This window comes from Rice orange leaf phytoplasma, assembly GCF_001866375.1.
In the GTDB taxonomy this organism is placed as follows: Bacteria; Bacillota_I; Bacilli_A; order Acholeplasmatales; family Acholeplasmataceae; genus Phytoplasma; species Phytoplasma asteris.
In genome coordinates this window covers 57,672-163,230 of record NZ_MIEP01000001.1, presented here as the reverse complement: position 1 = coordinate 163,230, position 105,559 = coordinate 57,672, and the positions used below count along the sequence as shown (strand labels likewise).

The following is a 105,559-nucleotide window of genomic DNA, read 5'->3' as shown; positions in this document are numbered from 1 at the left end:
AGAGAAAGAAGAAGAAAGGTTAAAAAAAGAGAAGAAAAAAAGGAAAAAAAAATAAATAGGTCCCATTTGTCAGTCAAAATGATGCCACATTATGTCCGTGTGGCATGCCACATCAACGCCACGTAGGATCCCAAAGGGGTTATGGCGATTTGGTACCTAGATGACACACTATGACAAGTTTTGGGACTTGGATATGTATTTTGAGAGTTTAGGGATCTAGATGACATACCCCTACAAGTTTAAGGATCGCCCGTATACTTTACTCTTTTTCAAAAATAGATTAATATAATTTTTTAAATTGCTTTTGTATAGAAACTTTTTTCAAAAAATACACCGTTTAGCAGTTTGAAAAGCGTGCACATGGAAAACAAGGGAGGGAAGTTGGGAACTAGAGCTAACGAACGCAGCCTAAGTTGGGAACGCACCCTCAATTATTGGTCTAATCCGATTCATATCCTTCGATCAAAATAAAATATATTTCGAACCCCAAACTGTTAAGATTGGTGTGAAGGTGGTTTCCTTGATGTGGATCGTGGACATAAAGGGGGAGGGAGAGAGGAGACGAGAGAACGAAGGGCGATAGGGGATGGCATGTGGGCCCACCTCTAAAAAAACATGTGATGAGTGGACTACACAGTCAATAAATATCACCTTCAATATTGTCTGGGAGTAGTTATTTTATATCGGTTTTAACAGCTAGAGGAATCGTGCGTTATACCCAGTTTTGCGGTTGAGAGATTAAAATTAGACTCTTTTTCACACCAAATTGATTCGTTAGTGGGCTCTAAATCTATAATGGGCTCTCTGGACATTAAGCCCAATTAAGATGAACCGAAGGTGTGATTGATTTGGGTTTGTTTGGGGTGGTGAAATGGCATGCGAAACAACACATCACATCTGGATCGTTTCCTTCTCTCTGCGCACGTCCACTTGCCCGGGACTTTCGTACTATGGTGGTGTTTGGGAAGGAGGGATTAAAGTTTAGTCTTCTCATAAAAATTTTAGTCCCTCTTATAGGGACTTATGCTTTTATGAGAGAGACTAAAGTTTAGTCTCTCCTTCCCAAACAGCACCTATACATTGCTGCAATGCTTCTCAAGAAAAAGGAGACAAAGAACCAAACACCACTTGGTTAATGCACCAACTCAGTTATTATCACCAATCTTTTTTCCTCACATATGCCTGTCTTATGCACGTACTCCTACTTCTACATCTGCATGAAACAAAACACAAGCTAGCTCCAACCAAAACCTATGATTACTAGTACTACTAACTGTACAGCTACTGTAATCTTCACTAGAGAAAATAAGAGAAAATAAGAGGGTCAAGGAAATGGAAGAAAAATATTTACATAGTTGTATTTATATAATAAAAAATTTTAAAATAAACATAAAAAAAACAAAAAAATAACTTTTGGCACAATATTTTAATTCAATTTTTTTTATTTGGGGGACGTAAAATAAAATTAAAGGATGCAAAGTTGTTGAAAAAGGCACAATAATAAAATGTGATAAATACAAATGTTGCACAAAAAATATAATTATACTGTAATATTTTAATGGGGTTATTTTTGAAACCCTTTAATATTTATAGAAAAGTAAAATATTTTTAATATGAAAATCCAAAGCAAAGCAATTATGCGTTTGTTTCCCAAATACTTTACTTTAATTTTATTCATGATTTTATTGGGCATACATTTTTGCAATCAAATTAGTATTTATGCTGGAAAACAACAACAACTAGAAAACATCCAAGAAAAGGAAAATGGAGTAGGGGTTGAAAAAAATGCAAATAACACACAACAAAAACCCCAAATAATAAATAATCTGTCTTTAAAAAATTTAAAGAATCCCAAAAATTTCGAACAATTATTTCCCCTAGAAAAAAGAACAATCAATGATTTTAGTTATTATAAACAAAATAATCAATTAACCAAAGAAGATATTATAATTGCTTTAAATGACATACTTAAAGAAATAAATAAAGAATCAAACATCCAAATACAAAGCGATGATTTTGAAATAGCAAGCGAACAATTAGAAGAAAAATATGAATCAGAAGAAATGCAATGGCAAGGTAGTTTTCAAATTGAAGATATATTGGGCAATAAAATAGAATTTAATTTTACTAAAAAAACGATAAACTTGGAGGAAATTATTACAAATGCCCATTTAGGAACAATACAAATAACACCTAATATTACTGATGAACAAAGAAAGCAATTAATATGTGAAGCTATTTGGCAAAAAAATCCTCAACTTCAAAATAAATTTTTACCTAAAGATTTTCAATTTAGCAAAAACAAAGATGGCAGTAATAATTTTTGTAAAATAGAATACGATTTAGCAAAAGAAGACCAATATCACGAATATGAAAGCGAAATGGAACTAGAAATTAACTATCAACAAGAAACAAATGCAGCTTCAACAACTAAAACTACTACAACAAATTCAATAATTTTTTATACAATTATAATAATTATAACTGGTCTAATAGTTGCTTTTTTACTCATTTTAATTTATAAAATTAAACATCAAAAATAAATAAATTACTATCTTTACTTATTTAATATCTTTTAAGAAATATCACAATATAAAGGCATAAAGACAATGAAAGCCAAACTTTACAGTTTGGCTTTTTTGTTTATAAAGGGGGAACAAATAATTTTTAAATTACTTAAAAGCAAATAAAATACAATAATTATAAATGAATAATATAAATAACATTAATTATAATTCTTGCCAAAATATAGATATACCAAATAATAAATATAATAGCAAGCAAATAATCTTTATTGATTTTTAAATAATTTAATAAAAAAGGTCAATGTGCATAAGCCATGTTCTGTTCTTGTTAAACAAGTGTGACTATTTATCTTCTACTAATAAGTAGTGCAAAACTGATTTCATTTAATCGCTTTGCATGCCCCTACCATTATTTTGGGTTGTTAGCTTGAGGGGTTTATCGCGTTTCACTTAATTATTTCTAATTAACTCGTCTCTGTGACACTTTCAGTTTTTATCTCATAGATTAAAATAATGTAATTATTGCAATCCTTAGAGCTAAAAAACGCCGTTACTTTTTACAGTACTCTAAGTTATTAATTCCTTAGACACAAACACTACATGCAATCGCAGCATGTGCTAACATGGACTTTCCTAAGCTTAAAATACTTATTTTAAACCTCAGCCACTTCCATTGACCTCTTTTATTGTATCAAACATTAAAGTAAAATGCAATCTTTAAATTATGTTTGTAGATATTTTATTAATTTTATTTAACAATTCACAATATTTTACATCCTTTGTAAACAAGTAGGATAATATTTAGGAAAAACATACCAATTACTAGAATCTTTAAAATAATGATATATTGCCTCATCAGGAATATAACAGGCTTTGGGAAAATGATACATTGGAGTTTCTTCAAAATAATTATCAAAGGGAGCTTCTCTCATGGATTGCCTCATCAAAGATCATGAATCTACCCATCCATATTTGGAAATAATGAAATCCGTTACTTGTTTTCTTTCCCAATTTAATTTACTTTCACAAATTTGATAAACAGGCTCTTTAATAATTTCGTCTTTGTCATAATGTTTAAGTTTTTGATATAATCTTTTAAAAACAGGTCCTTTTTGCCATGCTTCTACTAGATTAACAGCCAAAGATTCTTTATATTTAACTAAATAAGCAGCATAAGAATAGTAAATTAGCTTTTAGAGTTTCATATGATTAACATCAATTCTTTTAATAATATAATTAGCACAATCAGATATATAAATTCTAGTATTTCTAGTTACAAAATTCATGATTTAGTCCTTTTGTTTTAAGTATTTATTTTTGCTTTTTATTTTATTATAACTCAATTTTGATGAATTAGGTTATATTTTTGACTGGGGAAAGTAAAATTTGGGTTGTTTAAGGGGGGGGGTTATGTTGTTTTGTTTGCTTTGTATATTGTTTTTGTTGGTTTTGGGTAATAAAAAAGATCTTATATTAAGATCTTGCATTTGTTTATTTAGTTTTGGGGGCAAAAAAGATTTATAATGGGAGGTTATAAAGTGTAAGAAAAATATTTTTAAATAATAAGGGGAGTGATTCATCATTTTTTTATGGAGCAAAAATATAATTTCTTTATGTTATAATTACCAAATTATAAAAAATCAAACAAACGATCACAAATTTTAACTTGATCTCCTGGTTTGGCTCCTTGTTTTTGTAATTGTTCTTCCATTCCTATTTTTTTCAATATTCTATTAAATCTTTTTACAGCTTCTTCGTTGTTAAAATCAGTACGATGAAAAAAAGTTTCTACTTGCTTACCAGAAACAACAAAAACAGAATCACTTTCTTTAATAACAGAAATAGTATTTTGATTATCAGGAAGGGTGTATAATTTAAATTCGTTGTTTTTGTTTTGAGTAACTTCTAAGGGAGTATTTTGCAAAAGGGAGCTCATTTCATATTTTAAGGTCTCTAAATTATCAAAAGAAACTAAAGAAAGAGGGATAATTGGTTGGTCTTTGATTTGTTGTTTTAAAAGAGTAAGTTTTTGCAAAGCATCAGGTAAATCCATTTTATTGGTAACAATAATTTGTTTTTTAAGTAATAATTGGGGATTGTATTGATTTAATTCTTGATTTAAAATTTGGAAATCTTTGTAAGGATTGGCACTTTCCATACTTAAAATATGAACTAAAACACGACATCTTTCAATATGTTTTAAAAATTGAATTCCCATACCACAACCTAAATGAGCATTGGCAATTAGTCCTGGTAGGTCAGCAACTACAAAACTAAAACCATCTACTTCAACAACTCCTAAATGAGGTTTAATTGTGGTAAAAGGATAGGAAGCAACTTTGGGTTGGGCTTTGGAAATAGAAGAAATAAGAGAGGATTTACCAACACTTGGAAAACCTAATAAACCAATATCAGCTAAAACTTTAAGTTCTGTTTTGATTTTAAAACTTTCACCTAAATCACCTTTTTCAGCATAACTTGGAGCTTGATTTTTAAAAGTAGCTAATGCTTTATTACCTTTGCCGCCTTTGCCGCCTTTAGCAATAACTAAGGTTTGTTGATCGTATAAAATCTCTCCTAAAAACTTGTTATCAGCAGTATAAAAAACTGTCCCCAAAGGAACTTTAACATAAAGATGAGGGGCGTTGGCTCCATTTTGACCTTTATTTTTGCCATTTATTCCATGTGGTGCTTTAAGATGTTTTTGATATTTTAATTTTAATAAGGTAGTCTCGTCTTTGCCGCCTACAAAAATAACAGACCCACCGTTGCCACCGTTGCCACCAGCAGGTCCTCCAAAAGCTACATATTTTTCTCTTCTAAAAGCAACGATGCCATGACCACCATTGCCAGCAAAAACTTCATTAAAGGCTTCGTCAACAAAATGCAAACTAAATACCTGCTTTCATTAAATGCATAAAAAATTATTGCAGATAAACAGAAATTTTTTTACGACCATGCTTTTTTTCAAATTTAATAATTCCACTTATTTTAGCAAATAAAGTGTCATCTCCACCTCTACCAACATTAAAACCAGGGTGAATTTTGGTTCCTCTTTGACGATAAATAATAGCGCCTGCTTTGGCAAATTGACCGTCAGAAAGTTTAGCACCTAATCTTTTGGAATGAGAATCTCTACCGTTTCGAGTAGAACCTGCTCCTTTTTTAGAAGCAAATAACTGGATTTGTAATTGCAATAACATGTTATAACCTCTTTCTTGTTTGAATTTGAGATATTTTTTTAAAATTATTGGGATATTGTTTGGCTAAATTGCAGATAGTGTATTCTAAATTATCTAGCAAAGTAAAAAGAACAGTATTTTGGGTGGTTTTCACTTCTAATTCAAACAACTTATCTTGTAGATTATAGGTAATATCTGTTTGGAATTGAAGTTTTTCTAAAGCATTTAAAGTTACAATAATAGCAGTAGAAGCTGAAGCACACACAATATCAAAACCTTTAGGAGCATATAAAGCGTGCCCCCAAACTTGAATACTAGTAATTTTTTTTTGTTCTTTGTAAAAACAATAGCGAATCATAGTTTTTAAACAGTGATTTTAGTAATCAAAAGTTTAGTATAGGATTGTCTGTGTCCTTGTTTACAACGATATTTTTTACGTTTTTTATACTTAAACACAATAATTTTTTTAGCGCGGTTGTGCTTGATTACTTGAGCTGTTACTTTAGCGTCTTTAACAAAAGGGGTGCCTAAAACAGGATTGGAGCCACCAACAGCTAAAACTTCTTGAAATTGATAAGTTGTTTCTGGATCAACATTTAGTTTTTCAACATAAATTTCTTGTCCTTCAGAAACACGGAATTGTTTTCCCCCAGTTTTGATGATTGCAAACATTTTCTTTCCTCCTTGCAAAAATTGCAAATTATCTTGGATAATTTATTGGATCTGATAATAATTAATTGTTTAAAAACAATGGTTTTTATATTTTTTTAATTGGGTATTGCAGACAAACCAAAAAAATACAATAATCATACATTATTATAACATATCTTATTAAAATATGAGTATTTTTTTTGTTATGAGTTTGGATTATTGTGCTTTTTGAGATATCTATTTTGCGGATGATTGCTACATTTATCACTGCAAGCTCCTAAATATTTGTGTTCGTTATGTTCGTGGCACAAAATTTGTTTGTTGCATTGAGGATTAGAGCAATTAATATAGCGTTCACAAGGAGTGCCATCAAAATAGTCTTTACCAACGATAACATGTTCTTTTTGATTAACAGGAACTGCTATTCTTTGATCAAAGACATACATTTGACCATCCCACAAAGCACCTTGAGTTTCGGGGTGTTTGCCATAAGAAATAATGCCTCCTTCTAATTGATAGACATCATCGAAACCTTCTTTTTTTAAGAAAGTGCTAAATTTTTCACAACGCACACCACCAGTACAATAAGTTACGATTTTTTTATCTTTTAATAAATGGGTGTTTTGTTTGACCCAATTTGGCAAATCACGAAAATGTCTAATATTGGGATTAACTGCATTTCTGAAGTGTCCTAAATCATATTCATAGTCATTACGAGCATCAAGAATTAAAGTATCTTTTTCTTGCAAGGATTGCAAAAATTCTTGAGGAGCTAAATAAGCACCTTTGTCCTTAGTAAGATCAACATTTTCTTGAAGACTCAAATTAACCAATTCGGGCTTAACTTTAATAGAAAGACGCGGGAAAACGTGTGCCTCTACAGTTTCCATTTTAAAAACGGTGTTGCAAAAACGAGGATCTTGTTTTAGTTGATCCATGTATTTATGTATTTGTTCTTCTGGACCTGACAAAGTACCGTTTATACCTTCTTGGGCAACGATAATACGTCCTAAAAGTCCTAGAGATTCACAATATTTAAAATGTTGGTCTCTAAAAGTTTGAGGGTCTTTTATTGGAGCATATTGATAATATAAAATAACTAAGTATTGGGAGTTAGAAGTTTGTGTCATAAAATAATTATGCCTCTTTTCAATTGAGATTGCATGCAAAATCTGATTAATTTGGACTTTATTTTATTATTAAAATAAATTGTTAGGAATTTGAAACAATGAATGATTAATGTTTTTGGCTTCATTTATAATTTTTTATTTAAGATTTTTATGGAGTAAATCTTAAACTCTAATAAATATTAAGGATTATAAAATAAATTTTAGGGGCGTTCTTTCCAAAAAATATACATATTTTGAGAACCATTTAACATTTGTTTTAAATCATCTAAACTATATTTTATTTCGCCTTTGAAACTTGCAGTACTTGTGCCACCATCAAAAAAGACTCCTAATAAATCCGAAGAAGCGTCTTTAATACGGCACAAAAGACAAGGATAAGTTTGGATAGTCTCAGAATTGTAACAAGGATAATTAGATACAAAACCCCAAAAAGATGGATTAATATTGGTTTTGATATAGGTTTTTATTTATTGAGGAAAAGTTTGAGAATTGTGGGGTCGTAAATAAATGTTTTTAATTTGCATATTGATATTACCTCACAATTATTTTTGAAGATGAAAGTAATGAATTTTTGAGGTTACCTTTGAAAATGGTGAAAAAAAATAGTAAAGGTTTTGTTAGTGGCTTTTGTTTTACCAATAAAAAACGCCGAATCACTTTATTTTTCATAAAAGATTCGACTCTATATTCTAAATTATTCTTGTTAAAAACATTCAAATTACTTGATAATATCGGTTCCTAAATAAGGCTGTAAAATTTCAGGAACTGTAATAGTACCATCTTGGTTTTGATAATTTTCCAAAATAGCAATGACAGTTCTTCCAACAGCCAAACCTGAACCGTTTAGAATATGAACGTATTCATTTTTATTATTTGCAGGATTTTTCATTTTAATATTGGCGCGTCTTGCTTGGAAATCGCAAGAATTACTGATAGAACCAATTTCACGATAACAATTATAACTGGGTAAAAAAACTTCTAAATCATAAGTTTTTGCCATACTAAAACCCAAATCCCCAGTAGAAAGTAAAACAACACGATAAGGAAGTTTGAGCAGTTTTAGCACTTCTTCGGAATCTTTTAACATTTGGTCTAGACATTCATAAGAATTTTGGGGATGGCAAAACTGGATTAATTCTACTTTATTAAATTGATGTTGTCTAAAAATTCCTCTAGTATCTTTGCCAGCTGAGCCTGCTTCTTGGCGAAAAGCAGTAGTGTAGGCGACGTATTTAATGGGAAGTGTGTCTGGTTTAAAAATTTCTTCACGATGCAAATTAATAGTAGGAACTTCTGCTGTAGGATTTAGATACCAATTATTTTTGGAGTTGTAAAGCTTGTAGACTTCATCTTCAAACTTGGGTAATTGACCTGTTGAAAACATGGATTTTTCATTGATAATATAAGGAGGAATAATTTCTTGATAACCTTTTTTACTATGAAGATCCATCATAAATTGAATTAAGGCTCTTTCGAGGCGTGCTCCTAGTCCTTTGCAAACAACAAATCCACTACCAGAAATTTTAGAAGCTTTTTTAAAGTCGAGAATATCTAATTTTTCAGCTAAATAAACATGGTCTTTGGGCGTAAATGCAAAAGTTCTTATTTGTCCTTCGCAATACAATTCCTTATTGTCCTTATTGTTTGTGCCAATTGGTAAAGAATCGTGTGGTAAATTGGGGGTAATGCTTAAAATATCAAAAATTTCTTGTTCTTTTAGTTTTAACTTTTGTTCTAGTTTTTGTAAATCATCACGCAAAAAATTAGTGTCTTGCAAAACAAGAATAATATCTTCTTTGGCATTAGCTTTTTGGGCAACTTTTTTAGCTGATTGATTTTTTTGACTTCTTAAATCCTGTATTTCCAAAAGTAAAGATTTTCTTTGTTGTGCTAAAAGAGGCAATTTATTTAAATAAGCAAAATTTTGTTGCCTTTTTTCTAATTTTGCAATAACAGATGGCAGATTTTGGACTACAAAATTCAGATCTAACATAAAAAAATACCTCTTTAGTTTGGGAAAAATTAATTTAATGATGGCAAAAATAATAAGTTTTAATTGGAAAAATATAAATGTAGTAAGAATATAAATTTTGTTAGTTAATGGGGTTTGAAAAATTTTTACTTATTTTTATTATTCAAACCATTTATAAATTCAAACCACCAATGTAGAAATTCTTCACTAGAAGAAGGGTTTCTTGTAGGAGATTTAAATTCGGTACCTAAAATTTTATTAACTTCATTTACACCTTTTTTTACTGTGGTTTGTGCAAAATATTTAGGTTCATTTAATGACGATCTAAAATATAGACTTGCCCCTAAAACTGATCCTACAATAAATCCTGAAGTTACATAAATTACTTTATTTACCCAAAAAAACATAAATTTATCAACCTTTTCCACTCAAATATATTTAAATAAAATAATTACAATTAAAATATTAATGTTATGTTTGTTAGTCCAATATTATGATAAGTTTTGATGTTTGTTTTAATTAATGTAGTTTTTGTGAGTTTTGTAAAGAAAAATTAAAGGGTATTTACTAATTTTTGTAAATCAGATTTGTTTCTAGCAGAAAAGTTAGCGTGATAAACTCTTTTAGAAACCCCTTTATCAAATTTTTTATAAGCTACACTTAATAAAGCTAAGGCTTTTTGTTTATCAGCGTTTGCAACTGCAGTTTTTACTTGTTTTACCACTGTTTTTACAGATGATTTAAAAGAAACATTTTGCAAATGACGTTTTTCATTAGTTTTATTACGTTTTTTTTGTTGTTTAATATTAGCCATGATTATAATCTCCTTTTTTTAGTTACTTAATTATCAATTTATTATTAATAACTCTACTGGGGATTATACCAAAATTTAGATAAAAAAACAATAAAATAGTGTAATTATAGTGTTTTTTATATCTTTTGCATTGCATAATAAATTATGTAATATTTGTAAAAATAAAATTATGGAAACTCGTTTATGGAGATTTTTTTATAACTCGAAACAATACCCAAAATTACTTTCAAATACTTATTCATTTAACTTTTTAAAATATTTTTTTCAAATGCATCAGGAGTAGCATAATTAAGTGATGAATGCATTCTTTCTAAATTATAATATGACATATATTTACAAATAGCTTCAATCATAACTTTTTTACTAATAGTTCTAGGGTTTGGAATGCCATAATAAATACATTCACATTTAAAAGAAGAAAAGAAAGAAGTTAAATAAGTACAAGGGGAAGATTTTCCTTTTTGAATCCCTTGTCTATCTTCAAAACTCTGAATTAAATTTTTGGTTTCTAAAATTTCTTCAACATCCAATTTATAATATGGAAATTTAAGATAAGAATGAAAAATGCAATCATTTTCAAATACATTTAATTTATCAATAGTATCTATAATTAAAGGTGCGCCTTCATAATCAGAAACATAATAAGCCAAAATTTTGCGACTATATGTATCTAGGACAACTGAAACATATAAAACTTTATCCTGGTAATAAACTTCAGTAATGCCACCACATAATATTTGATGAGGTCTTGTAGCTTTCATATTTTTAGCAAGATTTAAAAATTGACGATTTAATATCATTTCTTCAGTATAATATTGCATATTTATCTATCTCCATTTATTTATTATAATCATTCCTAAACATTTAAAACATTAAATAATTCTATCACCCTAAATTATAAACAATTACAACAATTTATCTACCCCAAAAGAAAGGAAAACCCAAACTGTAATTACAGTTTGGGTTATTTTAATAAATAATGATATATTTACAAGGAATCAAAAATCTTCAAAAAAAGCCTTAGATTTAGGAAACTTATCAGTTTCAAAAATTTCTTTCGGAGTGCCTTTTTCAAGAATTTTACCTTGTTCCATAAAATAAATAGTATCAGATACTCTTTGAGCAAATTTCATTTCATGAGTTACAATAATAAGATTTATTTTTTTCTCTGATAATTTTTGTAAAGTTTGTAATACTTGCAAAGTAGATTCAGGATCTAGGGCAGAAGTTGGTTCATCTAAAAGAATAACTTCAGGTTTCATACATAAAACTCTAGCAATAGCAACACGTTGTTTTTGTCCCCCTGAAAGAGTTTCTACTCTTTGATTAGCAAGAGCTTCTAAATCTAGTTCTTTTAACCGTTCTAAAGCATTTTCTTGAGCTTCTTGTTTAGATAATTTTAATACTTTCATTGGAGCTAAACAACAATTTTCTAATACTGTTTTTCCTTCAAATAAATTAAAACTTTGAAACACCATTCCTACTTTAGTTCTTAGATCAGATAATTTTACTCCTTTATCTAAGATATTTTTATTATCAATTAAAATTTGACCAGAATTAGGTTCTTCTAATAGATTAAAACATCTTAATAAAGTAGATTTCCCTGAACCTGAAAAACCAATAATAGTTACTATTTCTTGTTTTTTAATTTTTAAATTAATATTTTTTAAAATCTCTTTATCGCCAAACTTTTTACAAAGATCTTTAACTTCAATTAAATATTGCATTCTAAACTCCTTTTTTTTGTTTTTCTAAATATTTAACAAATAAATTAGCAATCGTAATTAACACTAAATAGATACAAGCAGTAATAGCATAAGGAATAGCAATGCTTCCTGTTTGAACAATTTGAGTTTTGGCTTTCCATGCTACATCTAACAGACCAACCAAACCACCAAAACAAGCACTATCTTTAATATTTACAATAAATTGTTGTACTACAAAAGGAAGTGATCTTTTAAGCGTTTGGGGGAAAATAACACAAAAAAATGTTTGTCTTTGAGTCATTCCTAAAGCTAGAGAAGCTTCTACTTGTCCTTTATCTAAAAACTTAATATTTTGTAATAAAATATTTGTAATACTAACTGCTGAATTTAATAATAACACTATAATACTTGAATACATCGGATTTAATTCAGGATTATAAGCTCTCCAACCAAAATGAACTATAATCATTTGGGCTGCTACTGGAATTGATTTAAAAATATAAAGTATTGCATCAAGCAAGTAAAGAAAACTTTGTATTAACCCTACAATAAAGGGATTTTGTGTTTGATAATTAGGTTTAATACTTTTAATCCCTGTTAAAACAATAGCTAAGATAAAACCTACAATAACTCCATCTAATGCAAGTAATAAAGTGGTTTTTAAAGGTGTGGCATAATCAGGTAAAACAAGAGATACTTTTTGATACCAATTTAATCCTTGTTTTTGACTTAACTCTTTTAAAGATTGTTCTAACCATTTATTAGTTATTTCTTTAAATTTAGATATTTTGTCTTCTAAAGTTTTTATTCTATTTGGGTCTTGTTTGTCAGTTGGTTTTGATTGTTCTTCTTTTAATTCTTTGGTTAACTCAATTATACCTTTAACATCTAAACCATAACCCTCTAGAACAAGTTCTTCTTTTTTTAAAACTTCTTTAAAAGCATTATTAATTGGAGTAATTAATTTTGTATTACCTTTTTTAACTACAATTCCTAAACCTGTAGGAGAAACAGTAAAACGAGCATCATCAGATATAATTGATATATGTTTTAATTCATCATTTTGCGAAGCATAATATTTAGTAATATAACTATCAGTTATAAAAATATCAGAAGCTTTATCTTTGACGCTTTGAGCACACATAACAGCATCATCAATAGGATTGGATTTAGTAATGTGTAATAAATTTCCTAAATCTGATCTAATATTTTCAATAACTTTATCAGCCACAGAACCAGTAAGAGTTAAAAATTTAATTGGGTCTTTGGAATCTTTTAATATACCTTTTATATCTTCATATTTTACTTCTTTTGGCAAATCTTTAAAACGCGCATCATCTTTTCTTACTAAAAACCCTGTATTATCCAAAGTATAGGCAATAGGAAAATCAAAGTTTTCTTTTCTTTTATCAGTAATACTAATAGAAGAAATAGCTACATCAACTGAACCATTTTGAACAGCAGTAAACATCCCATCAAAATCAAAAAGACTAAATTTACAACCTTCATACTTTTCTTCTTGAGGTAATGATTTTACTATTTTATCAATTAAATCTATATCAAATCCTGAAATATATTCACCTTGAATAGTTCTATGAGCTTTACTTGTATCTTTATCAGATTTAATAGTCAAACTATTAGGAGCTGCATCAGCTACCACAGCTACTCTTAAATATTTCTTAGAATTATTAACTCTTTGAAATAACCCCACACTAAAATGCAGCCATACCCAAAAAATCATAAACATAAATAATAAAACATATTTAGTATATTTTAGATATTCAGTAATTTTGTATTTTTCTTTTTTCCTTTGAATCATAATATATAATTTTTACCTTCACTTTCAATTTTGGTGCTTGTAAAAACTATCTATTTGACAAATTTAATTTAAAATACCAAAAAACAAACATCATTGTTATAATAGATACAACAATTTTAATATACTTATGAATATGAAATCTATATTTGGGAGGCATCTTTTTAATTTTCATTTTTTAACCTTTTATTTATATATTATAAATATACATAAATTGTAATGTGCATCATTTATAAATATTTTTCAATTCTAAAACAATATCAAACTTTTAATAATAAGATATTTTTTAAAATAATACTTTATTATTTATAATAACATAAAAACAATTAAAATTAACATTTAATTAATATCAGTATAACTATTTTAATATAAAAGATTCAAAGGTAAGAAATAAATATTGGGTTAATAATTAAAATGTAGTGAGTTATGCATTAATTATCTTTATATTTTATATTAAGAATTAATATTTGTTTTATCTTAATATTTGTTTCTTATAATTCTTAAATTAATTTATTAAGCACTAACTAAATTTTTTAAAGCAGGATTTAATTTTTTTCTAAATATTTACTTAACATATTAATAAATTGAATTAAAACTAAGTAAACAAAGGAAAGTATTACAAATGGAGCAACTAAATCTCCTGTAACATTCATAGCATCATTTGTAACAAATGACATATCAATTAATGAAATTAATCCGAAGAAAGTACAAGCTTTAATATTAGTAACAAATTGTGCTACTACTAAAGTAACTGATTTTTTTAATGCTTGTGGGAAAGTAACATAATAGAAGGTTTGTTTTTTTATTCAATCCTAAAGATTGAGCCGCTTCTACTTGTCCTTTATCTACAAATTTAAGAGTTTGCATTAAAACAACAGCAATATTAGCAGCTGAATTTAATACAATGACAACTAATGCTGCATGAGTTTGATGCATTCTATTTATCAAAATATTCATTATTTAATATTATACAACAATTATTTTAATTTTGCAAATATTAAAAAAATAAAGATGAAAGGAAATATTAATTTTAAGTATATATAATAAATAAATTACATAAACAAAAGATAAAACAAACATCCTTAAAGACTAGCCTAAAAACTAGTCTTTTTTTTATTACCTTAAATTAACTTTATCCCTATAAAATAACACTCAAACCCATCCAAACACCCTTAAAACCCCAAAAATGAACATATTTTACCGTTTTTTTGAGTTATAATATACTTTAATGGCAGTACTTTAATATACAAACTAGCTATTATATACAAAAATGTAATAAGGAGCCTTTTAAAATGAAATATTAAACAAAAAAGATTAAAATATTATTCCAAATACAATTTAGCAACATAATCAATAATATTTTCAATCAAACTTAATTTTAGTACTATTCAAACTTTATTAATTAAATATCTAAAATCATTTTAAATCAAAAACATTATGGGAGTTTAACTTATATGAATACTAAAAAATAATAAAAAATAATAAAAAATATTTAATTAAATGCATAATTTTATTAATTATAGCTTTTATTTGTCTTTTCCAAACTATCCTTATTAACACTTTAGAAGCACAACCTAACTAACAAAGACCCAACAACCAACATTATGTTTTTACTCAAAGTCCAGATTTAAAAAATAAACAAATTGAAAATAGAAATAAAACTAAGTTTGCAACTTGATAAACTTATTGAACAATTGCAAACATTTGTAACTGAATATGACGCATATTTATTTCACAATATAAAGGAATTAAAAAATGAAACTGTAAAAAATAGTGAATTTACAACATTAAAAAACATCCTAGACCAAGGCATACCACGATATAAAAATACATTAACCCAAAATGCCCATGCAGAAAAAAACACTTTTATGACAAGTATCGCAAACAAAGAAACACTCAACACCGATGACATAAACACTCTAAAAGCAAAAATAAAGAATTGCTTTGATACTTTCAAACTTAATAGAAATAAAGTTTATGATACAATAAAAAGCAAAGTGGAACCTTTTAAAAATATTTCTTCTATCAAAACCAAAATCGAAGATCTTGAATCTGATTTAACATCCAAAAAGGATCAAACCCAACCCAACAATTTCCAACCATTCCCAACTAATTTATGCGACCTTAATGCAGATATCAACAATAAAATTGAAAAACTATCCCAAATACATAATAAATATTTTATTGCTAAAATACATAATATTTAATTAAACCCAAGTAACCAAAATCAAATCCAAGAACAAATTATTACTAAATTAAAAACATTAATCCCTCAAAATTCAAATACACAAAATGTAGAAACACAAGCTACTATTAAAGATATATTTCAAATAAATACTCTACAAACACCTTCTTATAATTCTAATATTAACAATAAATATATTCTAGATACTAAAATTAAAGATGCAAATAACAATTTAGCAACTGTATTTATTGACGTCCAAGACAAAGAAACAATTGAACTACCACAAGAAACATATACTTTAGAAAAAATATTACAAAATTGCACAACAGCTAAAAATATCTATATCTTTTGGAAATCTCCAAAACCACCAAAAGAAATTACTCTTGATGATATAACAGATTTAAATATATCAGATTGTGAACAAAATGGAGATTACGAAGTGTGGGGTGGAGGTATAAAACCCAAAGGATCTTATAACAAATCTAATACTCGTGAAAATACTATAACTATAACTAGTGTAGGTAGTTTCGGTTATATTCATTTCCATACTAAAACTTGTTGGGCTGCTCAAAATTTACAAATTTTAAAATCTAAAGATGATTCTTTTAATGTTTTGTATTTCTATTTTTATTTAAAACAAGGACACATTCCCAATTTCACCCAAAAGCTAATAAAAAAAATAAAAATAACTTTTCCCCCATTAGAAACACAAAATGAAATAGCCACTTTTTTAAATAAAACCTTAAAACAAATAGAAGAAAAAACAAATTTACTCAATTCTTTAATGAAAGATTTATTAAATAAAACTGATGAACAAAAACAATATTTATTTAATAAATTATTATTTTAACTTACAAACCTTTTAATTAATACCTTTAACCCCCAGACTCTTTTTACAAAGGGTCTTTTTATTTATCATTAAATAAATATAGCATAACAAAACAATAAAACAATAAAATAAACAAATTAACTTAAATATTTCTAATAATTCATGTTATAATAAAGTAAATAACTAAAAATTATATACTATTTATGCACAAAAACTTTTTACCAATTCTTCAATAAAAAAATCAAAATATGTAGAAAATAAGAGGCATTTTATAATAAAAATGTTATAATAAAGCTGTAAATGCAAACAATGGAGGCAAACATGTATCACATTCCAATAGGAATCTCAGGAAGACACACTCACCTATCACAAGAAACACTAGATATTTTATTCGGTCAAAAAAATTATCAACTCACTTTTTTCAAACCCCTCAAACAAACAGGACAATTTGCAGCACAAGAAAAAATTGATGTTATGAGTCCATCAGGAAAAATTCTTCCACAAGTTCGGATTTTAGGACCCACAAGACCTTTTGACCAAGTAGAAATTAGTCAAAGCGATGCTTTAAGACACGGATTTACAGCTCCTGTTAGATCTTCAGGCGATATTAAAGGTTCAGGCAAAGCCACTTTAATAGGTCTCAAAGGTCAAGTAGACATTGAAGAAGGTGTTATTATTGCCAACAGACATATTCATTTATCTACCCAAGATGCAAAAAATTTTGGCATTACTGACAAACAAATGGTAAGTATTGAAATTGAAGGCACTAAACCTGGCATCTTAAAACAAGTTTTGTGCAGAGTACACCCCGATTTTAAACTTGAATGCCACTTAGATACCGATGACGGCAGTGCTTTTTTACTTAAAAATGGCGATACTGTTAAATTACTGAAATAAATCATTAAAAATAAAAAAATAAATTATTTTGTCAACTTAAATTCTTGCGTTATAAGGATCTTGCAACTCACCCTAAAGACCTTATAACCTATATTTATTTTCACCCCTTAGCAAAACTAACAATATAACTAACAATTATTTTATTTTTTTATTGAACGAAAGACATAAATTTCCTTTCATTTGTGTCTTTCGCTCAATAAAAACTCTTCTTAAAAACGCAAACAACAAGAAGGAGGTAAAACGGATAAGGATAAAAATTACAAAAACCCAATAAACTTAATTAAAAATTATCCTCAATAAAATAAATGCAAACAGCCAATCCATCTTTTAAAAAGTTTCTCAGATCTGAAGTTTTTCGTGACCCTATCTACGGTTATATTTATCTGGAATACGAATTGATTGAAAAATTAATTGATACTTCCGTTTTCCAAAGATTAAGACGTATAAAACAATTAAGCGGCGCTAACATCGTCTTTCATGGAGCAGAACATTCTCGTTTTACACACAGTTTAGGTGTTTATGAACTTGCAAGACGGTTTTTAAAAATCACAAATATTAAAAAACACTTTTCTGAAACCCAAAAATTAATTTTACTAGTATCTTCTTTGTTACATGATATTGGACACGGTGCTTATTCTCATTCTTTTGAAACCTTATTTGACGTAAACCACGAAACACAAAGTGCACACATCATCAAACATAACAAAGAAATTGGAGCTTTATTAGACCAAATAAGCCCTGATTTCAAAAACGATGTAGCTAGTGTGATTGAAAAAACAAATAAATTTCCTTTAATAGAACAAATTTTAACTAGTCAAATTGATATTGACAGACTAGATTATTTAGAACGAGATTCTTATTTTACAGGTGCCACTTATGGGCATATCGATTTAGAACGTTTAATGCGTAGCATGATAATTGAGCCTCATCCTAACAAAAATAACGAAAAATGTATTGCCTTTAGACAAAGTGGTGTTTTTGCTATTGAAAATTATTTAATTAACCGCTATCATATGTTTTGGCAAGTTTATTATCATCCCAAAGTAAGAGCTTATAGCACTATTTTAGAAAAAATTTGTAAACGTTTATGTGATTTATTACAAAATAACTATCCTGTAGACCCATACATCCAACCTTTTTACAATTTTGTAAACAATCAAACTGACCTAGACAAATACTTAGCAATTGATGATTATTATATGAATGGTTTAATCCTACATCTTAAAAATAGTAAGGATATCATTTTAAAAAATTTATGTAATGATTTTCTCAATAGACGTATTTGGCACATTTTAGATAATAACGACCAAACCCAAGAACAAATTGCACACATTAAGCAACAATATCAAAGCCAAAACCACGCTTATATTAAATATTATACTTCAAGTAATGCTGCTTTTCAAAATGCTTATTCCGAAAGTAAGCCTAAATTTGAAACCAAAATTTTAATTAAATCTAAGGGAGGACTCAAAAGTCTGAAAGAAGAATCCCCCATTATTAAAAGTTTAATCAAAAGTAGTCCTAAACAAGATAATAAATTTTTTTATCGCCCTTTATAAATCCAAAACTTCCCCTATAAACCCCTCCCAAACAACTTCCCCAATTCTCAACTAACAACAAATCCCAAAAGCCAACATCCATATCAATTTTATTTAAGGAAATCAAATGCATCATACAACCAAAAAAAAATACGGTCAAAATTTTTTAACAGATGTTAATTTATTAAACAAAATTGTAACTAAGGCTTCCATCACAGACAAAAATGTTTTAGAAATTGGACCTGGCAAAGGTGCTTTAACCAAAATTATTGTCCCTCAAGCTAAACATGTTTTAGCCTATGAAATTGATGCTACTCTCAAACCTTTTTTAAATTTTGAAAATCATAACAATGTTAATATCATTTATGATGATTTTTTAAAAAGAGATTTATTAAAAGATTTTGATTATTATTTTAGTCCTAACTCTCAATTAAGTTTAATTGGTAACTTACCTTATTATATTACCTCACCTATTCTTTTTAAAATTATTGACACTCCCCAAATTAATGATGCTACTATTATGATTCAAAAAGAAGTAGGAATGCGTTTACTGGCTCAACCCAATAACAAAAATTATAACGCTTTATCTGTAATTATTCAATTTCTATTTAGTATTGAAAAAATCCAAGAAGTTAAAAGACATATGTTTTTTCCTGCACCCAAAGTAGACAGTATTGTTATTAAACTTAGTAAAAATAACAACATTTGTCCTACTTTCTTACAACAATTTATCAAGTTTATAAAAGCTTCCTTTAAACAAAAAAGAAAAACTTTACTCAACAACTTATCTTGTCAATTTTTGTTATCCAAAGAAACCATTATTCCTTTTTTCTTAAAACATCACATCCCTTTACAAATTAGAGCCGAACAGGTAACTTTAGAAACTTTTCAAAAATTAACTGTTAAATGGTTTATTTTTTTTAATATGTCATAAAATAATAAAACTTTTCATATTGAAAATAAATCACAAAGCTTATTAGGAAATGATTTTCCTTTTTTCCGATATTAAACATCAATATCAAAAATTAAATATTAATCTTTTTTTAAATAAAAAAAACCATTAAAATATTAACTGCATCCAATTATTATTTATATTTTATTTGTAATTTTTAATTTGTATCATTACACAAACCATAAATAATTAATAATAAATAACGAATAATAATTTAGCATTTAATATAAAATGAAGCAAAACTGGAGGCTTAAGAAATGAAAGTTACCGATGTAAAAATTAGAAAAATCAACGGTGAAAGTAGATTAAGAGGAGTTTCTTCAATCACTTTTGAAAACCAATTTGTAGTTAATGACATCAGAATTATAGAAGGAGAAAGAGGTATATTTATTGCTATGCCAAGTAGAAAAACTTCCAAAGGCAACTTTAGAGATATCGCTCATCCCATCAATTCAGAAACCCGTCAACTAATTGAAAATTGCATCAAAAACAAATACCAAGATTTGCTAGATAACCCTCCACAAGAAGAAGATTTTTCTCAAAATTCTGAAAATTAATAATTATTAACTTTAAAAAATTCCAGATTTTTTTGGAATTTTTTTTACATGTTTTGAATTCAAAACGCCATTTTATTAAAAAAAATTTTGCAAATGCGAAACTAAAAACCCAAAACTAACAAACAACTCATCCATTAACACTTTTTCCAAACACACTTTACATTACTAAAATATTTACAATTATATTTATCCAAAAAAATTAAGCAAAGAGGTACAAAAATTTGTCTTGTTGCAGCAATTCTTCATCCATCCACAATCACGAACACAACAATAAAAAACCATTAATTTGTTTTGTTATAGGAACATTTTTATATAGTTTATTTACTCTATATTTGCATTCTCACAATTGCAAAAACACACTAGTATTAGTTCTTGTTTCTTTGGCACTTTTATTTTTAATCGGCTATCATGTTATTTTAGAAGGCTTTATAGAAACTTGGCAAGATACTTGTAAATTTAAAAAATTCACTCCCAACATTCATATTTTAATGACTTTAGCGGCTCTGGGAGCTTTATATTTAAAAAACTACAACGACGGTATTTTATTAATTGTCATATTTTCAGGAGCTTCTTTTTTAGAAGAATACGTTGAGGCAAAAAGTCAAAAAGAAATCAAAAATCTCTTAAAGCTTCAAGTAGCAGAAGCAAAATTACAAAAAGAAGACGGCAGTATTGAAATTATTCCTTCCAAACTACTCAAAATCAATGATTTAGTCTTAATTTTACCAGGCGACCAAATCCCTACTGACGGCGTCATTGTTTCGGGCAATCCCAACATTAACGAAGCTAACATTACAGGCGAAGGCATTCCTTGTGACAAACAACCAGGCGATTTTGTCTACGGCAGCACCATTAACGGCAGCAACCATTTTGTTATGCGTGTCACAGCTACTAACGAAAAGACTGTTTTTGCCCAAATTGTAAGATTAGTAAGCCAAACCCAAAAAAATATTTCCAAAACTGCTACTTTAATTAAAAAAATAGAACCAATTTATGTAAAAATCATTATGGCAACAGTTGTTGTTGTCCTTGGTTTTGCAGGAATACTACATTTTACTGGACCAAGTAATCCCAATTTCGAATTTAGCACTTGGCTACACAAAACAATGATTTTTTTAACTGTATCATCTCCATGTGCCCTAGCTGCAGCTGACATTCCTTCCACTCTTGCAGCTATTTCTAACCTCACTAAAAAAGGGATTTTATTCAAAAACGGCAGATCTTTGGAAAAAATGGCAGATATCAAAGCTTTTGCATGCGACAAAACAGGCACCCTTACCGAAGGCAAACCTCAAGTAACTGATGTTTATGTAGCCCCCGAAATCTCTGAAGAAAAGTATCACAAATATTTAGATATATTATTAGGGATGGAACAAAAATCCAACCATCCTTTAGCACTAGCTATTAAAAACCATTTCCACCACAAATCTCACCTCCAAATGGAAATTACTAGCTCAGTTGGCATCGGCCTTGAAACTTTTTATCAAAACAATCATTATAAAGTTGCCAAAGCTACTGCTTTTACCCAAACTCCAATCTGTGCATCTTTACAAACCCAAACGCAAAAATTTTTATCCGAAGGCAAAACCATCGTTTATTTTAGTTGTAATAATCACATTGTTATGGTTTTAGCTCTTTTGGATAAATTACGTCCTCAAGCTTATCATTTAATGCAATACTTCAACCATAAAAACATCTATACTGCAGTAATTACAGGAGATACCCAACAAATCGCTTACATCTTACAAAAAAAACTTCATCTCAAAGCAGCTTGGGGAGATATTCTACCTGCCTATAAACTAGAAAAAATTCAAGAACTACAAAAAGAAAAAGGCACTACAGTAATGGTAGGTGATGGTGTCAATGATGCTCCTGCCCTTACAGCTGCTGATGTAGGAATTGCGATGCAAAACGGTACTGATGTGGCAATGGATGTAGCAGATGCAGTTTTAATGCAAAACGATTTATCAAAAATTATCTATACTCATCAAGTAGCTGTCAAACTACGCAAAATCATTTGGCAAAATATTATTTTTGCTATGGTAGTAGTTTGTATCTTGAATCTTTGTAATCTTTTTGGAGACATGAATTTACCTTGGGCAGTCACTTGCCATGAAGGAAGCACACTTTTAGTTATTTTCAATGGATTAAGACTTTTACAAAGTCCCAAAAACCCCAAACTAAAAGACAAAAAGAAAAACACAAAATCTTTTAATAAATAATTTACTTTATTAACCTCATTATAAAAGACAGCACAAAGACAAAAAAACCACCCTTTTAGGGTGGTTTTTTATTTACATATTAAGATTCAAAACATAATTTAAAAGAGTGTTAAATTTGGAAGTATTTTATTTGAGTATAATAAAATCTCTTATTATTAAATAATTATCAATATAAAAATTATTACAATATATAAAATATTTAATCTTGTTCAAATGTTTTATCACGTTTTAATTTAAGATAAAAAGTTGCAAAAATTAATAATGTAATGATAAAACAAATAAAATTACTAAGAAAAATACTCAAACCTACTCCCATTACACCTTGATTTAAAAAGTGTTTGGAAAAAAGAACAATAAAAAAGATACGAATTAAAGTTCTTAAAAAATTCAGATAAACCGAAGGTCCTACGCGTTTAAAAGCTAATAAAAAATTAAACATAATAATAGAACCACACGATAACCATAAGCTAGTAGTTTCAAAAAATAATAATGTACGGAAAGCATCTTGTTCCAAACTAGGAATCTTTTCCCAAGGACTATCATGAAATAATGGCAAAATTAACTTATAACCAAAAATATTAATCAAAGAACCTATTAAAGCCAAAACACACATACAAAAAATAATTTTTTTGAATGCTTCAAAGACTCTATTAAGATTGTTATGACCTAAATTTTGAGATATAATAGCATTTTGGGAATCAGAAAAAGAGTTAAGTGCATTATAAAAGACATTATTAATAGTTACTGCTAAGGCTAAATTAGCTCCAATTTGGGAACTACTAATTCCTTGAGGATCACCGTACCATTCTTTAACAATGATACTTACAATTAATTTGCCAACACTATAAATACTAATACTAGCACAAACAGGAATAGCTAATTTAGAAAGTTTTTTCAAAAATTCTTTATCAAAACTGATTTTGGATAAAATAATACGGAAGGGATTTTTGCTGTCAAAAAATAAAAACCACAAAGCAAATAAAGTAACAATTCCGTTAGAAATCAAAGTAGCCAAAGCCAAAGAAACCATGGAAGAATTCCAATAATGAAAAAGAGCAAAAGAAAAAATAATTTTAGCAGAAGCGTTTAAAATATTTAAAAAAAGAGCAATTTTGTTATTACCTTTGGCACGCTCCAAACTTAAAAAAACTGTATTTATAATGATACAAACAAGCGACAATATAATAAGATTATAATATTTAATACCTTCATTGTTTTCAATTGCATTTTGACTAATTTTTAAAATATTAGTTGCAATGAAACTTTTAAAAACAAAAATGCATAAAAAGACCAAAATAAAGCCAGTTAAAATGGAAAGAACAAACGTTTTTGCCAAATAAAGGTGCATTTTATTAATATTATTTTGTCCATAAGCACGCCCTACTAAAATAACTCCTCCTGTGGCAATAGAAATACCAAAAGGAACAAGAATACCTTTAAATATATGTACGCGACTTACAAAGGTAAGTTGATTATCTGAAATTTGATTTCTTTTTAAAATAAAAAGATCAATAGCATCTGATGCATTTTGAAAAATCCAATAAATAATGATAGGAAAGGTAAAATAAAAAATTACTTTCCATAAGTTTCCTTCTAATAAAAATTTTCTATTTCTTTTTTCATTAATTAAAATTTGTGTTGTTGCTTTTGTTTTAATCACAAAAAACCTCCATCTAATGTTTTGGTTGGGTCAAACAACTTGAAAATATGTGTAAATAAAAGCTATAACACATATTATATTTTATCAAAATTAGAGGGGTTTTGGGAGGCAAAAGGTGATATTTAAAGGAGGCTCGCTAACTATTTCATTTATTTAGATAACTAACCATTTTTGACAGCTACCCTCAGTTTAGCAGAAATACTACGCGAATTATTTTGCATTTCTTCCTCACTTGGCAAAAAAGCTTTTTTAGTAATAATACTTAAAGGAGTTTGGGGCATAATTGTAATAGGCAATTTTTTAGGCAAAACAAAAGTACTATGTTTTTTTAAAAAATGTTTAACAATGCGGTCTTCTAACGAATGAAAACTAATAACTACTATCCTGGCATTGGGTTTTAACAAATCAAGACTTTGTTCCAAGGCTTGTTTTAAAGATTCTAATTCTTGGTTAACTTCGATACGCAATGCTTGAAATATTTTTTTAGCACTATGTCCTTTTTGGCGATTGCAAAATCGATCAGTGATGGCAACCAAATCATAAGATGTGCACAAAGGTCTTTGTTTAATAATTTCTGAGGCAACCAAAGCAGCATTTTTAACTTCACCATAAATCTTAAAAATATTTTTTAATTGTGCAAAGGAGTAATTATTTAAAATATATTGTGCAGTAATTGTTTGATTAATATTCATTCTCATATCTAAAGGAGTGTTGTGCAAATAACTAAATCCTCTTTGGGGATTGTCAATTTGACAAGAAGATAGCCCTAAATCAAATAAAATACCATCTAATTGAAAAACATTTCGTTGTGCTAATTGGGTTTTTAAATGCGAAAAGTTGCTATGAATTATTTCAATTGGCAAATGTGGGGGCAAGATTTTTTTAGCGTTTGTGCAAGCTTCTACATCTTGGTCAAAAGAATATAAAAACCCTTGTTGCAAAAGATTTGCAATTTCTATAGTATGCCCACATTGTCCTAAAGTGGCATCTACATAAATACCTTCGGGCTTTATCTTTAAAAAATCTATGGCTTCTTGTTTGAGAACTGAAATGTGGTTAAAATGTGTTTTATTCATGGATTTTACCTCGCTTGCAAAGTTAAAAAATGTGATTAAAAATAATAAATGGTGGAAAAATAAAAGGAAGGTTAGATGAATTGCAATTATAAAAAATAGTTAAATTACATAATATTATTTGTAATTTAACTTATTTTATCAATTGTGAAATGGTACCTAAATATTAATTACTTAAAGACAAATTTAACTTTATCATTAATAATTTCTTCCAAAGCTTTACCAACTACTTTATTACACACAAGTTCAGGCAATTCTTTTTTTTGAGCTTCTATCACATGAGCAATTTTGCTTGCAATATGAACTAATTTGTATTTGGAATTAATTTGATCCAACAATTTATCAATCGAAGGATAGATCAAACCTTCCTTATTGTATTTTTTTTTATTTGGTTTACTATTGTTCTGCATAACCATTATCCTCCAATATTTTTAAATAATTACGAATACTGCGTTTCGTTTTGGCATGTTCTGCTCTAATAATTGCAATAATACGGTCAGCAGCATTAGCCACTTCATCATTTACTACAATATAATCGTATTTGTGAACTAAATGAAACTCGTTATTGGCTTTGGCAATTCGTTTTGCAATATTTGCTTCTTTTTCAGTGCCTCGTTTTTTTAAACGATCGTAGAGAGCTTTTTTTTCAGGCGGAACCAAAAAAATAAAAACTGTGTTTGGCATACGCTTTTTTCTTAAATGAGTGGCTCCTTCAACTTCAATTTCTAAAAACACTTCTTTTCCTTGTTTTAAAAAATCTTGAATTTGCTTTTTAGGAGTTCCATAATAATGATCAATAAATTTAGCCCATTCTAAAAAACAATTATTTTCAATCCCTTTTTCAAATTCTTCTTTAGTTAGAAAATGGTAATCTTTACCGTCTTGTTCACCTGGTCGCGGTTTTCTGGTAGTAGCAGAAACAGAATACACAAAATTATGATTAGTCATTTCAAACAAAGCTTTTCTCACAGTGGCTTTGCCAACTCCTGAAGGTCCTGAAAGAACTATTAAAAGTCCTTTTTTATTTAATTTCATGTTAACTTACCTTTTTTATTAAATTTTCTAAAAGTGCTTAATAATATTAGTTGTGCTTAAATAATTTTAAAAATTGAAGATTAAAATTAAAAGTAGTTTTGATTAAAATACACAATTGCCACCAAAAATTAATATTGATGTTAATATTGATTAATTAACAATAATATTTAATAATTTATTGGGAATATAAATCATATTTTGAATGTTTTTATGGCATACAAACTTATTAACTTTTGCATCTTGCAAAGCTAGAGTTTTAATTTGTTCTGAAGACAAATCACAAGGAAGTTCCAAAACAGCTCTTAATTTACTATTTACTTGCACAATAATTTTTACTTGCAGTTGTTCTAAATGAGTTTTATCATGCAAAGGCCAAGTTAAATCAACTAGTTGGTTGTTATTTTTCAAAATAGTTTGATTAATTTCTTCTGTCAAGTGAGGAGCAATCGGATTTAATAGTTGCAAAAAGGTCTGTGCTTGTTTTTTGCCTATTTTTTGATGTTTATAAACTTGATTGACAAAAATCATTAATTGACTAATAACTTTATTGAATTTCAATTTTTCATAATCTTGAGTTGTTTGAAAAATGGTTTGATGATAAATAGCGTTTAGAGAAGTTTCAAAATCATTTGGCATTGCAAAAGAAAACATTTGATAAACTCTATTTAAAAAACGTTGTATTCCTTTGAAACCTTTTTCACACCAACTTTTAATATCTTCTAACGGACCCATAAACATGATATAAATTCGCAGTACATCAGCGCCGTAGCGTGCAAGCATTAAAGAAGAACTTACGCCGTTGCCTTTGGATTTAGACATTTTAGTGTGATCATTTCCCAAAATAATACCTTGATTAACTAATTTTTGAAAAGGTTCTTTGGTAGAAACTAAACCCAGATCGTATAAAAACTTATGCCAAAAACGTGCATAAAGTAAATGACCAACAGCGTGTTCTGTTCCTCCAATGTATAAGTCTACTGGCAAATAATAGTCAAGTAGTTCTTTTGCTTTGGTGGTATTTAATGGGATTAGACCCAAATAATTTTTCAAAATATAGCCAATATAGTACCAAGAACTACCTGCAAGTTGTGGCATAGTGTTAGAATCTCTGCGATATTTTTTACCATCTTTTTCAAAATATAGCCAAAAATGGGCTTTGGAGAGAGGTGATTCGCCTGTGCCTGATGGTTTGATTTGTTCCAAAAAAGGAAGTTCTATGGGCAAGTTTGCGTCGCTATCAGTATAAATTTTATTGTTGGTGTCATCATAATAAATGGGGAAGGGTTCTGCCCAATATCGTTGGCGCGAAAAGACCCAATCACGCAATTTATAAGTATAATGAGAGTAACCGTGATTATTTTTTTCTAAAAATTGCAACATTTTAGTTTTGGCTTGTTCGTTATTAAGACCATTTAAAAAATCACTATTGATGTGGATGCCTTCTCCCGTATAAGCTTCAGTTAAGGGAGGGTTGGGTTGGTTGGCGGTAGGATTTTCCAAATCAGAAGACGGGGGAGTTATAACTTGAATCATTTTTAGACCATGTTTTTGAGCAAACTCAAAATCTCTTTGATCATGAAAAGGAACAGACATTAAAGCACCTGTGCCATAATGAGGAAGGACATAATCAGCAATCCAGATAGGAATTTTGGTGTTATTGCAAGGATTAATTGCAAAACTACCCGTAAAAACACCTGTTTTGTCTTTATTGATGTCTCTTTCTAAGTCTTTTTTTTGTTTGGTTAATTCCAAATAATTGTTAACTGCTTGTTGGTATTCGGGTTTGGTGAGTTGTAAGGCTAATTCGTGTTCGGGCGCTATTACTAAAAAAGTTACACCAAAAAGAGTATCAGGGCGAGTGGTGAAAGTTTTTAAAGTTATTTTTTGGTCAGAAACTGGAAAAGAGACGATTGCACCTTGATTTTTGCCAATCCAATTAGCTTGCATTTCTTTCACATTTAAAGGCCAATTAACTAAATTAAGGTCGTCTAAAAGTCTGTCTGCATATTGAGTTATTTTTAAAACCCATTGTTTCATCTTTTTTTTAACAACTGGATGATTGCCTCTTTCAGAAAACATCCCTTTTTCATTAGAAATTACTTCTTCATTAGCAAGCACTGTTCCTAAATTAGGGCAAAAATTTACTTCTGTATTTTTGAGAACTGCTAGTCCTTTTTCGTAAAGTTTTTTAAAAATCCATTGAGTCCAGGCATAAAAATAAGGATCTGAGGTGGCAAGTTCTCTATCCCAATCAACACTTTTACCAATGCTTTGAATTTGTTTTTTAAAATTATTGATGTTTTCATAAGTAAAAGTGCGGGGAGTTTTGCCTGTTTGCAAAGCATATTGTTCGGCAGGCAGCCCAAATGAATCCCAACCAAAAGGATGCAAAACATTAAAACCTTGCATGCGTTTGAACCTACTCATAATATCGCTTGCAGTATAACCTTCAATATGGCCTACATGAAGCCCTTCAGAAGAAGGATAAGGAAACATATCAAGACAATAAAATTTCTTTTGTGAAAAGTTATCTTGAGTTTTGAACACCTTATTTTGTTGCCAATAAAGTTGCCATTTATGTTCTATTTGTTTAAAATCATAAATTAATTTTGTCATACTCGAAAGCCTTCTATATTTGTTTTAACTTTTATAATGTGTTAATAAATTTAAATTAATTGTGAAAATGATTGAAAAAGAAAATGAGTTAGTTTAAGGGGTGTTTTTGGTGATGTAAAAAACGATATCTTGAACGGTTTTAAAATTTTGTAAAGTTGCATCACTAATGTTGATTTGAAATGTTTTTTCTACTTCCATAACTAGTTCTAAAGCGTCTAGCGAATCAAGTCCTAAATCTTCTTTAAAACGAGTGTCTAAAGTAATTGTAGAAGCGTCTAAAGATAATTGGGTGGCAATTAAAGCTTTAATTTTTTCAAAAACCATTTTTTTATTTCTCCTTCAAAAAAGCAATAATTGCTTAATAATATTATACTAAAAAAATCTTTTTTTAATTGTTGCATTTGCCAAAATAAAAACAAAAGTAAATTATTTGCTTGTGGTTTGGTGTGTAAATTTCCAAAATAAGGTGGTCTGAAATGAAGTTATTTTGATTGTAAGTTATAAAAAGGTGCCTATTTACAAGAAACAAACTAAAATATTTTATTCAAATAATTTAGTTTGCCAATGAGAAATTATTTAATTTTGGAAGTGTTTTTATTGAAATAAAATTTCGTTAACTTTTTTTTCGTCTAATTGATTTACTAACAAAGTTAAAAGTTTAACAGTGTTTATGATGTCTTGTTTGTGAACTACAGAAGTGTGGGAATGAATGTAGCGTACAGGAACGCCAAAAGATAAGGAAGCGGCTCCTTCGCGCACTAAATGCATAGTTGCAGCATCAGTTCTACCACCACTGCCACTTATTTCTTGCACAGGGATATTGTTTTGGGCAGCGATTTTAAGGACAAAATTACGCAATCCTTTGTGAGCGACTAAGCCCCCATCATAAACTAAAACTTGAGGACCTTTTCCTAGAGTGTGCCCTTCTTTTTCGCCCCCTGGAACATCATTTCCAATACCAGTATCAACAGCAATAGCAATTTGAGGGTGTACTTTGTGAGCACTGGTTTGAGCTCCGCGTAGCCCTACTTCTTCTTGGGTAGTAAAAACACCAAAAAATTGATTGGTAGTAGGATTGACATTTTGTAAAACTTGCATCACAATTGCAACTCCCACGCGATTATCTAAGGCTTTTGCAAGGAGATAATCAGAATTACCAAGTGTGCTGAATTCTATATAAGGAGTTACCATATCACCAACGCGAACGCCTAATTTTAAGGTTTCTTCTTTGTTGGCAACTCCAATATCTAAATACATAGAAGAAGTGTTGATAACTTGATTGCGCTCTTGAAAAGACATTATATGCGGAGGTTTGCAACCAGTAACTGCTTTAAGAACACCTTTATCGGTGTGAATTTGCCAAACTTGAGCAAGCATCACTTGAGAAAACCAACCACCAAGAGTTTGGAATTTGATAAAACCTTCTGGAGTAATTTGCTTAACTATTAAGCCTATTTCATCCAAATGTCCTGCAAACATAATGCGAGGTCCTGTTTTTCCTTTACAAACAATCACAGAGCCTAAATTATCATATTCGATGGAGTCTACTTGGTTTTTGATTTTGTCAACTACATAATTAGCAACTGCTTTTTCTTGACCTGGAATACCATTTAACATTGTTAAATCTTTTAATAAAGAAACTAAATCACTCATTTTCATTCTCCTTTTTGGGTGCGTGTAAACTAGCGGTTTGGAATTGTTTAATTCCTGTAAATGTAAGATAAATACTGTGCATTAAAGATAAAACAGCAAATGATTTTAAAATGATATCTTTTAAGTTTTCAAATAAATTGCTACCTAATCCGAAACAACCAAATCCAAACATTAAAAGATATAAAATGAAAAATGAAAAGTTTTGTTTCTTGAAATAATTAATATTTAAATTGATGAAGCTGTGAAGAACAAACATCAATGATAAACAATAGTTAAAAGTTAAAAGTTTGCCAACTAAAGGGTTTTTGGTTTTGAAATCATCAATATTTAACAAGCCTAATCCTGGTAACAAAAAGGCAGTAACAATGACAAAAACAAAGACAAAAGCTTCTAGGGCAAAGACAAAACGAAGCTTGGATAAAGTTTCTTTGTATTTTTTAAAAACTACTAAATAAGTAAATAGCGATAAAAGGACACCTAAGAAAAATAATCCTAGTTGAAATTTCAGACTTCCAAGTTGGAAAGTTTGGTCAAAAAAACAACATCCAGCTACCAAAAAGAAAAAAGTTGCCAATAATAAAGAGTAAAACCCTTGTAAACGTTTTTGTTTCATTTGATTCATTATATTATATAACTCCTATTTTATTTTTTCTAATTATTGTAAAATGAAAAATTAAAAAAATAATTATTCATGAAAAAACATACAAATCAAGTTTAAAATTAAAAAATGAAAAATCATGAAAATACGTATTTTGAAATTTTTAAATTATTTTTTTAGCAAGAGCTTTTTTAAAGCTGTAACAATTTCGGCTTTTTTAAGTTTATGAAAATTAGGAACTTTGTGTTCTTTAGCTAATTTTTTTAACTCAAGAAGCAACATTTTAGATAAATCTAAAGAAGGTTTTTTTGCTTTAACTTGGGTAGTTTGTGGTTTTGTTTCCAAAGCATCATCGGATTTTTCCTCAGAAATTTCAGTAGATAAAACTTTTTCAGGTTGTAGAGAAGTTTTTTCTTTGGGTTGTGGTTGTGTTTCTTGTTGCAAAACTTCAACAGCTTTTACAGGTTCAACTGTTTTTTCTTGTTGTAATTCTTGTGTTTGTTCTTGCTCTTTTGTTTGAGTGGGTTCTTTTTGTTCTAATTTAGGAGCATTTTCTTTTAATTCTTTTTTTTCTAATTTTGGCGAATTTGCTTCTTCTAATTTTTCTTGAGTGGTTTGTGGTTTTGGGGTTTTTTTAAGTTGAGATGGTTTTTCTTCTTTTTGTGCAAGTTGGTTTAATTTTTCTTCTTGTAATTTAGTTACTTGCGCTTCTTTTTGTTTTAATGTTTGTTGAAATTGCACTAAGGCTTCTTTTGCTAATTGAACATATTGTGCGAAAGTTTCTGGTTGTAAATGTGCTAAATCTGCTAATACTTTACGATTAACATCTACTTTTGCCAAAGCAAGTCCGTGCATTAAACGAGAATACTGCATGCCGCATAACATAGCACCAGCATTAATACGGGAGATCCATAATTTACGAAAATCTCTTTTTCTTTGTTTGCGGTCTCTATAAGCGTATTGCAAAGAGCGCATTACTTGCTCGTGAGCTGTTTTGTAAAGAGTGCTTTTGGAACCAAAATATCCTTTTGCCATTTTTAAAACTTTTTTGCGACGACGGTGTCTTGCAGGAGTAAAACTAATTTTTGCCATATTCTTTTTCCTTTCTATAATCCTCTAATAAGAGTTTTGATTCTGTTGTAATCACAAAGTTTAACACAAGTAACTCCTCTTAGTTGGCGGTTTTGTTTAGTAGTTTTGGAAGCTGCAAGGTGATTTTTGTAGGCGTGGCCTCTTAATAATTTTTTCTTTTTAGTAATTTTAATTCGTTTTTTAAGCCCGCTGTGGGATTTTTTCTTAATCACTTTAATCATCCTTTCTTATTTTATTTATTTTTAATTTTTAATTGGGTGCAAAAAAATATTTTTGGTTTGTGAATTGGTTGAGTCGCGTTTTGTTTTGGGTAATTTTTCAGCCATTCAAATACCATTCATAACCTTTAAAGGTTATTTTAAAGGGGACAGAACTGCTGTTAGTTGATTGCCTTGTAATTTTAAAGGAGTCTCAATTTGAGATAGGTTTTTCAAATCTTGCATAACTTGTTTAAAAACTGTTTCTCCTAATTGAAAATTATTAATCATACGACCACGAAAACGCATACTAACTTTTACTTTATCGCCTTGTTTTAAAAATTTTTGAGCTTGTTTAATTTTAGTATTTAGATCATTTTTATCAATGGTAGGATTGAGGCGAATTTCTTTTAAAACAATAATTTGGGTTTTCTTTTTGGCTTCACGAAGTTTTTTTTGTTGGTTATAACGATGTTTTTGATAATTCATTAGTCGCGCTACCATCGGTGAGGCATCTGCGTTTACCACTACAATATCAATTTCTTTTTGTTCTGATAATTTTAAAGCTTCTTTTTGGTCAAAAACACCTAATTGTTCGCCTTTTTCATCAATAATGAGGTATTTCCCTTGTGGGATATTTTCATTATATAAATCGAAATTGGAACTTTTTTTAAATTTGTTGATTTTAATATTTAAAACCTCCTTTAGGTTTGGGGTTATTTTGTAAAAATGAAATGAAATGACATAACATGAAAATGAAACAAGGAAAAAAGAGAAAATAAAATAAAAAAGAGAAACGCCCAATGAACATTTCTCTTATCTAAAATAACTAACACTAAATGTTTTTTGCATTTTTTTTACAAAAAAATTAAATGTTTATGTGCCATTTGCCTAAAAACTAATTGTTAATCAGGCGAGAGAAAACTCTTCTTTTCACGTTAATATCATAAGATTATTACAAAATCTTTGATAATTTTTATAATTGTATTTTGAATATTATAAAATAAAACAATAACAATACCGTCCTAATTATATAATAAAAAGTGCGGTTTGTCAATAGTTTTTGGGGGATTTTGGCAATTAAGAGGTTATTTTTTTTTGCAAAACTTGGTCTTTTAATAAAGAAACAAACTCATCAACTTTAATTGTGGTTTGTTGGTGAGAGCCATATTTTCTAAAAGTAATTAAATTGTTAGTCATTTCGTTGTCGCCAATTACAACTTGATAAGGAATTTTTAATTTTTGTGCTTCTCTAATTTTATAACTCAAAGTAGTATCTTTGGAATTAATTTCTACTCTGAAATTTTGTAATTGTAACATTTCTTTAATTTTTTGGCTAAATTCCAAATGTAGAGGAGCAGACACAGGAATTAAAAGCACTTGTACAGGAGCAAGCCATAAAGGAAAAACACCCTTTGTTTCTTCTACTAAATGCGCTAAAAATCTTTCCATAGTAGAAACAACTGCGCGGTGAATGACAACAGGACGATGGTGTTTGTTGTCTTCTCCAATAAAAGTAAGATCAAATTTTTGAGGGAGCAAAAAATCAAGTTGTACTGTTGATAATGTTTCTTCGTTGCCTAGGGCAGTAAACACTTGAACATCTAATTTAGGACCATAAAAGGCAGCTTCTCCGATGGCTTCTTTAAAGGGTAGGCTCAATTCTTGAATAGTTTCTTTGAGGGTTTTTTCAGCGTGATGCCACATTTGATCGTCATTAAAATATTTTTCTGTGTCATTAGGGTCACGATAACTTAGGCGCAACTCATAATTTTTAATATTAAAATCACGATAAACTTCTAAAATTAAATTAATAATTTTTTTTATTTCTTCTTTGATTTGGTCAGGACAGGCAAAAATATGAGCGTCATTAAGAGTCATTTCTCTTACTCTTTGTAAACCAGAAACAGCTCCTGATTTTTCAAACCGATGCATCATTCCTAATTCAGCAATACGCAAAGGCAATTCCTTATAACTATGAGGAGTTTTTTTATAAATCATCATGTGATGAGGGCAATTCATTGGTCTTAAAACTAGTTTTTCACCATTTTCCAAAGTCATGATGGGAAACATATTAGAATCATAATGGTCCAAATGTCCAGAAATACGGTAAAGTTCAGTATTTGCCATAATGGGCGTATAGACATGATGATAATCATAACTTAATTCTTTGTCAACAATATATCTTTCAACGATGCGCCTTACAGTAGCTCCTTTAGGAAGCCAAAAGGGAAGTCCCAAACCAACTTCTTTATGAAACATGAATAAATCTAGTTCTTTGTTAAGTTTTTTGTGGTCGCACTCTTTTCTTTCTTCCAAAAGTTGCAAGTGGTCCGCAAGCGCTTGTTTTTTGAAAAAAGAAGTACCATAGATGCGAGTCAAAGTTTTGTTTTTGGCATCTCCTTGAAAATAAGCTCCTGATATTTTTAAAAGTTTAAAATGTTTAATAAGGCTTGTTTTGGTTACATGACCGCCGCGGCAAAGATCAAAAAATTCTCCTTGACGATAAATACTGATAGTCTGGTCGCGAAATTTTTCCAGCAAAACTTGTTTATAAGGGTTGCAAACAAATAATTTTTGGGCTTGTTCGAAAGAAACTTCTTCTCTTGTAATGGGGTGGTTTTCCAAAGAAATTTGATGCATTACTTTTTCAATGGCAAGAAAACCTTTTTCCGAAATGGTGTGATTTTGAAAATCAATATCATAATAAAATCCTTCTTTAATGGCAGGTCCTACTGTAAAAAGGGCACCTGGATAAAGTCTTGCAACGGCTTGCGCCATAAGGTGAGCGGTGCTGTGATTAAGAACTTCCAAAGATTTAGGATCAGATTCGGTTAAAATTTCTAAATTGCCGTTTTCTTTCAAATGAAAATCAAGTTCGATTGGTTGGTCGTTGAAAAGGGCTGCAACTGGTTTTTTGAAATGTGTAGATAAGTGTTTTTTCCAAATTGCCAAAGGAGTTATACCTGAAATAAATTCTTGTATTTGGTTGTCAAAAAAGCTGATTTTAATCATAAAAACCCTTTCTTTTGTAGTTTTTAGTTTTTTGATCTTTTAAAAAATTGGGGAAAAACAAAGATAATGGAGGAGAAAAAATAATAAAGGGCAAAAAATTTTATCTAAATAATAATGTGTGATATAATATGTATTTTATACTAAAAAATTAAATAACATATATCATAACTATAACACAAATCACAAGAAAAAGGGGGTCTTTTTTTAGTAATTAGTTGATTGGTGTTTATTATTTGGAATCTAAATTTTTAAGTGGTTTTGAAAAAGGGTGCAATTTCTTTTTTTATTGTAGCAACAAAAGGCAAAATTTCTTTTTCGGATGGCAAAAACATACTGCAAGCTCTTAGGTGACCTTTACAACCATATTTTTGAACAATATGATATATTTGCGGTCCGTTAGAACAAATACGCACTTGAATTTTAGAATCAGGACGTTCAAAAAAAAGAGCATAAAAGGGGAAATTTTTAATATTAGATAAAATATTAATCGACAAAAAAACCTCTTCTAAAGTAATGTTGAATTTTTCAATGATTTGTTGATTCACATAAACATAGGCAAATCCATCGCAAGCAATAATATTTTGACATATATATCCTTGATATTTTAAAAAATTAAGTGTTACTTTATTGATATTTTGTTCCACCAAAGCAACATCAATACCATAATTAAGTAATTCTGAGGCAATTCTTAAAGTTTGGGCACTTACTCTATGATACCTAAAATTACCAGTATCTGTAATTAAACCAACATAAATAGCCAAAGCACCTTTAAAAGTTAGGTTTAAATTGAGTTTTTCTTTTAACAAGTAAATCATCTCAGAGCACGAACCAAAAGAATCATCAACCCATTGATAATTACCATAATTTTCGATTAAAATATGATGATCAATTCGAATAACGACTTTTCCCAATTTAAATCTTTGGTCACTGATGGCTTGAGTAGTACCGCAGTCAACTACAATTACTAAAGCATTTTGGTAAGTTTCATCTGGTATTTCATCCATTTGACCCAAAAAAGTTAAATGGTTTTTGGTTTGCCCCACCACATAAACATTTTTATGAGGAAAGGTATTTTGAATCATATTTTTTAAACCTATTTGAGAACCATAACAATCACCATCAGGATTTTTATGTCCGTGAATAATGATAGTGTCAAAGGTTTTAATTTGGGTTTCAATAAATTTCATATTTGTTCCTTTCTTTGTATTTGTTAAAATATTAGTTTAGTTAAAATGATGTTGGTTGGGGGGGTTCTTGATATTTTCTTATTTTTTGGGTTTCTTTTATTTTCCTAAACAAAATTTAGAAAACAATTCTTTAATTAAACTATTTTCTTGATTATCACCTATAATTTGTCCTAACGCTTTATAAGCTTTAGTAAGATCAATAGAATAAATATCGATTGGCATTGATTGCAAAAGGGCTTGTTGCAAATCTTGGAAAGATCGAAGAGCAATTTGGATTTGATTAATGTGTCTTGCATTAGAAAAATAATTAAAATCTTTGGGCTGGATATCATTTAATTGGAATTTTTTTAAAATTGTTTGTTGTAACTCTAAAAACCCTGTTTTATCCAAACTTGAAACTGAAATAATTTCTTGTGGGGCTAATTGGGAAGAGTTGTTGGAAAGAGAAGAAATTAATTTATCACTTTTCAAATCCGCTTTGTTTCCTATAATAATGCGCGGATGGTTTTTGGTTAATTGCAAAAGTTGGATATCTTCTTCTTGCAAATGATTGCTTTGATCTAAAACTAATAAAATTAATTCTGCTTGTAAAAGCATTTTTTCTGTTCTTAAAATTCCTATTTTTTCAATGGGATCATCAGTTTTACGAATGCCTGCAGTATCAATTAAATGAAGGGTGATACCTTGACAATTAAAATAAGCTTCAACAAAATCTCTGGTAGTGCCTGAAATATCAGAAACAATAGCTTTGGTTTCGTTTAAAAAAGCATTAAGAAGGCTTGATTTACCAACATTGGGACGTCCAACAATTAAAGTTTTTATTCCTTCTTTAAGATATCTATTTTTATGGGAGTGGTTCAAAATATTTTCTAATTGCTTGATTAAACTTTTAACTTCCAAAGCAATTTTTTGTTGGGTGATTTGAGGAATGTCATCATATTCAGGATAATCAATATTAACTTCAATTTGAGCAATTAAATTAAGGATTTGGTCGCGCAAAGAAGTCACTAATTGAGAAGTGTATTTTTGCAAACCAGAATGAGCAATTTTAATGGCATTTTCATTAGTGGCATGAATTAGGTCCATAATGGATTCAGCTTGAATGAGGTCCATTTTTCCATTAAGATAGGCTCTTTGGCTAAATTCGCCTGGAAAAGCCAACCTAATATCTAATGACAAAACTCTTTCTAAAACCATTTGCGTAATTAAAATACCGCCATGAGCATTAATTTCTACAACATTTTCGCCAGTAAAAGAATTAGGAGTTTTAAAAACAGAAATCAAAACTTCATCCAAAATAGTTTGGTCTTTGTTGAGGATAAAACCGTGAGTAATGGTGTGTGTTTTGGTTTTGGTAAGGTCTTTGCCTTTAAAAATTTTATTTATTTCTGCAATAGAATTGTTGCCAGAAACCCTAATTACACTAACTCCTCCTGTTCCTAAAGGAGTTGAAATAGCAGCAATAGTATCAAAAAACATTTATTGGGGGCTCCTTTCTTTATGATTTTGTAATCTTTTCATTTATTGAATGTTGTTTTAAATTGATATTTATCATTTATAATATGAAAATAATTTACAACCAAAAGGAAAAGGAAAAGGAATTATCAAAATAAAAGTTTTATTTGGTTAATTTTATTATTGGTTATTGGAGATTTTTTTTATATGTGTATTTATTGAATTTATTAATTTTATTGTTAATTAATTTTTAATTAGTTTTGGATTTTTGTCTTGGGATTTGGTTTCAAAAACTTTAATTGAGTCTTTTATTTGAGCTATGAAAAAAGTCATTTCTTGATTGTTATTTAAAGTAGCACCACAAGCTCTAAGGTGACCTCCGCCTTTAAATTGTCTAGCAATGGAGTTAATTTCAGGACCACGAGAACGAATGCGAGCTCTAATTGTTAAATCTGGTTGTTCTAAGAAAAAAGCCCAAACTGGATGATTTTCTAAATGACCCAAAATATTAACCAAACTTGCAGCAACGTCAATATTTAAGTTAAATTTTTTCAATGTTTCTTGAGAAATAAAAACGTAAACAAATCCTTGGGAAGTAACTACATTTTGATAAATATAGGCTTTATATTGAAACAAGGTAAGAGTTTCTTTGTTAAGATGAAAAAAAATTTGTGATACATCAAGGTCAAAAGCAAGTAAGGAAGAAGCAGCTTTAAGAGTGTTTTGGTCAACTCTATCAAAACAAAAATTACCAGTATCAGTTACCATACCTACATACATAGCCAAAGCACCTTTATGAGTTAATTTCATATTGCATTTTTCTTTAAATTCAAAAATCATTTGAGAACAAGAAGAATAATTAGCATCTACCCATTGATAATTGCAGTAATTATCCATTAATAAATGATGATCAATTCTAATTGTATCTTTAGCTAATTTAAATCTTTGGTCACTAATTTTGTTTTCTTGACCGCAATCAACAACAATAGCAAGAGCGCTTTGGTACAAAGAATCACAAACTTCATCCATCACACCTATAAAAGATAAAGAATGATTTTGTTGCCCTACTGCATAGACTTTTTTTTGGGGAAAAGTTGCTGTAATTGTATCTTTTAAACCTAGTTGAGCGCCATAACAATCACCATCTGGATTGATGTGTCCATGAATAATAATTGTTTCAAAAGCTTTAATTTTATTGTAAATAATTTTCATAATGTTCCTTTAATTTGTTAATTTTAATAAGTTTTTAGGAGTTTGCTTTTTGTTGGGCTTCATTAAATAATGTATCGATGTTTTTGTCTAAGTCTTTATCTAAAAAACAATCTATTACTAATTTTTCTACAACTATACGCGACATCTGGGATTTTCTAAAAGTGGGAGAAAAGAAATAAATGGGGTTACCTGTTTGAGATGATTCTTCATCTTCTTTTCTTTCACGTTTCATAAATTCAAAAATATCTTTATTTATTTCTGGATTTTTAGAATTTTTGGAAGGATTTTCAGAATTTGTTTGTTCTGGTTGGGCGCTTTTATCATAACAAGGACGAGTAGGAAATTGACTAAGTTTTTGGATTAATTTTTCGTTTGTTTCTTTAGAAGTTAAATGTTTTAAAAACAACCAAGAAGCAAGCACTTCATCTTTATCTTTTTTATAAAATAAATTAATATTAGAACCTTGTTGTAAAACTTTTCTTTTGCCTGACTCAGGACCTTGTTTTCCTTTTTTCCAATAAGGAACCGAAGTTATCCCTACTTTAAATGGAGCTTTGGAAACATATTCAAATCCATTAGAAGAAGAAATATCCATTAAAATTTTTTGATCCATAAATAAATGAGTAGTATAACTTTCACCAGATAATTTACGAGTAATTAAATATTTTTTATCATAAAATTTTTTAAAATCTTTAATCATTTTTTTAGCATCTGGATTATTAAAACGTACTCCTACTTCACAACTTGATGGATCTTTTTTAGTTGGTGAAGTTGTATATTCAATTCCTCTTTGTTCGGAAGATATAATAAATAAATTAGATTCAGAATCGTAAGAAATAGGGATTTTTTCAGAGTCAACTTGTTTAATTACTTTGCATAACTTTTTCATTTGTTCCCATGTAATACCATCTTTAAGTTTGCCTTCAAAATTAGAGTTATCATAATTGTCAAAACAAGATTTAAAATCGGAATCGATTTCGATTTTTTGTTTTTCAATTTGAGGTTTTAATTGTTTAAAATAATCTTGATTGTAATACATCAATTCAATAGATTTAGAAAATGGCAAGGAATACCATTTCCCCGGTTCTTTTTCATCACCCAAAGGCAATTGAGCCTCATCTTCAAAACTAGAATAAAAATATGTTTTTTCTGTTTGGGGATCTGTTGTACAAGGGTCTAATTTGATTTTTTCATTGGTGTGATCTTTAAATCCATCAAGGGGAACTAATTTACCTGATTCATAATAATTTACTAAATGATCAGCATAAGAAACAATTAAATGAGGTTCGTTGTTGGCTGGAAGAGCTACATTAATGTTTTTTACAATCCCACTCCAACTAGGTTTATATTCTGTTTTTACTTTGATTTTGGGATATTTTTCTCTAAATTTTTCAATAATTTCTTCTAAAGCAGTTTTTGGTTTTCCTTTTTCTTTTTCAGGATCTAAACGATGCCAAAAAACAATTTCGATGGGTTTTTCTAGAAATTTTTCCCATGCTTCGCTATCTTTATATTTGGTAAGCATTTCATTTAATTCTTGTTCATGGTTATTTCTTAAAGCATTAGAATCAATTTTAGGAAATAATACAATAAGTGCTAAAATAACAAATAAGCAAGTAAAAAAATGAATGATTTTTAATTTATCCTTTGATACCACTGTTTAATTTTCCTTCTAAAACATATTTTTTACAAAAAATGAACAACAAAACTAAAGGTAATGTCATCAAAACAGTAGCTGCCATTTGTTGATTGACTAAATGTTGGTTTTTTTCAGAGTCAAAAATATTTCTAATCACATTAGTAAGCAATTTCCCGCCTACAAGTTCAGGCCACAAATAAGCATTCCAAGTAGCAACTGCTCTAAAAATAATGATATTAATGATGTTATCTCTTAAAAGCGGAGTTAAAATTTTGTATAAAAACTTCCAATCACTACTACTATCAACTTTGGCAGATAAATAGAGTTCTTTGGGAATTTTTTTGATATTTTGCATTAATAAAAAAATATGAAATACATTGATTAGAAAGGGAAGAATCATTGCTAAATAAATGCCACTAAAAACGCGCGTACCTTGACCAGAATCAACAAAACCTAGGCGTGCAACTGTTTGATAGTTAGTTAAAAACATACTTTCAGTAGTTATCATAGTGGTGATTAGAAAGACTCCTAATATAATTTTTTTAGTTCTAAATTCTAAAATACTAAGAGCAAAAGCAGTTATAATAGAGACAAAAATACCTAAAACAGTAGAGATAAAAACAACAGTAAGGGTTTTAAAAAAAGTCAAAAACAAGCTATAACGGGTAAATAGAAAAGAGAAGTTGTTCCACGTCAAATCTTTAGGAAAAAAACTAGGACAAGCAGGATTGTCTTGTAGAGCTAAATTTAGCATCCAATAAAAAGGGATAGCCAAAAAAAGAGCAAAAACAGACAAAAAAAAGTATTTGGTAAAAGTGGCACAAACTTTAGGTAAATGTTTTTTAAGTTTGGCAAAAATGAGTTTTGTTTTATTATTTGAATTTGACATAATTATCAAGGTTCGATCCTTATTTATTATTTATTTTATTCATTTAATTTCTTTTCAAAAAAGAAAAAATTAATGGCAGTAAAAAGAATAGAAATTAAAAGCAAAATAACAGTGGCTGCAGCGCCTCTGGAATAAGAATATATTAAAGTTCCTTCTAATTGTTGATAAATATAGCCTACCACAGTATTTACCTTAGTAACATCGGAATTACCAAAAACTCCAATAACAGATTCATATTCTTTAAAAACTTGAATTATTGCAATAATAAGTTGATAAAAAATAGTAGGAGCAAGTAGAGGAAGAGTAATTTTTCTAAAAATAGTTATTTTAGAAGCGCCGTCAATTCTGGCAGCATCGTAATAATCTTTACTAATGTTTTTTAATCCCACACTAAAAATTAAAATTTGGAAGGGAAGGGATTTCCACACTACATAAAAAATTAAAACAAACATTTTATACGAATAAGGAGCTGCAATGTTAATCCAATTTTGTTGGAGCCCAAAAAAAGAATTAAAAAAACCTTCAGGGCGCGTTTGGATGCCAAAACTATTGTGATAAAAAAGGACTGCAAAAACCATTCCCATAATAACAGGATTTGTTAAATAAGGGAGGAAAAAAATGGTTTGAAAGATATTTTTTAAAAAACGATTATAAACACTGTTAAGTGCTAAGGCAATCATTAAAGACAAAAAAATAGAAATAGGAACAGCAACAAACACCAGTAAAAAAGTGTTAAAAAGTGCAGTTCTAAAATCAGGATCACAAAAAGTAGTAGTGTAATTAGAAAAATTAAACGAATAAGAAAATGTGTCTGCAAATTTATTATATCTAATATCCAAAGAAATAAAAAGTGTTTTTACCAAAGGATAAAAATTAAATAAAACCATAAGAATTAAGGCAGGCGCCAAATAATACCAATGATTATGTTTGGGATATTTAGTGGAATTGTGATGGAAAAGTTTTTTTAGCAATGACATTTAAAAAATCCTATTTTCGGTTTTTTTATCAAAAAGAAAACACTTATTTTCTTTAATTTGGAATCTAATTTTTTTCTTGGCAACAAATCCTTGGGGAAAAATAATATCTTTACTTTTTTCATCAAAGACAAGGTGGAAAGTGTTTTTAACAGCTTGCGGATGTCTTGCTAACATCATTAGGTTTCTTCCCATATTTTCTAAAAAGAGAGGTTCGATTTCAAAATTACCGTTTGTGTCAAACCAATAACCTTCGGGACGAATGGCTACATAGATTTCTTGATTTAGGTTTTTTAAAGTTTTGTTAGAAGAAAAATCAAAAAGAAGTGAATCTCCAATAGTTACTTTTCCAAAAGTAATTTTTCCTTCAAAAATAGAGATAAGCGGATTGCCTAAAAATTTGGCAACAAACAAGTTGTTAGGATTGGCATAAACTTCTTGAGGAGCGCCTTTTTGTTGGATTTGTCCTTTATTCATTAAGCAAATTTCATCACTAATAGACATTGCTTCTTCTTGGTCGTGTGTAACAAAAATAGCAGTGATTCCAGTTTTTCGTTGGATTCTTCTAATTTCTTCTCTAGTTTTGAGGCGTAACCCTGCATCTAAGTTGGATAAGGGCTCATCTAAAAGCAAAACTTGAGGTTCTTTTACTAAGGCTCTTGCAATTGCTACTCGTTGTTGTTGTCCGCCTGAAAGTTGCTGAGGTTTTTTGTCTAAATGATCGGCAATTCCCACTAAATTGGCAATTTCTTCTACTTTTTGCACAATAATGTCGCGCGCAAATTTTAGATTTTCCAGTGGAAAGGAAATATTTTGTCTAACTGTCATATGAGGATATAGAGCGTAATTTTGGAAAACTAAACCAATACCTCTTTTTTCAATAGGCAGGTTAGTGACATCTTTGTCGCCAAAAAATATTTTTCCAGTCGAAATAGGATGAAGCCCTGCAATCATGTAAAGAGTAGTCGATTTGCCACAACCCGAAGTACCTAAAAGACTTACCAATTTTCCTTTAGGAATGTTGATGTCAATTTTTTTTACAGCATAAGTTTCTTTTTTAGTTTGTTTATCGATGAAAATTTTAGAAACTTGTTCTAATTTTATACCCATTTTTTGTATTCCTTATTTTTAGCTTTTTGGCTTTTAATTTTGTGTTTGTGTTTGTGATTTTGGTTTAGTTTGATTTGGTTTTGGTTTTATTATTTTGATTTTATTATTTTTAACTTTTTTTATTGTTTTTGGTTTTTTGATTTTTGGTTTTTATCTTTTAGATGAATTTAATCATTTTTTAATTATTGGTGATTTTTTTATTTTTGGACTTTTGTTTACTTTTTTGAATTTTATAAAATTTTATAAATGTTTAAAAAATATTAAATATGATTTTGCAATTTTTTTGTTTTTTAAAAATAAGTAAAAGCGAAATTCCCAACAAAAAATAAAAAAATGTTTTAGAAAAACATTTTAGAGTTAAAAAATATTTAAAAAAGGTTAAAAAGTTTTAAAGTTCTTGGAAATTGATAAATAAAAAACGATACTATTAATTAAACTTAAAAAATTAAATTATGATAAGTTCTTGGAAAAGCAATTACATCACGAATATTATCTAATCCTGTTAAAAAAATTAGTAGTCTTTCAAATCCTAAGCCAAAACCTGAATGAATGCATCCCCCAAAACGGCGTAAATCTAAATACCATTCCAAATCTTTTTGAGGAATTTTCATTTGGTTCATTTTTTCAATTAAAACTGATAAATTTTCTTCTCTTTGCGATCCGCCAATTAATTCTCCGACACGAGGAACTAAAAGATCCATCGCAGCTACTGTTTTTTGATCGGGATTATTTTTCATATAAAAAGCTTTAATTTCTTTGGGCCAATCAACAATAAAAACTGGTTTTTTAAAATGTGTTTCGGTTAAATATTTTTCGTGTTCGGTTGCCAAATCAGCGCCATAAAAAAGGGGGTTTTCAAATTTGGTGTTGCTTTTTTGCAAAATTTCTAAAGCTTGTTCATATTTTACTGTCAAAAATTCTTTTTCTTCAGCGATGTTTTTTAATTCTTCAATTAAACCGTTTTTTTCTGTCTTATCCAAAAATTCTATATCTTGATAATTTTGTTCTAAACATTTAGCAATAACAAATTGTAACATTTCTTGGGCGACTTTTAAATTTTGAGATAAATTGCAAAAAGCCATTTCAGGTTCTAACATCCAAAATTCAGCAGCATGTCTTGGAGTATTTGATTTTTCAGCTCTAAAAGTAGGACCAAAAGTATAGACTTTATTCAAACCCAAAGCCATCGCTTCTGCTTCTAGTTGACCTGTTACTGTTAAAAAAACTTTTTTGCCAAAAAAATCTTTTTGATAATCAATTTCATTTTTGCTGGTAGTCTCATCGGCAAGTTTGGAAGCGTTTGAAACGTTTTTTGTTTGTGGCAAAGCTTCTAAATTAAGGGTTGTAAGTTGAAATAATTCACCCGCGCCTTCGCCATCATTAGCAGTGATAATGGGGGTGTTGATGTGAAAAAAACCTTTTTTTTGAAAAAAACTGTGCAGGGCAAAAAAAGCGGTATTTCTAATGCGAAAAACTGCTCCAAAAAGTTTGGTGCGCATTCTTAGATGAGATATTTGTCTCAAAAAAACCTTAGAATGTTTTTTGGGTTGAAGCGGATAAGAAAAATCACTTGCGCCTAAAAGAGAAACATTTTGGGCACTAATTTCAAAAGGCGTTTGGGGATTGTTGGTTGCTTTTAGAATGCCTTCCACTTGCAAAGAAGCCCCAATTTGCAACATTTCTTTTAATTTTTCTAAATTAATGTTATTTGGAGATTCGTTGTTGGTGTTGACTTTTTGGTTTTCATGAAATTCGGTAATTTCGGCGGCGATTTCGATGTTTTTGGTTTTGGTTTCTTTACAAATAATTTGTAAATTTTCCAGAAAAGTACCATCATTTAAATCGATAAAAATTAATTTTTTTTGATAACGACAATTTCTAACCCAACCATTTAATACTATTTTTTTTTGATAAAATAACTCTGGTTTTTGGAAAATATCTTTGATAGAAATTTTCATTGTAATTTACTAATCCTTTGTTTTTATTTAATGTTGTAATATTTTGTTGTAAATAAAAAAGTGAAATGAAACGAATATGAATTAAAAAAATGTAAATGGAAATAGAAAAAAGGGGGATTAAAATAAGAAGAAAAAGAAATTTAAAGAAAAAGAATCGGAGGAAAAAATAATATCGAAGCAAAAAATAAAAAAAGAGAGGCAAAAAGTATTAGAATTAGTAATATGAAAAATAATTTTTTTGTTTATTTTTTTAATTAAAATAGCGATATATAATAAAAAATTGAAAATTTTAAAAGTTTTAGGAAATTAATAGATCTTAATTAAAAAAGTAAAAAAAGATTATAAAAATTGTCTAAAAATAATAAAAATTTTTTAAAAAAGACACTCAAAATAAAAATAACCCAAAAAGAATTGAAAGAATTAAAAACAATTACAAATTTATTTTATCATTTTTAAGTTATATTTTGATATTTTTTTGAAAAAAACGCAATAAATTAGAATAAAAAAACAATAACAAAGTAAAAATAAAATAAAAATAAAAGTTAGGAAAAAATAGATTTAAATGTTCCTAAGTTTTAAAAAATTTTCCTAAGTTTTAAAAAAAATTAATTTTTAGTTGTAAAAAACTAACTTAGAAAAAGATTAAAATAAAAGTTAATTTTTTCTAAAATTGTTCCTTCTTTTTTAAAAAGAAAGGTTTTTCAAAGTTAGGAAAAAGTTATTTTTTTTGTTCCTAAAAACTGTGGCTTTTTATGTTATTATTTTATTGAATAATTTTATTTTTTCTAGAAAAAACGTGAAAGCAAAAAAGTTTTAAAAATAGTTGTTAAAAATAAAATGTTTCCAAACTGTTAAAAATAGTTCCTAAAATGTTAATAAATTTTTCCTTAATTTGAGGAAAAATAAAGTTAAAAGCTATTTTTTTTAGAATTAGGAACAAAAAATGTGCTTCATAATAATAATAATTTAATAAAAAATAATATAAAAAATAAAAAAATAATTAAAATAAAATACTAAAGGTAATATCAAAATGAATAATTATAATAAAATTTGGGAAATAATTTTAAATGAACTATCAAAAATTTACAGTGATGAAGTTTTTAAAGAAACATTTTCCAATATTAAAAAAATAAAACAAATTGAAGAAAAAATTATAATTTCAGTAGAAACTGAATTTATTAAGAATAAAATATATAAAATGTATTTTGAAAAAATCAAAAAAATAACTAAATTAAAATTTGAAGAAAAAATTATAATTGAATTTGTTTCAGAAAAAAATCAAAAAAATAGTAATTTTGATGATGAAAAAAAGCATTTTGAAAATCTTAAAGAAAAATTAGAAAATGAGAATCAAAATTATTTTTCCAAAATTGAAAATAATGAAAATAATGATGAATTCCAAAATAATAAATATTTTGAAACAATTGAAAAAGAACAAATCAAAACTAAAACTGATAATGACACAAATGTTGAAATTGAAAATAGAAAAATAAGTTTTAATAAATACAATTATGGAAATACCAATCCCAAGTATAGTTTTGATAATTTTGTTGTGGGAAAAAGTAACAATTTTGCCTTTAAAATTGCCAAAAAAATTGCTGAAGAAAAAAAAGTAACTACCAATCCGCTATATATTTTTGGAAAAGCAGGAATCGGAAAAACCCATCTAATTCAGGCAATCGGAAATCATATTTTGAAAAAAACACATTCAACCAAAAAAGTTCTATATGTAAAAGCTGACGGATTTATTGAAGAATTTACCAACCAATTAAGAAAATCCAAAATGGAGGATTTCAACGAAAAATACCGTGATATTGATCTTTTATTAGTTGATGATATCCAAATTATGGCAGGTGCTACAAGAACTCAAATGGAGTTTTTTAAATTATTTGATTATCTTTATTTAAACCAAAAACAAATTGTAATTACAAGTGATAAACAAGCCTCAGAACTAAAAAATATTATGAGTAGATTAACTTCACGTTTTGAAGCTGGTCTTATGGTTGATATTCAAAGTCCTGATTTTAATCATCGTCTCAATATTTTGAAAAAGAAAATATTAGAATTTGAACCACAAAATCATTTGAAAATAAAAAAAGATGTCCTTGATTTGATTGCTTCTTCTTTTGTTAATAATGTTCGTGAAATGGAAGGAGCTTTATTAAGATTGTTGAATTATGCCCAAACTTTTGGCTATGATATTGATATTAATATTGCCAATGAAGCTTTAGAACTTTTGATTAAAAGCAAAAAAAGTGTTTCTTATGATGAGGATGTTTTGGAAAAAATCAAATCAGTTGTTAGCAATTTTTTCAATATTTCAGTTCGTGATTTAATGAGTAAAAAAAGACAACAAAAATATACTTTACCGCGTCATATTGCTATGTATTTAATCAAAGAATTAAAAGATATTCCTTATAATATTGTTGGTAGTTTTTTCAAAAGAAACCATTCTGCAGTTTTTAAAGCTTATCAAAAAATTAAAAAAAATTCTCAAAGTGATTATGAATTAAAAAAATCTTTAGAACTTATTTTGAAAAAAATTAATTCTTAATAAATGAATTAAATAATAAATGAATTGAATAAAATTGAATAATAATTAAATTAAAAATGAATTAATAAATTATCTATATTTTAAAAAAGTATCTTTTAATTATTCGATGATTTTTAACTTATTTTAGTCTGTTTTTGAAATTGTAATATAAATTATTAAAAGTAAGTTAAACATCAATTAAAATAACTTTAAACGTGTTTAAATGTCATTATATAAAATATTAATAATAAAATTAATAAAGATATAAAATAAATAATAAAGATATAAAATAATTACTACAACAAAAAGATAAATGAGGTTTAATAAATGTATTTAGAAATTAATAAAGATATTTTTTTGGAACAACTTTTAAAAATACAAAAAATTTTACCCCAAAAAAATTTTTTCCCTATTTTTAATGCTCTCAAAATCCAAACACAAGAAAATAACTTAATTTTAGAAGCTAATAATGGCAATATTGCAATTAAAATAGAAATTAAAGATGAAAGTTTAAAAATTAAAAAACAAGGTAAAATTGCTTGTTTAGGGAGATATTTTATTGAAATAATTAAAAAAATTAGTGATTCTTTAATTAAAATTACTGTAATGGAAAATAATTTTTTAGTAATTAAAACTAGTTTTTGTGAATATAAATTAAAATTAATGGATGTTTGTGATTTTTTAGAACTTGATTTTTCTTTCCAAAAATTAGATTCTTTTCAAATTGAAACTCATTTTTTAAAAAATATGATTAAAGAAATAAATATTTCTACTTCTAAAAATGAAAAAAGACCTATTTTAATGGGACTTAACTTGATTTATCAAAACAACCTTTTAAAAGCTTGTGCTACTGATTCTTTTCGAATGAGTCAAAAAAAAATCAATCTAGATATTGAATATCACAATTTTAATATTGTTATTCCTAATAAAAGTTTAGAAGAATTAAGTAAAATATTAGAACATTGTCAAAGTAAATATTTAAAAATTTATTCTGATACTCAAAAAATCTTTTTAGAAATTGATAATTTATGGTTTCAAACTTCACTTTTAGAAGGAAATTATCCCCAAATTCAAGAAATTAAACTTACAAATTTTCCTTTTTCTATTCATTTAAATAAAGATGATTTAATGAAAGCCTTAGAAAGAGTTTCATTGTTGTTTTCCAAAGAACAAATAAATACTAATGTTATTAAATTTATTTTAACTAAACAAAATTCAATTGAAATTTCTTCTTCTAGTGAAAGTTTGGGAACTGCTTTGGAAAAAATTATTCCTTTAAAAGTTAGTGCAAATAGTTTCCAAATTGCTTTTAATGCTAAATATTTAGAAGATGTTTTAAAAGTTTTATCAGTTAAAGAAGTAGTTTTTTATTTTGATAATCCCTTAAAACCATTTATTATTACTACTTTGGAAAAAGATAGTTCTATTCATTTAATTCTGCCTATTCCTTTGGAAAATGATTGATATTGTTATATAATGGCAAGATAATAAAAAGAACAGTGTTAATTTTAATTGTCTAAATAAATGAAACAGTTATTTATTAATTACTACAAATGATTTAATATTTAAACCAATATATTTCTTTTAGTTCTTTTTCAATTTCTTTTTTAAGGTTTTTAATGCATTGTTGTAATATATTTTGTTTATTTTGTTGGTTATAATTTTCGTTATCTTCTGTTACTTTTTCTTTGCTCCAAGTTAAAAATGAACTATACTCTCTTTCAATGTTTGGAAATATGTTTTTTTCATTTCTTGTTTCATATTTAGCTACACAATTATCCCATGACATGCTTTTTAAATCATTTAATATTTCTTCAACAATTCTATCAAATTGAATTTGGGTAATCTCTTTGCGATTACTTTCAAATGTATTTAATGTATTTGTATTTTGTTTTGTTTCTGGTTTTGGATCTTTCCAAAAAGTTGTTATCTCTAAACTAGAAGATGATGGTTTATTTTTTGATGGTTTTTGTTCAGATGGTTTGGTTGGTTTTGTTTTTATTTGGGATGGCAATTTGTTTGGTTTTTTAAAATATTGATATAAAAGAAAACTACAAACACTCAAAAAGCAGCAATAAATAAAAATAGTTAATATTTTTTTTACATTTTGATTCATATTATTTTATTCCTTGCTTCCTTTTGAAAATTGTTTTCTTTTTTAAAAAATATTTTATCCCTTACTTTTATTTTACTTGTTTTTTTTGCAATAAAAATACTAAGTAATTATAATTTTATTAAGTAAATTTATTTATATAAATATTAATAGTAATAAAAAATGGTATAATTATCATAAAGGTTATAAATTATCTTTTTATTTTTATTATAATTATATTTATAAAAAACAAAATAGGAGCAAATATGAAGTTTAAATTAAATTTTAAAGTAAAAGATATTAAATCCAAAATAACTCCTTTTAATATTTTAATATTGTGTTTATTTGTAGTGATTATTTTTTTAGGAGTTTCATATTTTAAATTTACACAACAAAATAAAAGAGATACAGAACAAGAATCAGATCAAAAAGTAAATTTATTTATTAGATGAAAAAAAATTAGCGATTTAGAAAAATATTTAGAAAAAGAACAATTAAAAAATTTAGATTTTAGTAGAGATGAATTATTAAAAAGTGGTCTTTTTAGCAAAGAACAATTAAAAGATTATGATGAAGAAAGGAAATAATAAAATGTCTACATTAATAATAAAATTAAAAGAAACTAAATATATAACATATTCTTTTATCGTTTTAAATATTATTTTATTTTTAGGTGGGTTTTTGTTAATTGTAAAAACATATAAAATTAAACAATTTAAAGATAAAGAAGTAGAAATAAAAGTAAAATAAAAAATAAAAAAAGTAGGATATGCTTTAAAACATTTAATTGAAAAAAGGTCTTTCTTATAAACAAATTTTAGAACAATTAAAACCATTGTTTGGTGCTTTTGATCTTAAATATATTAAAAATAATGAAGGAAAACAAATATATACTATAAGTTATTTAAGACAAAAAAGGGATTATGAAGACAAAGAATTGGTAAAAGAAGGTTTTAATGTAGAAGATTTTAAAGAAATTGGTTACCAACTTCCTCAATTAATAGAAAATTTAGTTTAAAAAAATTAAATAAATCAGGTTATAGTTTGGAAGAAATAAAAAATTTAGATCCTCAAACAGAAAGTTTTTTTATTTAAAACAATTTAGTGCAAGAGATTTAAAAGATAAAGTTGGTTTTACTTTGCAAGAAATGCAATTATATAATTATAATCTGAAAGATTTTGCCAAAGGTGGCATTAGCATACAAGAAATAAAAGAAACACCAATATATATAAATCCTCCTAAATTAAAAGAAACAGGTTTTACTTTTCAACAAATTAAAGAAGCGGGATATACACTTGATGATTTAGGATACAAATATGAAACACCAAATCCATTGAAAAATAAAACATTTATTCCTTTTCAAGAATTAAAAGATGCAGGTTATGATACAAAAGATTTTAAAAATGCTAAATATCCAGCACAATATTTGAAAAATAATGGTTTTTCTTTGAAAGAATTAATGAATGCTGAATATAGATCATTTGATTTGAAAATAGCTGGATATATATTATAAGAAATTAAAGAGTGTTTGACAAACCATCCAAATTCTTATTATAATATACAAAATATAGAACAAAATTATTATACTGAAAATGTTCATAATTAGATTTTAATTATATAATCCGTACTATCTTGTTTTTTATCATGTTATAATGGTGGTAATAAATAATTTTGGTTTTTCCAAAACCAAAACTTTAATTCTTTTACCTGTGTATTTTATTAGAAACTAAGCATTATAACTTTTTTTGTAAAAAAGTGATCAGCAATTCTAAATTTATTTCTATTTTGGTTATTATAGGTAATTTATTGACAAAAAATTATCTTAATTGATAGTCTTTTTTAATGTTATTCATTTTTTTACCAACTAAAAAGAAAGTAGTTTCTACTAAAATAATTGCAATTATTCCATCCATTATATAATGTTGTTTTAAAACAAAAGTAGAAATAAAAACTAAAATAGCACAAAATAATTGTCCATAATTTAATATTTTAGGGATTTTCTTTTTATTTTTTTGGCGAAAACCAATATAACATAACCAACTTAAACTAACATGAAAACTTGGTAAATTATTAAGATGAAGATAATCATATTTATATAAATTTTGAATTAAAAAATCTACAAAACTTTTGTTTTCCTTAAATAAAAACTTATCCAACATTTGAACTGGGAAAACAAAAAATAAAATAAAACTAATAGCTAAAATTATAAAATAAGAAATGAATAATTGAAATATTATTTTTTTATCTAAATGTTTATATATCAAATAAGGAGCAATTAAAAACCACCACCAGCAGCTTATGATATAAATATAAATAAAATATTTAGAAAATTCCCAACTAGGGAATCCACTGCTTCCATTAATATTTAAATTTAATATTTTTACCCAATAATTATTAGTTTCTTCATTACCACCTTCTTTAATTCGAATAATTGTTTTAAAAAAACCATTTTTATTCTTTTCAATTATATATAAAGAACCAAACCAAGTTATGTGTTGAATTAAAACAATAAATAAAAACCATAATATATATTTTTTAAGATATTTATTTTTACTATTTGTTTCTTTTTTTTCTAAATTGTTTCTTTTTAAAGTTTGTTTTTCCATTTTTAATAATTTAAACTCCTGTTGTTTTTTTTATTTATAATATTGGATTTTATAATGATAATTTATTAAGAATTAAAAAAACGATATAAAAAAATAATAAAAATAAATTATTTTATAAAATTAAAGAAAACAAAAAAAGAAAGAACCAAAATACTTAAAAAATAAAACCACCTTTTATATTTTTTGATAACTACAATATCATTATTTTTGATGATTTTATTTTTTAAAATAATTGTATAGAAACTAATTATTAATATCATTATAGAAGTTAGAAAAGCATAAAACAATAACATAAACTCGTTAATTTCATATTTTGTTATTTCTCTCGAATAAGGATTTAACCTTTCATTATCAATTTTTATAAGTATAAACATTATTAAAAAATAAATCAAAGGATATATTATTCCTACATAATTTTTTTTTAATTTTATTATGCTTTTGTTTCGGAAAAAATAATAAAATATAAACACCAAAGATAAAATTTTGTGTTCAAAAAAATAATTAATTTGCAAAGTACCTGTTTTTGTTTCAATTAAACAAAAAAACATCACTATTAAACAATTAATCAAACAAACAAAACTTAAATAAAGGTAATATTTTGATTTTTTAAATTTATTATTTAAAGATAAGAGTAAAAAGATATTCACTGATAATGTGTTTTGTCTTGTGAATAAACCTAAAGTAAAAAAATTTCTTTTATTTTTATCATATGAAATTGTATAAATAGCCAAAAGAGAAGTGATACAAGAAATAATTAAAGGCACATAAACTAAAAACTTTTTTGAAAAAACATTTTTTGCTTTTCCGTTTGTATTTGTATCTAAATTATTTTTATACATAAACATAAAAAATCCTTTATAATATTGTTTTTTAATTTTTAGATAAATAATATTTGATTAATTTAGAAAAACTTTTACTTATTTTTTTAATCCTTTTTTATTTTTAATAATTTTTTTATTTCTTGTTAGTATAATGTTGTTTTTAAAAAATTATTTAAAAGTATGACAATAATATTATAACATTTTTATATTTTTGAAAGTTTCTTTTTTTAAAATATGATTTTTATTGACTCTAACTATTTTATTTATTTAGTCAAATTAATATTTATTTTTTTGCTTACTTTATTTTACTAAGTAATAATTTATCCTTATTTTGCCTTTGAACCTTATTTTTGCAATATTTTTTGTGGTATAATAAATTTGTATTTACAATTTTAATTTATTATGTAGTTCAAAATAAGTTAATAAAAAACTAATAAAAACAAATTTACAATAGATATTAAAAATTCAAAAAAACAAAAAAATTTAAAAAACACCTTAAACAAATACATTCTATCAAACATTTAGTAATTTAAAAAATTTAATAATATCAAAGAAATCCTAAATATAAATAAATGCAGACAAACGGAAAATGAAAATGATTACTGAAATAAATAACATAAAAGAAGCTATTTTGTGGATTGAAAAAAGAGAAATTTTAGGCATGCATTTAGGACTTTTGCGTGTTTTGGCTTTGTTAAAATTATTACATCATCCTGAAAAAAAATTAGCTATGATTCATATTGCAGGTACTAACGGCAAAGGTTCAACTGTTAATTATTTAAGTTCTTTATTGCAACAAAGTTGTTCCAAAGTAGGAACTTTTACTTCTCCTCATATTCAAAATTACAATGAAAGAATTAAAATTAATGGCGAGACTATTTCTTGTAATGATTTAATAATTTGGGTTCGTAAAATTAAAAAGTTAGTAGACCAAGCAAGTCCCAATTCTGCTTTATTTAGCATTACTCCGTTTGAAATTATCACCGCTATTGCTTTTGATTATTTTTATCATAAAAAAGTTGATGTTTGTGTAATTGAAGTAGGTTTGGGAGGTCTTTTAGACAGTACCAATGTTATTTACCCCATCCTAACTGGAATTACTACCATTGGCAAAGATCACGAACATATTTTAGGAAAAACTCTTAAAGAAATTGCTTTTCAAAAAGCAGGAATTATTAAACCCAAAATTCCCTTAGTTACAGGAAATATTTCTCAAAAAGCTTTGTTAGTTATTGAACAACAAGCCATAAAAAACAAAACTCCCATTTATAAATTCAAAAAAGATTACAACATAACTTATTTAGGAATGCAAACTTGGCAAGAATGTTTTAATTTTAAAACAAAACAAATCACAATAAAAGCCATCAAAACTCCTTTAATAGGAAAATATCAACCTGAAAATGCTGCAATGGCAATCAAACTTTATTATTTATTTTGTCAGCTAAAAAAATTTCCTTTCTTAGAACAAAATGTTTTTACAGGCATTAGCAAAACTCAAATTCCAGCCAGAATGCAAAAACTAAATTCAACTCCTTTAATTATTTTAGATGGTGCTCACAATGTGCATGCCATAAGAAAATTAGTCCAAACAACAATCAAACAATTTAGTAACTACCGCATTTCTATTTTATTTTCTGCTTTGGAAAACAAAAATGTAGTTTCTATGTTGTACCAATTATTAAAAATTCCCAAAGCCCACATTTATTTAACAACCTTTAATCATCCAAATAGTATTGAATTAGTACAAAAATATTTGTTTATTGCTCCACAAAGAATTACAAAAGTTTTTGATTGGCAAGACAAATTGAAGGATTTTTTACAACAAAACCAAACTCAAAATTGTAAAGATTTATTGTTAATTACAGGGTCTCTATATTTTGCCTCAGAAGTAATTCATTTTTTTAATATTTTAAAAACATCAAATTTAATTTACACAACTTTAAAAAACTTAAAGAGGGGTCAAAAATGAAAATAGGTTTTTTTACTGATACATACTTACCAATTATTGGAGGTATTCCTATCTCTGTTAAATCTCATAAAGATAGTTTAGAAAAATTAGGACATAAAATTTATATAATTACTCCTCAAGGACCTAAGAATTATGAAGAAAAAGATGCTTCAATAATAAGAATTAAAGGAATACCAATACCTTTTAAAGGTATTGAAGGTCATCGTGTAGTATTGAGGTTCAAAAAATATTTATCTCTTGTAAAAGATCTTAATTTAGATATTATCCATATTCACACTGAATTTCCTATGGGTAAATTAGGTATTTATGCTTCTCAAAAATTAAATATACCATCCGTTTATACTATGAACACCATGCACGAATATTTTTTTAATAAAAGCAAAAATATTGGAATAAAAATATTTAAATTATTTTTTATATTAGCTAATAGAAAAGCTTTAAAAAAATTTATTTCCAAAACACATTCTACAATTGTTCCTACTCATAAAATTTTAACTTTATTAGAAAAAGATTACAATATCAAAGGAAAATATAATGTTGTTCCTACAGGAATCAATTTAGAACAATTTTATTCCCAAAACCACTCTTTAGAAGAAATTCAAGCTTTAAAAGTTAAATTTAATTTAGTAAATGATTTTGTTTGTCTTTATGTAGGTAGGTTGTCGCCTGAAAAAGACATTTCTTATTTGATTAGTGCTTTTGCTTCTTTTTGTCAAAATCATCCTCAAAGTAAATTTGTGATTGTTGGAGATGGTCCTGAAAAAAAAGCTCTTCAAAAACAAGTAAAACAATTACAAATCGAAAATAATGTTTTGTTTTTGGGATTTGTCCCTTATGATAATTTAGGAATTTATTATCAATTGGGAAATTGTTTTTTGAGTGCTTCTTTATTTGAGACTCAAGGTTTAACTTTTGTAGAAGCGATGGCATCTTCTTTGGTTTTGTTAGCTAGACACGATCAAGCATTAGATGGTTTAATTGATAATGGAAATAATGGTTTTTTTTATCATCAAAAAGAAGAATTAATCAATTATTTAAGTCTTTTATACAATGATAATAAAAAAACTAAAACAATGTCTATGAATGCCAAAAACTCAATACTTAATTATGATCAAACAAGTTTTGCTTCTAAAATGATCCAAATTTATAAAGAAGCGATAAAAACTAATAAAGAAAACAATAACCATAATTAATTATTTTTACCCTTTTTATTATTTTTCCTTATTCCCTAATTATTTCAACTTTTTAGTTATTAAAAAATATAAATTTATTTTTTTATTTTTGTTGTTATTACTATTACAATTTGCTATGTTTTCATTAAGATAAAAAAGTATAACAATGACAATAATAAGGAGGTTTTTTGCTTGAAAATAGGAATTTTTACCGATTCATATAAACCTTTAATTAGTGGTGTTGTTGTTTCTTGTGATTCTCTAAGAGAAGGTTTAGAAGCTTTGGGACATGAAGTCTATATTATTACAACTAACTGTCCAAAAGTCAAACAAGAAAAAGACTCTCGCGTAATAAGAATTAAAGGAATGCCATTGCCTTTTAAAATTTTTAAAGATCATCGTTGGGTTTTAAGTTATAAAAAACATCTTTTTAAAATCAAAGCCCTTAATTTAGATGTAATTCATGTTCATACTGAATTTGGAGTAGGTTCTTTAGGGCTTTTAGCTAAACAAAAATTAAATTTGCCTTTAGTTTATACAACACACACAATGTATGTTGCCTTTTTTGATACTCAAAAATCTTTTATTGTTAAATGTTTTAAAAAACCCATTTTAAAATATGTAGACTATCTTTTTACTAAATTTATTTTTAATAGTGATGTCAATATTTTACCTACTAAAAAAGTGTTGTATTTTTTAGAAAATCGCTATTATAATAAAGTTAATGATACTTCTAAAATCAATTATCAAATTGTTCCAACAGGTTTTAATTTAGAAAAATTTTATTGTCACAATCATTCATCAGAAAAAGTTTTTTTATTAAAACAACAATTAGGACTTAAAGATTCTTTTGTATGTCTTTATGTAGGAAGAATATCTGCTGAAAAAGAAATTGATTATTTGATGGATGCTTTTACTTCTTTTCACCTTCAAAATCCCAAAAGTAAATTTTTAATTATTGGTGATGGACCTGAAAGAAAAAATTTAGAAAAAAAAGCCAAAAAACTTAATTTAGATGATAAAATCATTTTTTTAGGATTTGTTGCTTATGATAAGTTAGGAATTTATTATCAATTAGGAAATGTCTTTATTAATGCATCTTTATTTGAAACTCAAGGACTTACATATATTGAAGCACTAGCTGCTTCTTTGCCTTGTGTAGTGCGTTTTGATCAAGCATTAGAAGGAGTAATTAAACATGAACAAAATGGATTTTTTTATCATAACCAAGAACAATTAATTACAATTCTTACTTCCTTATATCAAAATCCAGATAATTTTAAACAATTATCATATCAAGCTCAAAAATCAGTTAATTTATATACTCAAAAGACTTTTGTAACTAATGTTTTAGAAGTTTATAATCAAGCTATTGATAATCATAAATTAAAAAAACAAAAATTAATTCAACATCAAAAAGAAACTTCAGATAAGATTTAATTATAAAGAACAAAAAAAAGATCAAATTATTTATTTTTAATAAGTAATTTGATCTTTTAATATTTTATTTATTATTATGTTATTTTGAAAGTTTTCAAAAAATTATTTTACTATTTTGAGAATCTAAATATATTTCTACTAATTGAGATACAATAAAAACACTTATCCAAAACCATTTTTTATTTGATAAAGGTATTTTATCATACCAATTTTCTTTATAAGTTCCTTTTGTTTTTATTTTTGAATAAACTTTTATTTTAACTAAAAAACAACACTTAATAAAACAACAAATTATTTATTTTTCATCAATTTTATTCACATCTTATTTCATTTTTATAAAAATTCCCAACTTTAAAATTACTTTTTTTATTTTTTTATTACCTTATCCAAATAAAAAACCTATAAATATTAAAGTTTTGTCATCTAATTAACTCAAAATTTTTTTTTTTTGTTATAATATTAATGTCTTATAAATTATAAAATAAAATGCTTATTCCTTGTCTTTACAATTTAGAGATAAAGACCGCGTAGGCCATAAGGAGAAAAAAATGAAAAAATACGAAATAATGTATATTTTACGCCCCAATTTAGACAGCAAAGACGTTAAAAAAATTAATGACACTTTGCAAAATGTTTTTTTACAAGCCCCAAATCAAATTTTGGAACAAAACGAAATAGGATTAAAAGACCTAGCTTATCTTATTGATAATCATAAAAAAGGATATTACAATTGGTTAATGGTAAAAGCAGATAATGATGCTGTTTTAGAATTTAATCGTATTGTTAAAATTACTGAAGAAATTATTAGATTTATCTTTATCAAAGATAAAGAATAAGGAGTTTAATTCATATGATTAATAAAGTTATTTTAGTAGGTCGCATTACCAAAGACCCAGAACTAAAAAATACTAATAGTGGCACTTATGTTGTTAAATTTACTTTGGCAGTTAATAGAATTGTAAGTGCTTCTAGCGAAAAAAAAACTGATTTTATCAATTGTACTGTTTTTGGTAAACAAGCTGAAAATTTAGAAAAATATATTTCTAAAGGTGCTTTAATAGGTGTTGAAGGAAACATTAGAGTAGAAACTTGGGAAAAAGACGGTGTAACTAATTGGCAAACTAGTGTTGTTTGTAACAATGTCCAATTCTTAGAATCTAAAAAAAATCCTGATAATGCTTATGACAATTTCTAAAATTAAAAACAATTCTTAAATTAACTGATATAAAATAATAAACAAATATCACAATCAAATCTTAAAACAAAAACATTAAATACAAGCGAACCAAACCAAACAACAATAAATATTTTCAATTTCAAAAGGAGCTACAAATGAAATTCAATAATAAAAAAAATACTTTTAAAAAACGTCGCAAAGTTTGTTTTTTTACTGAAAACAAAGTAACTAAAATTGATTTTAAAGACATAGAGCTTTTACAAAGATTTATTACTGACCGTGGAAGAATTCTTTCTAGAAGAGTAACAAATACTTCTGCTAAATGGCAACGTCAATTGGCAATTGCTATTAAAAGAGCTCGCCATATGGCTTTAATTCCTTTTATCCAACAATAAAAACAGGTGTTGCATCCTGTTTTTTTTATTAATTGCAAATATTAAAAACCAAATTTATCTAATTATTTAAATGCAAATGAGGGCAAAAAAATTATGTTTTCTAAAAATAAACATAACACAAAATTTATTGTAATTGCTTGTGTAATTGTTGTTTTAATTTTAATTCTTTTTTGTTTGGATTTCCAAAATATCCAAGAAATTATCGAAACAATTAATCAATTAACCAACAATCAAAACCCAAGCCAAAATACTGCCAACGAAATGAGTGGTATGCGTCGTAAAATCATTTTTTTCATTTTTAACTTTTTTGGAAAAATCATTTTAGCATCCTTTGTTATCAGTTTTTTGCTTCACATTAAAAAAAACGCCCAAATTAAAAGATTAAAAAACAAACTTTCTTTATGGTCTAAATTATCTTTTCACGTAAGTCAAATTGGAGAAGAAGTACTTAATGAACTTCCTATTGGTATTGTTTTAATTGATGTTTCTAGTCAAGAAATTCAGTGGCTCAATCCTTACGCCAGTTTTATTTTGAAAAATCCTGAAATCAATTCGCCCTTAGCTCAAATTAATGAAAATATGGCACAACTAATAAGCACTTCTGATGCAATCCCCAAAACTATTATCACTTTGGAAAACCAAAAATTTGAATGTTTTTATAAAAAAGATTTAAATGTTTTTTACTTGTTTGATGCTACCGAAAAAGAACAAATCAAACATTTATTTTTACAAAAAACCTTAGCTCTTGCCATGATTGCTTTTGATAATTTAGCAGAATCCTTAATTCGTTATGATCTTTCAGAACAATCACAAATACAAGGTGAATATTTAAGTGCTTTATCTGATTACATCGAACCTTATGAAGGTTATTTAAAACAATTGATAGACGACCGTTTTTTACTTCTTCTTAACCGCCAAAACTTAGATAAAATGTTAGAAAATAAATTTAGTATTTTGGATACCATCCGCAACATTTCTTACAAATATCAATTAAAAGTTACTCTTTCTATGGGAATTGCTTGTTGGAATTTGTCATATGAAAAACTGGCTACCTACAGTCAAAATGCAATTGAATTAGCCCAAAAAAGGGGTGGCGATCAAGTAGTTGTTAATATTGAAAATAAAAAAATTAAATATTTTGGTGCCAAAATTGCTTCTTTAAGTAAACAATCCAAAGTTCATGCCCGTATTAATGCCCAAAATTTGGTCGATATTTTGAAAAAACACCCCCATTGTTTTATCATGGGACACACTCACACCGACCTTGATGCTTTGGGTTCTGTCATTGCTTTTTACAAAATTGCAACCACTATCCATCCTGAAAGCAACAATTATATTATCCTTGATGAAGAAAAATTAGACAAAAGCCTCATTCCTGTTTATCATCAATTAATTAAAACTGAGGCAAAAACATCTCTAAATATTATTACAACCCAACAATCCTCCAAAATGATTAAAGACAATTCCTTAATTGCAGTTTTGGATACTCAAACTAAAGATATGGTAAATAGTCCCGAACTTTTGTCACTAACGTCCAATATTGTAGTTGTTGATCACCACCGTGCTACCGAAGAAATTATTCCTTCTATTTTTTCTTACGTCGAATCATCTGCTTCTTCAACTGTTGAATTGCTTGTTGAAGTTATGGGATTTTTGGAAAAAGAAGTCCACATTACTGCTTTTGAAGCAAGCATTATGTATGCAGGTATTTTAATTGACACTAACGCTTTTATTTATCGTACAAGTTCTAGAACTTTTGAAGTAGCTTCCAAATTAAAAGATTTAGGCGCTGATGCAATTGAGGTTAAAAGTTGGTTACGTAAAGACTTTGATAAAGTTTTAGAAATTAATAAACTGATTTCTGAAATGGAAATTTTTATGGATAGATTTGCTATTATTCAAAGTTCTGAAATTTATGAAAATCGTTCTTTTTTAGCTCAAGTGGCAGAAAGTGTTCTAAACATTCGCAACGTTGATGCTGCCTTTATGATAGCTCAAATAGCAGATAATAAAATAGCAATTAGTGCTCGTTCTTACAATGAAATTAACGTTCAAACTATCATGGAACAAATGGAAGGTGGAGGACATCTCAATAGCGCTGCTACTCAATTAGAAGGAACTAATATCAAAACAGTTACAGACACTTTAAAACATTTTTTAAAATTAGAATATGAAAAAGGTGAAAAGAATATGGAAATTATTTTGTTAACTGACATTCCTAATAAAGGAAAAAAACACGAAATTATTAAAGTTAATAATGGTTATGGCAATTTTTTAATTCAAAATAAAAAAGCTCTTTTAGCAGACAAAACCAATTTAGCTGCAATTAAACAATCCCAAATGTTAGAACAAGAACAAAAACGTAATTACGAACTTTTAATGCATAAATTAAAACAAGAAATTGATGACAAAAAAATTACTCTAGATATTCAATTAGGACCTAAAGGAAAAATTTATGGAAAAATTACTCTCAAACAAATTGCTGAAGAATTTTTAAAAGTTCATAATATTACTCTTGACCGCAAAAAAATATCTTTAGAAGGCGAAATCATTGCTATTGGTATTTATCCTGTTGATGTTTTTCTAACTGATCAAATTAAGGCTACTTTTTTCCTTAATGTGACTGAAAGAAAAAGCAAATGACCAATTATTCTAAAAATACTCCTTCAAGTCCTGAAGCAGAACGTGCTTTGTTAGGAGCTTTACTTTTAAACCCTGAAAAAATAGCTTTTACCTTAGATATGATTGCAGAAACTGACTTTTACAACTCTCATCACCAACATATTTTTAGAGCAATGAAAACTTTGCATGAAACCAACAAACAAATTGATTATTATTCAGTAAGTGCTATTTTAGACAATGAAAAATTATTACAACAAATAGGAAATATCGATTATTTAAATGAATTATCTGATTTGATGCCTTCTACTCAACATATAGAAACCTATATTGATTTAATTAAGGAAACTGCTTTAAAAAGAGAAATTATCGAAACTGTCACTTCATTAGCACAAAAAGGATACGAAAACATTGATGTCCAAGAATATTTGGATTTTTCAGAAGAAAAAATCTTTAATTTAACTAAAAACAAAAAAACCAGTGAATTATTAAAATTAAAAATTTTGTTAAAAGAAACTAAAGAAAAAAATATTCTTGCCAAACGCCATAAAGATTTAGTAGGTCTTTCCACTGGATATGATAATCTCAACAATATTACTTTAGGATTTAAGCCCGAAGAATTTATTATTTTAGCTGCTCGTCCTTCCATGGGAAAAAGTACTTTTATGCTTAATTTAGCTCTCAGAATTGCAAATCCCAAACACAATTATCAATCCCCTCATATTGCTATTTTTAGTTTAGAAATGTCAAACGAACAATTAGCTATGCGCATGTTAAGCACTCAATCAAAAATACAGCACAAAAAAATTCAATTGGGTAACACAAACAGAGAAGAAAAATTTTTGTTAGAAATATCAATGGAAAAAATGGATGATCTAAATATTTATTTTGATGATTCAGCTACAGTAAATATTTTAGATATTAAAGCTAAATGTCGCAAACTTAAAAGTCAAAACAAACTTGATATTGTAATGATAGATTATTTGCAACTTATCCGCAAAACTAATAAACAAAACCGTCAAGAAGAAGTAGCAGAAATTTCTCAAAGTTTAAAACAAATGGCACGTGAATTAAAAATTCCTGTTATTGCCCTTTCACAATTATCAAGGGATGTAGAAAAAAGAGAAGACAAACGTCCCATTTTGGCTGACCTCAGAGATTCAGGTTCAATTGAACAAGACGCCGATATTGTAATGTTTTTGTACCGAGAAGGTTATTATGAAAAGGACAAAAAACCCGATTCTTCTGGACACACCCAAGTTATTATTGCCAAAAATCGTCAAGGATCAATTGGTATTAGAGAATTTATACTTGATTTTGATCATATGTTTTTTTCAGAAATCGAACCTAATATAAATGAATAAAAAAGCATTTTGATTGATTAAAATATTTTTTTAACCCCCCATTCTTTTTTAAAAAACAAAGAGGTAAATATGCTTGACAGATTAAAAATAATAAAACAAAAATATCAAGATTTACAAAAACTTTTGTTAAACGAACAAAACATAAACCAAAAAATTGACATTTTAAAAAATTTATCAAAATTAGAACCCACAGTAGAACTTTTTAACCGATACTTAAATTTAGAAACCGAATTTACTCAAATACAGACCATTTTAGAAACCCAACAAGATCAAGAATTATTGCTTTTAGCACACCAAGAAAAAGATAATATTTTGTTAGAAAAAAAAACTACCTTAGATAAATTAAAAATTTTGCTCTTACCCCAAGATCCTTTTGATAAAAAAAATGTTGTCTTAGAAATTAAAGGTGCAGCTGGTGGCAACGAAGCGAATCTTTTTGCAGCTGATTTATTACGAACCTATGTTAAATACGCCGAAAGCAAAAAATGGAAAGTCGAAATCCTCAATCTAAATCCCAGCATTAAAGGCGGTCTTTCTTCCGTAGAACTTTTAATTTCTGGACAAAATATTTATTCTTTTTTAAAATATGAATCAGGTGTGCATCGCGTACAACGTGTTCCTGCTACCGAAGCCCAAGGGCGAATTCACACTTCTACTGCTGTTGTTTTAGTAGTTCCCGAAGCAGAAGAATTAGAATTAAAAATTGATTGGCATGACATTCGCACCGACACTTTTAATTCTAGCGGACCTGGTGGACAATCAGTAAACACCACTAAATCAGCTGTTAGACTTACTCATATACCTTCGGGAATTAGTGTTGCTTGTCAAGAAGGAAAAAGCCAGCACGAAAACAAAGATAAAGCATTTACTCTTTTAAAAACACGCATTTATAATCAAATGTTAACCACTAAACAAGAAGAAGAAAACAAACACAGAAAAAATTTAGTAGGAACTGGTGAAAGAAGCGAAAAAATAAGAACATACAATTACCCCCAAAATCGTATAACAGATCACAGAATTGGACTTACTTTACAAAAATTAGATATTATTATGGAAGGTAAACTCGATTTAGTTATTGAACCTTTGATTCATGAAGCTCAAAAAGAACAACTTGCCCAAAGTTAGTTTTGATGCAATTTCTTTTTTAAAAAACCAAAATCAAAACAATTCAATTAAAAAAACCAGTTTAAGATAAATAAAGATAAATAAAGGAATTATTTTGAAACCAAAAGATATTATTATTTTTCCAACCGATACAGTTTATGGTATGGGCGCTAAATTATATGATAAAAAAGGACTCAATTGCATTTATCAAATTAAAAAAAGACCTTTAAATAAAAGTATTGTTGTTTTGTGTGCATCTTTACAACAAGCAAAAAAATTGGTCCAATTTAGTCCCCAAAGCCTTAAATTATCTCTGCATTTTTGGCCAGGCCCTTTAACTTTAATTCTGCCTACCACTTTGAAATATTTTTCTAAAACAAAGGCAAAAACTTTAGGAGTAAGAATCCCCAATCATCCTTTAGCTTTGGAAATTTTAAAAAAAAATGGTCCTTTAAAGACCACTTCTGTTAATCAAAGCAATCATCCTCCACTAAATGATTACCAAACTATTTTTAATATTTATCACAATAAAGTCGCCTTAATTTATCAAAACTATCACCCGATTTTAAAAACATCTTCAACTATTGTTGATCTAACCACCTTTCAACCAGTTATTTTAAGGCAAGGAACAATTACTCAAGAAGAAATTTTACAAATCTTAAAACCTTTGTGATCGTCAAAAAATTGTAAGTTATATGCTTAGTTTTCAAATTACAAAAAAACCTTTTGCTTACCCAATAAAAACATTTCCAAACCGATATCTTTATTTACAGCACCCATTTTAATTTGATATTCTAATTCTATTAAATCTAAAAACAGTGTATTTAATTTTTGCTTTTCAATCAATTTTGCTTCTTTCATTAAAAAAAATACTTTGCCTTGTGAAACTGGCAAAACTTTTTGCACTTCTTCTGGGCTTTTTTTTTGTTGCAACATTTCTTTTACCAATAACAATTCTTTAATTTTATGAGTTAATTGATTTATAACATGAAAAGCATTGATTTTTTGCGTTTTTAAGGTTTTATACATTTGATAAGCATCAATATAATTTTGTTTTAAAAAAAGATTAATTAATCCAAAAATATTGTCATTTTCTTTAAAAGCATTGATTTTTTGCACCAATTGCCAAGTTATATTTTTATCATTTGATTGAAATAATTTGATTTTTGTTATTTCTTGATGCAATAAATAAAGATTATAGTTAGTTTTACTCACTAATTCTTGTATAGCTTTGGTATCAATTTGAAAACCATCTTTTTGAAAAACTTCCATGATATATTTAAAAAAATCTTTTTTCTCCAAACTATTTGTCGTTTTGCAAAGACAATATTTTTCCCAAATTTTTTGAACTTCAGATGCTTTAGTTATTTTTTCTGCAAAAAAATATAAATCTAAATTGTTGTAAGGATTTTGTAAATAAGAAATTAAAAAAGCCATTTCTTGAGGTTTTTTTTGAAATAAAATTTCACTGTGATCCACCAAAACTACTTTTTTCCATGCGCTTTCAATCAAAGAAGTGGTTTGTAGTTCTTTTTGCAGCTCTGTTACAAGATCTTTTTGCATACAATAATAAACTACATCTAATTGTTTTTGTTTGCAAATATTAATTATTTTTTTTATTTTTTTTTCTAGAAAAAACCTTTGTTTTCCCCAAATTAAATGTATGTTATTTGTTTGTTCCAAATTAAAAACCTCATTTTGCTCTTTTATTATTAATTAATTGTTTGTTTTTTAAATGTTTTGCAAAAGATTAATTCAACATTATTATCATTATCACTATTGTTATTTTATCAAAAAAATATTATTATAAAACGATATCACAAAATATAAAGCAACAAAAATAATAATTTGCTATAATAATATTTGTAAACTACCTTCAAAAATTTCCCAAAATCACCAATCGCAAACAATTATAGACAAAAGCAAAGAAAAGGAAAAACCAAAATGATTAAAAAAGCCACTTTTGTGCGTAGTATTGTCCATTTTAAAGATATTCCTTTGAAAAAACAACCCGAAATTGTTTTAATGGGCAGAAGCAACGTTGGCAAAAGCACTTTCATCAATGCTTTAACTCAAAGAAAAAAATTAGCTAAAATTTCTCAAACACCTGGCAAAACCATCACCCTAAACTACTATGACATTAACGAATCTTTTTATTTGATCGATACTCCTGGATACGGTTATGCTAAAAAAAGTAAAGAAATTCAAAAGCAGTTATTGCCGATGATTATTTCTTTTTTGGAACAAACTTCTCATCTCAAAGCAGTCTTTCAGCTAATTGATTTTAAAGTGGGTGCTACCCAAGAAGACGATAGAATTCATCAAGCTCTTTTGCAAGTGGGTTTTGAGGTCGTCTTGTTATTTGTTAAAAAGGATAAAGTTAAAAAAAATCTTGTGCCCAAACAATTAAAAATGCTTGTTAATCACTTTCCCCAGATTAAATATTTTTTTTTGATTTCTTCAAAACAACAAGAAGGGCTGGAAGAATTAAAACTGTTTTTAAGTCAATTAATGGATCCAAATGCCAATGATTAAAAAAGGAGTCCCTTATTTTTGGATCTTTTATTTTTAGTTTTTCCAACTTTTTCACTTTGCAAAAAAAATTGTAATTTTTTTTATTTCCTCCAATCCATTTAAACATTTTCAAAACCCCAAACATAACCCCCAAAAAAACTTTTAAAACCCAAAAACTTCAACCCTAAAAAAGAAAATAGAAAGAAGCTAGCTTTTATGCAAACTAAATATGATTTTAAAAAAGTAGAACATCAAAGATACCAACAATGGTTAGAAAAAAAATATTTTTGTGCCAATCCAAACGCCAACAAAAAAACTTTTACTGTTGTAATTCCGCCTCCCAATGTAACAGGAAAACTGCATTTGGGACACGCTTGGAATAACACCATTCAAGATATTATTATAAGATTTAAAAAAATGCAAGGCTTTGATGTGCTCTTTTTGCCTGGGATGGATCATGCAGGAATTGCCACTCAAAATAAAGTTAAAGAACAATTAAAACAAGAAGGGCTTTTGACCAAAACTTTAAGTAAAGAAACTTTTTTAAAATATGCGTGGCAGTGGAAAGAAAAACATGCCCAAAATATTAGGCAACAATGGCAAGTTTTAGGGCTGCATCTAGATTATAATTTTGAAAAATTTACCCTTGATCCTGATTTGAGCCAAACAGTTCAAGAAGTTTTTGTCAAATTATACCAACAAAAATTAATTTACAGAGATTATAAAATTATTAATTGGGACCCCGAAACTAAAACAGCCCTTTCTAATGTAGAAGTAAATTACCATGAAACTGAAGGAAAATTATATTATATTAAATATTTTTTGGTTGATTTTCCAACTAATTCCAATTTGTCTGACGCTTCTTTGGTTCCTTCTTTTTTAGAAATTGCAACCACTCGCCCCGAAACCATGTTTGCCGATCAAGCTTTAATGGTAAATCCTAACGACCCTAGATATCAATCTTTTATTGGCAAAAAAGTTTTTATTCCTGATACTAACATCCAAATTCCTGTTATTAGTGATAATTACGTAGATATTAATTTTGGTACAGGAGTTGTAAAAGTGACACCTGGACATGATATTAATGATTTTAAAGTAGCTAAAAGACATCAATTAAAAGCTTTATTATGCATGAACGAAGATGGCACTATGAACAACTTAGCCTTGCAATATCAAGGATTAGACCGCTTTTTTTGTCGTCAAAAGTTAGTGCAAACTCTTAAACAAAAAGGATTTTTTACAAAAACCGAAAATCACCTTCATAAAGTAGGATATTCAAGTATTTCGGATGCCATCATCGAACCACGTCTTTCTTTACAATGGTTTTTAAAAACCAAAGCCATCGCCCAAATTGCTTTAAAAACGAACAAAATCAATTTTTTTCCGCTTCGTTTTGAAAATATTTTTAATAATTGGCTCCAAAATATCGAAGACTGGTGTATTTCGCGTCAATTATGGTGGGGTCATCAAATTCCTGCTTGGCATAAAGGACAAGAAATTAAAGTTCAAATAGAAAGTCCTGGTCCAGAATGGAGCCTTGATTGTGATGTTTTGGATACTTGGTTTTCTTCTGCTTTGTGGCCTTTTAGCACTTTGGGATGGCCTAATTGCAATGCCCCTTTATTTCAAAATCGTTTTCCTACTGATGTTTTAGTAACAGGTTATGACATTTTAACTTTTTGGGTATCAAAAATGGTTTTTCAAAGTGTTTTATTAACCCACAAGGACCCTTTTAAAGATGTTTTATTACATGGTTTAGTAAGAGATAACAAAGGACAAAAAATGTCTAAATCAAAAGGTAATGGTGTTGATCCTTTGGAAGTTGTTGCCAAATATGGTACCGATGCTCTTAGATGGTTTTTAATTACTAACGCTGCTCCTGGGTTTGATTTATTCTATGATGAGACTAAAGTTGCTTCATCTTGGAATTTTATTAATAAATTGTGGAATATTAGTCGTTTTGTAAAATTAAATACCAACACCTTAGACACTGATTTTGATATCAATCTTTTGACTTTGACCCAAAAAGCCCTTTTAACACAATTGCATTTAACAACTCAAAAAGTAACAACTTTATATCAAAAATATGAATTAAAAGAAATTGGAAAAATTTTATATCACTTTGTTTGGGAAGATTTTGCTAATTGGCATTTAGAATTTGCTAAACATGATTTAGATCAGAATAACTCCAATTTAACAAAATTGCACAACAGTCAAAAATTTTTAGTTTATATGATGAAACATATTTTGCAACTCTTACATCCTTTTATTCCTTTTGTAACTGATGCTCTTTATGAAAATTTTGACAATAAAACGAACATTACTCAAACCACTTTGCAAAAAACTTCTTATTGTAATTTAGATGCCTTAGCTGATTTTGAAAATCTTAAAAACTTAATTATTAAAACACGTCATTTAAGACAAGAATCCAATATCAATTGTAAATTAAATTTAGAATTAGAAGTTGCATCTCAATTTTCAACTATCCTCCAAGATTTCGTAAATTTGCAACAAGCTTTAGAAAAATTTTTCAAAACTTTACAAATTAAAATTACTAACAAAGTTACCAATTCAAAAAAAACTATTTGGTTAATTGAAAAAAATTTAAGTCTTTATATTGACCTCAAAACCCTAAACGAACTTAATGAAACCAAATTTGAAAGTAATTTTTTACAACAAAAAAATACCCTTCTTAAAGAAATTAAAAGAAGTGAAACCATTTTAAATAATCCATCTTTCTTGCAAAAAGCCGCAAGTGCCAAAATTGAAATTGAAAAAAAGAAATATGAAAGTTATTGTAAGCAATATCAAAAATTGTTAGAAAGTAAAAACAATTCTAATCCGCTAAATCCCAACAAAAAATAAAAAATTTAAATAAAATTATAAATGAATAATTTAAGCTTTGAAATTAAAAAACATTACAAGCAAAACCCCAAACCACTAATATTTTCCAAACCCAAACCATTTATTAAAGGAACTAACCAATGTCAAAAGATGATTCTATTAAAAAAACTGTTACTATAGGAGTGAGTGCTGCGATATTTTTTGTTTTAAGTTGTTTTGCCTCTATTCCTGTGGGATTTAATGTAAGTATTGAAACTTCAGTCGCTTTTTTAGCTTTCATTGCTGTTGCTTTTGGTCCTGCGGTTGGTTTTTATTTAGGACTTATAGGACACACCATTAAAGATTTTATTTTGTTTGGAAATGTTTCTTGGAATTGGGTTTTATGCTCTGCTCTTATTGGATTTATTTACGGATTGCCGCATAAAATAATTGATCTTAAATATCAAGTGTTTACTAAGAAAAAAATTGTTTACTTTTGGCTTTATCAGGCTGCTTGTAATTTTATAATTTGGGGTTTTTTTGCTCCTCAAAGTGATTTATTGATTTACGGACAACCACCTAAACTAGTTTATTTACAAAGTTTTTTAATAGTAATTTCTAATATTTTAGCTTATAGTGTAGTAGGAATTAAATTAATGTCTATGTATTCTTGTCATTACACTAAACAAGCTACTTTAATTAAAATTAATAATTCTTAAATATTTTTAAACATCCTTAATCAATTTTTTTATTTTATAACTTCAAAGAGGAACTTTATGCCAAAACCATTAATCATTTTTAAAGATTTTAGTTTTCAATATTATAACCAACAAACGCCAACTCTAAATCAAATTAATTTAACTATTTATGAAGGACAAAAAGTTTTGATTGTGGGCAAAAATGGTAGCGGTAAATCTACTTTTTTAAAATGTATTAATGGTTTGATTCCTCATAGTTATCAAGGAAAAATTACAGGTACTGCTATTATTAAGGATAAAGTCTTGACACAAACCAATATCTTTGATCTATCTTTGGATGTGGGTACCATTATGCAAGATACAGATAATCAATTTGTAGGTTTAACAGTAGCAGAAGATATAGCTTTTGCCTTGGAAAATGATGATTTGCCTCAAAGTGAAATATATCAAAAAGTAAATATGTGGGCACAAGATTTAGGATTGCAATCCTTTTTAGATTACAAACCACAAGAACTTTCTGAAGGTCACAAGCAATTAGCATTGATGGCAGGAGTTTTAATTTATAATCCTTCTATTTTGTTATTTGATGAATCTCTATCCAATCTTGATCCTGTTTCAAGATCCAAAATGACTGCTTTAATAAAAACTATTCATCAAAAATACCATTCGACTATTTTAGTTATCGAACATTATTTAGAAGATATTTTAGATGATTCTTTTGATAGGGTAATAGTATTTGAAGATGAAAAAATTATTTATGATAATTCTCCCCAAAAATTAATTTTAGAAAATATTTTAACTAAACAAGGTATCCAAGAACCAACTTATATTAGTGCTTTGAAAAAGGTTGGTATCAATTTGGGAAGCCTTCCTTATTTATTAAATTTGCCTGCCTTACAATCCTTAGATTTTGTTCAATATTTTTCCAATCAATTAACAAATTTAAAAAAATGTGCTATTTCTCAAAACGACCCAACTCAATTATTGCCTTTTTTCCCCAAACAATTTGCCCCATTTTGCCCCATTTTGCAATTACAAAATATTTCTTATCACTATGAATCCAAACAACCCAATATTTTAAATGACATTTCTTTGGATTTATTTCCAGGAAAAATGATTAGTATTGTTGGTAAAAATGGTAGTGGTAAATCTACTTTAGCCAAAGTTATTTGTGGTTTTTGTAATCCTCAAACAGGAACTATTTTATTAAATAATCAAGATTTAACACATTTGTCTTTACAACAAAGATCAGAAAAAATTGGTTTTGTCATGCAAAATCCTCACCATATGATTTCTCAAAAAACTGTTTTTGAAGAAGTATCATTGGGGCTTTTAGGCAAACAACTTTCATTAACTGAAATAAAAACCAAAGTGCATGCCATTTTGAAAACTTGTAATTTGGATTGTTTTGTTAACTGGCCTATTTCTGCTCTTAGTTTTGGACAAAAAAAAAGACTTACCATTGCTTCTATTTTAGTGATGCAACCCCAAATTCTTATTTTGGATGAACCTACCATAGGACAAGATTTAAAACATCACACACAAATTATGACTTTTTTACAAAAGTTAAATAATAAAGGAATTACCATTATAATTATTACTCATGATATGTCTTTAATGTTTAATTATACTCAAAGAACTTTGGTTTTGGAACAAGGAAAAATTATTGCAAATACTACTCCTTTAAAAATTTTTACAGATATGTCTTTAATGCAAAAAACTTCTCTCAAACCTATCAGCTTGATTGTTCTTATCAATAAATTGCCATTTACATCAGAACAAAAAAATGTTTTGTTAACTCAAATGTTGGCTTTTTTAAAGGAGGATTGTTGTTATGGCAAATAGTATGTTACAATATTTACCAGGTAATACTTTCATTTATAAAATCCAAGGAGCAACTAAGTTATTGTTTTTAATTTTGGTTTCAGTTGCTTGTATGATGGTCTATCATGTATGGTTTTTGTTAGGACTTGTCTTTTTTTCTTTGTTTTTGTTTTGGTGTACTCAAATTAAATGGCAGCAAGTAGCGTTTGTAGTTAAAGGAACTTTCTTTTTTTTGTTTATAAACAATATTATTATTTTTTTTTGTTTTAGAAATTATGGTACTCAAATATATAACTCCAAAACCCCCATTCCTTTATTTTTTAATCTTTTAACCCAAGAACAATTATTTTATCAATTTAATGTGTTGTTAAAATATTGTTGTATTATTCCTTTATTTTTAATCTTTATTATAACTACTAATCCCAGTCAATTAGCTGCTAGTTTAAATAAATTAGGGGTTAGTTATAAAATTAGTTATGCTTTTGCCCTTACTATTCGTTATATTCCTGAAATTCAAAAAGATTTTAAAAATATTTCTCTCAATCAACAAGTACGAGGTATTAAAGTTTTTAAAAAAACTCATTTTTTGGCTCGTATTATTGCAGATATTAAAAGAATTGCCCTTATTATTCCTCCTTTGATTTTCTTTAATTTAGATAAAATTGATGTAATTACTAATGCTATGCAATTGAGGCGTTTTGGTAAATACAAAACAAGAACTTGGTATTATGAAAAATCTTTTAGTATTCTTGATTTGTTTACTTTTTTATTGGGATTGGCACTTCTTTTGCTTGGTGTGTGGCTTTTGTGCTTTTATGATAGGTTTTATTATCCTTTTTCCTAAAACCCTTTTTGATAAAATATTGCCAAATTATTAACATCAAACAATTAAATATTTTGAAAAATTATAAGATCAACTCTAAAAAGTTGGTTTTTTTGTTATATAAAATTGCAAAGAAAACACTCATTATATAAAGATGAGTGAGCAAAAAATTCCTTTTTTTATGATAAAATGATGTTAATAGCAATATTTTTTATTTTTAAATTGCTGTTGTAAAAAAAGATAAAGGGGTGAAAAAGTGTTAGGTGGTTAATAAAAAAATGTCAATATACTTTTAAAGTATTTTTGATACAATTTAGCAAAAAAATTGTATTTTTGTATTTTTAGTGTATTTTTAATTTTTTAAGTTTTTAAATATTGAGTTTTTTTGTTTTTAAAATATATTTTTATTTTGTAGTTTTATTTTTTAATTGTTAAATATTTTTGTTATAAATCTCAGTTTATATCAAAATAATACTAAATATTTATTTTTAATTTTAAAAAAACTTAACTTATTTGGTATCATGTGTTATATTTTTAAAATATTAAAATACTTGATACAATATTTAAATACCAAAATTACTGCAATTTTACTATTTATATAAAACAATATTAGAAAGTATTTTTTCAATATTATATAAAATATAAAATCATATAAAAATCATATAAAAAGAAAAGGAAATAAAGGGAAAATAAATGTCAAAGAAAAATAAAGGAGTTCCAAAAGCCAATCAAGCAAATCGGAAATCAAAAGTAAAGAATTTTTTTAGTGCGTTAAAAAAATATTTTTTTACAGATTTTACCAAAAAAAGGTTTTTACATGGACAGTACTTGCATTATTAGTAGTAGGTGGGTGTACTTGGTTATCTTTTATGGCCTAAATCACAAGTTTTAAAAGTGAAATTTTATAATCAAGAAGGAAAAGTTGTCAAAGGGTTTCAAGTTGATAAAAATACTAAACTTTTAGATAAAGATACTAATAAACAAGATTTTGAATCACTTGGTAATAAATTTAGATGGTGTTTGGAATCTGATAAAAATAAACAAGTAGATTCAAACCGAGTTAAAGATTTTCAACCTTTATATGAAAAAGTAACTCAAAGTTTAAATTTATATCCGTTAGTTTTACCAGATGATAAAAAACTAGTTACTTTTAATTTTAAAAAAGGTAATAAAGTTAATGCTTTGGTAGTTGATAAAGGTGCTGATAGTGCTGATGTAAAGACCAAAGTAGATCAATTAGAAAAACCTGCAAATGATAACTTTAATTTTTGTGGTTGGTTTCGTTTTGGATATGGTGGTGAATCCTTTTTAGAACCGTATCAATTTGGAACAAAAGAAGAAAAAGAACAAAGAACAAAAGATCAAAAAGCCTCTAATCAAGTAAATGATGATTTAGTTTTACATGCTTATTTAGAACCTAAAGATTCTAAAGCTGTAACTTATAGTGATTATGAAACTTTTAAAAGTAATATGAAAACAAATGTAGAACACATCAATCCTTTTACTTGGAAAAAAGGTACGCAAATTGATTTTTTTAAAACTTTTATCTTCTTCTTTTGTATATACAGAAGAAATAGATTGGGACAAAGTTGTTCGAGATGGACACGCTTCTTATGCACATGATTTTTCTAAATTTTCACAAGAAACCAATGGTCCAGGAAAAGTTCAAGAAGGCACAACTGGGACTTTATCAACAAAGGTTTAAAAAAGAAATTTATGCCTGATTTATTACAAGATTTACCATTTCATGAAGAATTAAAAGATCTTTCAGGTAATGAGTATTATGAAAAATCAAAAGAAGTAACTGCTACTAAGTTTACATTTAAGTTTAAAGAAGATTTAAAATTTGAAAATGGAGAACCTATTAATGCAGAAACTCTAAAATATACTCTTAAAAGAAGAATAGATCCAAATTGTAAAAATAAACAAGCAGAATATATATATATATATGATGAAAAATATTTAGAATTGAAAAATGCTAAAAAGTATTATGAACAAAAATCAGAAACTAAAGTTGATTTTGAAGAAGTAGGTGTTAAAGCAGTTCAAGGGGATCCTTTAACATTTGAATTATATTTCGATCAACCCAAAAATTTATTCAAAGTAGTAAATAGTTTAAATATGGTTATTTTAGTTCCTCCCAAAAGTTATGATGCTGCTTTTCAAAATGATGCTCAAACCCAAAGTTCTTATGGAACTGTTAACTTCCCTTTCCAATCTTACGGACCTTATGTAGTGAAAGAATGGAGTAATAATCAAAAATTTTTTTAATAAAAATTATAATTATTTTGATAAAAATAAAGTTGCTTATAAATCAATTGTTAAAAGAGTTGTTATGGAAAATAATGTATTTGAATTTATGTTTGAAGAGAAAAAATTAACGCATTACCTTTAATGAATGATCCGATGTATCACAAATATAAACAACATCCTTTATTAAAAATGAGTCCTGTTGATAAAAGACAAACATTATTTTTTTTAATAATTGAAAAAGAGGAGATAAAAAAGCAACTCCTAAATTATTAGAAGATATAGATTTTTAAAAAGCAGTTTTATTTGCTCTTAATAGAAGTGATGTAGGAGAAACTGTGGATGTATTTAGTGATGGATAGTTGGCTGTTGTTCCTAAAATAACTTCTTTTTTAGAAGAACCTTTAATGTATAATGAAAGCGAAGAACACAAAGCAAATATTCAAGATTTTGAACCTGAAAATAAAGCTTATAATCCAACTAAAGCTTATGAATTATTTAAAAAAGCTTATAATCATTTATTTGATGCAGATAAACAAAAAACAGTTGAAATAGAATTTTTAGTTGTTAAAACACAAGAAGAAAGAGTTAACTTAGCTCGTTTTGTAAAAAACCAATTAAAAAATTGTTTTAATCAAGAAGGAAAAAAAGTAGAAATAAAAGTTAATGTGGTTGCTGAATAGAATAATTTTGTTAACCAACTATTGCTGCCTTATAATTATGATATGGTATTTGAACCTGTATCAGGTAGCTCTATGGATACATATTTTTTCAACATGCTAGAACTTAGCCCTAAAAAATGGAGTTTTGGAGTAGGATTTGAATTAGATAAAAAAGTCTTTGATCTAGATTTTGTAGAATTAAAAAAAGATCTAGATGCTTCTTCCAACAAACCAGCTTGGTACAAACAATTTACCCAAGGTCTAGATAGAGTTGTAGAAAAACAAAAGTTAAAGTTTTAGATGGAACTGGCCAACCTCAAAAAGGTTCAGACGGTAAAGAAGTTTATCAAGAGCAAAAAGATGCAAATGGCGAAACTTTAAAAGATGAAAACGGAAATGTTATGTATGTAGAAAAAGAAGTTGAAATAGAACCTAAAGTGCCAGGAGTAAACGAACAAGGAAAATGGTAAGGAAATGTTTCACAATTTAAAACTTTTTTACTAAAACATTAAATGATTCTGCCAATTATTCTCAATATAAACAAAAAACATTACTTTATGTTTTTGGAAAGTTAGAAAAAGTTGTTTTTGATAATTTAGTTGATGTGCCTTTGTCTACTGTAAGAGGTGGATCAGTATACAATGATATGAAATTTTTATGGCCTAATTTTAGTGCTGAATGGAGTTGAGGACCTGATTATTATAAACACTTAACAAGTGGTCCAGATTATAAACTTTAATTATGTTAAAATATATTATTAAAAGATTGCTTTTAGCTATTTCTTGCTTTTTGTTAATTATTTTTTGTTGTTTTATTCTTACTAAAATATCAATTACAAAACCTTTACAACCTCTTTTAATTGTCTGATTTAGCATGGAAAGATATGTGTGAAAAAGAAGGTTATGACAAACCAGCCCTAACTCAGTTTTGGAAATGGTTTAGTCATGTTTGTAAAGGAGATTTTGTTTTTTCAACTAAATTAAATCAAAATGTTTATGATGTTGTTAAAAGTAAAATCCCCATTGATAGATTATAGCATTATTTTTTTTGCTATTATTGTTATGACTTTAGGAACTTTAGTAATTGCCATTATGACACAATATCTTTTTGTTCATGTATGGCATTTATTTCCTTATCAAGTAGCAACTTCGATGGAATGGAAAGAAAAAGGCTTTTAGGTTGGAGTTAATTCTTATTTACTTCCCTTAGCATTTATGACTTTGTTAAGTATGGTTTTTTACATTAGAAAAATTAGAGCCGAGTTAATTGAACAAACCAATCAAAATTATTTTTTGTTAGCTCGCTCTAATGGGCTAACTTTTAGCCAAACTATTAATCGTCATGCCTTAAAAAATTCCTTAGTACCTTATGCTCCTGTCTTTTTTGATGAATTCGTGGGTTTAATTACAGGCAGTTTTTTAATTGAAAGAATTTTTTCTATTGATGGTGCAGGAAGACTTATGATAGAAGCATTCCAAACTCAAGATCAACCTTTATTAATGTTTTGTTTTGGGTTTTATACCTTCATTATTTTAATTACTAATATTTTAGGTGATTTATCATATCGCTTATTAGATCCAAGAATTAAGATAGGGAGCAAAAAAGATGAAAGTGCTTGATCCTAAATATTTTGTTCTGATAAATCAAACTTTGCTTGATAAAAATATTACTTCTGAAAATAAAATTGTTGGTTATTATCGCAATACTTTTAAAAAATTATGGAAAAATAAAAGTACCAAATCAGCTTTATTTATGATTTTGGTAGTCTTATTTTTTACTGCTGTAGGACCTTTTATTAATCTTCTTCCTAAAACTACTCAAGAAAAAGAAAAATCTTGGATTGCTTTATTACCTCCAAAAATCCCTTTTTTAGAAAAATTTGGTATTTGTGATGGTACTAAAAAAGTAGATTTATATTTAGATGAAATTGAGCAAATTAAAAAATTTAATCCTAATATTATCAAAAAACAACAAGCCATTAAGGACAACAAACAAACAGTTATTTTAGATGCTTATCTTTATTGTGAATATAAAAAGTCATCTATTAATTTAACTTTTACCCAAAAAGAATATGATCTTGACAAACAAAATAAAAGCCTTATTTAATAGTACTCCTTTGCAAAATGGATTGTATAGAGTAAAAATTCGTTTGTTTAAATATGTATTTAACAAAACATCTGGAAAAATTTATTTTTATTTTGGTACTACTCATGAAGGAAATGATTTGTTTACTCAAATATGGAAAGGTTATTTTATTTCTCTTTCCCTTGCTTTTATTTTTTCGGTTTGTACTTTAATTATTGGTACTATTATTGGAGCTATTTGTGGTTATTATGGTGGTTTAGTTGATTTGATTGTTAATAGTATTGTTGATTTTTTAAGCTATTTGCCCTTTATGACTTTGGTGTTGGTGTTAATGCTAAAAGTAGGTATTTCTTTTTGGACTATTATTGGTGTTTTTCTAATTAAAGGTTGGATTGGATCTTTTTATTATTCACGCGCTTCTTTTTATCTTTATAAAAATAAAGAATATATTATTTCTGCAAGAATGCTTGGAGCCTCTAATTTGCGTATTATGTTTAAACATATTTTTCCCAACATAATAGGACTAATGATAACTAGTTTTACTCTTGCTATTTCAGGATTTATTTTAACTGAGGCAGTTTATAGTTTTGTAGGAGTTATTAAATATCCTGAAGTATTTATTAGTATTGGTGAATTGCTTGATAAAAGTTTTGATAAAATTGGGTCTTTTTCTTATTTATTAATTTTTCCGATGAGTTATTTAATTTATTTAATGTTTGCTTTTAATTTGTTGGGAAACAACCTTAGAGAAGCTTTTAATCCTGCTTCTAATTAGTTAGAATGGTGCATTTTATTTGTAAATGTTTGATACAGTTTTGATATAATTAAGTTTAATAAACAATTAAAATAAAAAAATATCCAAAATCATAAAAGAGGTTAGATAATGGTTGATTTTAAAAAAGAAGTTTTAAAAAGAAAAAATGCTTTAATCGAGAATTTTCAAAAATTATTAAGAATTAACACTAAACTTACCACCTTTGATTCTCATAGAAAAGGAGATCCTTTTGGCGAAGGCAACCAACAAGCCCTTAATTTTATGTTGGATTTAGGTAACCAAAGTGGTTCAAAACTCTTAATTTAGAAGGTTAAGTAGGTCACATGGAATATGGAGAGCAAAAAGAATGGGTTGGTATGATTGGTCATTTGGATGTTGTTCCTGCAGGAACTGGTTGGACTTATCCTCCTTATGAAGCTTTAATTGTGGATGATAAAATTTATGGTAGAGGTTCGCAAGATAACAAAGGGCCTGTGATAGCTTCTTATTTTGCTTTAAAAATATCAAAAGAACTCAATTTGCCTTTATCAAAAAGAATTAAATTTATTTTAGGTGTTGATGAAGAAACAGGATTTCGTTGTATGAAACACTATTTTACCAAATTACCTAAAATGCCTGTATCTGGTTTTGTTCCTGATAGTCATTTTCCTGCTGTTTATTGTGAAAAAGGACTTGCATTTTTTAATTTTGAAGGTGAAGTTTCAGATAACAAAATTGTAAGTATCCAAAGCGGGCAAGCCTCTAATGTAGTTCCTAATTTGGCAGAAGCACTTTTAGTTTATGATCCTGTTTATAAAACTTTATTTGATGAATATATGCAAAAAAGTGATATGAAAGTATCTTTAAAAAAATATTCTAATTTGTGGAAATTAACTGTTTATGGCAAATCAACTCATGGTTCTACTCCTGAAAAAGGAAAAAACGCTCTTTATGATTTGATGAAAATGCTAAAAGTATTAGGAATCAACAATAATTTAGTTAATTTTTATGATAAATATTTAGTAGATAGTTTAGATGGTAAAAAATTAGGGATTGATAATTATGATGAAGAAACTTATAATATGGTTTGTTTTTCTGGAGTTTGTAAATTAGAAAAAAATAAAACTTCATTTGCTCTTAATTTGAGATATCCTAAAGGAATTATGTTTGAAAAAATCCTTTTTCAATTAGAAAAGGCAGCTAAAGAGAATAATTTTCTTTTAAAACAAGGGCTTCATTATCCTATTATGTATGTTGATCCCAAAAGTGATTTAATGAAAACATTAGTAAAAGTTTATCAAAAACATACTCTTGATTTTACTTCTAAGCCTATGGTAGCTGCAATTAAAAATATGGGCTTAGTTAGGTTATTTTTTTCGATAGTTAATTCTTCTTTGAAAGCCGTAACAGCTTCACTTTGTCCTTTATGATACTCACGTATTTGTGTAAGATCAACAAAAACCTCTTCACATTCATCAACAAAAATGATAGCACCACCGTGTTCATCAGCAATTTTTCTTGCACTATCAAATAAAGAATGTACTGCCTTTACACTTTCTCCTACATATTTTTGAGCAAAATCAGCAACAGTATATTTAGCAACATATTTAAAATGAGTATCTTTCATAAAACAATTAGCAAAAAGGTTTTTCCAGTGCCAGGAACTCCATATAATGACATTCTTTTGGGAGGATCTATTTTACCTTTACCTTCAAACATTTTGGCATTTGTAACAAAATCTAGTACTTTTTGAGCTGCCAATTTTTCTTCTTTCATTTCAAATAAATTATCCATATATTTTTTGTTAGGATTAAAATTGTTTAATTCAAATTGAACTGGCGCATGGAGTGCATCTATAACACTCCATTTGGGAGTTGAAGGTGATTTTTCAGATAAAGATGGAGTTTGTGTTATGGTAGGTGGAGTTGTTCGTTGGTTGTGGTTGAAATTGAGGTCTAAAAGCTAAAATTAAAGCTATTGCAACTAAAGAAAAAGCAATTAAAGTAATAGCAGTTCCGATTTTAAATGATTTATTCAAAAAATTTAAATTGAGATCTTTTTCTTGATTATCCATAAGATAATTTCTCACTTTCGTTTTATTTTGTTATTTTTAAAAGTTAGTTGGTTGTCAATAAATCAAACAATTATATTGTTATATCAAATTTATAAATCACTATTTTTATAACTTACCTAAAACTTTATAAATGAATTAGTTTTTATTTTAATGAATTGATTATCACAAACAAAACTTTTTTAACAATTAATAATTATTTGATTATCTCTATTATATCTCTTTCAAAAAAAATAAAACAAATTTAAATAAAACAAATAACAAACTAAATAATTCTATCAATAATCTCATAATTTTACTTATAAGTCATAAAAAACTAAATTTTTGCTCCCTTAACTTATTTGTTTTATAAGAGAAAAATTAAAATATGTTATAATTAAAATAGGTTTTTATTTACCTTAAATAAAAAAACTTTCCTAATCATACCAAATTAAGAAAAAAATACTCCATTTCTTATTATTATCTAATTATATTAAAGAAATTTTTTCGAAGAAAGGCAACCAAGATGAACAAAGATAAAGTTATTCAATTTATTGATGGACAATTATTTAAAAACATGATTACTAACGGAGCTATCAATTTACAAAACAACTACCAAACCATTGATAATTTAAATGTTTTTCCTGTACCAGATAGAGATACAGGAACTAATATGAAAATTACTATGATGTCAGGCGTTAAAGAAATTAGCAATTTAGAAACTCGTTCCATAGTAGAAGTATCCCAAGTTTTATCAAAAGCATTATTAATGGGTGCCAAAGGCAATTCAGGAGTTATTTTATCCCAATTTTTTGCAGGAATGGCACAAACTTACCAAAAACTCAATAAAGAAACTATCAATATTAATGATTTTATCCATTCACTTGAAGGAGGCTACCAAAAAGCTTACCAAGCTATTATAGAACCTCAAGAAGGCACTATTTTAACTGTTTTTCGTAAAGCTGTTAAACAAACTCTCAAAGCTAAATCCCAATTTAGTACTATTGAAGATGTTTTATCCAATTTCTTACAAAACGCCCAAAAAACTCTTTTCCAAACAACTGAATTATTAGAAGTCTTAAAAAAATCAGGAGTAGTTGATAGTGGAGGGGCTGGCTTTGTTGAAATCCTTAAAGGAATGTTATTATTTTTACAAGACCAAAAACTACTTCAAGTAAACCAAAATACCCAAACACACACAAATCCTGATAAAATACAAAAGTTGGGACAAGTTAATATTAAATATACTTATTGCACTGAATACATTTTTCAAATCAAAGAATCCCAAGAAAAAAACCTTGATATGAAACAACTTAAACAAGTTTTATTACAAATAGGAGATTCTTTAGTTTTAGTTAAAGACCAAGAAATTCTAAAAATACATATCCATACCAACAAACCAGGACAAGTTTTAGAAAAACTCTTAACTTATGGCACATTAAAGGTAAGCAAAATTGACAACATGAAAGAACAACATCAATCAATTTTAGATCAAAAACACGACACATTTACCCTACAACAAGAACCTACCCCAGACCCAAAGTCACCTTCAAACTTACCTAACTCAAATAAAGATCAAAAATATTTTTTTATTGCATTTGTAAATGATACCAAAAGCCAAAAAGTCTTTGCTGACCTTAAAGTAAATCACATTATAAAACAATCTAATTTTAACCCTAATACTTTTGAAAAACTTCTTCAAACAAATACTTCCCAAAACATCATTATCCTACCTAATGACAAATCTCTTTTAGAAAAGCTTACAACCCAACTAAAACAATTACAAGGAACCAATCAAGAAATTGTCCTTTTACAAACTAAAAACATCGCTCAAGGATACAGTGCTCTTTTAGCTTTTGATAAATCATTGGATTTAGTACAAAACAAAACTATCATGGAAGAAACTATCAAAAACATCCAAACAGGAAAAATTATCTATGCTGATAAAAAAGATGCTAAAAAAATATCCAATCAAACTCTTTTAGAAAAAGAATATTTATCTGTTTGGGAAGAAAAAATAATAGCTACTAATAAAGATAAATATCAAGCATTAAAAACATTACTCCAAAAAATGATTAAACCTAATCAAACCTTTTTAACTGTTTTTTATAATCCTTCATGTACTGATGAAAAAGAATTAGAAAAACTAGAAACTTTCTTAGAAACTAATTACGACCACATTGAATTAGAAACCTTAGAAAGCCAAAATAACAACATTCCTTACATTGTTTCATTAGAATAACAAAAGTGATCTATAAGATCATTTTTAAGCGGATATGACGGAACGGTAGACGTGCATGCTTGAGGGGCATGTAAGAAATATCTTGTGTGAGTTCAAATCTCACTATCCGCACCATTAATTTATTTATTTTAATTAAAATTCATTATATTATATTAAAAACCCCCTTTTTATTAAGGGGGTTTTCTTATTAGATTTCATGAGATTTCATGTTATTAAGAAATATAAAACAATAATAAAAGATACAATAATTACAGTAATATAGATAAAATGTTTGTTTATTTGTTTCATTTTAAAATCAACTTTCTTATGTATTTAAAATATTTAATATCATTTTATTATTGTTAATTGTTATCTAAAATTACATAACTTGCCTATATTATACATAATTTTAATAAAAAACAATTGCAAAGATATTTTATTATATTTATATTTTATACTGAAATTATTCCCACAATAAAACAAAAAGCAAGTTTTAATTAAAGCTTGCTTTTATGATATCTATAATATATATTATTATATTAATTTAACAATTAAACGCTGTTATTGGGGCAAAAAAAGCTAAATAATAAAGTTTTTTAATAAACAAATATAATACATCTAAATTATATAATGTATGGAGCGGGCGAGGGGAATCGAACCCCCGTCTCATGCTTGGCAAGCACGTATAATAACCACTATACGACGCCCACATCATCTTAATTTTGGTTTTGGTGCCCTTAACAAGAATTGAACTTGTATTTCAGCATTACCATTGCTACGTTCTGCCGTTAAACTATAAGGGCTTAACATATTTTATTATATCAAAAAAAATATCAAAATGCAAATTTTTGACGAAAAAAATGAAAATTTTACCAAAAAACGTCAAAAAAGTAAAAAAAATAAAAAAAAGTGTGTAAAAATGTTTGACTCTAAAAATAAATGAGTTATAATAGATAGTAGGTTATGAAACCGAAATAATTTAAAAGAAGGAGTATTATTAATAATGCAAGACAAAAAACAACAGGGAACATGTAGATGGTTTTCTAAAGACAAAGGCTACGGATTTATCGTTTCAGCTGATGGGAAAGATATTTTCGTACATTACAGTTCTATTCAAACTGAAGTCTTTGGAAGAAAAACACTTAATGAAAATGACAAGGTTGAATTCACCGTTAAAGAAGGCGACCTCGGAGCTCAAGCTGTAGATGTTGTTGTAGTTAACGAATAATTTCATTAATAATCGAAAAAAGGAAGGGATGCAAATCCCCTTTTTTGTTATATATATTGATATTGAGCTTTTTGTTTGCTTGTGTAATTTTGATTTGAGTTTAGTTTAATTTAGATAATTTTATCTTTGGCGCTTTTACAAAATTTTAAATTTATTGGTTATAATTTTTGAGTGGGCAAAAAGAATAAATTAATCAAAATATGATCCATTCCAAAAACACAAATAACAAATCTAAAAATAACTTGATTTAAAAAAGGTTTTTTGAGTTAAAATAAAAATATGGGGATGTTTTGGATTTGCCAAGATCAACGAAATTTATATAGCATATCTTGGTTACGCAAGTAAAAACGTCGAGGTTATAATAACCGGAAATAACAAACAAACTGTAACAAATACACAAGATTTTGCTGGACAAACTCCAGTTTATCAAATGAATTTTGCAAACAGTTTTTCTTCACAATTAGCTTTTGCTTAAATAAATAAGCAAAACCCGCACTTAAATTAACTTACGATTTAAGGAAGGCAATAAGGTAAGTTTTGCTAATTGGGTTTGTCTTTGCTCTTTTAGCAAATATCAAAAAGACTAGTAATTTATGGATTTTGTTTGTTTTTTCATAAATTGCGAACTTACAAAATAAACTAAATATGTAGAATATATAAATTAAAGTGATTTTGTACATGGGTTCGACTCCCATCATCTCCACCAAAATAAATTATAAATTATTTGCTTGTGTTATTACGTTTTTTCAAAAAAGAATATTTTTAATCCTTGACCAAGTTAAAACTGTCTTATTAGGAATCTTGTTTTTCGGAAAAATCATAAAAGTGAGTAAGGGTACGAATTTTTTCAATAATTTTGTATACCTTAACTTCACTATTAGCATTTTCAGCTCCATGCAAATGCAATAAATAATTGTGCAGTTCATTAAAGGGCAAATTACTACTAATAAAAAGGGGCAACTTTTTTTCAGCTCTATCATACAACAAAGGAAGCAAAATTTCATCACGAAACCAAGGTGTCATATTTTCTGAACCTAGGTCATCCAAAATCAAACACTTAACATTTTTTAATTGTTTCAACCTTGTTTCTAAAGTATTATTATACAAAAAATTTCTAAATTTTCTAGTTATATCAGGCATAAAAAGAAAAATAACAGAAATTTGTTTTTGAATTAATTCATAAGCTATTTTTTTCAAAAAAATAGTTTTTCCAGTATTAAAAGAACCCGACAAATAAAAACCTTTGGTAGATTTTTCAAAATGTTTAATAATTTGTTTCATCTCTTTTAACGCTTTTTGCTTAGAATCATTATCCACTACAAATTGCCTCACTAAATGAGCATCAAAATTAATGCTACTATCAAACAATTCATTTTGCGATTGCCAATGTTCCTTAAAATAAAGAGCTTGAGATTTAACAGTAGGAACCCAAACAACTCTTAAAGGATTGGTTTTTATTTCTTGGCGATTCCCATATTCATTTTCTTGATCTTTGGTGAGCAAATAATGATAAATAACTGGCAGTTCATCATCAGAGATATCTAAATTTTTGGTTTCTTCGCATTGTGCAATCATTTTCCTAATTTTTATTTTTATATCTGAAAATTCCATAAATTAATTTTTCACCTCTTTTGCTTTTGTAAAATTTTATCAAATTGAATTGATTCCTTGTAATAATAAATCGTCCAAAAAATTATGACTGTTTTTTCTTTTTAAAATCTTCTAACCATTTAGGAGAAATTTGTGGTTTTTTTAAATTAGATCTAAACTTAGTTTGGGATTGGTTTTTTTCTTGTTCCATATAAAAATCATATGCTGTTTCAGTATCAAAAATCCCTTTTTGCTCCCAAGATTTTAAGATTTTTTCCAAATAAACCACTGAGGGCACAAAGCCTTTTCGTTCCAAAATATAAGTTAAAAGCACATTGACTATCCCCGGTTCTAAATTGTTTCTTTCCATAAATTGAAAAACAGTATCAGCCGCAGTGGCTTGCATATTTTTAGGACAATGATTTATAATAATTCTTTGAGTAGAATCTTTACGTTTGAGCAAAGCAATCGTATCTTGTTCATTATATTGCGTTTTTTTCGCAAAAACCAAATTTTGATTTTGAGTATGCATCTGATAATATCTTTTTACACCTAGGCTTAATTTGGATAATTCGATTTCGCTGGGCTTTGGAAAAGTTTTTTGATATATTTCCGAAAGTGTAGCTTCATCTAAATTATAAACTAAGCTTAATTTTTGAATAAAATCACTTGTTTGATTGCAAGTTAAAGATGGTTTTTTGAAACGTTGGGGCAATTTTTGCAAAAATAATTTATAATCAAAAGCGTTATTTAAAAACTGTCTTGGAGAAGAATTTGTTTGGTTATTGGGACAAGTAAAATCAGTTGGTAAATCCATTTTTTGCACTTGAAACAAATCATCAAATTTTTTACTAATGTCTTGAAAAGCGTCCCAATTATTTTTTTTAGTGGAAGCTTCTTTACTAAAATGATTTTGCAAACTCAAAAAAGTAGCCTCTCCCACTTCACTTAATAAAAAATTACTAAAAAGAGGGTCTTTAAAAAACTCTTGAGATCTGCATGGCAAATTAAGCCAATAAATTCTTTCTTGGGTTTCGGAATTGCAAAAAGTTTGGAGCAAATTAAGAGCTTCTAATTTTTCTTGTGCTTCTAAAAAATCATTTTTTGAAACCGCACTCAAATCAAATAAAAATTGATGTTGATAAAAAATATTAGGTTTTAGAGTTGCTAAAATATGATAAATACCAAGCGCATGAGTGCCTATTAGTGGTTGATAAAGCAAACTTAGGCTTTGATGGTCTTCAAGCGACAAAAAAACTGAATTTTTGATTTGAAATAAATTTAGATGACTAAGCATAAAAACCTCTTTTTTAAAAATATTGATCTATTTTATAGTTGAAAATAAATCAATTATAATTCTTTATTAGGATTATGATTTTGACAAACAGGACAAAGATAAGTACCTCTGCCGCCAACTTTGATTTTGATAATTTTAGTTTGACAGTTAATACAAGGCTTATTAACTTTGCCATGCACTTGTAATTTGTTTTGAAAATAGCCTATAATGCCTGGCTGAGATTCAAAAGTACTTACAGTAGTTCCGCCCAGTTTAATGGCTTTGGTAAGTACTTTTTGGGAAATTGTTACAATTTCTTGCACTTGTTCCAAAGACAGTTCGCAAGCTTTAGTTTCAGGATGCAATTTTACTAAAAACAAAACTTCATTAACATAAATATTGCCTAATCCAGAAATTATTTTTTGATTTAATAAAACTTTTTTCAAAGCGCTTTTGGTCTTTAATATTTTTTGATACAAAACAACTGGATTGATTTCAAAAGGATCTAAGGCTAGTTGATGCAAGGTAGTTTGGGTTAAAAAAATGTTCTGATTCTTAACTTCAAATCTACCAAATTTCCTAAAATCATAATATCTTAAAGAACTTTTATCCTCCAAAATAATTGCAAAATGTTCGTATTTGTGTTTAGGCTCATCGCAAGGTTTGATAAATAATTTTCCTTCCATTCTTAAATGCCCTATTAAAACTAATTCTTGAGTTAAAAAAAATAATAAAAATTTACCTTTTCTTTGAATATCCAAAATGGTAGTTTGTTCAATTTTTTGAAATTCTTTGGTATTTTTAACAGCAGGCTCATAAAATACCTTAGTTGCAACAATTTTTTTTCCTATTAACTGTGTTTTTAAAAAATCTACAATAATTTGGACTTCAGGTAATTCTGGCATGCATTTGCTCCTTTTTTATCTTTGTTTTTGGATTGCAATTGTTCTTATGTTTTTTCTTTTGCTTTTTTATTGGTTTGGATATTTAACATTTCTATTTTATAAATAAATTATAAATAATAAGATTTGTCCAATTAAATATTACCATTATCTAAAATAAAAAAATAATTCAAATGTTTAGAAATTAAATCTATGTTTTGTTGCAAATAATCATTTAAAGCAAAATAAGTAATTTTGGCAGTTTCATTGTTTCGTTCTAAATGGCGCAATAATTGCAATATGACAATTTTTTTCATATCTAAAATATTTTCTTGTAAAAAAACATATAATGTTTCTAAATCAAAATTCGGAGTTAATTTTTGATTACCAAAAAAAACTTTTCTTTTCAATAAAGTTAATGCATATTTTTTTTCTTTGATTTGTTGTAATAAACTTTGATAATAATTTATAATTTCATCATCCAAACTTAAATATTGATGGATAAAATCTTGGGCACAATTCGAAGAAATATTTAATTCAGGGATAATTGTTTTTATCCACGCATCCACATCAAAATTCGTTGTTTCAGAAAGTTTTTGAGAGTCCTTTTTGATTTCTGATTTGGGCGCATTTACAAAAAATTGTAAAGTTTGTTCATCATTTAAAAGATGATTGTTTTCAATTTTAAAGTAATTTTTAATTTTTTGAATATTTCCTAAAGTAGCTAAAATTTTTAACGAAAAGCAAAAAAAATTATCATTAATTAAATAATTATAAGATTTTTTATTGTTTATTATATTTAAAAAACAACTATTTTGATACCCAAAAACATCTTTGAATGATTTTAATTGGTTGATGTGAGTTTCTTGTTCTTGTTCTTGATTATTTTTGAGCTTTATGTTTGTGTCTTGGTTTTGATCTGCATCTTTTTCTTGTTCTTGTTCTTGCCCTTGATTTGTTTTTGGTATTTTTTCTTGTTGTGTCTCTATTTTTTCATCCGTATTTTTTTCTATTGGCTGTGCTTCTATTATTTGTTTTTGTTGTACTAAATTAGTTTCATATTCTAATTGGGCTAAAATATTTGATAAGGGAAGTTCTATTTCTTGAAACAAAAATAATTGGTTTTGAGCTTTTAAATGATGCAAAACGCTATTTTTGATGGCGTGTAATAAAAAAGCTTTAAAAGCTACTTTTTGCTCTAAAATAAAAATGTTTTGAGATAATTGGCTTACATAATTTGTGTTATTCAAAATATCTATTTTGGCTATAATATGACTAAATTCAAGATTTTTCAAAGGAAATAAAAGATAAGAAGCACAAACTAAATCAAAGATAACTCCGTTGAGTTCTTGATGTTTTGTTTTTAAAAAAAGTTGTGTTGCTTGATTGTGAAAAACAATTTTATAAAAATTAGCGTCTTTTAGGTAATTGCAAAAGTTATTATTATCAAAAGCCAAATTAGCATCTATAAAAAAATGTGTATTTTCATTGGAAAAACCAATTCCTTGCAAAAAAATATTTGAGTCATTTTCTTTTTCTAACTCAAAAAAACAAGCCCAAATTTGGTGTGGTTGGATTTGAGCCAAAAAAGCATTTAGAGAATTTTGGTCTTTGATAATTTGAAAATGAAAATTGTTTTGAGGTGGGTTGGCGCCTTGTTCTTGAACTTTTGGAGCGTTATTATCATTATTTTTAGTGGTGTTGTTGTTGATAGGTCTGTTTTGATTTGTTTGACTTAAATTATTATCATTTTCTAAATTGCTATCTTTTTCTACTTCTTGCACTTCTTTGGATTTGGGGGATGCTTCCTTATTATTATAATTTGCATTTGTATTTTTGGTATTTGGTTCTTTTTCAATTCTTGCATATTTGGTAATAGCTAAGCGTCTAAAATCCATTTCTTCATAAAAATTTTTAAGGTTTTGCGCCAAACGTATTTGTATTTCTGTTTGCATACAATCAAAGGGCAAGGGAACTTTAAGGTCAATTGCGGTAAGTATTTTGCTAAGTTCTAAATCAGCTTGGGAATTTTGGATTTTGGTTTTTAAAATAGGTTTAATGTTGTCTAAATTTTGCATCAAATTATCTAGGGAATCGTATTCTTGTAATAACTTTTGAGCAGTTTTAGGTCCTATTCCAAACACTCCTTTAATGTTATCAGAAGGATCGCCAATTAAACTTTTATAATCAATCATTTGATATTCTTTAAGACCGTATTCTTCAAACAAAGTAGGAGGTGTGTAGCATTTAATTTCACGCAATCCTTTTTTTAGCAAACAAACAGTAATTTTTTCATCTACTAATTGCAATAAATCCTGATCACTTGAATAAATAGATACTGTCTTATTTTGATTGCTTGCTTCTTTGGCTAAAGTACCTATAATATCATCGGCTTCGTATTCGTCTTGGACATGATATTTAACGCCGATTAGGTCTAAATATTGTTTAATCAAAGGAATTTGACTAATCAATGCAGAAGGTGTTTCTGGTCTTCCTTGTTTGTAAGCATCGTATAATTGGTGTCTTTTGGTAGGTTTATGAGTATCAAAAGCTACTAAAATATAACCTTTCGTTTCTTCTAAAATTTTTTCAAACATTCTAATAAAAGACAAAAGAGCATTAGTGTAGATCCCTTTTTTATTTTGCAAAAGGGGTTTATATTTGCTTGCAGTTGCGTGATATGCTCGAAATAAAAGCGAATTGCCATCAACTAAAACTAAATGTTTCATTGTTTCTCCTATTTATTTTATCGTTTAGCTAATAGCCAAAATTGGATTATAAGTTAATAATGATTGTTTTATTTATAAGGTACAAAAGGAAAATAATTAATATAATATTAAAAAAAGAAAGTTTGTAAAAACTTTCTTAGAATACAAGGTTTTGTTTGGGTTTTTATTTTATTGCGTTTATAAAAAGATTTTATAATTTTAATTATAATGAGTTTTTTAATGAAGTCTTTAAGGCAAATCAAATCCATAAATAACTTTAAAAGATTTTTTTAAGTCTTCAATTCTAATGTCACTTTGCCCTTGGGTTTCGTAGCGAGCATTGATAATTGCATCATCTAAAAGATATTCCATAGTGCGTTGTCCTGTTTTGGATTTATCAGTTAATTTTTCCAATGCATCATTAATTGTTGTTAATAAATATTCTTTTGCAGTTGAGGTGATTGGTGTTTTTCTTTTTTTTCAATTAAGAATTCTAAGAATTTTTTTCTACCATTTGTATCTAAGGGTTTAACTTCTATGTGGTAGTTGAGGCGTGATTTGATGGCATCGTCTATTTGATCTAAGTGATTAGTAGCTCCAATTACGAAAATAAAAGCATCAGGGTTGTGGGGGCAGTGGTTTCTTAATGAAATAATTTCGGCTTTGAAGGTGTTTAAGATGTCTTTCATTTTTTGGTCTTCTTGGTTGATAAGTTCCATTTTTTTATACTTGGTCGCATTCATCGATGAAAATTACTCCCATACCATTATTTTTGTTTAGATGCCATTCAGCTCTAATGAAATTAAACATCACTCTTATAATTTCGATTCCTTATTCGCGGGTTTTGGTGATAAAGTCGGAGGGGGTAAATTCAAAACAGCCTGCATCGGTGGAAGGGGAGGTTTGTCTTGCTTGTGACATAAATGCTATTGCTAATAATGTTTTACCTTTTCCTGGGATTCCGTGTAGTAGGAGTCTTTTGGGTTTATTGATTTTTCCTGCTTTTTGGAACCATTCAGGATGAGATACCATTGCTAAAATGCGATTACAAGTTTCTTTTTCAGTTTCCATGCCAATTATGTTTGCAAAATTTATATTGTTTACTATATCATCATTTGTTTCTTTACAACGTTGGGATACTAAAGGATGTGCGCTAAATTTAGTAAGAGGTTTATTGGCATCATATTGTTCCATTTGTTTTTGATATTCTTTAAATTTTTGTTGTTTGTATTGATGATATAAGTTATATGAAAAATAAATTGTTAAAGTGGTTGTTAAAATAAATAATAAAATGCCAATAAAAATTTTAAAAAAGTTTTCTTTACTTTTAGTTAATAGGTTTATATTTGTATTCCTTTTGGATTTTATAAAAATGCAGCAATTTTTAATAAAAAATGTAATTTATTTATTATTTAATATAACACAAATAATTATTCATTTTGTTTTAATTAATGATAAATTAAAGTTGATTTTATAAAAATATTAAAGGATACAAAAATACTTAATAAAAAGATTTTATAATTTTAATTATTTATTATTCATACATATCACGAAAAAAAGCCATCGGATCATTTTGTAATTTATCAAGATCTTGATCATCAAAATGTTGCATTTGCTTAGCTAATTTTTTTTGTTTTTCTAAAAGGGTAATTAGCTTGTTAACATCACTTAATTGATTACCAGAACCTTTGGCAATTCTTTGTCTACGTCTACTGCTCAAATCAATTAATTGAGGATTTTTCTTTTCTTGTTTAGTCATACTTTGAATTAAAACTTCAAATTTATTAAATCCATCATCACCTAAACTGGCAGAAAATTGTTTCATCTTACCACCTAATCCAGGAATAAAACTTAACAATTTGCTGAAAGAACCCATTTTTTTTAATGTTTTTAATTGTTTTTGAAAATCATAATAATTATAACTATCATCAAATAATTTTTCCATCATTTGTTTACTTTGATGAGGATCAATTTTATCGGTAACTGTCTCAATTAAAGTTAAAATATCTCCCATTCCTAAAAGACGAGATGCCATTCTATCAGGATTAAAGGGCTCTAAACTGTCAATTGTCTCTGAAGAAGAAACAAATTTTAAAGGCAGATCTGTCATTGCTCTTACTGATAAAGCAGCTCCTCCTTTAGTATCTGCATCCATTTTGGTCAAAATAACTCCAGTTGCTCCTACTTGATTATGAAACGACTGAGCAGTATTAGCAGATTGTTGTCCTGAAAGACAATCCACAACTAACAAAATTTCTGAAGGATTGGCTTTGGCTTTAATTTGTTGCAATTCTTGCATCATTTTCTCATCAATATCAAGGCGCCCCGCAGTATCAATAATTACTGCATCATATCCTTCTTGCAAAGCATGTTTTAATCCTGCATCTACAATATCTAAAACAGCAGTGTCAGATTTAGAAAAAACATCAATATTGATTTGTTTACCAATAACTTTTAATTGTTCTACTGCTCCTGGACGATAAATATCACAAGCTACAAGCAAAACTTTTTTACTATTTTTTTTACGCAACCAAAGAGCTAATTTTCCTACAGTAGTCGTTTTACCGCTTCCTTGCAACCCAATTAACATTAAAGTATCCAAATTACAATTAGACTTAAAAGTAAGATCTGCACGAGTAGAACCCAAAATTTGAATTAGGGTTTCGTTTACGATTTTAATAATATGTTCTTTGGGGTTCAGTCCTTTTAAAACTTCTTGTTTCAAAGTCTTTTTTTCAATAATTTCATTAAACTTATCAATAACTTGTAAATGAACATCAGCTTCTACCAAAGAAACTTTAATATCTTGCATAATGTTTTGAATGTCTTGTTGTTCTAGGATTTTTTTCCCTCTAATTTTGTTAATAACTTTTTGTAAGCCTTCACCTAATATACTCATATTTTTATCTCCTTTTTGATGTTGTGAAATTTGTTTTTGTGGGGTTTAATTTTTTGTTGGGGCAATGTTTTTTAAATATTTTTGAATTCTTTATTTTTGATATAATAATTTTTATGTTTTTTTGTGTTTGTTTTTCGTTATTTGTTATTTTTTCTTTATAATTAGCAATTATAAAATATCTTCAGAAGTAAAAAAACCTTCAAATAAATTAAAAAGATAATTTTTAACATCAAAAGTAATTAAATCTTGGGATTTTTCGCCTACACCAATATATTTAGTGGGCAAATTGTATAAATATTTAATTGCAAAAACAATCCCTCCTTTGGAAGTGCCGTCAAGCTTGGTTAAAATGGCTCCTGAAAGTGGAGTTGCTTGATTGAACAAATCAACTTGATTAATAGCATTTTGCCCTGTAGTAGCATCCAAAACTAAAAAAGTTTGTAAATTGGAGGCGGGCAAATGTTTGCAAATAACACGATTAATTTTTGCTAATTCTTGCATTAAATTAGTTTTGTTTTGTAATCTTCCAGCAGTATCACACAAAATAATATCATAATTTTGACTTTTAGCAAGTTCGATGCCTTCAAAAATAACACTTGCAGGATGAGCTGGCAAAGGCTTGCAAAAAACTTCAACACCTACTCTTTTTGCCCAAATTTGGAGTTGTTCTACTGCACCTGCACGAAAAGTATCAGCAGCAATCAATAATACTTTTTTGCCTTCTTGTTTCAATGCTTCAGCAATTTTTCCAATAGTAGTTGTTTTTCCTACTCCGTTAACTCCTGTAAACAAATACATTTGAGGCAAATTATTTTGAGATTGAAAAGTGTCTTTGGGATTTGTTGGGTTGTAATCTTGATTTTGTTTTTCTTGTTCTTTTTCTTGTTCTTGCGGACTTTCTAATATGCCTTTCATACCTTTCATATTTTGATACAAATCAAACATTTTAGAAACAACAACAGAAGGAAGCTTTTGAGGATTTTTAATTTGAAATTGATTAATTTCATCTTTGATAGCTTGCATCAAAAAAAGAGTGGTTTTAGTACCAAAATCAGCTTGAATTAACAAACTTTCTAATGCTTGTAATAGGGTTTTTTCGATATTGTTAGATTGTTTCAAAAGAGTTTGAAAATCTAGAAAACTAGCTTTGGTTTTTTTAAGACCTAGTTGATATTTATCATTATTTTTATTTTTAAAAAATTTACTTTTCAACCATTTAAACATTTATAAACTCTCCTTTTTGAAAGTAATTAAAGTATCAAAATAAAAAACTTATACCCAATTATTATAACTAAAATACTTGCTTTTTGATTGAGTTTTTTAGGGTTTGGGGATTTTGTTATCATAAAATATTTAAGGATAAATTAAAAAAACCAAAACAAACAATAAAAAGAATTTTATTATAACCCCAATTAACAAATTTTATTTCAAATTCCAAAATTGACTAATTACAATATTATAAATAATAAATACTTCATAAAAACAAAAAAAACAGAAATTAAAAATTAATTCCTGTTCTAAATTTATAAATAATATTAATTATTAATCCTCTTTTTTACAAAAGTTTCATAAAGCTTTAATAAGAGGCCAAAAAACTAACAGACATAAAGCAAAAGCCATAGATGCTTCATATTTTTTATCTACTTGTTTTTCAATAATATAATTAAAGACAACTAAAGCTCCTGCAATATAAACAGACGCCCATGAAATAAATAGACTTACAAATAGGAGCCCTAACATAAAATAAGGGTCAAATAAAAGGATGAAAGTTGACTTAATTGCGAAACTGATGCCAACCAAAGGAAATCAACCCCATAAAATAAAACAACATAAAACATAGTAATTACAAAGAAATTAAAAACTACAAAAGCAAATTTATGAATTAATTTTTGGTCGTTTTGTTTTTTTAAACTTTTTATAATAAAGTAAAATAGTAATTGCAAAATTACTCATCAAAATAAAAATAAACGAAAGTAACATAGTTAGGCATAAATGTTTATGTATTAGTAATTTATCAGTCAAATCAAATGTATGTGATATATTCAAACGAACATATAAATAACCCATAAACATCCCTAAAAATATACCCAAAGCAATAAGACAAACAGGAGCTGTTAATCGTGCTATACTTAAAGAAAAACAAGTAAATACAAAAGCAATAATACTTATAATAGCAGGCAGATACAAATATTTAAAAATAATTGTTTTTTTTATTTCACCTAAATTTGGGCAAAAAACTAATTCATGCCATACAACTGCATAAGAAAGTGCCAAAAATAAAAGCATTAAACTAATCCATAATAAAGTTTTTTGAATAACTCTTTTATGGTTTACTCTACGATAAACCACAACCGAACTTAATTTTTTATTATCTTTAATTTTTTCTTTAAGATTATCTAATAAAAACATGTTATTTCACCTCTTTATTAAATTGAATTATCAAATTAAATTTGTTAAAGTTCTAAAGCCTCTAACTTAAATATAATAAAAGACTTTATGCCTTTATTATAACTCAAATATTTAATGAGTAGTTAATTTAATATGATAAATATTAATAAAATAGCAAATAACAAAACTATTTATCTATTATTAGTTATAATATAACATAAAAACTATATTACAATTCAACATTTATATTAAAAAATATTAATTTATTATTCATCATAATACAATTAAAATTAACTATGTAAAACTCTAAAAACTTAAACATTAAATTGCTACATAACAAAAAAAACCAACTTTTAAGTTGGTCTCTTTATTATTTTATTATTTACTATTAATATTTTATTATTTGTATTAATATTTATTTACTTATATTAACTACGATATTGCAAATCTAATAATTTTTGATATAATCTTTTTTCTTCTAAACTTAATTGGTTAGGAGTTTTAATATGAACAACAACATACTGATCACCTTTACGATAAGAAGAATTAAGATGTGCAACTCCTTTATTTTTCATTCTTAATTTATTGCCTGATTGAATCCCTGCAGGAATTTTTAAAGCTACTTCACCATAAATAGTAGGAATCAAAATATTAGTTCCTAAAACAGCTTCTGGAAAAGTAATAAAGATTTCTAAAATAATATCATATTCACGTCTTACAAAAGATTCATGAGGACGCACTTTAAAAGTAATATATAGATCTCCTGCTTTTTGATTATTACTTAAAGGAATAAAATTTCCTTTCCCAGGAACTTGCAAAGACATTCCTTCTTGAATCCCTGCAGGAATACTAAAGGTAGCTGATTGCTTAACTTTTTGACGTTTTTGTCCGTGACAAGCATAACATTTATTTTTAATTTCTTGTCCTTTACCACTACAATTAGGACAAACTTGACGAGAACGAATATTACCTAAAAAAGTTCTTTGCTCAGTAATAATTTGTCCAGTTCCGCCACAACGTTTACAAGTAATAACATCTTGATTGGAAACTGCTCCTTTACCATGACAAACTCTACAATCAGCTTCTACAGTAATTTCAATAGTTTTGTTAGCTCCTAAAACAGCATCCATAAAACTTATAGTCATTTCTACTTTTTTATCATAAGAAGGTTTTTTAGTTTGTTGATTACCAAAAATATCTCCAAAGGAACTAAAAAAAGAATCTCCAAAAGAATCAAAACCATCAAAACTACCGCCACCAAAACCAGAAAAACTGTTATCAGAAGCATCACCAAAACGATCATAATTACTTTTTTTAGAAGCATCTCCTAAAACACTATAAGCTTCTTGAACTTCTTTAAATTTGCTCTCGGCGTTAGCTTCTTTGGAAATATCAGGATGATATTTTTTAGCAAGACTACGATAAGCTTTTTTGATGTCCTCAGGACTTGCGTCTTTATTTAGACCCAAAATATGATAATAATCTTTTTTTGTCATTTTAGCTAACTTCTCCTAATAATAAAACTAAGGGGGCTTTTCTTTGATTTCATTATTCTTTATAGTTTGTTTTTTTGTGGTTGTTTTTGTATTTGTATATTTTTTTGTATATTTTTTGTTTGTTTTTATGGTTGTTTTTGTTTAGTTTTGTTTTTATTATTGATTATTTTTGTTCTTCAAAATCAGCGTCTACTACTTCGTCTTGAGGTTTTTCATTTTTAGCAGTAGTGTTTTTTTGCGTACCTTTTTCTTGTGCTTTTTTTTCTTGAGCTTTTTGGTAAGCTTTCATTGCAATTTCTTGAGATTCTTTAGTAAGGTTTGCAGTTTTTTCTTTAATTAAAGCAGTATCGTCTCCTTTTAGAGCTTCTTCTAATTCTTTAATTTGAGTCTCAACTTTGTCTTTTTCTTCTGGTTTAACGTCAGCTTTTAGATCTTCTAAAGATTTTTTAGTGTGGAAAATCATATTTTCTGCTTCATTACGCGCATCAATACTTTCTTTTTTAACACGATCTACCTCAGCATTTTCTTCAGCTTCTCTAATCATTCTTTGAATTTCTTCTTCTTTAAGGGCACCGCTTCCTGAAATAGTAATTTTTTGTTCTTTGTTAGTACCTAAATCTTTGGCTTTAACTGATACAATTCCGTTTGCATCAAGGTCAAAAGTAACTTCAATTTGAGGAATTCCGCGCGGTGCTGGTGGAATATCTGTTAATTGGAATCTTCCCAAAGTTTTATTATCAGCTGCTAAAGGGCGTTCTCCTTGTAAAACATGAATATCTACTGCTGGTTGATTGTCTGCGGCAGTTGAAAAGACTTGTTTTTTGGAAGTTGGAATGGTAGTGTTTCTTTCAATTAATTTAGTAAAGACATTACCCAAAGTCTCAATTCCTAAAGAAAGCGGAGTTACATCTAACAGTAAAATATCTTTAACGTCTCCTGATAGAATTCCTCCTTGAATAGCAGCTCCAATAGCAACTACTTCATCAGGATTAATACTCTTATTAGGAGTTTTTTTCAATTCATTTTTAACTAAATCTTGTACTGCAGGAATACGAGTAGAACCACCCACTAAAAGCACTTGATCAATTTTTTCAATATCTAATTTGGCATCACTTAAAGCACGTTTTACAGGAGCCAAACAACGATCAATTAAATCTTTAGTAAGTTCATTGAATTTAGCACGAGTCATATTGTATTCTAAATGAAGTGGACCTGCTTCACTCATTGTTAAGAAAGGCAAAGAAATTTGTGAAGAAGTAACACCACTTAATTCTTTTTTAGCTTTTTCAGCAGTATCTTTTAATCTTTGCATTGCCATTTTATCTTTGGAAAGATCAACACTATTTTCTTTTTTGAATTCTTGCACTAAGAAATCTACTATACGTAAGTCAAAATCATCGCCTCCCAAAGCATTGTCTCCAGAAGTAGAAAGCACTTCAAAAGTACCATCAACCAAAGTTAGAATAGAAACATCAAAAGTTCCTCCTCCTAAGTCAAACACTAAAATGGTCTGTTCTTTATCACCTTTGTCAACGCCATAAGAAAGAGCAGCTGCAGTTGGTTCATTAATAATACGTTTAACATTTAAGCCTGCAATTTTACCTGCATCTTTGGTAGCTTGTCTTTGAGCGTCATTAAAATAAGCAGGAACAGTAATTACTGCCTCACTTACTTGAGCTCCTAAATAATCTTCAGCAGTTTTTTTCAAATTTGCCAAAATCATTGCACTAATTTCTTGCGGAGTGTATTTTTTACCGCCCACATTAACAGTATAATTAGCTTCTCCCATGTGTCTTTTGATAGAACTAATAGTATTAGGATTAGTAATTACTTGACGTTTGGCAATTTCTCCTACCATAATTTCATCACCTTTAAAAGAAACTACAGACGGAGTTGTTCTTCCACCTTCAGCATTAGGAATAACTTTTGCCTCGCCACCTTCCATTACAGCAACACAAGAGTTAGTTGTTCCTAAATCAATACCTATAATTTTATTCGTTTTTGTCATTTTTATCACTCCATTCATTTACTTTAACCAATGTTGGTCTTAAAATTCTTTTTTTATATAAATAACCTTTTTGTAAAACTGCTAAATTAGTTTTATCAGGTTTTTTAGGGTCGCACACTGTTTCTAAAGCGTGGTGCAAAGCAGGATCAAAAGGCTTATTAAGAGCCTCAATTTCTTCTACTCCTTCATCTTGCAACACTTTTTTTATTTGTTGTTGTAACAACTTAAATCCTAATAAATATTTTTGCAACAATTCATTTTGTGTAGGCATATCAATGACTTTTTCTAATTGTTCCAAGGGCATTAATAAATTGGTAATAAAATTACTTGATGCATATTTTAATTCATTTGCTTTTTGAGTTTGGGCTCTTTTCTTAAAGTTAATCAATTCTGCTTGATTTTTTAACAACTCTTCATCAAAGGCTTTTTTTTGTTGGGTAAGTTGTTGTTGTAATTCTTTAATTTGAGTTTGTAATTTAGTAATTTGCAGATGACTGTTTTCTTTTGATTGATTTTTTTGTTGTTTGGTGTTTGTTTGTTTAGTTTGTTTTGATTGATTTGATTGATTTGATTGATTTTTAACAGTTTCATCTTCCTTTTGGTTGTCTTTATTTGTTGTTTTAGTTTCTTCTTTTTGACAATTTTTGCATTCTTTACAATCTTTATGCAATTCTTTTGCTTGTGTTTCTAAATTATCTAAGTTATCTTGGTCTTTTTCTAAAAACATCTTAAAACCTCTTTTCTTGATATAATTATTTTTTTATTACGTTACTTACAAGTATTTTGGCAGCCTGTTTAGTTATTTTTTTAATAAATTATAAATTATTTCATTATTACTTATTAATTATTATTTGTTATTTGTTGTAATTGTAATTATTACTTATATTTTATCTTACAATTATTTATTGTATTATTTATTCTTTTATTTGTTATTCTTGATCATTTAATTTAGATAAATGAACTGCCAAATATTCCAAAATAGGAATAACTTTAGGATATTTCATCCACGAAGGTCCTACAACTGCAATTCTTCCTTTCTCATTAGGATTTACATCAAAAGGAATAGAAAGAATCATACAATCTTTTAAAGGGGTAAGTTGCAAGCCATCAGAAAATTTAAAAGACAAACTATCTTGATTTAACATAATTTTTAATAATTCTTTACGCTCTAAAAGACCCATAAATTTTTTAATAATTTCAGGATTACTTAATTCAGGTTTTTCAAGCATTTTAGAAACCCCCGAAAAATAAAGATTCTCTGAGGCAAAACTACTAAAAGCTTCCATAAACAAAGCAATTAATTGTTCTTGAAAACAAATATATTTAGCAATAGTTTGTTTAAAAAAATCACTTTGAATAATATTGGCTGCTTCTGATAAAAACTTATCTGTCAACAAATCATTTACTATTTGCACTACATCTTTAAGGTCATAAATGCTAATTTCTTTTGTTTGATCCAAAGAAATATTTTGATGTTGTACATTTCCTTTATCAGTAATAATCAAAATAACAGCTTGAGTACTATTTAAAGGAATAAAATCAATTTTAGTAATTTTACTATTATTAAAAATATCAGAGCCAATTGCCATAGCAGTATAATTAGTTAAATTATTTAACAAATTAAGAGCTTCTTTAATTACTTGTCCTTTACAAAAACGCTTTTTTTGAATCACTTTGTCAATGCTTTCAAACATACAAGCAACATCATGATCACGTGTTAATAAATGGTTTAGATAGTAAGTATAGCCCTTAAAAGAAGGCACTCTACCACTAGAAGTATGATTTTTTTGTAAAAACCCTTCTTTTTCTAATTGCACCATATCATAACGAATAGTAGCACTTGCAAATTTAAGATAAGGCAAATGGGTAAGCAGTTTAGAACCTACGGGTTGTCCTTTTTGTGAATAGTTTTCCACTACAGCCTTTAAGATTAATTTTTTTCTATCTGAAAGCATATTCATCACCTCTTGGCACTCACATTAACGATTGCCAATAATATTGTATTACTTTTTTTGTTGAATGTCAACCCTATATTTTCATTTTGTTATATTTTTATTAATTTTATATTAATAATTATGTATTTTGTATTAATTTTAATGTGATTATAAATAATTAATAATAATATAAAAAAGAAAAAAAGCATCCTTAAATGGGGGTAAGTTTTAGTTTTATTTAATCAAAAAAACTAAACCTGATGACACACCAACATCCCCCAAACCCACACAATCTTACAAACCTGATTACAGTAATAACGAAGGAATTTATACAGGAAGTCAAATCAACCAAAATCCTTACTTACCTTCTCAAACATTTAAACCCACATCACAACCACAAACAACAAACGAAAAGAAATACGAATACGAAGGGGAACTTTATGATTTAGAAATGGTCCTTAACTTTAAAACCACTATTGAAGCAAGTATTAAAACCACCCAAGATTCAATTAAAAATTATCAAACTGAAAAAGAAAAAAACACCCAAATAAAACCACAACAACAAAGAGATGAAAAAACAACACATTTAAAAGAACATAAAACCAAACTAACAAACTAACAAACACAAAAAAAACAAACCAAACCTAACCCCCGAACAAAAAATGGCAATTGAATTACAACTTGCCGAATCCAAAATTGAAATTGAAAGTTTAGAGCGAGAAATTGGTATATTAGATGAGCAAATTAAATCAGTTGAAATGTTTGAAACACAATTTAATAGAACAATAGATCGTCTCCAAAATCCCTTTCCGACTACCAAAACAAACTATCCAAAAAAAATAAACGAACTACTCAAAAACTAAAACATACCCAAAATATTTTACCCTCCCAACATATTTTAGGCATAAAACCCACCCCCCCAACCAACCAATATACCTAAAATATAAAAGAAAGGAGGTATAACAATGAATTTAAACACAATTCCCCATACCAAACTAACAAAAAATTACTTAAAAAATATTAAGATTATCTTAAATGATAGTCTTTTTTGTTTATATAATGACTTTTTACATAATAATAGTTATAATATAAATGTGGGGAAACACTTGTCCCTTCAATATATAAAAGAAAATAAATAATTTGAAAATAAATAATTTGAAAATAAATATTAAAGTTTTATTATTCTTAGTAATTATAAGTATATTGTTATTAGGTTTAATTCTATATCCACATATACAACAAGAAATAACATTAGAAATAAACCAAGAAGAACCAAAAAAACTCAATTTACAACTATCCAAAGAAAAAGAACTAAAATATCATCTTCAAATAAATTCTAATATTTTAATAAAGACAACAAGAAACAATTATGACTTAATAAAAAATGAAATACTCCATGATTTATTAACTAAAACTTGGAAAGATTGTAAAAGCAAATATAGTAATCATCCTACAACTCCACTTTTTGAAAAACAAGGATTAGGCTCTATTTATAATAGTTATTTAAATATCCAAAAAAAACAAAAACACACAATAGATAAAATCCATTATACTCAACAATTTCAAGAAAAAATGTTAGAAATACACACCAAAGAACTAAATTTTATACTCAATTTACAATTATCAGACATTTATTTAATTACTGACAAACCCATATTTTAAAACATTAACTCATCTTTTTACAACCCGAAAAACTTTATAATATAAAAAAACTTTTAAAATAATAAAAAATGATAAAATAAAATTAAGAACCAAAATTAACACAATAGCACTTTTTAAAATAGAAAGCAAACTAAATGACCCGCAACAAAAAATATATACTTATTACAACTATCTTTTTAATTTTAATTGGAATTACAACTTTTTATTTCTTTGTAACACCTCAATTATTCACTTCTGATGCGATGTTATTAAAAACCTCATCACAAAATAACAATAAAACTGAAATAAATAATAAAATAGAAGTCTCACAAGAAAATTTTAACAAAAGATTAAAATATATTACCAATAATGAACTTAAAGAACTACCAAAAATTCTACCTATAAAAGAAAAAGAAAAAGAACTACGCAAACAATACCAACAACAACAAATGTCTTTCATGTCTAAAGACGAAAAAGAATCATACGAAAATATTTTAAAAATAAATAGCAGAATTGATGACATATCATTGAGCATAAAAAAAATAAATAAAGATGTAAAAGTTTTAGAAAGACAATACGAAGCAGCAAACGAACAAGAAAAACAAGAAATAGAAGATAAAATTAATCGTATTGGTGATACATTACAACAATTAATTCAACAAAAAAAACAGTTAGAAAAAGATCAAACTTTAGCAATTACAAGGCATAACAATTTATTTCAAAATTTACAAACTAAAAATAAATTTAGTCAAATAGACATCCAACCTTACCAAAATGCTTTAAAAGAAATATACAATATTAAAAATTAATCCAAATCAATAAGACTCTCAATAAATGAGAGTCTTTTTTTTATTATATAATTGAAATCACCTCCTTTAATATGGCAAAAAGTATCTTTTTTTTCACTTTTTTAACTGTTTTTGAGCGATTTTTACGCAAAAAAAAGAGTAAAATAAAGGTAAGGAGGTAAATTTATAATGAAAGGTAACTAAAAAATGAAAAACCTAAATAAAAAAATATTACTATTACAATATCCATAATTACTGTTTTATCTATTTTAATAATTATTTGGACATATTTGGACGCAAAACACAAAATAAAAATCAAAGAAGAAAATCAAAAATTAGAAAATAAAAATGAACTTGCATTTAATTCTTTTTTTGAAAAACCTCCA

101 protein-coding genes, 3 tRNA genes, 2 other RNA genes and 3 pseudogenes (1 of these 109 running past the window's edge) are annotated in these 105,559 nt (G+C 27.3%); 49 read left to right on the top strand and 60 right to left on the bottom strand.

The window, feature by feature from the left end:
• The first annotated feature begins 1,613 nt into the window (after window positions 1-1,613).
• Window positions 1,614-2,543, top strand: coding sequence for a hypothetical protein (locus tag BHE82_RS00790; protein WP_071345404.1), 930 nt, complete (start codon window positions 1,614-1,616; stop codon window positions 2,541-2,543).
• A gap of 285 nt (window positions 2,544-2,828) precedes the next feature.
• On the opposite strand, the gene rnpB is transcribed toward BHE82_RS00790, so the two are convergent.
• The 17 genes from rnpB to BHE82_RS00710 all read right to left on the bottom strand — a co-directional run bounded on the left by rnpB (window position 2,829) and on the right by BHE82_RS00710 (window position 14,732).
• Window positions 2,829-3,200, bottom strand: an RNA gene (gene rnpB / locus BHE82_RS00785) — RNase P RNA component class B.
• Between the two features lie 95 nt (window positions 3,201-3,295).
• On the bottom strand, window positions 3,296-3,457 hold the full coding sequence (locus BHE82_RS03380) for a hypothetical protein (RefSeq protein WP_257608368.1): 162 nt from the start codon (window positions 3,455-3,457) through the stop codon (window positions 3,296-3,298).
• Window positions 3,458-3,475: 18 nt separating this feature from the next.
• Window positions 3,476-3,712: a type II toxin-antitoxin system antitoxin SocA domain-containing protein gene (locus BHE82_RS03375; protein ID WP_084024628.1), complete on the bottom strand. Its 237-nt coding sequence runs from the start codon at window positions 3,710-3,712 to the stop codon at window positions 3,476-3,478.
• A gap of 443 nt (window positions 3,713-4,155) precedes the next feature.
• Window positions 4,156-5,415, bottom strand: coding sequence for a GTPase ObgE (gene obgE / locus BHE82_RS00770; RefSeq protein WP_071345402.1), 1,260 nt, complete (start codon window positions 5,413-5,415; stop codon window positions 4,156-4,158).
• A gap of 34 nt (window positions 5,416-5,449) precedes the next feature.
• A complete protein-coding gene (gene rpmA, locus BHE82_RS00765; protein WP_071345401.1) occupies window positions 5,450-5,728 on the bottom strand; it encodes a 50S ribosomal protein L27 in 279 nt (92 codons plus the stop codon).
• A 1-nt stretch (window position 5,729) separates the two neighbouring features.
• Window positions 5,730-6,065 carry a ribosomal-processing cysteine protease Prp gene (locus tag BHE82_RS00760; protein WP_071345400.1) on the bottom strand — a complete coding sequence of 112 codons (336 nt, stop codon included), beginning with the start codon at window positions 6,063-6,065 and terminating at the stop codon, window positions 5,730-5,732.
• Window positions 6,066-6,070: 5 nt separating this feature from the next.
• The gene (rplU, locus tag BHE82_RS00755; RefSeq protein ID WP_071345399.1) at window positions 6,071-6,379 is read right to left on the bottom strand and encodes a 50S ribosomal protein L21; all 309 of its coding nucleotides are present in this window, start codon (window positions 6,377-6,379) and stop codon (window positions 6,071-6,073) included.
• A gap of 182 nt (window positions 6,380-6,561) precedes the next feature.
• The gene (trhO, locus tag BHE82_RS00750; protein WP_071345398.1) at window positions 6,562-7,488 is read right to left on the bottom strand and encodes an oxygen-dependent tRNA uridine(34) hydroxylase TrhO; all 927 of its coding nucleotides are present in this window, start codon (window positions 7,486-7,488) and stop codon (window positions 6,562-6,564) included.
• A gap of 200 nt (window positions 7,489-7,688) precedes the next feature.
• Window positions 7,689-7,853 carry a hypothetical protein gene (locus BHE82_RS03370; RefSeq protein ID WP_257608367.1) on the bottom strand — a complete coding sequence of 55 codons (165 nt, stop codon included), beginning with the start codon at window positions 7,851-7,853 and terminating at the stop codon, window positions 7,689-7,691.
• 353 nt (window positions 7,854-8,206) lie between these two features.
• Window positions 8,207-9,481 carry a serine--tRNA ligase gene (gene serS / locus BHE82_RS00740; protein WP_071345397.1) on the bottom strand — a complete coding sequence of 425 codons (1,275 nt, stop codon included), beginning with the start codon at window positions 9,479-9,481 and terminating at the stop codon, window positions 8,207-8,209.
• 125 nt (window positions 9,482-9,606) lie between these two features.
• A complete protein-coding gene (locus BHE82_RS00735; protein WP_071345396.1) occupies window positions 9,607-9,867 on the bottom strand; it encodes a hypothetical protein in 261 nt (86 codons plus the stop codon).
• 146 nt (window positions 9,868-10,013) lie between these two features.
• Window positions 10,014-10,274 (bottom strand): 30S ribosomal protein S20, encoded by a 261-nt coding sequence (gene rpsT / locus BHE82_RS00730; RefSeq protein WP_071345395.1) that lies wholly within the window; start codon window positions 10,272-10,274, stop codon window positions 10,014-10,016.
• A gap of 242 nt (window positions 10,275-10,516) precedes the next feature.
• Window positions 10,517-11,095, bottom strand: coding sequence for an IS3 family transposase (locus BHE82_RS00725; RefSeq protein ID WP_071345394.1), 579 nt, complete (start codon window positions 11,093-11,095; stop codon window positions 10,517-10,519).
• Between the two features lie 177 nt (window positions 11,096-11,272).
• Window positions 11,273-12,001 carry an amino acid ABC transporter ATP-binding protein gene (locus tag BHE82_RS00720; RefSeq protein WP_024563301.1) on the bottom strand — a complete coding sequence of 243 codons (729 nt, stop codon included), beginning with the start codon at window positions 11,999-12,001 and terminating at the stop codon, window positions 11,273-11,275.
• Window position 12,002: 1 nt separating this feature from the next.
• Entirely contained in the window at window positions 12,003-13,799 is a 1,797-nt protein-coding gene (locus BHE82_RS00715; RefSeq protein WP_071345393.1) for an ABC transporter substrate-binding protein/permease, read from the bottom strand.
• A gap of 542 nt (window positions 13,800-14,341) precedes the next feature.
• A complete protein-coding gene (locus BHE82_RS03035; protein ID WP_084024627.1) occupies window positions 14,342-14,602 on the bottom strand; it encodes an ABC transporter permease subunit in 261 nt (86 codons plus the stop codon).
• Window positions 14,517-14,732, bottom strand: a complete 216-nt coding sequence (locus tag BHE82_RS00710; protein WP_071345392.1) for a hypothetical protein — start codon at window positions 14,730-14,732, stop codon at window positions 14,517-14,519. The genes BHE82_RS03035 and BHE82_RS00710 overlap by 86 nt, the downstream gene beginning before the upstream one ends.
• 731 nt (window positions 14,733-15,463) lie before the next feature.
• Here BHE82_RS00710 and BHE82_RS00705 point away from each other — a divergent pair.
• From BHE82_RS00705 to BHE82_RS00675, 7 genes are all read left to right on the top strand, one after another.
• Window positions 15,464-16,003: a hypothetical protein gene (locus BHE82_RS00705; RefSeq protein WP_071345391.1), complete on the top strand. Its 540-nt coding sequence runs from the start codon at window positions 15,464-15,466 to the stop codon at window positions 16,001-16,003.
• Window positions 16,004-16,027: 24 nt separating this feature from the next.
• On the top strand, window positions 16,028-16,831 hold the full coding sequence (locus BHE82_RS03465) for a restriction endonuclease subunit S (protein ID WP_084024626.1): 804 nt from the start codon (window positions 16,028-16,030) through the stop codon (window positions 16,829-16,831).
• A gap of 279 nt (window positions 16,832-17,110) precedes the next feature.
• Window positions 17,111-17,707 (top strand): phosphate propanoyltransferase, encoded by a 597-nt coding sequence (locus BHE82_RS00695; RefSeq protein ID WP_232308835.1) that lies wholly within the window; start codon window positions 17,111-17,113, stop codon window positions 17,705-17,707.
• 305 nt (window positions 17,708-18,012) lie between these two features.
• Entirely contained in the window at window positions 18,013-19,266 is a 1,254-nt protein-coding gene (locus BHE82_RS00690; protein WP_071345389.1) for an HD domain-containing protein, read from the top strand.
• Window positions 19,267-19,372: 106 nt separating this feature from the next.
• Complete coding sequence (gene rsmA / locus BHE82_RS00685) at window positions 19,373-20,179, top strand: 16S rRNA (adenine(1518)-N(6)/adenine(1519)-N(6))-dimethyltransferase RsmA (RefSeq protein WP_071345388.1); 807 nt, start codon at window positions 19,373-19,375, stop codon at window positions 20,177-20,179.
• A 275-nt stretch (window positions 20,180-20,454) separates the two neighbouring features.
• Window positions 20,455-20,754 (top strand): septation regulator SpoVG, encoded by a 300-nt coding sequence (gene spoVG, locus BHE82_RS00680; RefSeq protein ID WP_034172172.1) that lies wholly within the window; start codon window positions 20,455-20,457, stop codon window positions 20,752-20,754.
• A 221-nt stretch (window positions 20,755-20,975) separates the two neighbouring features.
• Window positions 20,976-22,976, top strand: coding sequence for a heavy metal translocating P-type ATPase (locus tag BHE82_RS00675; RefSeq protein ID WP_071345387.1), 2,001 nt, complete (start codon window positions 20,976-20,978; stop codon window positions 22,974-22,976).
• Window positions 22,977-23,175: 199 nt separating this feature from the next.
• On the opposite strand, the gene BHE82_RS00670 is transcribed toward BHE82_RS00675, so the two are convergent.
• The 20 genes from BHE82_RS00670 to asnS form a co-directional block, all read right to left on the bottom strand.
• Entirely contained in the window at window positions 23,176-24,636 is a 1,461-nt protein-coding gene (locus tag BHE82_RS00670) for an MATE family efflux transporter (RefSeq protein WP_071345386.1), read from the bottom strand.
• A 161-nt stretch (window positions 24,637-24,797) separates the two neighbouring features.
• Complete coding sequence (rsmH, locus tag BHE82_RS00665) at window positions 24,798-25,712, bottom strand: 16S rRNA (cytosine(1402)-N(4))-methyltransferase RsmH (RefSeq protein WP_071345385.1); 915 nt, start codon at window positions 25,710-25,712, stop codon at window positions 24,798-24,800.
• Window positions 25,713-25,879: 167 nt separating this feature from the next.
• Complete coding sequence (locus BHE82_RS00660) at window positions 25,880-26,125, bottom strand: DNA-directed RNA polymerase subunit omega (RefSeq protein ID WP_084024625.1); 246 nt, start codon at window positions 26,123-26,125, stop codon at window positions 25,880-25,882.
• On the bottom strand, window positions 26,106-26,744 hold the full coding sequence (gene gmk, locus BHE82_RS00655; protein ID WP_071345383.1) for a guanylate kinase: 639 nt from the start codon (window positions 26,742-26,744) through the stop codon (window positions 26,106-26,108). The genes BHE82_RS00660 and gmk overlap by 20 nt, the downstream gene beginning before the upstream one ends.
• A 150-nt stretch (window positions 26,745-26,894) precedes the next feature.
• Window positions 26,895-29,360, bottom strand: a complete 2,466-nt coding sequence (gene leuS, locus BHE82_RS00650) for a leucine--tRNA ligase (protein WP_071345382.1) — start codon at window positions 29,358-29,360, stop codon at window positions 26,895-26,897.
• Between the two features lie 93 nt (window positions 29,361-29,453).
• Window positions 29,454-29,684 carry an acyl carrier protein gene (gene acpP / locus BHE82_RS00645; RefSeq protein ID WP_011161081.1) on the bottom strand — a complete coding sequence of 77 codons (231 nt, stop codon included), beginning with the start codon at window positions 29,682-29,684 and terminating at the stop codon, window positions 29,454-29,456.
• Window positions 29,685-29,954: 270 nt separating this feature from the next.
• Entirely contained in the window at window positions 29,955-31,013 is a 1,059-nt protein-coding gene (locus tag BHE82_RS00640; protein WP_071345381.1) for a M42 family metallopeptidase, read from the bottom strand.
• A complete protein-coding gene (locus BHE82_RS00635; RefSeq protein ID WP_071345380.1) occupies window positions 31,006-31,635 on the bottom strand; it encodes a hypothetical protein in 630 nt (209 codons plus the stop codon). The genes BHE82_RS00640 and BHE82_RS00635 overlap by 8 nt, the downstream gene beginning before the upstream one ends.
• Before the next feature lie 144 nt (window positions 31,636-31,779).
• On the bottom strand, window positions 31,780-32,703 hold the full coding sequence (gene rplT, locus BHE82_RS03480; protein ID WP_071345379.1) for a 50S ribosomal protein L20: 924 nt from the start codon (window positions 32,701-32,703) through the stop codon (window positions 31,780-31,782).
• 14 nt (window positions 32,704-32,717) lie between these two features.
• Window positions 32,718-32,924 (bottom strand): 50S ribosomal protein L35, encoded by a 207-nt coding sequence (rpmI, locus tag BHE82_RS00625; protein WP_011412939.1) that lies wholly within the window; start codon window positions 32,922-32,924, stop codon window positions 32,718-32,720.
• Window positions 32,925-33,056: 132 nt separating this feature from the next.
• Window positions 33,057-33,704 carry a translation initiation factor IF-3 gene (infC, locus tag BHE82_RS00620; RefSeq protein WP_257608366.1) on the bottom strand — a complete coding sequence of 216 codons (648 nt, stop codon included), beginning with the start codon at window positions 33,702-33,704 and terminating at the stop codon, window positions 33,057-33,059.
• Window positions 33,705-33,980: 276 nt separating this feature from the next.
• Entirely contained in the window at window positions 33,981-35,915 is a 1,935-nt protein-coding gene (gene thrS, locus BHE82_RS00615) for a threonine--tRNA ligase (RefSeq protein WP_071345378.1), read from the bottom strand.
• 248 nt (window positions 35,916-36,163) lie between these two features.
• Window positions 36,164-37,102 carry a DHH family phosphoesterase gene (locus tag BHE82_RS00610; protein ID WP_071345377.1) on the bottom strand — a complete coding sequence of 313 codons (939 nt, stop codon included), beginning with the start codon at window positions 37,100-37,102 and terminating at the stop codon, window positions 36,164-36,166.
• Window positions 37,103-37,198: 96 nt separating this feature from the next.
• The gene (gene mnmE / locus BHE82_RS00605; RefSeq protein WP_071345376.1) at window positions 37,199-38,581 is read right to left on the bottom strand and encodes a tRNA uridine-5-carboxymethylaminomethyl(34) synthesis GTPase MnmE; all 1,383 of its coding nucleotides are present in this window, start codon (window positions 38,579-38,581) and stop codon (window positions 37,199-37,201) included.
• 219 nt (window positions 38,582-38,800) lie between these two features.
• Window positions 38,801-39,769 carry a DHH family phosphoesterase gene (locus tag BHE82_RS00600; RefSeq protein ID WP_071345375.1) on the bottom strand — a complete coding sequence of 323 codons (969 nt, stop codon included), beginning with the start codon at window positions 39,767-39,769 and terminating at the stop codon, window positions 38,801-38,803.
• A 34-nt stretch (window positions 39,770-39,803) separates the two neighbouring features.
• Window positions 39,804-41,426 carry an extracellular solute-binding protein gene (locus BHE82_RS00595; protein ID WP_071345374.1) on the bottom strand — a complete coding sequence of 541 codons (1,623 nt, stop codon included), beginning with the start codon at window positions 41,424-41,426 and terminating at the stop codon, window positions 39,804-39,806.
• Window positions 41,410-42,297 (bottom strand): carbohydrate ABC transporter permease, encoded by an 888-nt coding sequence (locus BHE82_RS00590; RefSeq protein ID WP_071345373.1) that lies wholly within the window; start codon window positions 42,295-42,297, stop codon window positions 41,410-41,412. Before BHE82_RS00590 ends, BHE82_RS00595 begins: the two co-directional genes overlap by 17 nt.
• Before the next feature lie 35 nt (window positions 42,298-42,332).
• On the bottom strand, window positions 42,333-43,274 hold the full coding sequence (locus tag BHE82_RS00585) for a carbohydrate ABC transporter permease (protein ID WP_071345372.1): 942 nt from the start codon (window positions 43,272-43,274) through the stop codon (window positions 42,333-42,335).
• Window positions 43,275-44,381, bottom strand: a complete 1,107-nt coding sequence (locus BHE82_RS00580; RefSeq protein ID WP_071345371.1) for an ABC transporter ATP-binding protein — start codon at window positions 44,379-44,381, stop codon at window positions 43,275-43,277. It abuts the gene before it with no gap.
• A gap of 437 nt (window positions 44,382-44,818) precedes the next feature.
• Window positions 44,819-46,339, bottom strand: a complete 1,521-nt coding sequence (gene asnS, locus BHE82_RS00570) for an asparagine--tRNA ligase (RefSeq protein ID WP_071345369.1) — start codon at window positions 46,337-46,339, stop codon at window positions 44,819-44,821.
• Window positions 46,340-47,369: 1,030 nt separating this feature from the next.
• Here asnS and dnaA point away from each other — a divergent pair.
• Entirely contained in the window at window positions 47,370-48,893 is a 1,524-nt protein-coding gene (dnaA, locus tag BHE82_RS00565; RefSeq protein ID WP_071345368.1) for a chromosomal replication initiator protein DnaA, read from the top strand.
• A 306-nt stretch (window positions 48,894-49,199) separates the two neighbouring features.
• Window positions 49,200-50,336 (top strand): DNA polymerase III subunit beta, encoded by a 1,137-nt coding sequence (dnaN, locus tag BHE82_RS00560; protein WP_071345367.1) that lies wholly within the window; start codon window positions 49,200-49,202, stop codon window positions 50,334-50,336.
• Between the two features lie 94 nt (window positions 50,337-50,430).
• On the opposite strand, the gene BHE82_RS00555 is transcribed toward dnaN, so the two are convergent.
• Entirely contained in the window at window positions 50,431-50,988 is a 558-nt protein-coding gene (locus BHE82_RS00555) for a hypothetical protein (protein ID WP_071345366.1), read from the bottom strand.
• Window positions 50,989-51,230: 242 nt separating this feature from the next.
• Between BHE82_RS00555 and BHE82_RS00550 the strand changes: the two genes are divergently transcribed.
• From BHE82_RS00550 to BHE82_RS00540, 4 genes and pseudogenes are all read left to right on the top strand, one after another.
• On the top strand, window positions 51,231-51,416 hold the full coding sequence (locus BHE82_RS00550) for a hypothetical protein (RefSeq protein WP_069027990.1): 186 nt from the start codon (window positions 51,231-51,233) through the stop codon (window positions 51,414-51,416).
• A 139-nt stretch (window positions 51,417-51,555) separates the two neighbouring features.
• A complete protein-coding gene (locus tag BHE82_RS03200) occupies window positions 51,556-51,714 on the top strand; it encodes a hypothetical protein (protein WP_180365481.1) in 159 nt (52 codons plus the stop codon).
• A gap of 37 nt (window positions 51,715-51,751) precedes the next feature.
• On the top strand, window positions 51,752-51,982 hold the full coding sequence (locus BHE82_RS00545) for a hypothetical protein (RefSeq protein WP_071345365.1): 231 nt from the start codon (window positions 51,752-51,754) through the stop codon (window positions 51,980-51,982).
• 94 nt (window positions 51,983-52,076) lie between these two features.
• Window positions 52,077-52,478 (top strand): annotated as a pseudogene (locus BHE82_RS00540) (hypothetical protein); the annotation flags it as partial.
• 304 nt (window positions 52,479-52,782) lie between these two features.
• Here BHE82_RS00540 and BHE82_RS00535 read toward each other — a convergent pair.
• Window positions 52,783-53,571 carry a phosphatase PAP2 family protein gene (locus BHE82_RS00535; RefSeq protein ID WP_071345363.1) on the bottom strand — a complete coding sequence of 263 codons (789 nt, stop codon included), beginning with the start codon at window positions 53,569-53,571 and terminating at the stop codon, window positions 52,783-52,785.
• A gap of 1,416 nt (window positions 53,572-54,987) precedes the next feature.
• Here BHE82_RS00535 and BHE82_RS00525 point away from each other — a divergent pair.
• From BHE82_RS00525 to BHE82_RS00480, 10 genes are all read left to right on the top strand, one after another.
• The gene (locus BHE82_RS00525; RefSeq protein WP_071345361.1) at window positions 54,988-56,361 is read left to right on the top strand and encodes a bifunctional folylpolyglutamate synthase/dihydrofolate synthase; all 1,374 of its coding nucleotides are present in this window, start codon (window positions 54,988-54,990) and stop codon (window positions 56,359-56,361) included.
• Entirely contained in the window at window positions 56,358-57,554 is a 1,197-nt protein-coding gene (locus BHE82_RS00520; protein ID WP_071345360.1) for a glycosyltransferase, read from the top strand. Before BHE82_RS00525 ends, BHE82_RS00520 begins: the two co-directional genes overlap by 4 nt.
• 171 nt (window positions 57,555-57,725) lie before the next feature.
• Window positions 57,726-58,973 carry a glycosyltransferase gene (locus BHE82_RS00515; protein ID WP_071345359.1) on the top strand — a complete coding sequence of 416 codons (1,248 nt, stop codon included), beginning with the start codon at window positions 57,726-57,728 and terminating at the stop codon, window positions 58,971-58,973.
• A 548-nt stretch (window positions 58,974-59,521) separates the two neighbouring features.
• A complete protein-coding gene (gene rpsF / locus BHE82_RS00510) occupies window positions 59,522-59,809 on the top strand; it encodes a 30S ribosomal protein S6 (protein WP_034172155.1) in 288 nt (95 codons plus the stop codon).
• Window positions 59,810-59,823: 14 nt separating this feature from the next.
• Window positions 59,824-60,168, top strand: coding sequence for a single-stranded DNA-binding protein (locus tag BHE82_RS00505; RefSeq protein ID WP_011160385.1), 345 nt, complete (start codon window positions 59,824-59,826; stop codon window positions 60,166-60,168).
• 137 nt (window positions 60,169-60,305) lie between these two features.
• A complete protein-coding gene (rpsR, locus tag BHE82_RS00500; protein ID WP_011160386.1) occupies window positions 60,306-60,545 on the top strand; it encodes a 30S ribosomal protein S18 in 240 nt (79 codons plus the stop codon).
• Window positions 60,546-60,638: 93 nt separating this feature from the next.
• A complete protein-coding gene (gene rplI / locus BHE82_RS00495) occupies window positions 60,639-63,188 on the top strand; it encodes a 50S ribosomal protein L9 (protein WP_071345358.1) in 2,550 nt (849 codons plus the stop codon).
• A complete protein-coding gene (gene dnaB, locus BHE82_RS00490; protein ID WP_071345357.1) occupies window positions 63,185-64,528 on the top strand; it encodes a replicative DNA helicase in 1,344 nt (447 codons plus the stop codon). Before rplI ends, dnaB begins: the two co-directional genes overlap by 4 nt.
• Before the next feature lie 69 nt (window positions 64,529-64,597).
• Window positions 64,598-65,653 carry a peptide chain release factor 1 gene (gene prfA, locus BHE82_RS00485; protein ID WP_071345356.1) on the top strand — a complete coding sequence of 352 codons (1,056 nt, stop codon included), beginning with the start codon at window positions 64,598-64,600 and terminating at the stop codon, window positions 65,651-65,653.
• A 94-nt stretch (window positions 65,654-65,747) separates the two neighbouring features.
• Window positions 65,748-66,305: an L-threonylcarbamoyladenylate synthase gene (locus tag BHE82_RS00480; RefSeq protein WP_084024624.1), complete on the top strand. Its 558-nt coding sequence runs from the start codon at window positions 65,748-65,750 to the stop codon at window positions 66,303-66,305.
• Between the two features lie 38 nt (window positions 66,306-66,343).
• On the opposite strand, the gene holA is transcribed toward BHE82_RS00480, so the two are convergent.
• Window positions 66,344-67,315: a DNA polymerase III subunit delta gene (gene holA / locus BHE82_RS00475; RefSeq protein ID WP_071345355.1), complete on the bottom strand. Its 972-nt coding sequence runs from the start codon at window positions 67,313-67,315 to the stop codon at window positions 66,344-66,346.
• A 261-nt stretch (window positions 67,316-67,576) separates the two neighbouring features.
• On the opposite strand from holA, the gene yihA reads away from it, so the two are divergent.
• From yihA to BHE82_RS00410, 16 genes and pseudogenes are all read left to right on the top strand, one after another.
• A complete protein-coding gene (gene yihA / locus BHE82_RS00470) occupies window positions 67,577-68,167 on the top strand; it encodes a ribosome biogenesis GTP-binding protein YihA/YsxC (protein ID WP_069028002.1) in 591 nt (196 codons plus the stop codon).
• Between the two features lie 195 nt (window positions 68,168-68,362).
• On the top strand, window positions 68,363-71,011 hold the full coding sequence (locus tag BHE82_RS00465; protein ID WP_071345354.1) for a valine--tRNA ligase: 2,649 nt from the start codon (window positions 68,363-68,365) through the stop codon (window positions 71,009-71,011).
• Between the two features lie 119 nt (window positions 71,012-71,130).
• Window positions 71,131-71,688: an ECF-type riboflavin transporter substrate-binding protein gene (locus BHE82_RS00460; protein ID WP_071345353.1), complete on the top strand. Its 558-nt coding sequence runs from the start codon at window positions 71,131-71,133 to the stop codon at window positions 71,686-71,688.
• A gap of 57 nt (window positions 71,689-71,745) precedes the next feature.
• Window positions 71,746-73,512, top strand: coding sequence for an ABC transporter ATP-binding protein (locus BHE82_RS00455; RefSeq protein WP_071345352.1), 1,767 nt, complete (start codon window positions 71,746-71,748; stop codon window positions 73,510-73,512).
• A complete protein-coding gene (locus BHE82_RS00450; protein ID WP_071345351.1) occupies window positions 73,502-74,335 on the top strand; it encodes an energy-coupling factor transporter transmembrane component T family protein in 834 nt (277 codons plus the stop codon). The genes BHE82_RS00455 and BHE82_RS00450 overlap by 11 nt, the downstream gene beginning before the upstream one ends.
• Before the next feature lie 825 nt (window positions 74,336-75,160).
• On the top strand, window positions 75,161-75,937 hold the full coding sequence (locus BHE82_RS00445) for a hypothetical protein (protein ID WP_071345350.1): 777 nt from the start codon (window positions 75,161-75,163) through the stop codon (window positions 75,935-75,937).
• Between the two features lie 93 nt (window positions 75,938-76,030).
• Window positions 76,031-76,585 (top strand): ABC transporter substrate-binding protein, encoded by a 555-nt coding sequence (locus tag BHE82_RS00440; protein ID WP_071345349.1) that lies wholly within the window; start codon window positions 76,031-76,033, stop codon window positions 76,583-76,585.
• A gap of 341 nt (window positions 76,586-76,926) precedes the next feature.
• A complete protein-coding gene (locus BHE82_RS00435; protein WP_071345348.1) occupies window positions 76,927-77,247 on the top strand; it encodes a hypothetical protein in 321 nt (106 codons plus the stop codon).
• A 42-nt stretch (window positions 77,248-77,289) separates the two neighbouring features.
• Window positions 77,290-77,526, top strand: coding sequence for a hypothetical protein (locus tag BHE82_RS00430; RefSeq protein ID WP_143549415.1), 237 nt, complete (start codon window positions 77,290-77,292; stop codon window positions 77,524-77,526).
• Between the two features lie 583 nt (window positions 77,527-78,109).
• On the top strand, window positions 78,110-78,262 hold the full coding sequence (locus BHE82_RS03195; RefSeq protein WP_180365480.1) for a hypothetical protein: 153 nt from the start codon (window positions 78,110-78,112) through the stop codon (window positions 78,260-78,262).
• The gene (locus tag BHE82_RS03190) at window positions 78,249-78,404 is read left to right on the top strand and encodes a hypothetical protein (protein ID WP_180365479.1); all 156 of its coding nucleotides are present in this window, start codon (window positions 78,249-78,251) and stop codon (window positions 78,402-78,404) included. Before BHE82_RS03195 ends, BHE82_RS03190 begins: the two co-directional genes overlap by 14 nt.
• 21 nt (window positions 78,405-78,425) lie before the next feature.
• Window positions 78,426-78,845: pseudogene (locus tag BHE82_RS00425) on the top strand (ABC transporter permease subunit); the annotation flags it as partial.
• The gene (locus tag BHE82_RS00420; protein ID WP_071345345.1) at window positions 78,832-79,332 is read left to right on the top strand and encodes a hypothetical protein; all 501 of its coding nucleotides are present in this window, start codon (window positions 78,832-78,834) and stop codon (window positions 79,330-79,332) included. The pseudogene BHE82_RS00425 and the gene BHE82_RS00420, both read left to right, overlap by 14 nt.
• Window positions 79,304-80,086 (top strand): ABC transporter permease, encoded by a 783-nt coding sequence (locus BHE82_RS00415; RefSeq protein WP_180365477.1) that lies wholly within the window; start codon window positions 79,304-79,306, stop codon window positions 80,084-80,086. Before BHE82_RS00420 ends, BHE82_RS00415 begins: the two co-directional genes overlap by 29 nt.
• 108 nt (window positions 80,087-80,194) lie before the next feature.
• Window positions 80,195-80,392 (top strand): hypothetical protein, encoded by a 198-nt coding sequence (locus tag BHE82_RS03355; RefSeq protein ID WP_257608364.1) that lies wholly within the window; start codon window positions 80,195-80,197, stop codon window positions 80,390-80,392.
• Window positions 80,393-80,409: 17 nt separating this feature from the next.
• Window positions 80,410-81,330, top strand: a pseudogene (locus BHE82_RS00410) (Sapep family Mn(2+)-dependent dipeptidase); the annotation flags it as partial.
• 32 nt (window positions 81,331-81,362) lie between these two features.
• Here the strand turns inward: BHE82_RS00410 and BHE82_RS03495 are convergent.
• From BHE82_RS03495 to BHE82_RS00405, 3 genes are all read right to left on the bottom strand, one after another.
• Window positions 81,363-81,692, bottom strand: coding sequence for an AAA family ATPase (locus BHE82_RS03495; RefSeq protein ID WP_084024623.1), 330 nt, complete (start codon window positions 81,690-81,692; stop codon window positions 81,363-81,365).
• Window positions 81,689-81,841: a hypothetical protein gene (locus tag BHE82_RS03185; protein WP_180365476.1), complete on the bottom strand. Its 153-nt coding sequence runs from the start codon at window positions 81,839-81,841 to the stop codon at window positions 81,689-81,691. Before BHE82_RS03185 ends, BHE82_RS03495 begins: the two co-directional genes overlap by 4 nt.
• Before the next feature lie 112 nt (window positions 81,842-81,953).
• Window positions 81,954-82,139 (bottom strand): hypothetical protein, encoded by a 186-nt coding sequence (locus BHE82_RS00405; protein ID WP_069028067.1) that lies wholly within the window; start codon window positions 82,137-82,139, stop codon window positions 81,954-81,956.
• Between the two features lie 502 nt (window positions 82,140-82,641).
• Between BHE82_RS00405 and BHE82_RS00400 the strand changes: the two genes are divergently transcribed.
• Both BHE82_RS00400 and BHE82_RS00395 read left to right on the top strand, forming a co-directional pair.
• Complete coding sequence (locus BHE82_RS00400; protein ID WP_071345343.1) at window positions 82,642-84,357, top strand: DAK2 domain-containing protein; 1,716 nt, start codon at window positions 82,642-82,644, stop codon at window positions 84,355-84,357.
• 28 nt (window positions 84,358-84,385) lie between these two features.
• Window positions 84,386-84,471: transfer RNA gene (locus BHE82_RS00395), tRNA-Leu, on the top strand.
• 500 nt (window positions 84,472-84,971) lie between these two features.
• Here BHE82_RS00395 and BHE82_RS00390 read toward each other — a convergent pair.
• Window positions 84,972-85,046: transfer RNA gene (locus tag BHE82_RS00390), tRNA-Gly, on the bottom strand.
• Between the two features lie 19 nt (window positions 85,047-85,065).
• Window positions 85,066-85,139, bottom strand: a tRNA-Thr gene (locus BHE82_RS00385).
• A gap of 200 nt (window positions 85,140-85,339) precedes the next feature.
• Here BHE82_RS00385 and BHE82_RS00380 point away from each other — a divergent pair.
• Both BHE82_RS00380 and ssrA read left to right on the top strand, forming a co-directional pair.
• Window positions 85,340-85,564 carry a cold-shock protein gene (locus BHE82_RS00380; protein WP_069028065.1) on the top strand — a complete coding sequence of 75 codons (225 nt, stop codon included), beginning with the start codon at window positions 85,340-85,342 and terminating at the stop codon, window positions 85,562-85,564.
• Window positions 85,565-85,845: 281 nt separating this feature from the next.
• Window positions 85,846-86,270, top strand: a transfer-messenger RNA (tmRNA) gene (gene ssrA / locus BHE82_RS00375).
• Between the two features lie 86 nt (window positions 86,271-86,356).
• Here ssrA and BHE82_RS00370 read toward each other — a convergent pair.
• The 15 genes from BHE82_RS00370 to hrcA form a co-directional block, all read right to left on the bottom strand.
• Window positions 86,357-87,175 carry an ATP-binding protein gene (locus BHE82_RS00370; RefSeq protein ID WP_071345342.1) on the bottom strand — a complete coding sequence of 273 codons (819 nt, stop codon included), beginning with the start codon at window positions 87,173-87,175 and terminating at the stop codon, window positions 86,357-86,359.
• A gap of 82 nt (window positions 87,176-87,257) precedes the next feature.
• Complete coding sequence (locus BHE82_RS00365; RefSeq protein WP_071345341.1) at window positions 87,258-88,451, bottom strand: DnaD domain protein; 1,194 nt, start codon at window positions 88,449-88,451, stop codon at window positions 87,258-87,260.
• A gap of 53 nt (window positions 88,452-88,504) precedes the next feature.
• The gene (gene mutM / locus BHE82_RS00360) at window positions 88,505-89,335 is read right to left on the bottom strand and encodes a DNA-formamidopyrimidine glycosylase (RefSeq protein ID WP_071345340.1); all 831 of its coding nucleotides are present in this window, start codon (window positions 89,333-89,335) and stop codon (window positions 88,505-88,507) included.
• A 131-nt stretch (window positions 89,336-89,466) separates the two neighbouring features.
• Window positions 89,467-92,040 carry a 5'-3' exonuclease H3TH domain-containing protein gene (locus BHE82_RS03350; RefSeq protein ID WP_257608362.1) on the bottom strand — a complete coding sequence of 858 codons (2,574 nt, stop codon included), beginning with the start codon at window positions 92,038-92,040 and terminating at the stop codon, window positions 89,467-89,469.
• Window positions 92,041-92,268: 228 nt separating this feature from the next.
• The gene (locus BHE82_RS03180) at window positions 92,269-92,433 is read right to left on the bottom strand and encodes a hypothetical protein (RefSeq protein ID WP_180365475.1); all 165 of its coding nucleotides are present in this window, start codon (window positions 92,431-92,433) and stop codon (window positions 92,269-92,271) included.
• Between the two features lie 17 nt (window positions 92,434-92,450).
• Window positions 92,451-92,762, bottom strand: coding sequence for an AAA family ATPase (locus BHE82_RS00350; protein WP_071345339.1), 312 nt, complete (start codon window positions 92,760-92,762; stop codon window positions 92,451-92,453).
• An 88-nt stretch (window positions 92,763-92,850) separates the two neighbouring features.
• Window positions 92,851-93,213: a hypothetical protein gene (locus BHE82_RS00345; protein ID WP_071345338.1), complete on the bottom strand. Its 363-nt coding sequence runs from the start codon at window positions 93,211-93,213 to the stop codon at window positions 92,851-92,853.
• Between the two features lie 340 nt (window positions 93,214-93,553).
• Window positions 93,554-94,918, bottom strand: a complete 1,365-nt coding sequence (ffh, locus tag BHE82_RS00340) for a signal recognition particle protein (RefSeq protein WP_071345337.1) — start codon at window positions 94,916-94,918, stop codon at window positions 93,554-93,556.
• 168 nt (window positions 94,919-95,086) lie between these two features.
• Entirely contained in the window at window positions 95,087-96,142 is a 1,056-nt protein-coding gene (gene ftsY, locus BHE82_RS00335) for a signal recognition particle-docking protein FtsY (protein WP_071345336.1), read from the bottom strand.
• 342 nt (window positions 96,143-96,484) lie between these two features.
• Window positions 96,485-96,658 (bottom strand): hypothetical protein, encoded by a 174-nt coding sequence (locus tag BHE82_RS03175; RefSeq protein ID WP_180365474.1) that lies wholly within the window; start codon window positions 96,656-96,658, stop codon window positions 96,485-96,487.
• A 135-nt stretch (window positions 96,659-96,793) separates the two neighbouring features.
• Window positions 96,794-97,327 (bottom strand): hypothetical protein, encoded by a 534-nt coding sequence (locus BHE82_RS00325; RefSeq protein WP_071345334.1) that lies wholly within the window; start codon window positions 97,325-97,327, stop codon window positions 96,794-96,796.
• 407 nt (window positions 97,328-97,734) lie between these two features.
• A complete protein-coding gene (dnaJ, locus tag BHE82_RS00320; protein WP_071345333.1) occupies window positions 97,735-98,802 on the bottom strand; it encodes a molecular chaperone DnaJ in 1,068 nt (355 codons plus the stop codon).
• A 163-nt stretch (window positions 98,803-98,965) separates the two neighbouring features.
• Complete coding sequence (gene dnaK / locus BHE82_RS00315; RefSeq protein ID WP_071345332.1) at window positions 98,966-100,810, bottom strand: molecular chaperone DnaK; 1,845 nt, start codon at window positions 100,808-100,810, stop codon at window positions 98,966-98,968.
• Window positions 100,794-101,537 carry a nucleotide exchange factor GrpE gene (locus tag BHE82_RS00310; RefSeq protein WP_071345331.1) on the bottom strand — a complete coding sequence of 248 codons (744 nt, stop codon included), beginning with the start codon at window positions 101,535-101,537 and terminating at the stop codon, window positions 100,794-100,796. Before BHE82_RS00310 ends, dnaK begins: the two co-directional genes overlap by 17 nt.
• 202 nt (window positions 101,538-101,739) lie before the next feature.
• Window positions 101,740-102,774 (bottom strand): heat-inducible transcriptional repressor HrcA, encoded by a 1,035-nt coding sequence (hrcA, locus tag BHE82_RS00305; RefSeq protein WP_084024622.1) that lies wholly within the window; start codon window positions 102,772-102,774, stop codon window positions 101,740-101,742.
• Window positions 102,775-103,195: 421 nt separating this feature from the next.
• Between hrcA and BHE82_RS03170 the strand changes: the two genes are divergently transcribed.
• The 5 genes from BHE82_RS03170 to BHE82_RS00285 all read left to right on the top strand — a co-directional run.
• Window positions 103,196-103,363, top strand: a complete 168-nt coding sequence (locus BHE82_RS03170; protein ID WP_180365473.1) for a hypothetical protein — start codon at window positions 103,196-103,198, stop codon at window positions 103,361-103,363.
• A gap of 43 nt (window positions 103,364-103,406) precedes the next feature.
• Entirely contained in the window at window positions 103,407-103,607 is a 201-nt protein-coding gene (locus BHE82_RS00300; protein WP_071345329.1) for a hypothetical protein, read from the top strand.
• A gap of 277 nt (window positions 103,608-103,884) precedes the next feature.
• Window positions 103,885-104,406: a hypothetical protein gene (locus tag BHE82_RS00295; protein ID WP_071345328.1), complete on the top strand. Its 522-nt coding sequence runs from the start codon at window positions 103,885-103,887 to the stop codon at window positions 104,404-104,406.
• A gap of 134 nt (window positions 104,407-104,540) precedes the next feature.
• The gene (locus tag BHE82_RS00290) at window positions 104,541-105,194 is read left to right on the top strand and encodes a hypothetical protein (protein ID WP_071345327.1); all 654 of its coding nucleotides are present in this window, start codon (window positions 104,541-104,543) and stop codon (window positions 105,192-105,194) included.
• Window positions 105,195-105,463: 269 nt separating this feature from the next.
• Window positions 105,464-105,559 carry the beginning of a hypothetical protein gene (locus BHE82_RS00285; RefSeq protein ID WP_071345326.1) on the top strand. It continues 117 nt past the right edge of the window, so only the first 96 of its 213 coding nucleotides appear in the window; its start codon is at window positions 105,464-105,466; the stop codon falls past the right edge of the window.

What these genes read in the sequence shown, in the direction of transcription:
- BHE82_RS00790 (WP_071345404.1), top strand. Translation starts at nt 1,614, where the DNA reads ATGAAAATCCAAAGCAAAGCAATTATGCGTTTGTTTCCCAAATACTTT.
- BHE82_RS03380 (WP_257608368.1), bottom strand. Translation starts at nt 3,457, where the DNA reads ATGAGAGAAGCTCCCTTTGATAATTATTTTGAAGAAACTCCAATGTAT.
- rpmA (WP_071345401.1), bottom strand. Translation starts at nt 5,728, where the DNA reads ATGTTATTGCAATTACAAATCCAGTTATTTGCTTCTAAAAAAGGAGCA.
- BHE82_RS00760 (WP_071345400.1), bottom strand. Translation starts at nt 6,065, where the DNA reads ATGATTCGCTATTGTTTTTACAAAGAACAAAAAAAAATTACTAGTATT.
- rplU (WP_071345399.1), bottom strand. Translation starts at nt 6,379, where the DNA reads ATGTTTGCAATCATCAAAACTGGGGGAAAACAATTCCGTGTTTCTGAA.
- trhO (WP_071345398.1), bottom strand. Translation starts at nt 7,488, where the DNA reads ATGACACAAACTTCTAACTCCCAATACTTAGTTATTTTATATTATCAA.
- serS (WP_071345397.1), bottom strand. Translation starts at nt 9,481, where the DNA reads ATGTTAGATCTGAATTTTGTAGTCCAAAATCTGCCATCTGTTATTGCA.
- BHE82_RS00735 (WP_071345396.1), bottom strand. Translation starts at nt 9,867, where the DNA reads ATGTTTTTTTGGGTAAATAAAGTAATTTATGTAACTTCAGGATTTATT.
- rpsT (WP_071345395.1), bottom strand. Translation starts at nt 10,274, where the DNA reads ATGGCTAATATTAAACAACAAAAAAAACGTAATAAAACTAATGAAAAA.
- BHE82_RS00725 (WP_071345394.1), bottom strand. Translation starts at nt 11,095, where the DNA reads ATGCAATATTATACTGAAGAAATGATATTAAATCGTCAATTTTTAAAT.
- BHE82_RS00720 (WP_024563301.1), bottom strand. Translation starts at nt 12,001, where the DNA reads ATGCAATATTTAATTGAAGTTAAAGATCTTTGTAAAAAGTTTGGCGAT.
- BHE82_RS00715 (WP_071345393.1), bottom strand. Translation starts at nt 13,799, where the DNA reads ATGATTCAAAGGAAAAAAGAAAAATACAAAATTACTGAATATCTAAAA.
- BHE82_RS00710 (WP_071345392.1), bottom strand. Translation starts at nt 14,732, where the DNA reads ATGCATCAAACTCATGCAGCATTAGTTGTCATTGTATTAAATTCAGCT.
- BHE82_RS00695 (WP_232308835.1), top strand. Translation starts at nt 17,111, where the DNA reads ATGCAAACAATGGAGGCAAACATGTATCACATTCCAATAGGAATCTCA.
- BHE82_RS00690 (WP_071345389.1), top strand. Translation starts at nt 18,013, where the DNA reads ATGCAAACAGCCAATCCATCTTTTAAAAAGTTTCTCAGATCTGAAGTT.
- rsmA (WP_071345388.1), top strand. Translation starts at nt 19,373, where the DNA reads ATGCATCATACAACCAAAAAAAAATACGGTCAAAATTTTTTAACAGAT.
- spoVG (WP_034172172.1), top strand. Translation starts at nt 20,455, where the DNA reads ATGAAAGTTACCGATGTAAAAATTAGAAAAATCAACGGTGAAAGTAGA.
- rsmH (WP_071345385.1), bottom strand. Translation starts at nt 25,712, where the DNA reads ATGAATAAAACACATTTTAACCACATTTCAGTTCTCAAACAAGAAGCC.
- BHE82_RS00660 (WP_084024625.1), bottom strand. Translation starts at nt 26,125, where the DNA reads ATGGTTATGCAGAACAATAGTAAACCAAATAAAAAAAAATACAATAAG.
- gmk (WP_071345383.1), bottom strand. Translation starts at nt 26,744, where the DNA reads ATGAAATTAAATAAAAAAGGACTTTTAATAGTTCTTTCAGGACCTTCA.
- leuS (WP_071345382.1), bottom strand. Translation starts at nt 29,360, where the DNA reads ATGACAAAATTAATTTATGATTTTAAACAAATAGAACATAAATGGCAA.
- acpP (WP_011161081.1), bottom strand. Translation starts at nt 29,684, where the DNA reads ATGGTTTTTGAAAAAATTAAAGCTTTAATTGCCACCCAATTATCTTTA.
- BHE82_RS00640 (WP_071345381.1), bottom strand. Translation starts at nt 31,013, where the DNA reads ATGAGTGATTTAGTTTCTTTATTAAAAGATTTAACAATGTTAAATGGT.
- BHE82_RS00635 (WP_071345380.1), bottom strand. Translation starts at nt 31,635, where the DNA reads ATGAATCAAATGAAACAAAAACGTTTACAAGGGTTTTACTCTTTATTA.
- rplT (WP_071345379.1), bottom strand. Translation starts at nt 32,703, where the DNA reads ATGGCAAAAATTAGTTTTACTCCTGCAAGACACCGTCGTCGCAAAAAA.
- rpmI (WP_011412939.1), bottom strand. Translation starts at nt 32,924, where the DNA reads ATGATTAAAGTGATTAAGAAAAAATCCCACAGCGGGCTTAAAAAACGA.
- thrS (WP_071345378.1), bottom strand. Translation starts at nt 35,915, where the DNA reads ATGATTAAAATCAGCTTTTTTGACAACCAAATACAAGAATTTATTTCA.
- BHE82_RS00610 (WP_071345377.1), bottom strand. Translation starts at nt 37,102, where the DNA reads ATGAAATTTATTGAAACCCAAATTAAAACCTTTGACACTATCATTATT.
- mnmE (WP_071345376.1), bottom strand. Translation starts at nt 38,581, where the DNA reads ATGTTTTTTGATACTATTGCTGCTATTTCAACTCCTTTAGGAACAGGA.
- BHE82_RS00600 (WP_071345375.1), bottom strand. Translation starts at nt 39,769, where the DNA reads ATGAAAATTATTTACAATAAAATTAAAGCTTTTGAAACAATTATTATT.
- BHE82_RS00590 (WP_071345373.1), bottom strand. Translation starts at nt 42,297, where the DNA reads ATGTCAAATTCAAATAATAAAACAAAACTCATTTTTGCCAAACTTAAA.
- BHE82_RS00585 (WP_071345372.1), bottom strand. Translation starts at nt 43,274, where the DNA reads ATGTCATTGCTAAAAAAACTTTTCCATCACAATTCCACTAAATATCCC.
- BHE82_RS00580 (WP_071345371.1), bottom strand. Translation starts at nt 44,381, where the DNA reads ATGGGTATAAAATTAGAACAAGTTTCTAAAATTTTCATCGATAAACAA.
- asnS (WP_071345369.1), bottom strand. Translation starts at nt 46,339, where the DNA reads ATGAAAATTTCTATCAAAGATATTTTCCAAAAACCAGAGTTATTTTAT.
- dnaA (WP_071345368.1), top strand. Translation starts at nt 47,370, where the DNA reads ATGAATAATTATAATAAAATTTGGGAAATAATTTTAAATGAACTATCA.
- dnaN (WP_071345367.1), top strand. Translation starts at nt 49,200, where the DNA reads ATGTATTTAGAAATTAATAAAGATATTTTTTTGGAACAACTTTTAAAA.
- BHE82_RS00555 (WP_071345366.1), bottom strand. Translation starts at nt 50,988, where the DNA reads ATGAATCAAAATGTAAAAAAAATATTAACTATTTTTATTTATTGCTGC.
- BHE82_RS00550 (WP_069027990.1), top strand. Translation starts at nt 51,231, where the DNA reads ATGAAGTTTAAATTAAATTTTAAAGTAAAAGATATTAAATCCAAAATA.
- BHE82_RS03200 (WP_180365481.1), top strand. Translation starts at nt 51,556, where the DNA reads ATGTCTACATTAATAATAAAATTAAAAGAAACTAAATATATAACATAT.
- BHE82_RS00535 (WP_071345363.1), bottom strand. Translation starts at nt 53,571, where the DNA reads ATGGAAAAACAAACTTTAAAAAGAAACAATTTAGAAAAAAAAGAAACA.
- BHE82_RS00525 (WP_071345361.1), top strand. Translation starts at nt 54,988, where the DNA reads ATGATTACTGAAATAAATAACATAAAAGAAGCTATTTTGTGGATTGAA.
- BHE82_RS00520 (WP_071345360.1), top strand. Translation starts at nt 56,358, where the DNA reads ATGAAAATAGGTTTTTTTACTGATACATACTTACCAATTATTGGAGGT.
- rpsF (WP_034172155.1), top strand. Translation starts at nt 59,522, where the DNA reads ATGAAAAAATACGAAATAATGTATATTTTACGCCCCAATTTAGACAGC.
- BHE82_RS00505 (WP_011160385.1), top strand. Translation starts at nt 59,824, where the DNA reads ATGATTAATAAAGTTATTTTAGTAGGTCGCATTACCAAAGACCCAGAA.
- rpsR (WP_011160386.1), top strand. Translation starts at nt 60,306, where the DNA reads ATGAAATTCAATAATAAAAAAAATACTTTTAAAAAACGTCGCAAAGTT.
- rplI (WP_071345358.1), top strand. Translation starts at nt 60,639, where the DNA reads ATGTTTTCTAAAAATAAACATAACACAAAATTTATTGTAATTGCTTGT.
- dnaB (WP_071345357.1), top strand. Translation starts at nt 63,185, where the DNA reads ATGACCAATTATTCTAAAAATACTCCTTCAAGTCCTGAAGCAGAACGT.
- prfA (WP_071345356.1), top strand. Translation starts at nt 64,598, where the DNA reads ATGCTTGACAGATTAAAAATAATAAAACAAAAATATCAAGATTTACAA.
- yihA (WP_069028002.1), top strand. Translation starts at nt 67,577, where the DNA reads ATGATTAAAAAAGCCACTTTTGTGCGTAGTATTGTCCATTTTAAAGAT.
- BHE82_RS00465 (WP_071345354.1), top strand. Translation starts at nt 68,363, where the DNA reads ATGCAAACTAAATATGATTTTAAAAAAGTAGAACATCAAAGATACCAA.
- BHE82_RS00460 (WP_071345353.1), top strand. Translation starts at nt 71,131, where the DNA reads ATGTCAAAAGATGATTCTATTAAAAAAACTGTTACTATAGGAGTGAGT.
- BHE82_RS00455 (WP_071345352.1), top strand. Translation starts at nt 71,746, where the DNA reads ATGCCAAAACCATTAATCATTTTTAAAGATTTTAGTTTTCAATATTAT.
- BHE82_RS00450 (WP_071345351.1), top strand. Translation starts at nt 73,502, where the DNA reads ATGGCAAATAGTATGTTACAATATTTACCAGGTAATACTTTCATTTAT.
- BHE82_RS00440 (WP_071345349.1), top strand. Translation starts at nt 76,031, where the DNA reads ATGCCTGATTTATTACAAGATTTACCATTTCATGAAGAATTAAAAGAT.
- BHE82_RS00430 (WP_143549415.1), top strand. Translation starts at nt 77,290, where the DNA reads ATGGTATTTGAACCTGTATCAGGTAGCTCTATGGATACATATTTTTTC.
- BHE82_RS03195 (WP_180365480.1), top strand. Translation starts at nt 78,110, where the DNA reads ATGTGTGAAAAAGAAGGTTATGACAAACCAGCCCTAACTCAGTTTTGG.
- BHE82_RS00420 (WP_071345345.1), top strand. Translation starts at nt 78,832, where the DNA reads ATGAAAGTGCTTGATCCTAAATATTTTGTTCTGATAAATCAAACTTTG.
- BHE82_RS03355 (WP_257608364.1), top strand. Translation starts at nt 80,195, where the DNA reads ATGGTTGATTTTAAAAAAGAAGTTTTAAAAAGAAAAAATGCTTTAATC.
- BHE82_RS03495 (WP_084024623.1), bottom strand. Translation starts at nt 81,692, where the DNA reads ATGAAAGATACTCATTTTAAATATGTTGCTAAATATACTGTTGCTGAT.
- BHE82_RS03185 (WP_180365476.1), bottom strand. Translation starts at nt 81,841, where the DNA reads ATGAAAGAAGAAAAATTGGCAGCTCAAAAAGTACTAGATTTTGTTACA.
- BHE82_RS00405 (WP_069028067.1), bottom strand. Translation starts at nt 82,139, where the DNA reads ATGGATAATCAAGAAAAAGATCTCAATTTAAATTTTTTGAATAAATCA.
- BHE82_RS00400 (WP_071345343.1), top strand. Translation starts at nt 82,642, where the DNA reads ATGAACAAAGATAAAGTTATTCAATTTATTGATGGACAATTATTTAAA.
- BHE82_RS00380 (WP_069028065.1), top strand. Translation starts at nt 85,340, where the DNA reads ATGCAAGACAAAAAACAACAGGGAACATGTAGATGGTTTTCTAAAGAC.
- BHE82_RS00370 (WP_071345342.1), bottom strand. Translation starts at nt 87,175, where the DNA reads ATGGAATTTTCAGATATAAAAATAAAAATTAGGAAAATGATTGCACAA.
- BHE82_RS00365 (WP_071345341.1), bottom strand. Translation starts at nt 88,451, where the DNA reads ATGCTTAGTCATCTAAATTTATTTCAAATCAAAAATTCAGTTTTTTTG.
- mutM (WP_071345340.1), bottom strand. Translation starts at nt 89,335, where the DNA reads ATGCCAGAATTACCTGAAGTCCAAATTATTGTAGATTTTTTAAAAACA.
- BHE82_RS03350 (WP_257608362.1), bottom strand. Translation starts at nt 92,040, where the DNA reads ATGAAACATTTAGTTTTAGTTGATGGCAATTCGCTTTTATTTCGAGCA.
- BHE82_RS00350 (WP_071345339.1), bottom strand. Translation starts at nt 92,762, where the DNA reads ATGAATGCGACCAAGTATAAAAAAATGGAACTTATCAACCAAGAAGAC.
- BHE82_RS00345 (WP_071345338.1), bottom strand. Translation starts at nt 93,213, where the DNA reads ATGGAACAATATGATGCCAATAAACCTCTTACTAAATTTAGCGCACAT.
- ffh (WP_071345337.1), bottom strand. Translation starts at nt 94,918, where the DNA reads ATGAGTATATTAGGTGAAGGCTTACAAAAAGTTATTAACAAAATTAGA.
- ftsY (WP_071345336.1), bottom strand. Translation starts at nt 96,142, where the DNA reads ATGTTTAAATGGTTGAAAAGTAAATTTTTTAAAAATAAAAATAATGAT.
- BHE82_RS03175 (WP_180365474.1), bottom strand. Translation starts at nt 96,658, where the DNA reads ATGTTAGGGCTCCTATTTGTAAGTCTATTTATTTCATGGGCGTCTGTT.
- BHE82_RS00325 (WP_071345334.1), bottom strand. Translation starts at nt 97,327, where the DNA reads ATGTTTTTATTAGATAATCTTAAAGAAAAAATTAAAGATAATAAAAAA.
- dnaJ (WP_071345333.1), bottom strand. Translation starts at nt 98,802, where the DNA reads ATGACAAAAAAAGATTATTATCATATTTTGGGTCTAAATAAAGACGCA.
- dnaK (WP_071345332.1), bottom strand. Translation starts at nt 100,810, where the DNA reads ATGACAAAAACGAATAAAATTATAGGTATTGATTTAGGAACAACTAAC.
- BHE82_RS00310 (WP_071345331.1), bottom strand. Translation starts at nt 101,537, where the DNA reads ATGTTTTTAGAAAAAGACCAAGATAACTTAGATAATTTAGAAACACAA.
- BHE82_RS03170 (WP_180365473.1), top strand. Translation starts at nt 103,196, where the DNA reads ATGGTCCTTAACTTTAAAACCACTATTGAAGCAAGTATTAAAACCACC.
- BHE82_RS00300 (WP_071345329.1), top strand. Translation starts at nt 103,407, where the DNA reads ATGGCAATTGAATTACAACTTGCCGAATCCAAAATTGAAATTGAAAGT.
- BHE82_RS00290 (WP_071345327.1), top strand. Translation starts at nt 104,541, where the DNA reads ATGACCCGCAACAAAAAATATATACTTATTACAACTATCTTTTTAATT.